The organism is Kitasatospora sp. NPDC001603, from assembly GCF_040298365.1.
Classification (GTDB): domain Bacteria; phylum Actinomycetota; class Actinomycetes; order Streptomycetales; family Streptomycetaceae; genus Kitasatospora.
The window spans coordinates 1-100486 of sequence record NZ_JBEPAA010000030.1; the positions used below are offsets into that span (position 1 = coordinate 1).

General features: G+C 74.2%; 85 protein-coding genes, 1 rRNA gene and 2 riboswitches. Of the genes, 34 read left to right on the forward strand and 52 right to left on the reverse strand.

What is annotated here, in order from left to right; all coding sequences use genetic code 11:
• Both ABT263_RS19865 and ABT263_RS19870 read right to left on the reverse strand, forming a co-directional pair.
• On the reverse strand, nt 1-1229 hold a 1229-nt coding region (locus ABT263_RS19865; protein ID WP_352291697.1), incomplete at its 3' end, for a hypothetical protein.
• Nucleotides 1230-1359: 130 nt separating this feature from the next.
• The gene (locus ABT263_RS19870) at nt 1360-1743 is read right to left on the reverse strand and encodes a hypothetical protein (RefSeq protein ID WP_329490948.1); all 384 of its coding nucleotides are present in this window, start codon (nt 1741-1743) and stop codon (nt 1360-1362) included.
• Between the two features lie 939 nt (nt 1744-2682).
• On the opposite strand from ABT263_RS19870, the gene ABT263_RS19875 reads away from it, so the two are divergent.
• Nucleotides 2683-2937: a LapA family protein gene (locus ABT263_RS19875; RefSeq protein WP_329490947.1), complete on the forward strand. Its 255-nt coding sequence runs from the start codon at nt 2683-2685 to the stop codon at nt 2935-2937.
• A gap of 185 nt (nt 2938-3122) precedes the next feature.
• Here ABT263_RS19875 and ABT263_RS19880 read toward each other — a convergent pair whose 3' ends face one another.
• Nucleotides 3123-3548 carry an SHOCT domain-containing protein gene (locus ABT263_RS19880; RefSeq protein ID WP_352291699.1) on the reverse strand — a complete coding sequence of 142 codons (426 nt, stop codon included), beginning with the start codon at nt 3546-3548 and terminating at the stop codon, nt 3123-3125.
• 404 nt (nt 3549-3952) lie between these two features.
• Between ABT263_RS19880 and ABT263_RS19885 the strand changes: the two genes are divergently transcribed.
• Both ABT263_RS19885 and ABT263_RS19890 read left to right on the forward strand, forming a co-directional pair.
• Nucleotides 3953-4594, forward strand: coding sequence for an alpha-ketoglutarate-dependent dioxygenase AlkB (locus ABT263_RS19885; RefSeq protein WP_352291701.1), 642 nt, complete (start codon nt 3953-3955; stop codon nt 4592-4594).
• 96 nt (nt 4595-4690) lie between these two features.
• Entirely contained in the window at nt 4691-5530 is an 840-nt protein-coding gene (locus tag ABT263_RS19890) for a VOC family protein (RefSeq protein WP_352291703.1), read from the forward strand.
• Between the two features lie 147 nt (nt 5531-5677).
• Here ABT263_RS19890 and ABT263_RS19895 read toward each other — a convergent pair whose 3' ends face one another.
• From ABT263_RS19895 to ABT263_RS19905, 3 genes are all read right to left on the reverse strand, one after another.
• Nucleotides 5678-6526, reverse strand: coding sequence for a carbohydrate ABC transporter permease (locus tag ABT263_RS19895; protein WP_352291705.1), 849 nt, complete (start codon nt 6524-6526; stop codon nt 5678-5680).
• Entirely contained in the window at nt 6523-7353 is an 831-nt protein-coding gene (locus ABT263_RS19900; protein WP_502885827.1) for a carbohydrate ABC transporter permease, read from the reverse strand. The genes ABT263_RS19895 and ABT263_RS19900 overlap by 4 nt, the downstream gene beginning before the upstream one ends.
• Before the next feature lie 191 nt (nt 7354-7544).
• Nucleotides 7545-8858 (reverse strand): extracellular solute-binding protein, encoded by a 1314-nt coding sequence (locus tag ABT263_RS19905; protein ID WP_352291708.1) that lies wholly within the window; start codon nt 8856-8858, stop codon nt 7545-7547.
• A 320-nt stretch (nt 8859-9178) separates the two neighbouring features.
• Here ABT263_RS19905 and ABT263_RS19910 point away from each other — a divergent pair, with 320 nt between their 5' ends.
• Nucleotides 9179-10129, forward strand: a complete 951-nt coding sequence (locus ABT263_RS19910; RefSeq protein ID WP_352291710.1) for an IclR family transcriptional regulator — start codon at nt 9179-9181, stop codon at nt 10127-10129.
• 516 nt (nt 10130-10645) lie between these two features.
• Complete coding sequence (locus ABT263_RS19915) at nt 10646-11404, forward strand: alpha/beta hydrolase (protein ID WP_352291712.1); 759 nt, start codon at nt 10646-10648, stop codon at nt 11402-11404.
• A 20-nt stretch (nt 11405-11424) separates the two neighbouring features.
• On the opposite strand, the gene ABT263_RS19920 is transcribed toward ABT263_RS19915, so the two are convergent.
• From ABT263_RS19920 to nirB, 5 genes are all read right to left on the reverse strand, one after another.
• Nucleotides 11425-11958 (reverse strand): universal stress protein, encoded by a 534-nt coding sequence (locus ABT263_RS19920; protein ID WP_352291714.1) that lies wholly within the window; start codon nt 11956-11958, stop codon nt 11425-11427.
• A gap of 204 nt (nt 11959-12162) precedes the next feature.
• On the reverse strand, nt 12163-12834 hold the full coding sequence (locus ABT263_RS19925) for a TetR/AcrR family transcriptional regulator (protein WP_352291716.1): 672 nt from the start codon (nt 12832-12834) through the stop codon (nt 12163-12165).
• Between the two features lie 93 nt (nt 12835-12927).
• Entirely contained in the window at nt 12928-14286 is a 1359-nt protein-coding gene (locus ABT263_RS19930) for a nitrate/nitrite transporter (protein WP_352291718.1), read from the reverse strand.
• The gene (gene nirD, locus ABT263_RS19935; protein ID WP_380389533.1) at nt 14283-14687 is read right to left on the reverse strand and encodes a nitrite reductase small subunit NirD; all 405 of its coding nucleotides are present in this window, start codon (nt 14685-14687) and stop codon (nt 14283-14285) included. Before nirD ends, ABT263_RS19930 begins: the two co-directional genes overlap by 4 nt.
• Nucleotides 14684-17278, reverse strand: a complete 2595-nt coding sequence (nirB, locus tag ABT263_RS19940; protein WP_352291720.1) for a nitrite reductase large subunit NirB — start codon at nt 17276-17278, stop codon at nt 14684-14686. Before nirB ends, nirD begins: the two co-directional genes overlap by 4 nt.
• 426 nt (nt 17279-17704) lie before the next feature.
• Here nirB and ABT263_RS19945 point away from each other — a divergent pair, with 426 nt between their 5' ends.
• The 3 genes from ABT263_RS19945 to ABT263_RS19955 all read left to right on the forward strand — a co-directional run bounded on the left by ABT263_RS19945 (nt 17705) and on the right by ABT263_RS19955 (nt 21478).
• The gene (locus tag ABT263_RS19945) at nt 17705-18853 is read left to right on the forward strand and encodes a uroporphyrinogen-III synthase (RefSeq protein ID WP_352291722.1); all 1149 of its coding nucleotides are present in this window, start codon (nt 17705-17707) and stop codon (nt 18851-18853) included.
• Entirely contained in the window at nt 18853-19764 is a 912-nt protein-coding gene (locus ABT263_RS19950; RefSeq protein ID WP_352291724.1) for a sirohydrochlorin chelatase, read from the forward strand. Before ABT263_RS19945 ends, ABT263_RS19950 begins: the two co-directional genes overlap by 1 nt.
• 154 nt (nt 19765-19918) lie before the next feature.
• Nucleotides 19919-21478 (forward strand): carboxyl transferase domain-containing protein, encoded by a 1560-nt coding sequence (locus ABT263_RS19955; protein ID WP_352291726.1) that lies wholly within the window; start codon nt 19919-19921, stop codon nt 21476-21478.
• A gap of 85 nt (nt 21479-21563) precedes the next feature.
• Here ABT263_RS19955 and ABT263_RS19960 read toward each other — a convergent pair whose 3' ends face one another.
• The 3 genes from ABT263_RS19960 to ABT263_RS19970 form a co-directional block, all read right to left on the reverse strand.
• Nucleotides 21564-22517: a hypothetical protein gene (locus ABT263_RS19960; RefSeq protein WP_352291728.1), complete on the reverse strand. Its 954-nt coding sequence runs from the start codon at nt 22515-22517 to the stop codon at nt 21564-21566.
• Between the two features lie 2 nt (nt 22518-22519).
• Complete coding sequence (locus ABT263_RS19965) at nt 22520-23053, reverse strand: SigE family RNA polymerase sigma factor (RefSeq protein ID WP_352291730.1); 534 nt, start codon at nt 23051-23053, stop codon at nt 22520-22522.
• Between the two features lie 172 nt (nt 23054-23225).
• Entirely contained in the window at nt 23226-24200 is a 975-nt protein-coding gene (locus tag ABT263_RS19970; RefSeq protein ID WP_352291732.1) for a helix-turn-helix domain-containing protein, read from the reverse strand.
• Nucleotides 24201-24315: 115 nt separating this feature from the next.
• Between ABT263_RS19970 and ABT263_RS19975 the strand changes: the two genes are divergently transcribed.
• Both ABT263_RS19975 and ABT263_RS19980 read left to right on the forward strand, forming a co-directional pair.
• Nucleotides 24316-25110 (forward strand): NAD(P)H-dependent oxidoreductase, encoded by a 795-nt coding sequence (locus ABT263_RS19975; RefSeq protein WP_352291734.1) that lies wholly within the window; start codon nt 24316-24318, stop codon nt 25108-25110.
• Between the two features lie 517 nt (nt 25111-25627).
• Nucleotides 25628-26002 (forward strand): aggregation-promoting factor C-terminal-like domain-containing protein, encoded by a 375-nt coding sequence (locus tag ABT263_RS19980; protein ID WP_329490926.1) that lies wholly within the window; start codon nt 25628-25630, stop codon nt 26000-26002.
• Between the two features lie 264 nt (nt 26003-26266).
• On the opposite strand, the gene ABT263_RS19985 is transcribed toward ABT263_RS19980, so the two are convergent.
• Nucleotides 26267-26725, reverse strand: a complete 459-nt coding sequence (locus tag ABT263_RS19985; protein ID WP_352291736.1) for an HD domain-containing protein — start codon at nt 26723-26725, stop codon at nt 26267-26269.
• A gap of 153 nt (nt 26726-26878) precedes the next feature.
• Here ABT263_RS19985 and ABT263_RS19990 point away from each other — a divergent pair, with 153 nt between their 5' ends.
• Both ABT263_RS19990 and ABT263_RS19995 read left to right on the forward strand, forming a co-directional pair.
• Nucleotides 26879-27886, forward strand: a complete 1008-nt coding sequence (locus ABT263_RS19990; protein ID WP_352291738.1) for an AEC family transporter — start codon at nt 26879-26881, stop codon at nt 27884-27886.
• Between the two features lie 307 nt (nt 27887-28193).
• Nucleotides 28194-28517, forward strand: coding sequence for a hypothetical protein (locus tag ABT263_RS19995; protein ID WP_352291740.1), 324 nt, complete (start codon nt 28194-28196; stop codon nt 28515-28517).
• Nucleotides 28518-28588: 71 nt separating this feature from the next.
• Here the strand turns inward: ABT263_RS19995 and ABT263_RS20000 are convergent, their stop codons facing one another.
• Nucleotides 28589-29023: a MarR family winged helix-turn-helix transcriptional regulator gene (locus ABT263_RS20000; protein ID WP_352291826.1), complete on the reverse strand. Its 435-nt coding sequence runs from the start codon at nt 29021-29023 to the stop codon at nt 28589-28591.
• A 119-nt stretch (nt 29024-29142) separates the two neighbouring features.
• On the opposite strand from ABT263_RS20000, the gene ABT263_RS20005 reads away from it, so the two are divergent.
• Nucleotides 29143-30078, forward strand: a complete 936-nt coding sequence (locus ABT263_RS20005) for an alpha/beta fold hydrolase (RefSeq protein ID WP_352291742.1) — start codon at nt 29143-29145, stop codon at nt 30076-30078.
• A 176-nt stretch (nt 30079-30254) separates the two neighbouring features.
• On the opposite strand, the gene ABT263_RS20010 is transcribed toward ABT263_RS20005, so the two are convergent.
• The gene (locus ABT263_RS20010) at nt 30255-30518 is read right to left on the reverse strand and encodes a dsRBD fold-containing protein (RefSeq protein ID WP_329490920.1); all 264 of its coding nucleotides are present in this window, start codon (nt 30516-30518) and stop codon (nt 30255-30257) included.
• Nucleotides 30519-30800: 282 nt separating this feature from the next.
• Between ABT263_RS20010 and ABT263_RS20015 the strand changes: the two genes are divergently transcribed.
• Complete coding sequence (locus ABT263_RS20015) at nt 30801-31784, forward strand: DMT family transporter (protein WP_352291744.1); 984 nt, start codon at nt 30801-30803, stop codon at nt 31782-31784.
• A 29-nt stretch (nt 31785-31813) separates the two neighbouring features.
• A complete protein-coding gene (locus ABT263_RS20020; RefSeq protein ID WP_352291746.1) occupies nt 31814-32488 on the forward strand; it encodes a DUF6629 family protein in 675 nt (224 codons plus the stop codon).
• Nucleotides 32489-32531: 43 nt separating this feature from the next.
• On the opposite strand, the gene ABT263_RS20025 is transcribed toward ABT263_RS20020, so the two are convergent.
• Nucleotides 32532-38453 (reverse strand): WD40 domain-containing protein, encoded by a 5922-nt coding sequence (locus ABT263_RS20025; RefSeq protein ID WP_352291748.1) that lies wholly within the window; start codon nt 38451-38453, stop codon nt 32532-32534.
• A gap of 88 nt (nt 38454-38541) precedes the next feature.
• Here ABT263_RS20025 and ABT263_RS20030 point away from each other — a divergent pair, with 88 nt between their 5' ends.
• On the forward strand, nt 38542-39744 hold the full coding sequence (locus ABT263_RS20030) for an ArsB/NhaD family transporter (protein WP_352291750.1): 1203 nt from the start codon (nt 38542-38544) through the stop codon (nt 39742-39744).
• A gap of 159 nt (nt 39745-39903) precedes the next feature.
• Here ABT263_RS20030 and ABT263_RS20035 read toward each other — a convergent pair whose 3' ends face one another.
• The 6 genes from ABT263_RS20035 to ABT263_RS20060 form a co-directional block, all read right to left on the reverse strand.
• Nucleotides 39904-40797: an inositol monophosphatase family protein gene (locus ABT263_RS20035; RefSeq protein WP_352291752.1), complete on the reverse strand. Its 894-nt coding sequence runs from the start codon at nt 40795-40797 to the stop codon at nt 39904-39906.
• Nucleotides 40775-41626 carry a hypothetical protein gene (locus tag ABT263_RS20040; protein ID WP_352291754.1) on the reverse strand — a complete coding sequence of 284 codons (852 nt, stop codon included), beginning with the start codon at nt 41624-41626 and terminating at the stop codon, nt 40775-40777. Before ABT263_RS20040 ends, ABT263_RS20035 begins: the two co-directional genes overlap by 23 nt.
• Nucleotides 41627-41645: 19 nt before the next feature.
• A complete protein-coding gene (locus tag ABT263_RS20045) occupies nt 41646-42608 on the reverse strand; it encodes a hypothetical protein (protein WP_352291755.1) in 963 nt (320 codons plus the stop codon).
• A gap of 254 nt (nt 42609-42862) precedes the next feature.
• Nucleotides 42863-44347 carry an MFS transporter gene (locus tag ABT263_RS20050; RefSeq protein ID WP_352291757.1) on the reverse strand — a complete coding sequence of 495 codons (1485 nt, stop codon included), beginning with the start codon at nt 44345-44347 and terminating at the stop codon, nt 42863-42865.
• Nucleotides 44344-45081, reverse strand: a complete 738-nt coding sequence (locus tag ABT263_RS20055; RefSeq protein WP_352291759.1) for an ArsR/SmtB family transcription factor — start codon at nt 45079-45081, stop codon at nt 44344-44346. The genes ABT263_RS20050 and ABT263_RS20055 overlap by 4 nt, the downstream gene beginning before the upstream one ends.
• A 125-nt stretch (nt 45082-45206) precedes the next feature.
• A complete protein-coding gene (locus tag ABT263_RS20060; RefSeq protein ID WP_352291761.1) occupies nt 45207-46004 on the reverse strand; it encodes a histidine kinase in 798 nt (265 codons plus the stop codon).
• Between the two features lie 319 nt (nt 46005-46323).
• On the opposite strand from ABT263_RS20060, the gene polX reads away from it, so the two are divergent.
• Nucleotides 46324-48051 (forward strand): DNA polymerase/3'-5' exonuclease PolX, encoded by a 1728-nt coding sequence (gene polX / locus ABT263_RS20065; RefSeq protein ID WP_352291763.1) that lies wholly within the window; start codon nt 46324-46326, stop codon nt 48049-48051.
• A gap of 575 nt (nt 48052-48626) precedes the next feature.
• Nucleotides 48627-49523 carry a (2Fe-2S)-binding protein gene (locus ABT263_RS20070; protein ID WP_352291765.1) on the forward strand — a complete coding sequence of 299 codons (897 nt, stop codon included), beginning with the start codon at nt 48627-48629 and terminating at the stop codon, nt 49521-49523.
• Nucleotides 49524-49680: 157 nt separating this feature from the next.
• On the opposite strand, the gene ABT263_RS20075 is transcribed toward ABT263_RS20070, so the two are convergent.
• From ABT263_RS20075 to ABT263_RS20095, 5 genes are all read right to left on the reverse strand, one after another.
• The gene (locus ABT263_RS20075) at nt 49681-50733 is read right to left on the reverse strand and encodes an ABC transporter permease (RefSeq protein WP_352291767.1); all 1053 of its coding nucleotides are present in this window, start codon (nt 50731-50733) and stop codon (nt 49681-49683) included.
• Nucleotides 50734-50856: 123 nt separating this feature from the next.
• Nucleotides 50857-52491 carry an alpha-amylase family glycosyl hydrolase gene (locus tag ABT263_RS20080; protein ID WP_352291769.1) on the reverse strand — a complete coding sequence of 545 codons (1635 nt, stop codon included), beginning with the start codon at nt 52489-52491 and terminating at the stop codon, nt 50857-50859.
• 134 nt (nt 52492-52625) lie between these two features.
• Nucleotides 52626-53336, reverse strand: a complete 711-nt coding sequence (locus ABT263_RS20085; RefSeq protein WP_352291771.1) for a bifunctional 4-hydroxy-2-oxoglutarate aldolase/2-dehydro-3-deoxy-phosphogluconate aldolase — start codon at nt 53334-53336, stop codon at nt 52626-52628.
• Nucleotides 53333-54955: an N-acyl-D-amino-acid deacylase family protein gene (locus ABT263_RS20090; protein ID WP_352291773.1), complete on the reverse strand. Its 1623-nt coding sequence runs from the start codon at nt 54953-54955 to the stop codon at nt 53333-53335. Before ABT263_RS20090 ends, ABT263_RS20085 begins: the two co-directional genes overlap by 4 nt.
• Complete coding sequence (locus ABT263_RS20095) at nt 54955-56256, reverse strand: alanine racemase (protein WP_352291774.1); 1302 nt, start codon at nt 56254-56256, stop codon at nt 54955-54957. The genes ABT263_RS20090 and ABT263_RS20095 overlap by 1 nt, the downstream gene beginning before the upstream one ends.
• 126 nt (nt 56257-56382) lie before the next feature.
• Between ABT263_RS20095 and ABT263_RS20100 the strand changes: the two genes are divergently transcribed.
• From ABT263_RS20100 to ABT263_RS20110, 3 genes are all read left to right on the forward strand, one after another.
• Nucleotides 56383-57672 (forward strand): sugar kinase, encoded by a 1290-nt coding sequence (locus ABT263_RS20100; RefSeq protein WP_352291776.1) that lies wholly within the window; start codon nt 56383-56385, stop codon nt 57670-57672.
• Nucleotides 57669-58430 (forward strand): IclR family transcriptional regulator, encoded by a 762-nt coding sequence (locus ABT263_RS20105; RefSeq protein ID WP_352291778.1) that lies wholly within the window; start codon nt 57669-57671, stop codon nt 58428-58430. Before ABT263_RS20100 ends, ABT263_RS20105 begins: the two co-directional genes overlap by 4 nt.
• A 76-nt stretch (nt 58431-58506) precedes the next feature.
• Complete coding sequence (locus tag ABT263_RS20110) at nt 58507-58923, forward strand: RidA family protein (RefSeq protein ID WP_329490901.1); 417 nt, start codon at nt 58507-58509, stop codon at nt 58921-58923.
• 94 nt (nt 58924-59017) lie between these two features.
• Here the strand turns inward: ABT263_RS20110 and ABT263_RS20115 are convergent, their stop codons facing one another.
• Nucleotides 59018-60232, reverse strand: coding sequence for an MFS transporter (locus ABT263_RS20115; protein ID WP_352291780.1), 1215 nt, complete (start codon nt 60230-60232; stop codon nt 59018-59020).
• A gap of 217 nt (nt 60233-60449) precedes the next feature.
• Here ABT263_RS20115 and ABT263_RS20120 point away from each other — a divergent pair, with 217 nt between their 5' ends.
• Nucleotides 60450-61169 (forward strand): DUF2470 domain-containing protein, encoded by a 720-nt coding sequence (locus ABT263_RS20120; RefSeq protein ID WP_352291782.1) that lies wholly within the window; start codon nt 60450-60452, stop codon nt 61167-61169.
• 376 nt (nt 61170-61545) lie between these two features.
• On the opposite strand, the gene ABT263_RS20125 is transcribed toward ABT263_RS20120, so the two are convergent.
• Nucleotides 61546-62577: a M23 family metallopeptidase gene (locus ABT263_RS20125; RefSeq protein ID WP_352291784.1), complete on the reverse strand. Its 1032-nt coding sequence runs from the start codon at nt 62575-62577 to the stop codon at nt 61546-61548.
• A 4-nt stretch (nt 62578-62581) separates the two neighbouring features.
• Nucleotides 62582-62742, reverse strand: a riboswitch (cyclic di-AMP (ydaO/yuaA leader).
• A gap of 310 nt (nt 62743-63052) precedes the next feature.
• On the opposite strand from ABT263_RS20125, the gene ABT263_RS20130 reads away from it, so the two are divergent.
• Nucleotides 63053-64591: an MFS transporter gene (locus ABT263_RS20130; protein WP_352291786.1), complete on the forward strand. Its 1539-nt coding sequence runs from the start codon at nt 63053-63055 to the stop codon at nt 64589-64591.
• A gap of 7 nt (nt 64592-64598) precedes the next feature.
• On the opposite strand, the gene purB is transcribed toward ABT263_RS20130, so the two are convergent.
• From purB to ABT263_RS20150, 4 genes are all read right to left on the reverse strand, one after another.
• Nucleotides 64599-66029 (reverse strand): adenylosuccinate lyase, encoded by a 1431-nt coding sequence (gene purB, locus ABT263_RS20135; protein WP_352291788.1) that lies wholly within the window; start codon nt 66027-66029, stop codon nt 64599-64601.
• A gap of 123 nt (nt 66030-66152) precedes the next feature.
• Nucleotides 66153-66608 (reverse strand): MarR family winged helix-turn-helix transcriptional regulator, encoded by a 456-nt coding sequence (locus tag ABT263_RS20140; protein ID WP_329490895.1) that lies wholly within the window; start codon nt 66606-66608, stop codon nt 66153-66155.
• A gap of 122 nt (nt 66609-66730) precedes the next feature.
• Nucleotides 66731-67144 carry a DUF3037 domain-containing protein gene (locus ABT263_RS20145; RefSeq protein WP_329490894.1) on the reverse strand — a complete coding sequence of 138 codons (414 nt, stop codon included), beginning with the start codon at nt 67142-67144 and terminating at the stop codon, nt 66731-66733.
• Nucleotides 67141-67896, reverse strand: coding sequence for a HipA family kinase (locus ABT263_RS20150; RefSeq protein ID WP_352291790.1), 756 nt, complete (start codon nt 67894-67896; stop codon nt 67141-67143). Before ABT263_RS20150 ends, ABT263_RS20145 begins: the two co-directional genes overlap by 4 nt.
• 171 nt (nt 67897-68067) lie before the next feature.
• Here ABT263_RS20150 and ABT263_RS20155 point away from each other — a divergent pair, with 171 nt between their 5' ends.
• Nucleotides 68068-69426: an NAD(P)/FAD-dependent oxidoreductase gene (locus ABT263_RS20155; RefSeq protein WP_329490892.1), complete on the forward strand. Its 1359-nt coding sequence runs from the start codon at nt 68068-68070 to the stop codon at nt 69424-69426.
• Nucleotides 69427-69482: 56 nt separating this feature from the next.
• Here ABT263_RS20155 and ABT263_RS20160 read toward each other — a convergent pair whose 3' ends face one another.
• Entirely contained in the window at nt 69483-70679 is a 1197-nt protein-coding gene (locus tag ABT263_RS20160) for a GDSL-type esterase/lipase family protein (RefSeq protein WP_352291792.1), read from the reverse strand.
• A 200-nt stretch (nt 70680-70879) separates the two neighbouring features.
• A complete protein-coding gene (locus ABT263_RS20165) occupies nt 70880-72217 on the reverse strand; it encodes an aminotransferase class I/II-fold pyridoxal phosphate-dependent enzyme (protein WP_352291794.1) in 1338 nt (445 codons plus the stop codon).
• A gap of 34 nt (nt 72218-72251) precedes the next feature.
• Here ABT263_RS20165 and ABT263_RS20170 point away from each other — a divergent pair, with 34 nt between their 5' ends.
• The 6 genes from ABT263_RS20170 to ABT263_RS20195 all read left to right on the forward strand — a co-directional run bounded on the left by ABT263_RS20170 (nt 72252) and on the right by ABT263_RS20195 (nt 77949).
• Entirely contained in the window at nt 72252-72914 is a 663-nt protein-coding gene (locus tag ABT263_RS20170) for a pyridoxamine 5'-phosphate oxidase family protein (protein ID WP_352291796.1), read from the forward strand.
• Between the two features lie 10 nt (nt 72915-72924).
• A complete protein-coding gene (locus ABT263_RS20175; RefSeq protein WP_352291798.1) occupies nt 72925-73548 on the forward strand; it encodes an FMN-binding negative transcriptional regulator in 624 nt (207 codons plus the stop codon).
• Nucleotides 73549-73673: 125 nt separating this feature from the next.
• Nucleotides 73674-75086 carry a sugar porter family MFS transporter gene (locus tag ABT263_RS20180; protein ID WP_352291800.1) on the forward strand — a complete coding sequence of 471 codons (1413 nt, stop codon included), beginning with the start codon at nt 73674-73676 and terminating at the stop codon, nt 75084-75086.
• Between the two features lie 120 nt (nt 75087-75206).
• Nucleotides 75207-75908, forward strand: a complete 702-nt coding sequence (locus tag ABT263_RS20185) for a dienelactone hydrolase family protein (RefSeq protein WP_329490886.1) — start codon at nt 75207-75209, stop codon at nt 75906-75908.
• Nucleotides 75909-76036: 128 nt separating this feature from the next.
• Nucleotides 76037-77314 carry an MFS transporter gene (locus tag ABT263_RS20190; protein ID WP_352291802.1) on the forward strand — a complete coding sequence of 426 codons (1278 nt, stop codon included), beginning with the start codon at nt 76037-76039 and terminating at the stop codon, nt 77312-77314.
• A 101-nt stretch (nt 77315-77415) separates the two neighbouring features.
• Nucleotides 77416-77949, forward strand: a complete 534-nt coding sequence (locus tag ABT263_RS20195; RefSeq protein WP_352291804.1) for an HAD domain-containing protein — start codon at nt 77416-77418, stop codon at nt 77947-77949.
• Here the strand turns inward: ABT263_RS20195 and ABT263_RS20200 are convergent.
• Nucleotides 77927-78715 (reverse strand): CPBP family intramembrane glutamic endopeptidase, encoded by a 789-nt coding sequence (locus tag ABT263_RS20200; RefSeq protein WP_352291806.1) that lies wholly within the window; start codon nt 78713-78715, stop codon nt 77927-77929. The two genes, ABT263_RS20195 and ABT263_RS20200, sit on opposite strands and share 23 nt — an antisense overlap.
• A 119-nt stretch (nt 78716-78834) precedes the next feature.
• Nucleotides 78835-80340 carry a glutamate-cysteine ligase family protein gene (locus tag ABT263_RS20205; protein WP_352291808.1) on the reverse strand — a complete coding sequence of 502 codons (1506 nt, stop codon included), beginning with the start codon at nt 80338-80340 and terminating at the stop codon, nt 78835-78837.
• A 368-nt stretch (nt 80341-80708) separates the two neighbouring features.
• Between ABT263_RS20205 and ABT263_RS20210 the strand changes: the two genes are divergently transcribed.
• Both ABT263_RS20210 and ABT263_RS20215 read left to right on the forward strand, forming a co-directional pair.
• Nucleotides 80709-81281 (forward strand): hypothetical protein, encoded by a 573-nt coding sequence (locus ABT263_RS20210; RefSeq protein WP_352291810.1) that lies wholly within the window; start codon nt 80709-80711, stop codon nt 81279-81281.
• Nucleotides 81282-81632: 351 nt separating this feature from the next.
• On the forward strand, nt 81633-81824 hold the full coding sequence (locus ABT263_RS20215; protein ID WP_329490880.1) for a DUF5999 family protein: 192 nt from the start codon (nt 81633-81635) through the stop codon (nt 81822-81824).
• A gap of 109 nt (nt 81825-81933) precedes the next feature.
• Here ABT263_RS20215 and gcvP read toward each other — a convergent pair whose 3' ends face one another.
• Nucleotides 81934-84834, reverse strand: a complete 2901-nt coding sequence (gene gcvP, locus ABT263_RS20220) for an aminomethyl-transferring glycine dehydrogenase (protein WP_329490879.1) — start codon at nt 84832-84834, stop codon at nt 81934-81936.
• Between the two features lie 239 nt (nt 84835-85073).
• Nucleotides 85074-85177: riboswitch (glycine riboswitch) on the reverse strand.
• A 223-nt stretch (nt 85178-85400) separates the two neighbouring features.
• On the opposite strand from gcvP, the gene ABT263_RS20225 reads away from it, so the two are divergent.
• The gene (locus tag ABT263_RS20225; protein ID WP_352291812.1) at nt 85401-86681 is read left to right on the forward strand and encodes a PRC and DUF2382 domain-containing protein; all 1281 of its coding nucleotides are present in this window, start codon (nt 85401-85403) and stop codon (nt 86679-86681) included.
• A 142-nt stretch (nt 86682-86823) separates the two neighbouring features.
• The gene (locus tag ABT263_RS20230) at nt 86824-88314 is read left to right on the forward strand and encodes an MFS transporter (RefSeq protein WP_352291814.1); all 1491 of its coding nucleotides are present in this window, start codon (nt 86824-86826) and stop codon (nt 88312-88314) included.
• A gap of 153 nt (nt 88315-88467) precedes the next feature.
• Here the strand turns inward: ABT263_RS20230 and ABT263_RS20235 are convergent, their stop codons facing one another.
• The 12 genes from ABT263_RS20235 to rrf form a co-directional block, all read right to left on the reverse strand.
• A complete protein-coding gene (locus tag ABT263_RS20235; protein WP_352291816.1) occupies nt 88468-89883 on the reverse strand; it encodes a DNA polymerase IV in 1416 nt (471 codons plus the stop codon).
• A 52-nt stretch (nt 89884-89935) separates the two neighbouring features.
• The gene (locus ABT263_RS20240; protein WP_352291818.1) at nt 89936-90664 is read right to left on the reverse strand and encodes a SanA/YdcF family protein; all 729 of its coding nucleotides are present in this window, start codon (nt 90662-90664) and stop codon (nt 89936-89938) included.
• A 125-nt stretch (nt 90665-90789) separates the two neighbouring features.
• Nucleotides 90790-91470 carry a MerR family transcriptional regulator gene (locus ABT263_RS20245; protein ID WP_329490874.1) on the reverse strand — a complete coding sequence of 227 codons (681 nt, stop codon included), beginning with the start codon at nt 91468-91470 and terminating at the stop codon, nt 90790-90792.
• A gap of 275 nt (nt 91471-91745) precedes the next feature.
• Complete coding sequence (locus ABT263_RS20250; RefSeq protein ID WP_329490873.1) at nt 91746-92222, reverse strand: bifunctional nuclease family protein; 477 nt, start codon at nt 92220-92222, stop codon at nt 91746-91748.
• Between the two features lie 74 nt (nt 92223-92296).
• Nucleotides 92297-92992 (reverse strand): transcriptional regulator FtsR, encoded by a 696-nt coding sequence (gene ftsR / locus ABT263_RS20255; protein ID WP_329492361.1) that lies wholly within the window; start codon nt 92990-92992, stop codon nt 92297-92299.
• 179 nt (nt 92993-93171) lie between these two features.
• Nucleotides 93172-94053 (reverse strand): FHA domain-containing protein, encoded by an 882-nt coding sequence (locus tag ABT263_RS20260; protein ID WP_380392504.1) that lies wholly within the window; start codon nt 94051-94053, stop codon nt 93172-93174.
• Nucleotides 94054-94267: 214 nt separating this feature from the next.
• Nucleotides 94268-95074 (reverse strand): DUF881 domain-containing protein, encoded by an 807-nt coding sequence (locus ABT263_RS20265; RefSeq protein WP_502885828.1) that lies wholly within the window; start codon nt 95072-95074, stop codon nt 94268-94270.
• A gap of 382 nt (nt 95075-95456) precedes the next feature.
• Nucleotides 95457-95789 carry a small basic family protein gene (locus ABT263_RS20270; RefSeq protein ID WP_030062488.1) on the reverse strand — a complete coding sequence of 111 codons (333 nt, stop codon included), beginning with the start codon at nt 95787-95789 and terminating at the stop codon, nt 95457-95459.
• Nucleotides 95786-96895: a DUF881 domain-containing protein gene (locus tag ABT263_RS20275; RefSeq protein WP_352291820.1), complete on the reverse strand. Its 1110-nt coding sequence runs from the start codon at nt 96893-96895 to the stop codon at nt 95786-95788. The genes ABT263_RS20270 and ABT263_RS20275 overlap by 4 nt, the downstream gene beginning before the upstream one ends.
• Nucleotides 96896-97055: 160 nt before the next feature.
• Nucleotides 97056-99551: a sugar phosphate nucleotidyltransferase gene (locus ABT263_RS20280; protein WP_329490871.1), complete on the reverse strand. Its 2496-nt coding sequence runs from the start codon at nt 99549-99551 to the stop codon at nt 97056-97058.
• 124 nt (nt 99552-99675) lie between these two features.
• The gene (gene clsA, locus ABT263_RS20285) at nt 99676-100296 is read right to left on the reverse strand and encodes a cardiolipin synthase ClsA (RefSeq protein ID WP_352291822.1); all 621 of its coding nucleotides are present in this window, start codon (nt 100294-100296) and stop codon (nt 99676-99678) included.
• Between the two features lie 98 nt (nt 100297-100394).
• A 5S ribosomal RNA gene (gene rrf, locus ABT263_RS20290) occupies nt 100395-100486 on the reverse strand; the annotation flags it as partial.

The following is a 100486-nucleotide window of genomic DNA, read 5'->3' on the forward strand; positions in this document are numbered from 1 at the left end:
GCGGCGGCCGGCCGGCCCCCGAGCGCCCCGGCTCCGGCCGGCGCGTGCCCGGCGGAGACGTGCGCAGCGGTACCGGGCGCAGCCGTACCGGGCGCTACCGGTGCCTGGGCGGCGTGCCGAGGCGCGGCGCGTCCAGGGGTACCGCCTCCCGGGGCGGGTTTGCCGGGGGTACCGCCGCCAGGGACAGCACCTCCGGGGGTGGCGAGCAGCCCGGCGGCGGCGAGCCGGCGGATGTCCGCCGTGGTCGCGAAGGCCGAGCGCCCGAGCAGCCGGGCCAGCTCCGCCGGGGTTCTTCGGCCGTCCACGTGGTCGAGCAACTCACGCTGGTGCCGGCTCGGCCGGCGGCGGACCACCCGGGTGGGCGCCGCCGCCCACACCTCCCGATCGGCCCGGCCGCCCTCGACAGCTGGTCGTCGCTCCCCGAACTCCCGTGCCGAACGGGCCTCGTGGGCGTTGTGAACCTCACCGACAACGCGCCCCTCGTGCGCCTCGTGCGCCGCACGGAACCCGTCGGGCTCCCGAGCGGCGACAGCCCCGGCAGCGCCGACAGCACGGCCGACCCCGCCCGCTTCGCAGGCCACCGGGCGGACCGGCGCGGTGTCGACTTGGGGCCACGGCCAGATCCGTTCGAGCAACCGACGGCGGCGGTCGACCTCCCGGCAGAGCCGGAAGGCGCTGACCGCCGAGACCGGCCCGAGCCAGTGCCGCACGCCGGATTCGAAGGACCAGCACCCCGTCGCCGACGGTCCGGTGAGCGCGCCCGGCCGGGCCGCTGCGGCCGCGCCGACCGCCCCGACCGATCCGGCCGCCTCCGCCGCACCGGAGGCCCAGGCGGCGGCGTTCCAGGACGCGGCACCGGCGCAGTCCAGGACGAAGAACGCGGCGTCGTACAGTGCGCCGAGGTGGCAGATCTCCAACTCGCCCCGGCTGAGGCTGCGTTGCTCCACCAGCGCTTCGCCGACCCGGCACTGGGGGCCGAAGCTCCGGACGGTGTCCCGCCACGCCTCCGGGGTGATCCGGCCGCACCCGGTCAGCAGGGCGGCCAGATCGGGGCTGTGGTCGGACTCGGCGTGCACCACCAGTCCGTCGGCGAAGTAGAGAGCCCCTGCGGGCCCGCGCAGAACGCCGGTCAACCGGCCCTCGGCGAGCCTGGTGACCGCCTCGCCCGGGTTCCGCCCGAGCCGCCCCGGGGGGAGGACGCCCACCGGGGGCAGGACGAGGCCGCTCATGCCGACCGCCGGTGGGCGACAGGCTTCCGCCCGGACGGCCGAAACACGACGGCGGGGGCCGGACGGACATCCGCGCAGTTCGCGGGACCGACCGAGGCCGAAGGGGTGGCCGGATTCACGATCGTGTTCGTCATCCGAGCACCAGTTCCTCGGCGAGGCCCTGGAGGCGGTAGCGCGCCGCAGCCAGGTTGCCCTCGGTCCGGTCGAGCCAGAGATGCAGGACGAGCCGGCTGTCGAAGACGGTGTCGATGAAGCACAACAGGTGGTAACTGCGGCCCGCAGTGACGATGATGTCCTGCAACGGCGCTTGCCGGTCCTCCGCCCCGGTGAAGGTCTGGCTCTCAACAGCCGCCCGTACCAGGTCGGTTGCTTCGGCGGCCGAGGTGTCGTGGTCCCCGCTGGGGCTGATCCCGATGCTGCCGAGGGCGAGCCCGCTGCTCCAGTCGATCAGACTGGCAGCCCGGGCACCGGCGATCGCCATCGCCCCGGAGAGGCATTCGTCGATACCCGGCACTCGGGCTCCTTCGGAGGGTTCGGTACGGCCGGGAGCGCTCGGTCGGCACCGGCCGGTCCACCACGACCAGTGGCGGCTTCGACACGGAAGGCTACTGCCGGATTCCATATGACGAACATTCCAATGGCATATTCACACCGCAGCAGGCCACTTTCAGCCATCCTGTGACGCATCGTCAGATCGCCGATCACGGCGAAGCCGCTGGCCGGGCGACCGGCTGCCGAACAGCCCGGGAGGCGACCAGGGGCGCGACCTTGGCCGGTTGTCGGCCACGACGGAGGGTTTCGGACGGGATGTGCGGTAGGGCCGCATCACGCCACGCTCGCCCCACCGAGGTGCCGTCCGGCCACCGCGCCGGGGCAGCGGGCGATCAGGATGATCACGTGGCCGACCGCGTGCGGGCCCATGAGATCGACCCGTTCGGCCGGACGCTGCCGCCACCCTGGGCGACGAAGTGGCGGCAGCCGGAGAGAGGGCGCCCCGTCCGGTCGGCGCCGACCCCCGGGGCAGCCCGGCAGTCCGGTAGTCCGGTAGTCCGAGGGAACGAACAAGGCGGCCGCCCCCCGATGGGGAGCGGCCGCCTTGGAATGGAGCGCCAGGCCCGGGTCGAACGGACTCTTCCTACTGAAAGTAGGACGTGCTCCAGTAGCACCTCTGACGCCTGACCGAGAGATCATTTCCTCTCGACGGGAAGAACAGTAGCAGGACATCACGCCTGGTCAGAAATCGAGTGGGCGGCAACGGGAGACGGACCCGGCGGAACCCTTGCACCACTCGACCGCGCCCGCGACAACGAGCGACGACGACCGGTGGAGCCGGGGCAGCGCCGGGCGCCCGGCGCGACACGGGGAGGCCGGGCCGGGCGGTCGGCGGGCGGAGAGCCGGCGGCCGGATTGCTCCGAACGGGCCCCGGTCGGCGGGTCGCACCATACTGGGGACATGGCGCAGAACACTCCTCCGCCGCACGCTCCGCCGACCGTCACGGTCAAGGGCCGCGAGGTGCGGATGCGTACGATCGCGGTCGCCGTCCTCGCGGTGCTGGCCATCTGGTTCATCGCAGCCAATACCGGATCGGTCTCCATCACCCTCTGGATCGCCACCGTCACCCTGCCGCTGTGGGCGGTCCTCACCGTGACGCTGGCCGTCGGGCTGGTCATCGGGTACTTCCTCGCCCGTCGGCGGGCCAAGGTCTGAACCGGCCCCGGACCCCGGCCCCGGACCCCGGTCCCGGGCACCGCCCGCCCGGGACCGGGGCGGCGGCGCGTCCGCACCCACGGCACGCACGGCGCACGACACACGGCGCACGGCACACCGTCCGTCGACGGACGGCACCAGCGGGCCGCGGCGCGATGCCCACGACCCGCCGGTGCGGCCCGGCGTCAGGAGAGCAGGATCTCCTTCGCCTTCCGGAACTCCTCCTCGGAGATCGCCCCGCTGCTCCTGAGGCCGGCGAGCTTGGCCAGTTCGTCGACATGGCTGCCCGCCCCGCCGGCGGTACCGGTACCGGTACCGCCGCCCTCACCGGCGGCCGCCTCCTTGACGTACGCCTTGAAGGCGGCGTCGGCCTGCTTCGCCTGCTCCAGGTCGCGCTCGCCCATCGATCTGCCGCGCACGATCAGGTAGACGAAGACGCCGAGGAAGGGCAGCAGGATCACGAAGATCAGCCAGCCTGCCTTGCCCCAACCGCCCATGTCATGACTGCGGAAGATATCCGAGATGATCTTGAAGAGCAGGAAGAACCAGAGGATGAAGAGGAAGAGCTCCAACATCGTCCAGAACAGGTTGAGCAACGGGTAGTCGTCCACGGTGTCCTCCTCCCGCCGGCCGACCGACCGTCGGTGGCCACGCGGTGAACCGCGCCGCCCGGAGGTGGGCGGCGGACAAACGAGTCATATCACCGCTATTCGACCGCCGCATGTCAGAAATAGAACAGCCGGGGAGCGCGTCGAGCCCTCCGAAGAGGCTGTTCGCCACCACCTGCGCGGCGATTTCCCCGGCGCCCCCGCTCACCCACTGGCCGCGACCTGGCGGAGCTCGGCGACGGCGCCAGGTGGGCGAACGCCTTCGCGCTCACCCCGGTGACGGCCGAGGTCGAAGCGCGGCTCGCCGCCCTCGTGAAGCAGGCGGCGAGCGGACGCCCCCCGCGGTGGGAACCCGCACCCGAGGAAACTGTTCGAGCATACGTTCGATAACGGCGTAGGCTGGAGCCATGCCGAGCACCCTGCACCTCCAGCCCTCGCTGTTCGACGACGCCGACGGGGGCGGGGCCGCGCTGGGGCCCCTCACGGGGGTACGGCGCGAGGTCCTGGGCGCCGGCGCCTGGGTGGACCTGCTGCCCGGGTGGGTGCACGGGGCGACCGGGCTGTTCGAACAGCTGGCGGCCGAGGTGCCGTGGCGGGCCGAGCGGCGGGAGATGTACGAGCGGGTGGTGGAGGTGCCACGGCTGCTCGCGTCCTACGGGGAGCGCGACGCGCCGCCGCACCCGCTGCTGGGCGCGGCCCGGGCGGCGCTGAGCGCGCACTACGCGGAGGAACTGGGCGAGCCGTTCCGGACCCTGGGGCTCTGCTACTACCGGGACGGGCGCGACAGCGTGGCCTGGCACGGTGACCGGATCGGGCGCGGGGACCGCGAGGACACCATGGTCGCGATCGTCTCGGTGGGCGAGCCCCGGACACTGCTGCTGCGCCCGCGCGGGGGCGGCGGGCCCGTCGTCCGCCACCCTGTCGGGCACGGGGACCTGCTGGTCATGGGCGGGTCGTGCCAGCGGACGTGGGAGCACGCGATCGCCAAGACCGCCCGGCCGGTGGGGCCGCGGATCAGCGTCCAGTTCCGGCCGCGCGGGGTGGCCTGAGCAGCCACGGCCGGGAGCGGGCCGGGCGTCCCGGTTGCCGGGGGGCCGGGGGTCGCGGAGGCTGGCCGAGGGGTCCGCCAGGGCTTGGAGGACGGCATGCCGAAGGCCGGCAGGTACCACGAGGGCGTCCCGTGCTGGGCCGAACTGGCCGCGCCGGACGTCGAACGGGCACGACGGTTCTACGGCCGGCTGTTCGGCTGGGAGTACGTGCCGACCGGCCCGGCCGGTGACGAGTACCTGGTGGCGACGGTGCGCGGGGTGCAGGTGGCCGGGATCAGGTCGCGCCGGGAGGTCGACGGGCAGGGACGGCCGGCCTGGACGACCTACCTCGCGGTGGACGACGCCGACCGGACGGCCGGACTGGTCCAGGAGGCGGGCGGACTGGTCGTCTTCGAGCCGTTCGACGTGCCCGACCAGGCGCGCGGGGTGCTCGCGGTGGACCCGCTCGGTGCGGTCTTCGGGCTCTGGCAGGGGTCGCTCAACCCGGGGGCCGGCCTGGTGAACGAACCCGGCACGGTCGCCTGGAACGATCAGCTCTCCCCGGCGCCGGACACCGCCCGGGACTTCTACGGCCGGGTCTTCGGCTACGGATACGACGACGACGCCGCGGCCGACCACACGGTCTTCCGGGTCGGCGGGCAGCCGGTCGGCGGGATCGGCGGGGACCCGGGCATCGACCCGGACGGCCCACCGGCCTTCTGGGCGGTGTACTTCGGGGCGGCGGACACCGACCGGACGGTGGAGCGGGCGGTCCGGCTCGGCGGGAGCGTGCTGGACGGGCCCGAGCCGACCCCGTACGGGCGGCTCGCGGTGGTGCGGGACGACGGCGGGGCGGTGTTCACCCTGATCTCCGTCCCTCCGGGCGAACCGGCTGGTCCGGGCCCGGACCCGAACCCGGGACCGAACCCGGACCCGACCGGACGGACGACGATCTGAGCTCCTGCCCGCTCCGTACCGCGGGGGCGGTGGGCCGGGCCCACCGCCCCCGCGGTCCGGGCGGGTCGCCCGTCGGCACGTGCCCGGCCTGGGACCCCACTCCCGTGACCGGGCCGCTGTCACCCGCCTCGGCCCCTTCCTCGCGGGTCAGTCCTTCACGGCGCCCGCCAGCCCGGAGACCAGCTTGCGCTGCACCGCGATGAAGAAGATCAGCACCGGCACGGTCATCAGGGTGGACGCCGCCATGATGCCGCCCCAGTCGTTCTCGTCCGGCTTGAAGAACACCAGCAGCGCCGAGGGGAGCGTCTGGTTCTCGGTGGCGCTGATGATGAAGGTCTTGCCGAAGACGAAGTCGTTCCACGCCGCGATGAAGGAGAACACGCTGGTCGCCGCCAGACCGGGGGCCACCAGCGGCAGCAGGATCCGCCACAGGATGCGGGTCCGGCTGGCACCGTCGATCTGGGCGGCCTCCTCGATGGAGACCGGGACGGCGGCGACGAAACCGCGCATCATCCAGATGCCGAACGGCAGTGAGAACGCCAGCTGCACCAGGATCAGTGAGGCCAGGGTGTTGAGGCCGATGCCCGGCGCGACCCGGCCGGCGTCGCGGAACATGAAGAACAGCGGAATGGTCAGCGCCTCGACCGGGATCATCTGGGCGATCAGGAACATCACCATGATCGTGGTGCGGAACCGGAAGCGGAAGCGGGTCACCGCCACCGCCGCCAGGAAGACCACCAGGGCCGACAGCACCACCACCGAGAGCGCGATGACCAGGCTGTTGAGGAAGTAGCGGCCGAACCCGTCGACGCTCAGCACCTGCCGGAAGCTCTCCAGCGTGGGGTGGGCGGTCCACGGCCTGGGATCCAGCGACTGCACCTCGCCCTTGGGCTTGAAGGCCGACAGCACCATCCAGAAGATCGGGAAGGCGGTGACGACGGCCACCAGGATCGCGGTGGTGTTGGCGGCGAGCCGCCAGCGGCTACGGGCGTTCACAGTTCATTCCCCGTCCGTCGCAGGGTGCGGATGTAGAGGACCGTCGGGATCACCAGGATCAGCAGCATGATCACGCCGATCGCCGCGCCGAGCCCGTACTGGGAGGAGGCGAACGCCTTCTGGTACGCGTACACGTTGAGCACGAGGTTCTGCCCGGCGATGCCGCCGCCCTCGGTCATCACGTAGATCTGGGTGAAGACCTTGAAGTCCCAGATGACCGACTGGATCACCACGACGGTCAGGATCGGCCGGAGCATCGGGGCGGTGATCCGGCGGAAGGTGGTCCAGGTGTTGGCGCCGTCCAGGGCGGCGGCCTCCAGGATCTCCTCGGGGATCGCCCGGATGCCCGCGTAGAGCGTCACCATCACGAACGGGAAGGAGTGCCAGACCACCACGGCACCGACGATGAGGAACGCCGACCACTTGTCGTAGAACCAGTTGTACTCGTGGAAGCCGCTCAGTCCGAGGTCGACCAGGGTCTTGTTGACCAGACCGAGGTTGGTGTCGAACAGGAAGCTCCACACCGTCGATCCGGTCATCGCCGGCGCCGCCCAGGCCGCCATCGCGGCGGTGGTCAGCACCAGCCGGGCCACCCGGCCGACCCTGGTCAGCAGCACCGCGAGGGTGGCGCCGACGGCCAGGGTGGCGATCACGCAGAACGCGGCGAAGCCGATCGTCTGGGTGAGCACCGACCAGAACTGGGTGTCGCTCAGGATCTTCTCGTAGTTGCCGAGGCCGACGAAGCTGGTGGGCACTCCCCCGGACGCCTGGGCCTGCCCGAAGTCCAGTACCGACAGCAGTCCGAGCTGGTAGATGGGGTAGGCCACCAGCGGGATCATGATGATCGCGGCCGGCAGGAGGAGCAGCAGCGGTGGGCGGCGGCGCCGGCCGCGCGGGGGCGCGGCCGGGCCGGTGCCCCGACGACGCCCGCTCGGGGAAGTCGACGCCGCCGGGGCAGTCGTGGTGGGTGCGGACACGTACGGGACCTCTCTCGGGGCCTGCTCTCTCGGGCGTGCGATCAGTGACCGGCCGCGAAGGCCGAGGTGATCTGCGTGGCGGCGTCGCCCGAGGCCTTGGCCACGTCCGACTTTCCGGTGACGATCTGCTGGAGCATCGTCGGGATGACGGCCTGCGCGTCGATCTGCGCCCACGCCTGGTCCAGCGGAACGAACTTGGTGCCGGCCGCGATGGTGTCGGTGAACGGCTTCAGGAAGGCGTCCTTCGCCGCGACCTTGTCGTTGACGGACTTGAGGGTCGGCAGGTTCCCCATCGCGTCGTACATCTGCTCCTGGTAGCCGGGGCTCGCCAGCAGCTCGGCGAACTCGACCGCGAGGGTGCGGTGCTTGGCCGCCTTCATCACCCCGAGGTTGTTGCCGCCGCCGAACGCGGGGGCGATCGACCCGGACTTCTCGCCGGGCAGCGGGACGACGCCGTACTTGCCGTTGACCGGGCCCGCGTCGACCTTGCTGCGACTGGAGTTGGGCAGGATCGCCATCGCGGACTTGCCGGCCGCGAAGAGGTCGACGGTCTTGCCGCCGGTGAGGTCGGCGCACTGCTGGGCCGGGCAGCCGTCGGCGCCGAAGAGGTCCGTGTAGCGCTTGATCCCGGCCTGCGCGGCGGGCGAGTTGATCCCGGCCTTGAACGCGGCGCCGTCCTTGGTGGCGATGTCGCCACCGGCGTCCCAGACGAACGGCAGCGCACCGAAGGTGTACTTGCCGCCGACCGCGATGCCGAAGGTGTCCGGGTGCGCGGCGTGGATCTTCTGGTTGGCGGCCACCAGCTCCTGGTACGACTTCGGCGCGCTCAGCCCGGCCTCGGTGAAGAGGTCGGTGCGGTAGTACAGCGCACGGACACCGACCCACCACGGCAGGCCGTAGGTCTTGCCGTCCAGCACGGCGGTCTTGGCGATCGCCGGGTCGAGGTCGCCCTTGTCCTTCCACTTGTCGAGGTCGGCGCCGATCTCGGCGAGGCCGCCGGCGGCGACGTAGCCGGGGAGGTCGGTGTTGCCGAACTCGACCAGGTCCGGGGCGCTGTTCGGGTCGTTGAACGCGCCCTTCATCTTGGCGGCGCGGGCCGAGGCATCGGTGTCGATGTAGCTGATGTCGACGGTGACGCCCTGGTGCGAGGCCTGGAACTCGGTGATCGCCTTGCTGATCACCGCCTCCTTCGCCGCGTTGCCGGCCTCGTTGTACAGCCAGACCTGAAGGGTGCCCGTCCGGTCGTCGCCGGCCCGGTCGCCGGCCGGCAGCGCGGTACCGGGCGAACAGGCGGCGGCCGCGAGGCAGCTGGCGGCGAGGACGGTGGCCGCGGCGGTCCGTCTGATGAGTCGCATGGGTGGAGACCTCCCCTCCCGACAGCTGCCGCCGAGACGTGCGCCGCTGGGGACGGGCACGTCGAAGCAGGCCCTGACCGGGGCCGATGGTGGGTGCGTGAACGCCTTGATGTGGGGGTACGGCAGAGCGACCGCTCGGGTGGGCCGCGGCGCCTGCTCGATGCCACGGACGTTAGGCGGGGGCGCTCGGGGGCAACAAGAGGCCGTTCGGGAAGTTTTGCAGTGCACAACGCTGTATCGAAGAATCGGCTAACCCGGCGCGAGGGGTACCGTCTGACCACCGCCGCAGTCCGGCGGTGGAACGAGAGGGGAACGGACCGATGACGGAGACGGGGACCGGGTCGCAGGCCCGGCCACAGACCGGATCGGAGCCCGGACCGAGACCCGCGCCGGAGCCCGCGCCGGCGGCCGGCGCGGTCGACGGGAGCGACTCCGGGGAGCCGGCGAAGGACGTCGCGGAGCCGGCGAAGGCGGCCGCGAAGAAGGCGGCGGGTTCCGAGCGCAACCAGTCGTCCTCGCTGCGCCGCGCGCTGGCCGTCCTCGGCCACGTGCGCGACCACGGCAACGGGCGGGGCGTACCGCTCGCCCAGCTCGCCGAGGCGCTGGGCCTCAACAAGAGCACCGTGCTGCGGCTGGCCGGCCCGCTGCTGGACGAGCACCTGCTCGACCGCGACCGGGAGACCGGCTGGTTCCGCCTCGGCCACGGCTCGCTCCGCCTCGGCCAGGCCTACCTGTCCACCCTCGACCTGCGCAGCGTCGCCGCCGAGCACCTGCGGCGGCTGCAGCGCGAGGCCGGCGAGACCGTGCACCTGACGGTCTGGCAGGCCCCCGGCATCGTGTACCTCGACAAGGTCGAGGACGAGACCAACGTCCGGATGGCCTCCCGGGTCGGCAGCCGGGCGCCCGCGTACTGCACCGCGACCGGAAAGGCGATCCTCGCCTGGCTGCCCGACGAGGCCGTCACCGAGGTGGTCGCCGCCGGGCTGCGCCCGGTCACCGCCTGGACCATCTCCGACGAGACGCACCTGCGGGCCGACCTCGCCCGGATCCGCGCCCGCGGCTACTCGATCGACGACCGGGAGAACGAGCCCGAGGTCCGCTGCGTCGCCGCCCCGATCTTCGACCACACCGGCGAGGTGACCGCCGCGCTGTCCGTCTCCGGCCTCACCTCGCGGATGACCGCCGCGCGGGTCCGCTCGCTCGGCCCGGTGGTCGCCCAGGTCGGCCTGCGGATCTCGCGCGAACTGGGCTCCGACCGCCAGCCCGGCTGACCGCGTTCCGGCCGGCCGGCCGTATTCCGTCCGGCCGACCCATTTCCGGCCGGCGCGATTCCGGCGGCCCGGCCCCGGCGACGGGACCGTCGGTACCCGGAGAACGAATGATGTCCGGTGCCTGGAAAGGCACCGGACCTCATTCGAATTGGAGCGCCAGGCCCGGGTTGAACGGACTCTCCCTACTGAAAGTAGGACGTGCTCCGGTAGCACCACTGACGCCTGACGAGGAATCATCTCCCTCGCGACAGGAAGAAGACTAGCAGGTCAGGAGCCGTGCTCCGAACCGGCCCGGGCATCGGCCGAATCCGGGAAAACAGAAGAGGCCCGGTGCCTGGAAAGGCACCGGACCTCGTCCGAATTGGAGCGCCAGGCCCGGGTCGAACGGACTCTCCCTACTGAAAGTAGGACGTGCTCCGGTAGCACCACTGACGCCTGACGAGAGATCATCTCCCTCGCGACAGGAAGTACAGTACCAGCTCGGAGACCCCGTCCCGAACCCGAGGAGAATCCCGGATGACCGGTCAGCGCCCCACCCCGCCCGAGGTCGTCGAGTACACCCCCGGCCACCTGATGGACGTCCACCGCCCGGTGGGTGCCGAAGGTCCGGCGGCCGTCGTCCTGCTCTGGCACGGGCGGGGCTCGGACGAGCGGGACGTGCTGCGCCCGCTGGCTCAGGAGGCGGCGGGGCTGGGGCTGCTGGTGCTCGTCCCCGACTGGCGCTCGGACCAGGAGGACGGCGGCCGTGCGCGGCTGCTGGCGTCGTTCGAGTACGCCCGCCGGGAGGCGGCCTCGTTCGGCGGCGATCCGGCCCGGTTCGTCCTCGCCGGCTGGTCGCTGGGCGGGCGCGAGGCCGTCGCGCTGGCCACCCACCCGGACACCCCCGAGGAGGTCCGCCCGACGGCGGCCGTCGGGATCGCCTCCGCCTACGGCCGCCCGGCCGTGACCACGGGCGAGGCCCCGCTGCCGCTCCTCGCCGACCGGCCCTCCCCCGTCCCGGTCTGGCTGGTGCACGGCACCGCCGACGACCTGGTGCCCGCGGCGCTGAGCCGGGAGCTGCACGCCGCGCTGACCGAGCGGCGCTCACCGGTACGGCTGCTGGAGCTGGACTCCGACCACGCCGGCGTGGTGCTCACCGAGTACGACCCGGCCGTGGAGCGCTGCCGCCCAGCCCGGGCGGACCACGCCGTGCGGGCCGGCCGCGCGACCGCCCGGGTCCTGGCCGAGGCGGCGGCCGTCGGCGCACCGGCCCGGGCGGCCGACCCGGCCCGCTGACCGAGCGAAGCGGGCCCGGGTCAGCTGCCGACGGTGAGGGGCAGCGCGCGGACGTGGTGGTGGCGTTCGAGGGCTTCGAGGTCGCGCTGGAGCGGTGGCCTGGGTACCGCCAGGACGGGGCAGGCGGCGTGCCGCACGCAGTAGGCCGTCACGGACGGGCGCAGGGCGCGGGCGAGCGCCCCGCGGCCGCCGGCGCCGAGGACGAGCTGGTCCCCGGGGCGGTCGGCGGAGCGGACCAGGGCCCGGCCGGTCTCCCCGCGCACGGCCTGGCAGCGCAGCCGGACGCCCGCCGGGCAGCCGCCGAAGGCCTCGTCCAGGGCCTGCCGCAACCGGGCGACGGCCGCGTCGCGGCAGGCGCTGAGCAGCGGCGGACAGGGGGACCGGCGGTAGCCGAACTCGCCGCCGGCCGGCGTCCAGCAGAGCACCGCGAGGCTGCCGAGTGACCCGCTGACCCCGACCACGAGGCGGCCGCGCCCGTCCGGTCCGCCCGTCAGCTCGTCCGTCGGCTCGTCCGTCGGCTCGTCCCCGTGGATTCCGGCGCCGTTGTCCGCCATCGCCCTGCCCGTCCTTCCGGCCTGTCCTGCCGCGCTGTCGCGCTGTCGCGCTGTCTCGCTGTCTCGCTGTCTCGCTGTCGGACTCAGCAAAGCCGGGCCGCGACCGGAGCGGCCGTCCGTTGACGGAGCCCTGACGCGCGGCGGGCGGATCCGTACGCGGTCCTGACGGCGCTCCCCCGGACGGCAGCGGGGTGCGCGGCCGGGTCAGGTGCCGGGGCCGTCCGCCTCCCAGAGGTCGGCGAACATCTTGTCCAGGTGCTCCTCGCCGATCGGCGGGACGGGGAGTGGGTGGGCGGCCCGGGTGCGGAAGCCGTCGAGCAGGAGGGCGAGGTAGCGGCGCCAGAGGTCGGGCCGCAGCTCCGTGGTGGCGGGCAGGGCCCGGCAGAGCGGGCCGAGCATGAAGAGCAGGTCCATGGTGGCGACGTCGGGGCGCATGGTGCCCTGCTGCTGCGCCCGGGCGACCAGGGTGCCGACCGTCACCGCGTTCTGTCGGCTGATCGCGATCATCGCGGGGGTGGTGGGGATGGCCTGGGTGACCAGGTCGTTGATGCCCCGGTCGGCGGCGACCAGCTCGAAGATCCGCTCGAAGTAGCGCTCGATCGCGCTCCAGGCGTCCTCGGCGGCCAGTGCCTCCCGGGCCGCGCCGTCGAGCAGTGCGGCGGCGTCGGCGAAGACCTCGGCGATCAGCGCCTCGCGGGTCGGGAAGTGCCGGTACAGGGTCGCGTTGCCGACGCCGGCCTCCTTGGCGATCTGGTCCAGCGGGACGTCCAGGCCCTGCCGGGAGAACAGCTCGCGGGCGGCGGCCAGCAGCAGGTCGCGGTTGCGCTGGGCGTCGCGTCGCAGCCGGCCGGGGGTCGTCGCACTGCTCGATGCCATGCGACGACCCTAGCAATCGCGCCCACCCCGGGCCCGGGCACCGGACCGGCCCCGGGGTGGGCGACACCCCGGGGCCGGTCCGCGCGACCGCGGTCAGCGTGACGCGCGGGGCCGCAGCCAGACCGCCCAGGTCAGCGCCGAGCAGAACAGGTAGGCCGCGAGGAAGCCGAGGTACGCGGCGTCGCCGTTGTGGGTGCTGAGGAAGGACTGCCGGAAGGCCAGGTTGACCAGCACCCCGCCGAACGCCCCCACCGCCCCGGCCAGTCCGATCAGCGCGGACGACCGGCGGCGCGAGTCGGCCTCGGCCCCGGCCGGATCGGCGCCGGCCGCGACCTCCGCCCGGGCCCGGTCCTGGTAGTGCGCCGGGATCATCTTGTAGGTCGAGCCGTTGCCGATGCCGCTCAGCACGAACAGCGCGACGAAGCCGGCGAGGAACAGCGGCAGCGAACCGGCCCGGGAGGCGGACAGCACCACGGCCGTGCCGGCGCCCATCCCCACGAAGGTGGCCAGGGTGACCCGCGGACCGCCCCAGCGGTCGGCCAGCCGCCCGCCGACCGGCCGCAGCAGCGAGCCGAGCAGCGGCCCGAGGAAGGTCAGCGCGGCAGCCTTGACCGGGGTGTCGAAGCGGTCGTGGAACTGCACTTGCAGGACCTGCCCGAAGGCGAAGCCGAAGCCGATGAACGAGCCGAAGGTGCCGATGTACAGGGTGGAGACCGCCCAGCCGTACGGGTCGCGGGCGACCTCGCGCAGCGCCCGGCCCTCGCCGCGCGGCGGGACGGCGAGGTTGTCCATCCGCCACCAGGCCCCGGCCGCGGCCAGCACGATCAGCGGCAGGTAGAGCAGCGGCAGCAGCCGGGGGTGGGCCGCGCCGGCGGTGGCGAGCACCAGCAGGCCGAGCAGCTGCACCGCCGGGACGCCGAGGTTGCCGCCGCCGGCGTTGATGCCGAGCGCCCAGCCCTTGAGGCGGTGCGGGTAGAAGGCGTTGATGTTGGCCATCGAGGAGGCGAAGTTGCCGCCGCCGACCCCGGCGACGCAGGCCACTGCGAGCAGCGTGCCGTAGTGCACGCCCGGGGTCAGCACCAGCGCCGCCAGCGCGGTGGGGACGAGCAGCAGCAGTGCGCTGATCACCGTCCAGTTGCGGCCGCCGAACCGGGCCACCGCGAAGGTGTACGGCAGGCGCAGCGTCGCGCCGAGCGCGGTGGGCAGGGCGGTCAGGGTGAACTTGCCGGCCGTGTCGATGTGGTACTCGGGGCCGAGGAAGAGCACGAGCACCGACCAGAGGCTCCAGACCGAGAAGCCGATGTGTTCGGAGAGCACCGAGAAGACCAGGTTGCGCCGGGCGATCCGGGCTCCGGTCCGGTCCCAGAACGCGGTGTCCTCCGGGTCCCAGCCGGCGAGCACGCTCGGGGCGGGTCTGCTGCCGGGGCGTCCGGTCTCGACGACGGCGCTCATGCGGGGGCCTGCGCGGTGGCGCGGGCGGGCACGGCGGGGCGGGCCGCGGCGGGCGCCGGCTCCACCGCGCTGCGGACCGGCCAGAGCCTGAGGACGGCGGGGGTGCCGTCGGGGGCGGTCTCCTCGTCGAGGCAGCGGCCGTCGGTCAGGTCGAAGACCTGCTTGTACATCGGGGACGCCAGGGTGGGCCGCTCGCCGCGGCTGCCGAGCAGGCCGCGCGAGAGGACGTGCGCGCCGCTGAACGGGTCCCGGTTGTCGAGGGCGTGCAGGCCGCCGGAGCGGTCCCGGAAGACGGCCACCTGCTCGCCGTCGAGCAGCACCGCCACTCCGCGCCCGGGTTGCAGGTCGTCGAGGGTGCAGACGGCACGCCAGCGGGTGCCGTCGTGGATTTCCACGGTCACGGGGTGAGCACCTCCAGTCGGGGCCCGGCCACCAGGACCGGAGCGGGGGTGGTGAGGACGCGCCCGTCCTCACCGGGGCGGGCGGGGCGGATCTGGCCGCGTGCGGGGACGAAGGTGACGGCCGGGTCCGGGGTACCGGGGGCGTTGACGAAGGAGGAGAAGCGCCGGAGCCGGTCGGGGTCGGCCAGGGTGGCCGCCCATTCGTCCTGGTAGCAGCCGATGTGACGAGCCATCAGCTCGTCCAGCTCGGCGGCGATGCCGAGCGAGTCGTCGATGACCACCGCGCGCAGGTGGTCCAGACCGCCCTCCAGGCGGTCCAGCCAGACCGAGGTGCGCTCCAGGCGGTCGGCGGTGCGGATGTAGAACATCAGGTAGCGGTCGATGGTGCGGATCAGCGTCTCGCGGTCCAGATCGGCCGCCAGCAGGTCGGCATGACGGGGCGTCATACCGCCGTTGCCGCCGACGTAGAGGTTCCAGCCGGCCGAGGTGGCGATCACGCCGAAGTCCTTGCTCTGCGCCTCGGCGCACTCGCGGGCGCAGCCCGAGACCGCCGACTTGAGCTTGTGCGGGGAGCGCAGGCCCCGGTAGCGCAGTTCGAGCTCGATCGCGAGGGCGACGGAGTCCTGGACGCCGTAGCGGCACCAGGTCTCGCCGACACAGGACTTCACGGTGCGCAGCGCCTTGCCGTAGGCGTGGCCGGACTCGAAGCCGGCGTCCACCAACCTGGCCCAGATGCTCGGGAGTTGGTCCACGCTGGCACCGAAGAGGTCGATCCGCTGGCCTCCGGTGATCTTGGTGTAGAGGCCGTAGTCGCGGGCGATCTCACCGATCGTGATCAGGCCCTCGGGAGTGATCTCACCGCCGGGCACCCGCGGCACCACCGAGTAGGAGCCGTTGCGCTGCAGGTTGGCGAGGAAGTGGTCGTTGGAGTCCTGCAGCGCGGCCTGCTCGCCGTCCAGGATGTGGCCGCCGCCGAGGCTGGCCAGGATCGAGGCGACGGTCGGCTTGCAGACCTCGCAGCCCTCGCCCCGCCCGTACCGGTCGAGCAGGTCGGAGAAGCCGGTGATGCCGGTGACCCGGACGATCTCGTACAGCTCCGCGCGGGTCTGCGCGAAGTGCTCGCACAGGCCGGTCTGCGGGGCGAACCCCGCCGCCGCCAGCTCCTCGCCGACCACGGTGCCGAGCTGCTTGACGCAGCTGCCGCAGCCGGTGCCGGCCCGGGTGCACTTCTTGACCGCGGCGACGCTGTCGCAGCCCTGCTCACGGACGGCGGCGCGGACCGCCCCCTGGGTGACGTTGTGGCAGGAGCAGAGCACCGCCTCGTCGGGCAGCGCGACCGGTCCGGCGGTGGAGAGCCCGGCGGGCAGCACCAGCTGCTCGGGCGGGACGGTCAGCGGCCGCCCGGCCACCGCGAGCGGGCGCAGGGTGCCGTAGGAGTCGGTGTCGCCGACCAGGACGCCGCCCAGCAGCGCGCCGTCGGCGCCGATCACCAGCTTGCGGTAGACGCCGAGCCGGCTGTCGCTGTAGAGCACGTCGACGGCGCCCTCGGCGGCGCCGTGCGGGTCGCCGAAGCTGGCCACGTCCACTCCGAGCAGCTTGAGCTTGGTGGAGGTGTCCGCGCCCACGAAGCCGTCGCCGGGGCGGTCGGCCAGTTCGCGGGCGGCGGTCTCGGCCATCTGGTACCCGGGGGCGACCAGGCCGTAGACCCGGCCGTCGGCAGCCTGGGCGCACTCGCCGATGGCCAGCACGGCCGGGTCGGCGGTGCGGCAGCGCTCGTCGACCACGATGCCGCCGCGGGCGCCGACCGGCAGGCCGCAGTCGCGGGCCAGCTGGTCGCGCGGGCGGATGCCGGCGGAGAACACCACCAGGTCGGCCGCGAGTTCGCGGCCGTCGGAGAGGCTCAGCGCCCGCACCCGGCCCTCCGGCCCGGTCGCCACGGCGTCGGCGGCGGCACTGGTGTGCACGGTCACGCCGAGGTCCTCGATCTTGCGGCGGAGCAGGGCCCCGCCACCGTCGTCCACCTGGACGGCCATCAGCCGGGGCGCGAACTCGACCACGTGGGTGGACAGGCCCGTCGCCCGCAGCGCGCCGGCGGCCTCCAGGCCGAGCAGGCCGCCGCCGACCACCACGCCGATCGTCGCCCGCTCGGCGTCGGCCCGGATCGCGTCCAGGTCCTCGATGGTCCGGTAGACGTGGCAGCCGGCCGCGTCCCGGCCGGGGACGGGCGGCACGAAGGGCGCGGACCCGGTGGCCAGCACCAGGGCGTCGTAGCGCACCTGCCGGCCGGCCCGGGTGGTGACCGTACGGGCGGCGCGGTCGATGGCGGTGACCGGGTCGCCGAGGCGCAGGTCGATGCCGTGCTCGGCGAGGAAACCGGGCGGGCAGAGCGCGAGGTCCTCGGGTGTCCGGCCGTCGAACAGCGAGCTGAGGTGGACGCGGTCGTAGGCCGGGCGCGGCTCCTCGGCGAGGACGGTGACCCGCCAGCGATCGGCGCCGGGCTGCTCGGTCCAGGCCTCCAGGAAGCGCTGGCCAACCATGCCGTGGCCGACCAGGACGAGCTCCCGTGGTCGGTCGGGCGAGTGCGACGTCATCGCGGTACTCCTCGGGTCGTACGGGGGGTGCGGGGTGGCGGGGTCTGTGGGGGGCTGCTCGGGCGAGCGGGTACGGCGGGTGGGCCGGGTACGGCGGGTGGGCCGGGTGTCCGGCGGGTGGGCCGGGTACGGCGGGTGGGGCGGGTACGGCGGGTGGGCCGGGTACGGCGGACGGGGCGGGTACGGCGGACGGGGCGGGTGTCCGGCGAGTGGTCCGTCGGGTGCCGTCCTCATGCCGAAGAATCTGACCGGTGGTCGTTTCGCGGTCGGGTCCCCCGTGTTGCGCGCGCGGTACGCCTCGCTCACGGCCTCCGGGGGGCGGGGTGCGCGGCAGGACATCAGCCGTAACCGGGGGGCCGGCTTCGCTTACGCCCGGGTGACCGGCGGGCAACTCCGCCGTAACGCGGAGAAAGCACCCTTGCGCCCATGGCAACCTCCCCCACCCCCACCGGCCCGCGTCCCGGCGCACCCCCCGGCCCACTGACCGGCTTCACGATCGGGGTGACCGCGGCCCGCCGCCGCGACGAACTGGTCGCCCTGCTCAGCCGGCGCGGCGCCCAGGTGGTCGAGGCGCCCGTGCTGCGGATCACCCCGCTGGCCGACGACCTCGCCCTGCGCCGGGCCACCGAACTCTGCCTCGCCGCCCCGCTGGACTACGTGGTGGCCACCACCGGCGTCGGCTGGCGCGGCTGGATGAGCGCCGCCGAGGGGTGGGGCCGGGGCGCCGCCCTGGCCGACGCCTGCCGCAGCGCCGTGGTGCTCAGCCGCGGCCCCAAGGCGACCGGCGCCGTCCGGGCGAGCGGCCTCGACGAGGCCTTCTCCCCCGGCTCCGAGGCCACCGACGAGCTGCTCACCTGGCTGCTCGCCCGCCCGCTGGCCGGCCGTCGGGTCGCCATCCAGGAGCACGGCGTCCGGCTGGACGCCTTCGCGGCGGCGCTGCGCGAGCGCGGCGCCGAGGTGATCTCCGTCCCGGTCTACCGCTGGGAGGCCCCGGACGACCCGACACCGGTACGGCGGCTGGTCGAGCAGACCGTCCGGCGGCAGGTCCACGCGCTCACCTTCACCAGCGCCCCGGCCGTCAGCGCCTTCGTGGAGACGGCCACCGCCGAAGGACTGCGGGAGCCGCTGCTGGACGCCCTGCGCGGCGATGTCCTGCCGGTCTGCGTCGGTGCGCTCTGCGCCCGGCCGTTCGCCGACCTCGGCCTGCCCGTGCTGTTCCCCGAGCGCGGCCGGCTGGGCTCCCTGGTCCGCTACCTCGGCGAGACACTGCCCGGCCGGAACCGGCGCGAACTCGCCCTCGCCGGAAGGCTGCTGACCCTCCAGGGCAACGCCGTACTGGTCGACGGCGAGAGCCACTGGCTGAGCCCGCGCGGCGCGGCCGTGCTGCGGGCGCTCGCCGAACAGCCGGGCCGGGTGCTCAGCCGGGCCGAGCTGCTGCGCACCGTCTGGGTGGACGCGGCGGCGGACGAGCACGCGGTCGAGGCGGCGATCGGCCGGCTGCGGGCCGCGCTCGGGCCGCACGGCGGGCTGATCCGGACGGTCCCGAAGCGCGGCTACCGGCTGGCGGCGGCCTGATGCGCCGGACAGCCGCGCGGCGGAACGGGCCGGAGCGGACGACCGACGCGGCCCCGCGGAACCTGACGGACCGGCTGCCCGGCGACGGTCCCCGGGCCCGGCCGGTGATGAGCCCGGTGCGGGGGCCGGCGGCCCGGCCGGCGCCGCGCGGTGGCCGCCCGGTGCTGCTGGCCGTCGCCCACGGCAGCCGCGATCCGGCCGGAACGGCCGCGACCAGGGCGCTGCTCGCCCGGGTCCGCGCGCTGCGCCCCGAACTCGACGTCCGCTGCTGCTTCCTGGACCTCGCCGCGCCCTCCCTGCCCACCGCGCTGGACGGGCTGTCCGCCGGCGAGCCCGCCGTCCTGGTGCCGCTGCTCCTCGGTACCGGCTACCACCTGCGGGTGGACATCCCCGGCGCGCTGGCCGACGCCGGTCTGCCGCACGTCCGGCTCGCCCCCGCGCTGGGCCCGAGCCCGCTGCTGGCCGCCGCCCTGGCGGACCGGCTCGCCGAGAGCGGCCGCCCGCCCGGCGCCGGACCGGTGGTGCTCGCGGCGGCCGGCTCCTCCGACCCGGCCGCCGCCGCGGACACCGCCCGGACGGCGCGGCTGCTCGCCCGCCGGCTCGGCGAGGGCCGGCCGGTCGTCCCCGCCTACCTCTCGGCGGCCCGGCCCACTCCGCAGGAGGCGGTCGAGGCCCTGCACGCGGCCGGCCACCGCGAGGTCGCCGTCGCCACCTACCTGCTCGGCCCGGGGTTCTTCGCCGACCGGGCGGCCGGGACCGCCGCCCGGTGGACCAGTACCCCGCTCGGCACGCACGACGCGCTCGCCCGCCTGGTCGCCGAGCGCTACGACCGGGCCTGCCGCCCGGCCCGCCCCGACCACGCCGACCACGCCGACCTGCCCCGGCGGGAGGAGGCCGCCGCGCTCCGCTGAGCCGGCGCACGGCGGTCGACGCGGTCGGCGCGCGCAACCCCCGCCCCCGAAGCTGTCGACCCGGTCACACCCGCCCGTCGGTCCGGGACGGCTGGTCGGCCGCTGCGTAGGGTGGATCTTGTCGATGCGGACGGCTCGGACGGCGGGGTGGGTTGTGGGGACCGGAAGTTCACTGACGGCACGTCAACTCATCGGCCTGCTGGTGGACCAGGGCTCGTTCCGGAGCTGGGACGAGCCGGTCGGGGCGCAGTCGGCCGACGCCGACTACCTGGCCGCACTGGCCCGGGCGCGCGAACGCACCGGGGTGGACGAAGCGGTGATCACCGGGGTCGGGCTGATCGCCGGCCGGCCGGTGGCGCTGGTCGCCTCCGAGTTCGGCTTCCTCGGCGGCTCGATCGGGGTGGCCACCGCGGAACGGATCACCCGCGCCGTGGAACGGGCGACGGCCGAGCGGCTCCCGCTGGTCGCCCTGCCGGTCTCGGGCGGGACGCGGATGCAGGAGGGGTCGGCGGCCTTCCTCTGCATGCTGCGCATCACCGCCGCCGTCCAGGCCCACCGCGCGGCCGGCCTGCCGTACCTCAGCTACCTGCGCAACCCCACCATGGGCGGGGTCTTCGCCTCCTGGGGGACGCTGGGACAGCTGGTGTTCGCCGAGCCCCGGGCCCGGCTCGGGTTCCTCGGGCCCCGGGTGTACCAGGAGTTGCGGGGCGTGGAGCTGCCCCCGGACGTGCAGCTCGCGGAGACCCTGGCCGGGCGCGGCCTGGTGGACGCCGTGGTGGCGCCGGAGGACCTGCGGGAGGTGCTGCGACGGTCGCTGGCCGTCCTGGCCCCGGCCGCGAGCGTGCCGGAGGCCGTACCCGCACCGGACACCGTGACCGCGCCGGACACCGCACCCGCGCCCGACACCGCGACCGCCCGAGAGCCGGACGCCTGGGACTCCGTGCGGCGCACCCGCCGCCCCGACCGGCCGGGGGCGCGCGAGCTGCTGCGCCGGACGGCCGACGAGCTGGTCCTGCTGGACGCGCCAGGCGGCCGCGGCGGCGCCCTGGTCCGGGCCCTCGCCGTCCTGCACGGACGGCCCGCCCTGATCGTCGGGCAGCAACGGCAGGGTCCGGACCACGAACGCCCGTTCACCGCCGCCGACCTGCGGGCCGTGCGGCGCAGCGCCCGGCTGGCCGAGCAGCTCGGCCTGCCACTGGTCACCGTCGTCGACACGGCGGGCGCCGAGCTGTCGGCGGCGGCCGAACTGGACGGCATCGCCGTCGAGATCGCGCACTGCCTGACCACCCTGCTCGCCCTGCGCACGCCGGTGCTGGCAGTGCTGCTCGGCCAGGGCTCGGGCGGCGGCGCCCTCGCCCTGCTGCCCGCCGACCGGGTGCTCGCCGCCGGCCACGCCTGGCTGGCGCCGCTGCCGCCCGAGGGCGCCTCCGCGATCGTCCACCGGGACGGCGCGCACGCCGCCGACCTCGCCCGCTCGCAGGGCATCGGCGCGGCCGACCTGGCGGCGGTCGGCCTGGTCGACGCCGTGGTGCCCGAACGGCCGGACGCCGCCGACGAGCCGGCCGCGTTCTGCGACCGGCTCGGCCGGGCGGTCGGCGCGGCGCTCACCGCACTCGCCGGGGTACCGGAGGCCGAGCGGCTCACCGCCCGCGCCCGGCGCCACCGCCGGCTCGGGGACCTGCTCGTCGACCCGGCCCGCGGCGGCTCCGCCTAGGACTCACTGACCAGTCGCGCCGCACCGGCGCGCGGCGGGAACGGGTCGGACAAGCCGTGGCTCCCCCCGGGAGGCGGGTCCGGCCTCACTTCAGGAAGTCGACGTGGTCACCGCCCTTCATCGGCACGCCGTCGCGGTCGAAGAGCTGCCACGACTGCGCGGCCTTGCCCGCCGGCCGGGCCACCGCGATCCAGCGCACCGGGGAGTCCCCCACGGTGACCGGCTGCGGCTCGTACGTCGTGCCGTCCGTCCAGGTCACCGTCACCCGGCCGACGTTCGGGTCGAGCCGCGCCGACACCACGTCGAGCGGGGCCACGGTGTCGCCCTTGCCCCGGTGGCCGACCAGGCCCCCGCTGAGCGAACCCACCGTGTCGACGGGCGTCGCCGGCGCGGACGGCGCCGGGACGCTGCCCTGGGAGTCATGACCGAGGCGCACGCCGTCCACCGTGAAGTAGGTGTTCGTGACGTCGTCCCGGGGCTGCCAGTACTGCTTGACGAACGCCTCCGTCGGCGCGGTGAGCTCCGGGTCCGCGGCATGCCGCTCCTGCCAGATCGCCTGGGCCTGCTGATAGGCCTGGTCCTGCCGGGCGAGCGGCCAGAGCGCGATCCAGAGCTTCCACTCCTTGCCGTCCGCGGTGCCCTGGGCGACCACCGCCCGGGCCGGGGTGAAGGGGTCGCGGACCGCCGCCGTCGGCGGGGCCGTGGTGGTGGAGGTGTCGGCCGCCGGTCCGCCACCGGTGCCGCCGCCGGTCCCGGACCCGGCCGGGGCGAGCGCCCCCACCGACGTGCCGCCGGCGGCGGCTCCGTGCAGACCCATCGTCGTGCCGCCGGCCAGCACCACCACGGTGCCCAGCGCGACCGCCCCCACCAGGGTCCGGCGCCGCCGCCGCAACCGGCGACCGCCCGCCATGATCTCCGGCAGCGGCACCGCCCCGACCCGCGCCCCGGCGGCGGCCTCCGCCAGCCCGAGCCCGACCCACACCGCCGAGTCGCCGTCGTCCGTCGCGCCCGCGGCGCCCGTCCGGTCGTTGCCGCGCATGCTCATACCGCACCTCCGACGTGTGTCATGCCCTTGAGTTCCTTCAGCACCGAGACCTCTCGGAGCCTCGCTATCCCCTTCGCCGCCTGGCTGCGCACCGCTCCCGCCGAGCAGCCCATCGCCACGGCGGCCTGGCTGTCGCTCAGGTCCTCCCAGTGGCGCAGCACGACGGCCTCGCGCTGGCGGGGCGGCAGGGTGGCCAGCGCGGCCAGCAACGCCGTGCGCTGGTCGGACCGCGCGTAGCCGTCCTCCTCGCCCGCCGTCTCCGGCACGGCGTGGACCAGCAGTTCCGGCGGGCGGCGCCGGAAGCGGCGGGCGTGCTGGTTCACCAGGATCCGCCGCACGTAGGCGTAGGGGTCCGCGGCCCGGCGGACCTTCCCCCAGGCCGCGCAGGCCTTCTCCGCCGCGGACTGCACCAGGTCCTCGGCCGCGTACTGCTCCCCGGCCAGCAGGTACGCCGTACGCAGCAGCCGTGGCCAGGCCCCGACGATGAACGCCTGGAACTCGTCGTCCCGGTCGGTCTTCGTTTCTCCCATGAGCACCTCCTCACCCCTCCTGAGCCCGGACCGGGCCGGAACCGCTTCCTCCGCGGCGGATCCGGTGCGGTCCGCGTTCGCGCCCGGGGCACCGGGCGGTGCGGTGGGGGAGGTGGGGAGGTGCCGGGTGCGAGGCTCCGGGGGACGCTCCCGGCGCCCTGCCGTGGACGCCTCAGGCGTCGGAGGACCGCACCGGCCCGGCGGCCCGCTCCTGCTGCGACGCCGCCACGGCCTCGGCCAGCCGGGCCAGCGCGGCGGCCTCCGGGCTGTTCTCCGCGGCGCTGAACACGTGCACGACCAGGCCCGTCTCGCCCGGTGCGGCGGGCACGTGCAGCGTCTCGTAGTCCAGGGTGAGCAGCCCCGCCACCGGGTGCCGCAGCCGTTTGCGGCCCGCGCCGCACACCACGATCTCGCCGGTGGCCCAGATCCGCCGGAAGTCCGCGCTGCGCGCCGACAGTTCGGTGATCAGCGCGGCCAGCTCCGTGTCGTCCGGGTAGCTCCCGGCGGAGACCCGCAGCTGGCCGACGGCCTCGCGGGCCCGGTCCTCCCACTCGGGGTGGACGTCCCGGGAGGCGGGGTCGCAGAACAGGTACCTGGCGTTGTTGCCGTCCCGGCCGCCGGGTGTGCCGAGTCCGCCCATCAGTTCGGCGCCCAGCGCGTTCCAGGCCACCACGTCGAGGTGGGGGGTCGTCGCGAAGGCGGGGAAGTGGACGACGGCGTCCAGGAGCCGCCGCAGCTGGGGGCTGACCCGCGCCGCGGGCGCGGTGCCGCGCCGGGCTCCGGCCAGGGTGGCGAGGTGCCGGCGCTCGGCGGCGTCGAGGCCGAGGGCCCGCGCGAGCGCGTCGAGCACCTCGGTGGACGGCTGGGTGGCCCGGCCCTGTTCGAGGCGGACGTAGTAGTCGACGCTGATCCCGGCGAGCTGGGCCAGTTCCTCGCGGCGCAGCCCGCGGACCCGCCGGTGACGGCCGCCGGCGATGCCGACGTCCTCCGGAGCGACGCGGCCGCGCCGGGCCCGCAGGAAACCGCCGAGCGCCCGCCGGGTGTCGCCGACCCCGTCGACCGCCCCCACCGTCCCGACCGCCCCGAAGGCCTCGACCCGGCCGCCGCCCCCGCCCGTGCCGTCCGTCGTCGTGTCCGTGTGCCTCATCCCGCCCCCGTTTCCTGGCGTCCAGTATGGGTGGCCCTCCCGGTACCAGGATCACCGGTCCTCCGGTTGACCAGGGTTCTGGCTGCCCGGCCGCGCCCGGGAGAGCGTGTACGACATGACCGCAGCCACGCCCCAGCAGCAGAAGATCCTCGTCGTCAGCGCCCACCCGGACCCCCGCTCGCTCAACACCGCCCTCACCGCGTTCGCGGTCGACCGCCTGCGCGGCGCGGGGCACGAGGTCCGGCAGTCCGACCTCTACGCGATGAAGTGGAAGGCCGGGCTGGACGCCGACGACTTCCCCGCACACGCGCCGGACGAGCGGCTGCACGTGATGGCCGCCTCGGAGCGGGCCACGCTGGCCGGGCGGCTGTCGCCGGACATCGCCGCGGAGCAGGAGAAGGTGCGCTGGTCGGACGCGGTGATCCTGCAGTTCCCGCTCTGGTGGTTCTCGACCCCCGCGATCATGAAGGGCTGGATCGAGCGGGTGTTCACCGCCGGGTTCGGCTACGGCCCGGCCCTGCCTCCCCCCTACACCCGGGACTCCGCCCTGGCGGGCCGGCGCGCGCTGATGTCCGTGACGGCGGGCGCCCGGGAGACGTCGCTCCTCGACCGGGGCATCCACGGCCGGCTGGCGGACGTGCTCCACCCGGTCCAGCACGGCCTCTTCTGGTTCACCGGTATGGCACCGCTGGAGCCGTTCGCGGTGTACGACGCGAACGAGCTGTCCGAGGAGCGCTTCGAGGCGGCGAAGGAGGCGTACGGCCGGCGGCTCGACGGGCTCTTCACCGACGAGCCGGTCCCGTTCCGGTCGCTCGTCGGGGGTGACTACGGCCGCGACATGCGGCTGATGCCGGGTGTGGAGGCGCCCGGGACGGGCGGGTTGGACCTGCACGTCCGCCCGCGCGGCTGAGGAGCCCGGGCGGCGGGACCCGGTCCGGGCCGTCGGGGCGCCCACCGAGGCCGCACCGGTGTGGCGCCGCTCTCAGATCGTCTGTACCCGTAGTGGTTCCCCCGGACCGGTCCGTGACGGGCCCCGGTGGCCCGCCGGTGAGTGCGCTCACACACGAAAGGCCGCCACGACGGGCGGTAGTCGTTCTCGGGACAGCCACTCGGTCGGCCGCCGATCGCCGATCCGCCCAGGCCGGCGGGCACGCCGCAGGCGGCTCCGGAGGACCCTTCGAATCCACGGCACGACCCCGGCTACGACGCCCGGTCGTAGCGAGGGGGTCTTGGCGACGGCCGATCCCGTCTGGCAACAATGGCTCAGTCGTCAGCCGCTCCGGCACCTGTCCCGCCGGAGCACGGCTTACTGCCGAGTCACGCCCCGCGACCGTATCGGCCCCTGTCCGGCCAACGGTCGAGGCGGGGCGTGACACCGGCCCAACCCGATTGAGGTCTTCTCCTTCATGCCCGCTTTCAAGCTCCGTATGCGTACTTCCGCCGCTCTTCTCGCCGGCGCCGCCGGTCTGACCGCCCTGGGCGCCGGCCTGGTGCCCGCCACCGCCTCGGCCGCGACCGTGTCCCCCCAGGCCCTCGCCGCCCAGATCGTGCCGGCCGGCCAGCTCGCGTCGTTCAGCCAGATCATCAGCCACGAGTCCAGCTGGAACGTGACCGCGACCAACCCCAGCTCGGGCGCGTACGGCCTGGCCCAGGCGCTGCCGGGCTCGAAGATGGCCTCCGCCGGTGCGGACTGGAAGACCAACCCGAAGACCCAGATCAAGTGGGCGCTGGACTACATGAACTCCCGCTACGGCAGCCCGAACGCCGCCTGGTCGTTCTGGCAGACCCACCACTGGTACTAAGCCGAACTCTTCCGAGCCACCGGGCCGGCCGGCCGATCGATCGCCGGTGCTCCGCCGGGGCTCCGGCTGCCGCAGCCAGACCACTGTCCCCCCTCACCCCGGGGATCGGACAGGGATCACCGGGGTGACCGAGAGGGCCCGTGCACGCGCGATCCGCGTGCGCGGGCCCTCTCGCCCGTCTCCGGCCCCGGGCCGGCGCGCTCCCCCGGACCCGACCGGGCCGGACGCCGGGCGGACCGGACCGGTGCCGGGCGGCGAAGGGGGTCAGTCGCCGTCCACGCCCACCAGGCCGAGCAGTTCGCGCATCCGGCGGTACTTGGCGGCCAGCCGTTCGGCCGTCGGCGCGTCCAGGGTGGCCAGCCGGGCCGGACTGGAGTTGTGGGCCAGGTCGGCCCGCTTGACCAGGAGCGCGCCGGGGGTCGCCAGGATGCGGGCCGTGTACTCCTCCACCGGCTCGCCGGGGCGCTTGCTGAGGGCGTCCACGATCGCCTTGGTGTCCTCGGACAGGGCCGCGGCGGCCAGCCACTCGCGGGTCAGCACCTCGTCCTCGATCGCGTCGTGCAGCCAGCCCGCCGCGATCTGCTCCTCGCTGCCGCCGCGTTCCGCCACACCGTGCGCCACCGCGGCGAGGTGCTCGCTGTAGGGGTGACCGTTCTTGTCAACCTGCCCGTCATGGGCACGCCGCGCGATCGTCTCGACCTCGGCCAGGCTCAGGTTCTCCACCGGGCCATGGTAGGCCGGGAGCCCCCGCGGGATGCCCGGCCGACTCGGCCGGGAGGGCGTCTGGTTGACTGCGGCGGTGCCGGGAGACCCCCGCGCCCCACCCACCGGACACCGCCGGACACCCCGGACCACCCCGGACCACCCCGAGGAGCCATGCCCAGTCTGCACCCGTTGCTCTCCGGCTTCGCCCCGATCTGGGCCCTCATCGGGATCGGCTACCTGGTCGGCCGCAGCGGACTGCTCGGGCCGCACGCCGACGCGGTGCTGAGCCGGTTCAGCTTCCATCTGGCCATGCCCGCGGCCCTGTTCCTGATGATCGCCCGGACGCCGCTGAACCGGTTCGCCAACCCGTCGATGCTGGCCTTCGCCGCCGGGACGGCGCTCGCCACCGGTCTCGGCCTGCTGGCCGCCCACCGGTTCTTCGGCCGGGGGCTCGCCTCGGGCACGATCGGCGGGATGGCCTCCGGCTACGTCAACTCCGCCAACCTCGGCATTCCGGTGGCCCTCCAGGTGCTCGGCGACGCGTCCTTCGTCGGACCGGTCGTGCTGTTCCAGACCCTGCTGGTCACCCCGATCGTGCTGACCGTCCTGGACACCGGCCGCGCCGGCCGCCGGGCCGCGCTCACCCTGCCGGTGCGCAACCCCATCCTGCTGGCGGTCGCGCTCGGCGCAGCGGTCTCCGCGACCGGCTGGCACCCGCCCGCCGAGCTGACCCGCTCCTGCGAACTGCTCGGCGGCGCGGGCGTGCCGGCCGCGCTGGTGGCCCTCGGCATGTCGCTGCGCGGCCGCCCGACGACCGCCGCGGACACCGGTACCGGCACCGGCACCGTTCCTGGTGCCGGTGCTGACATCGGCGCGGGCCCCGGCAACGGCGCGGGCCCCGGCGACCGCCGGTACGCGGAGGTCGGGGTGACGGTGGTGCTCAAGACGCTGATCCAGCCACTGGCGGCGTTCGCCGTCGGGGCCGGCCTGCTCCACCTGCCGCCCCACCAACTGCTCACCGTGGTGCTGTTCTCCGCCCTGCCGACCGCGCAGAACGTGTTCGTCTACGCCGCCCAGTACGGGCACGGCACCGCGCTCGCGCGGCGCTCGATCCTCTGCTCCACCGTGGTCTCGATGGCGACGCTGTCACTCGTCAGCTGGACGCTCGGACCCGGCTGAGCCGTACGGCCCGGCACCGTCGGACCGGCGCCGCGACGGCGGGTCGGCCCGGCCGACGAAGCGGGCGTTGATGTGGGCATTGAAGTGGGCGTTGAAGTGGGCGTTGAAGTGGGCGACGTGGGTGAAGCGTGGGGAATTCGTGGAGCCCGACGGGGGCGGGATCCGGTGCCCGCCGGTACGCCGCCGGTGGGGAGCCGTCAAGAACCCGCCCGACCTGTACAAGACGCGTGCGACCACGCGGAAAGCATCGCCTCCCGGGCGGCGCGGTGGAATGCTGGCGAGCATGACTGAAGCCAACCGTCCACCCATGGTCAAGCGTCAGTGCCCCGCCGTCGTCACGCTCCCGCAGTCCGATGTGGATCACTTCAACAGCCTGCCGCACGCCGCCTTCATGATGGAGCAACACCTCCGCTGCGAGCTCGTCGCCGGGCACGAGAGCACCCACTGCGCCCTCGTCCAGGGCGTCGGCAACGACCTGCACTGGGCCTCCTGGCCCGTGTACACGGTCGAGTTGGCGCCGCGCTGTCCGGCCGAGGCCGGGCTGAAGGGGCCGGAGCACGTCAGGGAACCCGACTTCTGCCTGCTCCGCGAGGGCCACCCCGGGGACCACTTCGGCGAGACCTGGTTCTGATCCCCCGGCGCCCCCGGGGGTGCCCCGCGTCACCGGCCCCGGACGACGATCGCCTCGCGTCCGCGGTCCGGTCACTCCTCCCGGGCCGTGGCCACCACCTCGGTCATGGCCAGCAGGAACCGCCGGGCCGTCGCCAGCTCCGAGGGGTCGAACCGGCCCATGGCGGCCACCAGATCGGCGATCAGCCCGCCGAAGAAGCCCTGCCCGAGCTCCACCGCCCGCTCCTCGACCACCAGCCGGACGCGTCGGCGGTCCCCGGGGTCGCGCTCGCGGCGGATCAGGCCGAGCCGCTCCAGCCGGTCGACCAGGCCGGTGGTGCCCGCCGAGTTCAGCCGCAGCGCCTCGCCGAGCCGGCCCGGCGTCACCACCGTCCCGGCCCGGGCGGCGTCCAGCAGGTGGATCAACGCGCGCAGGTCGGTCGGGTGCAGGCCGTGGCGGCCGGCGAACTCCGCTCCGAACAGGTCCAGTTCGACGGTCAGGCCGCGCAGCAGATGGACCAGCCGCATCGGCTCCTCGGGTTCGTCCACCTCGTTCTCCTTCCGCTCCAGGTGCGGTGGCACTATTCTCTCGCTCAGCGAGATTATTGTTCAGCGAGTAATTTTGCCACCCGCCGGAGGACAGCAGAATGTCAGCACGCGACTCACGCTCCTCACGAGCCTCAGGAACCCCGCAGGACACCCGGACCACCGGCGTGGGCGGCGCCGGCGATCCGCTCGATGCGTTCCTCGCCGCCTACGACGCCGTGCTGGCCCGCTGGCCCGTCCCCGCCGAGCCGCTCACCGTCCGGACGCCGCACGGCACCACCCGCGTCAACGCCTGCGGCCCCCGCGACGGGCGGCCGCTGGTCCTGCTCCACGGCGGCGGCGCGACCTCCACCGGCTGGCTCGCCGCGGTGGAGGCGCTCACCTGCGCCGGGCACCGCGTCCTCGCCGTCGACCTGATCGGCGACCCGGGGCGCAGCGTCCACGACGGCGCCCCGCTCGGCGGTGTGCCCGGCCTGCTGGGCTGGCTGGACGCCGTGCTCGACCGGCTCGGCGTGCCCGAGGCCGACTTCTGCGGTCACTCGTACGGCGGGTGGACCGCCCTGGAGTACGCCCTGCACGCCCCCGCCCGGGTCGGCCGGCTCGCCCTGCTGGATCCGACCCAGTGCTTCGCCGGCTTCCGCGCCGGCTACCTGCTGCGCGCGCTGCCGCTCTTCCTGCCGCCCCGCTCGGCCGGCCGCGCCCGCGCCTACCTGGACTGGGAGAGCGGCGGCAGCGGCCTGGACGCCGGCTGGCGCGAACTCTACGCCCTCGGCCACGCCGGGTTCCCGGCCTCCCGGGTGGTCACCGGACCCCGCCCGACGCGTGAACGACTGGCCGCCCTCGGGGCGCCGGCCCTGGTCCTGCTCGCCGAGCGCAGCCGCACCCACGACGCGCGCCGCGTGGCCGCGTCGGCCCGCGAGGCCCTGCCCGGCGCCACGGTCGCCGTGCTGCCCGAGGTCTCCCACCACACCCTGCTCACGGCCCCGCCCACCGAACTCACCGGCCGGCTCACGGCATTCCTGTCCGGCGGCGCGTGACCGGCTTCGAACCGGAGGGCGGCGGGGCCCAGTAGGTCATGCTGCCCGGAACCCACGGGGAGGCGCGGGACCCACCGCCACCCACCCCGTGGGTCCCGGGCGGCGCGCACCGGCCGGCCCGGGTGCGCGCGTCAGGTCGACCGGCCGGGCGGACGGCGGGTCAGCGGACGGGCGGTTCAGTAGATCAGGTAGCCCGGCCGGTGGCCCTCGTCCTCGATCTCGCCGGTCGCCTGGGCCCGTAGCTTGCGGGACAGCGCCTCCAGGGCGCGGGAGGCGGCGACCTCCTCACCGATCCGGGCGAGCGGGCGGTCCTCCGCGCTCTTGAGCGACTCTCCGTGGGCGCTGAGGCCCGGTGCCCTGGCACCGGTCAGCCTCGCGTCGCATCCCGTGTGCACGCCGTCTTCCTCGAAGCTCAGCTCCACATCCCACTGGTTGTGCATGCCACACCTCCTGGCGCCTGCCCCCGTCGCGCCCACTCGGGCCGGCACGGTTGCGGACCCGTGGCGGCTGCTCACACCAGCGTGCGCCCCCGGCGCCCGGGGCGGCAAGCGCGGCCCCGGGCGCCGGGGCAGGCAGCGGAAGCAGCCGTCCGGCCCAGGGCGGCCCCCGTCCCGGCGGTCCGGTCAACGCCCCGGCGGTACGCTGGCGGAAACGTGCCGCGACCGCCGTCGAACCACGGATCGCCGGTCCGGCGCGGGCAGCGACGTTCGGGTGGTCCCTTCGTGGTGGTCTTCCTCCTCGCACTGAGCGCCGCCTGCTGCCTGGGGCTCGGATTCGTCCTCCAGCAGCACGCGGCACAGCGTGCCCCGCGTGCCGACCTGCTGCGCTGGCGGCTGCTGCTGGACCTGCTGCGGATGCCCGAATGGCTGCTCGGCACCGGGTTCATGGTCAGCGGTCTGATCCTCTCCGCACTCGCCCTCAACCAGGGCGAGGTCTCGCTGGTCGAGCCGCTGCTCGCCACCAATCTCCTGTTCGCGATGGCGCTGTCCCGGGTGCTGACCCGGCAGAGCCTCGGCCGGTCCGGCTGGGCCGGCGTGCTGCTGCTCGCCCTCGGTGTGACGGCGTTCATCGTGGCCGGCCGCCCCACCGGGGGCGGCGAACCGGCCGGGGAGCTGCGTCACTGGGTGGTGGTCGGCACCGTGGTCGGCCTGACGCTGCTGCTGGTCTCCACGGCCCGCCGGATGCCGCTGTTCGAGGAGGCCACCCTGCTCGCCCTCGCCGCCGGCCTGCTCTACGGCCTCCAGGACGCGCTCACCCGTACGACGACCCTGCGGCTGGACCACGACGGGCTGGGCGCGGTGCTGCGCAGCTGGCAGCCGTACGCGGTGGTGGCGGCGGGTGTGGTCGGACTGCTGCTGGTGCAGAGCGCGTTCGAGGCCGCCCCGCTGCGGATGTCGCTGCCCGCGCTGACGGCGGCCCAGCCGATCACCGGGATCGCCTGCGCGGTGGGCTTCCTCGGCGACCGCCTGCGGGTCACCCCCGGCGCGCTGGCCTGGCAGGCCGCGGGACTGGTGGCGGTCGTCCTCGGGGTGATCGTGATCGGGCGCCACCCGGCCATGCCCGGCAGCGGCCACCGGGCGGTCCCGCGCGCCGCCGAAGCCGCCGACCGCCCGGACGGCGGCGGCTCGCCGGACGGCCCGGACGGCCCGGACTCCCCGGACGGCCCGGACGGCGCGGGCCCCACCGACAGCACCGGCTCCCGGTAGCCGGCCCGGCCAAGGAACGGCGGCGACCCATGTGCTGGAGCGCGCAGGCGGACCTCGTCGCCGGCGGGGTGGTGTCGGGCATCGGCGTCCTCTGCCTGGTCCGGACCCACCGCGCCGGACGCCCCGAGCGGCTGCCGCTCGCGGCCCTCCCGCTCGTCCTCGGCGTGCACCAGCTGATCGAGGCCGCGGTCTGGCACGGCGCCGAGGGCGGCCTCCCCGCCGGTCCGGCCGGGTGGGCCCGGACCGCGTGGGCCGTGATCGCGTTACCGCTGCTGCCCGTCCTGGTCCCGGTGGGGGTGTGGACCGCCACCCGCGACCGGGCCCGCCGGCGCCCGCTGCTGGGCTTCGTCCTGCTCGGCCTGCTGGTCGCGGTCCCGCTCGCGCTCGCCGTCGCGACCCGCCCGGTGACGGCCACCGCGCACGGCCACACCCTCGGCTACGCCGTCGGCATCCCGCACGCGGCGCTCCTGCTGACCGGCTACCTGGTGGCGACCGTCGGGCCGCTGCTCCTCAGCGGCGACCGCCTGTTGCGCCGGCTCGGCCTGCTCACCGGGGCGGGCGCCGTCCTCTGCGCGCTGCTCTGGCGGCTGGCCTTCGTCTCCACCTGGTGCTCCCTGGCGGCCCTGGCCAGCCTGCTGCTCCTGCACTGGACGGCCCGCCCGCCCCGGGACGCGGCCCCGGCCGGCGACCCGGCGGCGTTCTGACACCACCCGTCGCCCGTGGCCCCGGGCCCGCCCGCCCCGGGGCTCACAGCAGCGCCTCCGGCGGCATCCGGTGGACGCCCGGGAGCCGGGTGTCGAGCTCGCCGGGCTCGAAGCGGCACATCCCGACCGCGTGCCAGAACTCGCCCACGACGTCGCCCTCGTACTTGTACGCGCCGGACGGCAGCAGCGCCGCCCAGCCGTCCGGCGCCCCGAGCAGGGTCGCCCGGGCCGTGGGCGCGCCGTCGGCGGGGACGTCCCAGAGCCGCACCGTGCCGTCCTCGCCGCCGCTGGCCAGCAGCGATCCGTCCGGGCTGAAGGTCACCGCCAGGATCCGGCCGGTGTGCCCGCGCAGCCGTCCGAGGTCCTGCCCGGTGCGCGGGTCCCAGAGCCGGACCACCCGGTCGTCCCCCGCCGTGGCGAGCAGCGGCCGCCGGGGGTGCACCGACGCCGTCCAGAGCCGGCCCGCGTGGCCGGTCAGCCGGTGCCTGATCCCGCCGTCCGCCCAGACCACGGCGTCGCCGTCCCACGAGGCGCTGGCCAGCCAGGAGCCGTCGGCGCCGAACGCGACGCCGTACACCCGGTCACCGTGCCCGTCGTGCCGGGCCTCGATCCGGCCGGCCTCGATGTCCCAGATCCGGACGCTGCTGTCGTCGCAGCCGGTGGCCAGCCGGCGCCCGTCCGCGCTGAACGCGATCGAGCGGACCCGGCCCCGGTGCTCGCGCAGCGTGGCGACGTGGGCGCCGGTGCTGCGGTACCAGATGCGGACGGTGTCGTCGTCGTTGGCGGTGGCCACGAAGACGCCGTCGGCGCTGAACGCCTCCGCCCAGACGTGCTCCGTCTCGACGTCCATCTCCCGCAGGTACTCACCGGTCAGCGCGTTCCACAGGTAGAGGTCGCCGTCGTTGCTCGCGGTGGCCAGCACCGGCCCCTGCGGGCTGAACTGCGCCGAGACCAGTCGGCTGCTGCGCCCCGAGAGCTCCCTGATCCGGCGGCCCGTGGCGGGCTCCCAGAGCCGGACCACGCCGTCGTTGCCACCGGCCGCCAGCACGCCGGCGTCCCCGCTGAAGGAGAGCGAGCCGATCCGGCGCCCGTGGCCGCGCAGCAGTTGGCGGCTGCGGCCGGAGGCCGGGTCCCAGAGCCGGACGGCGCCGTCGTTGCCGCCGGTCACCAGCAGCGTGTCGGCCTCCGCCCCGCCCGGTCCGGCGCCGGGGCGGAACCGGCAGGCCCAGACCGAGCCCCGGTGCTCGGGCGGCTGGCGGCGCGGGGCCACCACCTCGCGCCCGCCCGGGGCGGGCGGCCCGACCCGCCACACCCGGACCACGCCGTCGCTGTCCCCGGCGGCGAGCCGGCCGCCGCCGTCGTCGAAGTCGACCTGGTAGACCGAGCCGGTGCAGCCCTCCAGCCGGCCGGCCGCCGTCCCGTCCAGCGGGTTCCAGAGCCGGATCTGACCGGCCGTGTCGCCGCTGGCGAGCAGGTCCCCGTCGGGGTGGAAGGCCAGCGTGTAGACCCGGCCGCCGTGCCCCTCGAAGGTGTGCAGCAGGCGTCGCCCCGCGACGTCCCAGACCCGGACTGCGCCGCCCGGGGCGTCCGGGGCCGCGTCCGCGGCGCCCCGGACGGCCGCGCCGTCCGCACCGGCGTCGCCGGTGGCCAGCAGCGTCCCGTCCGGGCTGAACCGGGCCCGGAAGACCGTTCCGCGGTGCCCCGGGAGCTCGGCGACCCGCTGCCCGGTCGCGGTGTCCCACAGCCGGGCCCCACCGAGCCTGTCACCGGTCACCAGCAGGGCGCCGTCCGGGCTGAAGACCGCGGTGTAGACGGGTGCGGCGTGGCCGGTCAGCCGGCGCAGCAGCCCGCCCGTCGCGGTGTCCCAGAGAGTGACCGTCCCGTCGGCGTCACCGGTGGCGAGCAGTGCCCCCGTCGACTCCAGCGAGACCGGCCAGACCCCGCCCGGGTGGACGTCGAGGCGGTGCAGGCACTCCCCGGAGACCTGGTCCCAGAGCCGGACGGTGCCGTCGGCGCTGCCGGTGGCCAGCACGCTCCCGGCGAACTTCACCGCGTAGACCCGGTCGATGTGGTCCTTGAGGGTGCGCAGGGCGACTCCGGTGAGCGCGTCGCAGACCAGCACGCTGCCGTCGGCGCTGCCGACCGCGAGCAGCTGGCCGTCGGCGCTGAAGGCGACCGGTTCGGGCAGCCGGGCGGTGCGCACGCCGAACCCGTACGGCACGCCTACCTCCGAGGGCCGGAAGCCGGCCTCGACGGGCAGGCCCGGCGCGACGGCCGCGGCGCGCAGTTCGGGGGCGGCCAGCACCTCGTCGTCGGTGACGGCGGAGATCAGGGCGGCGCGCTGCCAGCGGCTGCCCCGCAGCCGGGCGCCGCGCAGATCGGTGCCGATCAGCCGGGCACCGCGGAGGTCCGCGCCGGAGAGGTCGGCACCGGACAGGTCGGCCGCGTCGAGCCGGGCACCGGCCAGCCGGGCGCCGCGCAGCGAGGCCCCGGCCAGGTTGGCGCCGAGCAGCCGGGCGTCGGTGAGGTCGGCCTGGCCGAGGTCGACGCCGGAGAGGTCCCGGTGGGAGAGGTCCTCGCCGGCCAGCGCGGCGCCGCGCAGGTCGGTGTGGGCGGGCACCCGCAGCCGGGCCAGCACCTTGACGGCGTTGAGCCGCGCGGTCTCGTCCGCCTCGCCGGCCCCGTCCAGGACGTCGTGGGCCCACTGCTGGCAGAGCTGGTGGTCGGCGAGGTCGCAGAGGAACTCGACCGCCAGCCGGCTGAGCGGGCGCCGGGTGAGCAGCTCCGACTCGCCGTTCCCGAGCGAGGCCGCCGCGGCCCGGGCGACCAGCCACTCGACCACGGAACCGTGGATGAACTGGAACACGCCCTCGTCGGACCGGACGAGCAGACTGCCCGATCCCACCGCGTGCGCGAGCTGCGGCGCGGGCAGGTGGCTCCCGGCCAGGCCGGTCAGCGCACCGGAGAGGTCGAGCAGTTCGTCGTACGGCAGGGCGGTGCGGCTGGTCTCCCAGAGCCGGACCGCGAGCGCGGTCACGGCCTCCCAGAGCTGGTCCAGGCCGAGGCCGGGAGCGGCGCCCGGGCCGCCCTGGCCGCGCCGCTCCTCGAACTCCAGCCAGGCGGTGAAGACCTCCTGGTAGAGGCCGGCGGCGCTGAGCGCCCGGCCGGCTCCGGCGACGGCCCGCAGCCGGTCGTGGTCGAGGTCGGCGACGAAGCTCAGCAGCCGGGGGTTGCGGCAGAGCGCGAGCAGGTCGGGGATGGCCTCCAGCAGCCGCATCCGGCGGTCGGCGGCGGCCTCGTCGCCGTAGCGGTTGGCCAGGTAGCCGCGGATCTGGGCGGTGGTGAAGTCCTGGACGGCGATCAGCCGCCGCTGCGGGAGCAGGCCGACCCGCTCGCCGAGGGCGGTGAGCACCTGTTCCTGGGAGCTGAAGTGCTGGGTGCGGCTGCTCACCACGATCTTGGCGTTGTCCACGGCGGCGTCCAGCAGCACCTGGAGGTGGTCGGCGGCGCGCTCGTAGCTGACCCGGTTCAGCAGTTCGTCGAAGCCGTCGAACAGGAGGACCACACGCCCCTGCCGGAGCATGTAGCGGAAGGCCCGCAGGTCGAGGGTGTCGACGCCGTGGGCGGTCAGGTGGGCCGCCACCAGGCCGTCGAAGGAGTGCGCCTTGTCCAGTGCGCTGAGGTCGATGAACAGCGGCGTCAGATGCGGGAGTTCGACCGGGATGCGGCGGGCCAGCTCGCGAAGGGCGAAGGTCTTGCCGTGCCCGAAGTCGCCCAGCAGCAGCAGGAACCGGCCGTGGTCGGAGTCCAGCAGCCGGAGCATCTCGTCGACCAGGCCCTCGCGTTCCTCCCCGCCGGGGCGCTCAGCGTCCCGGTAGCGCTGCGGCAGGTAGAGGCCGGGCTGGTACTGGCTGTCGGCGGCCAGCCGCTCGCTCTGCGCGGCGACGTGGTCGCGGAGGTCGAGCAGGCCCTGGAACTCGATGAAACTGCGCAGCCGGACGCCGCGCCGCCGGGCCCGGTCGCGCAACTCGCGCGGCGGGGGCGGGCCGTCGTGGACCAGCTCGGCGTCCGGGGCACCGCCGGCGGCGTGCACCTCGTCGACGAAGCGGTCGACCTCCTCGGCGGTCGGGGTGCGCACGCAGACCGCGACCCGCTGCTGGCGGACGAATCCCGACTCGTTCCAGGTGACGAAGAGCTGGGGCGGCGAGCCGGCGACCGAGCGGATCTGGGCGCCCTGGTGCCGGGTGCGGCAGACCTCGGAGACCCGGGCCAGCAGGGTGTCGAGCGGGGAGGGCAGTTCCCTGGTCTCCCGCTCGGCGGCGGGCAGCGGGGCGGGGCCCGCCGCGGGCGGGGCGTCGGGGGCGGCCCGGTCGGGCGGCGGGGGGAACGCGCGGTGCGCCCGGTGCCAGCCGACCGCCGACCGCCGGGGCTCGGCGCCCGGGGCTGTGCCCGCCCCCGGGGCGGCGCCGGGGCTCGGGCCGGGCCAGTGGGTGAGCCCCTCGCGGGTGAGCTGCAGCAACTGGTGCGCGCCCGGGGCGGTGGCCCCGAGGACCCTGAGCTCCCCGGCGGAGGTGGGCAGGTCCTGGAGCGCGGCGCGGCCGTCGGCCGGCCCGTGCAGCAGCAGGTGCAGCCGGGGCGCGGTCAGCCGGGTGAAGCGGTCGACGTCCCGGAGCGGCTCGGCGTCCTGGCCCGCCCGGGCCGACCGGGCGCCCGCCGGCCGGGGCGTGACGGGGTGCCGGACGCCGCCGATCCGCAGCCAGCCGTCGTTCTCGTACGGGCGCAGCGCCTGGGCGAACCAGGCGGCCTGCTCGGGGCCGAGCCAGCCGTACCGGTCGTCGGGCCGGTGGCTGTGGGCCATCGAGGAGTTCAGGCCCGCGACGACCGTCCCGAGCTCGGGCACCGGGAACAGCGTCCAGGGCTGGTCGCTGTCGAAGACCACGTCCAGCCCCTGGTAGAACTCCTGGAACAGCCGGGCGTAGTGGCGCCACTTGGGCCAGTAGGGCGGGGTGGGCCGCAGTTCGTCCGCCTCGCAGGTGGCGAAGTAGGCGCGGGAGGCCGCCTGGCTGACGTCCTGACCGCCGGGGACGATCGCCACCCGGTGCGGCTCCAGCCCGAGCAGGGAGCGCATGCCGGTGAGGAAGGCGAGGGCCTGCTCGCACTCCCGGGGGCTGCCGGACGCGGTGAGGTCCCCGGTGACGACGACCAGTTCGGGTGCCGGGGCCCCGGCGTCGGCGAGCTCGACGAGGTCCCCCCAGACGGCGGCCTGGAGCTCCGCGGGATCGGCGCCCCGGCCGAAGGACGGGCCCGCCAGGTGCAGCACCGTGACCGACTCCCGCCCGCCCGGGTGGCCCGCCGCCGGTGGGTACTCCGGCCGCACGGAGGGCCTGCGCCGGCCGGACCGCCCGGTGCCGCCGACCGGCCGCAGCGCCTGCGGGGCCGGCTCCCCGTCCTGCTGCGCCCGGGCGGCGGGCGGCGCGCCCGCGGCGCCGCCCGGATAGCCCGGCCGCAGCTCCGGCCGGGCCCGGCCGTCCATCGCCTGGGCGACCCTGGCGAGCAGCAGGTGGCGGGCCAGCGCGGGGTCGGTGACGGTGGCCAGGTCGATGTAGGTCAGGGTGGCGAGCAGGCCGTCCACCGGGATGTCCTCGATCCGGACGGTCAGCAGCCTGCGCTCCGGGGCGTCGGGGTCGGCGCGCAGGGCCGCCTGCCACTCCATCCGGCCGTAGCGCGAACGCTCGTAGTGGCGCGAGAGCAGCGCGATGACCGCGGCGGACTCGGTGACACCCCGGTCCATGAAGTCGACGAAGTTGGTCCCCGGGACGAAGTCCCACGCCTGGAGGAAGGCCCGGTAGCCCGCGTCCTCCAGCGTCCAGGCGATCCAGGCCGCCCACCGTTCGTCGGCGGGCGAGTAGCTGATGAAGAAGTCGATCGGCCCGGGGCCGCCCGGGTTCACGTCATAAGCCCCCATGGGGCCAGCTTATGGCCGATCGCCGACGAGCGACCCCGGTTCGGCCCCACACTCGACCAACCACCGCTCGTATGCGACCCTGACCACCGTGTTTGCCTACTGGCCCAACGTCAAGCGGCTCCATCCCCTCGACTGGGTGGCTGCTGCGCTGCTCGCCTGCGGACTGCTCCTGCTCGCCACCGGACTGCTACCGACGGACTCCGCCGGGGCCGCGATCTCCCGGATCGCACCCCTGCTCGCCTTCCTCGGGACCGTCATCGTGCTCGCCGAACTCACCAGCACGGCAGAGGTGTTCGACGTGCTGGCGGCCGGGGTGGCCCGGACCGCCCGGGGCAGCTACGCGGCGCTGTTCGTGCTCTGCGTGGCGCTGGCCGCCGTCACCACGATCACCCTCAACCTGGACACCACGGCCGTCCTGCTGACCCCGGTGATGCTGGCCCTCGCCTCGCGGGTGGGCATCGCGCCGCTCCCGCTGGCGATGACCACGGTCTGGCTGGCCAACACCGCGAGCCTGCTGCTCCCGGTGTCCAACCTGACCAACCTGCTGGCCGCCGAGCGGGTCGCGCTCTCCCCGACCGGCCTGGCCCGGGTGATGTGGGCTCCGCAACTGGCCGCCGGCCTGATGACCATGGCCTGCCTGTGGTGGTTCTACTGGCGGCGCGACCGGCGCGGCGCGAACGACTACGACCCGCCGCCGGCCCACCGGCCGGCCGACCGGGTGCTGTTCAGGATCTGCGCACTGACCTGCGCCGGGTTCCTGCTGACCAGCCTGCTGGCCGACCTCCCGCTCTGGGTCGCCTCGGGGGCGGCGGCCCTGGTGGTGGTCGTGGCGTTCGCCGTGCGGCGGCCCGAGGCGCTGCGGGCCTCGCTGATCCCGTGGCGGCTGCTGGTGATGGTGCCGGGGATGTTCCTGGTGGTGCAGACCTTCGACGCGCACGGGCTGCACCGGGTGCTCGCCGAGGCGATCGGGACGGACGGCGGGGTGCTCGGGATGTTCCGCGCCTCGGCGGTGGGCGCGGGGCTGTCGAACCTGCTCAACAACCTGCCCGTGTACCTGGCCGGCGAGGCCGCCGTACCGGCCGGCAACCACCAGCAGCTGCTCTCCCTGCTGATCGGCACCAACATCGGCCCGCTGATCACACCCTGGGCCTCGCTCGCCACCCTGCTCTGGTACGAGCGGTGCCGGTCGGCCGGGCTGCGGGTACCGCTGCGCAGCGTCGCGGCGACCAGCGCCGTCCTGGCCGTCAGCGGGGTGGCGCTGGCCACCGCGGCCCTGACCCTGACGTCGTGACGGCGTAGCGGCGTGACGGCGTAGCGGCGTGACGGGGTAGCGGCGTGACGGGGTAGCGGCGTGACGACGGTGGCCGGGGATGGCCGGGGATGGCCGGGGATGGCCGGTGGTGACCGGAGGTGCACGGGGCGGGGAGGCTCGACTCCGCTGCCCGTTGCCTCAGCCGTGCCCGGCGGCCGAGGCGGCCCGGGCCACCAGGTCGAACAGGTAGGGCAGCGCCTCCGGTCGGCCCGCGACGAAGCTCCGCGCGGTGTCCGGCCGGCCGATCCGCCCGCTGAACCCGCCGCCGTCCAACCCGCGGACCACCACACCCGCCTCCGCCGCGAGCAGGTACCCGGCGGGCAGGTCGATCTCCTCCGGCAGGTAGCCGACGAAGCCGTCGATGTCGCCCCGGGCCAGCATCGACCAGGCCAGCAGCGGCGCCCACAGCTGCAGCAGCCGCTGGGAGCCGGCCTCCAGCTCCGACTTCAGCGCCCGGAGCAGCCGGTCGTCGGTCGCGATGCCGTGCCCCTGGGTCCAGGCGACCACCGGCCGGGCCGCGGCGACCGCACGCGCCGAACGGGCCGCACCCGCCGTACCGCAGAGCCGTCCCTGCGGGCCGAAGGCACCGGCGCCGTGGACGGCCCACCACGTCCGGCCGATCACGGGGTCGTGCACGACCCCGACGACCGGCTCCTCGTCCACGCAGAGCGCGATGCCGACCGCATAGGCCGGCAGCCCGATCACCACGTTGTTGCTGCCGTCGAGCGGATCCACCAGCCAGGTGCGGCCGGACGCCGCACCGCCGGCACCGCCCGCTGTCGCACCGCCCTCCTCGGCGACGATCCGGTCGCCCGGGAAGGATTCCGCGAGCCGGCTGGTCACCAGAGCCTCGGCCTGGAGGTCGAGTTCGGTGACCACATCGCCGTCCTCGCCCTTCGTGCAGACCCCGAAGGCGTCCTGGAACCGGGCGCTCAGCAGCGCCCCCGCCTCCTCGGCGGCCCGCACCGCCACACGGCACTCGAACGCGAACGGGAACGCCGGGGCGCCGTCACGCTGCCTGATCAGGTCCACTGATCCTCCTCGCTGCCTCTCCGGCGATCCGAGCCGTCTGGTCGGCGTCGCAGAGCCGGCGCACCACCCGGCGGGCCGGACCGTCGACGGGCCCCAGCACGACGTCCACCGATCCGGGCACGGACCGCCCCAGCACCACCGTCGCCGCCGACGCGGCCCCGGTGAGGAGGGTGGTGTGGAACTCGCCGGCCGCCAGGGTGTACGTCTCTCCGCGCGCGCTGCGCTGCTCCACCACCGGCTCCCAGCGCACCAGTCGCGGGGTCGGCCGGATCTCGTCCGCACCCGCGCGGCTGTACACCTCGAAGGCGCGGTGCGTCGGCCGCCGCGGCTCGTCCAGCACCCGGACCCTCAGGTTGCCGACCCGCCCGTAGAGCACGCTGCTCTTCAACTCCCAGCTGTGGCAGTGGATCTCCGGCGAAGGCGCGAGCGGGTGCGCCGCCGGTTGCGGGGGCGGGTGCGCCGCCCGGCGCAGACCGGACGCGACCGGCCCGAAGACGTGCACGCAGACCCCGCACGCGCCCTCCCGCAGGACCGGCAGGCAGTAGAAGCCGAGTGGGTGGGCCACCGCGCGCAGGGGTCTGCTGCCCGAGGCGATCTCCGCCAGGATCCCGCCGACCAGCCCGTCGAGCCCGCCCGGTTCGTCGGGCAGGCCTGGTCCGGACGGCGCGCCCGGGCCACCCCGGCTGTGCTGATCTGCCCGGCTGTCCCGGCCTGCCCAGCCGTCCCGGCCTGCCCGGCTGTCCTGGCCGGCCGGTCTGTCCGGCTCACCCGGTTCGGCCGCCGCCCCGGTCCGCCCGGCGGCCCGGTCGAGTCTCGTGAAGAGGTCCATCGTCTCCCGCCTCCGGCGGCTACCTGCGGTAGGGGTTCTCCGCGTGCAGCGCCCTGTCGATGATGTCGCCGACGTCGCGGTCCGAGAGGGCCGCCGGCAAGGGGATGCCGAGCTGCTCGAAGAGCCGCCGTGCCTCGTCGACGGTGGGGTCCTCGCTGAGCGGCTCGGTGTCCCGCAGGTCGAGCTTGAGCGCCTGCTCCCGGTAGTGGTGCAGCTCGGTGACGTAGTAGTCGTAGAGCGGACGCCCGCGCTCGACGTAGAGGCTGACCCGCCGCGGATCGTCCTGAGTGATGATCAGGCAGGACGCGGAGAGGTCGAAGCGCAGCGTCGGGACGACGGACGACAGGTGGACGTCGATCTCCAGGGTGTCGAGCCGCTGCCGGTACCACGAGGCGGCGAGCACGGTGGCGTACGACTCCTTGCGGGTGCGCTCGACGCTCCAGCCGTCCTGCGCGACGGAGCCCCGCCGGCTGCTGAACGTCTCGCGGAACCGCGAATAGGCGGCACAGGCCCGCTCGTCCCCCGGGTGCACGATATCGATCTTGACGGTGAGCGAACGGCGCCTGCGCTGCGCCTCCCGCACGCACTCGGGCAGGGTCACGGCCCGCAGATAGGTACCGGTGCCGCCCTTGAAGACCCACCGGTCGGTGTCCTGCCGGGCTCCCTCCAGGGCCCGTTCGAGATCCATACCGGCAAGCTCGCGCACCGAGGTCAGACTGTCCAGCGCCTGCCGCGCGCCGGCCGTGGCCTCCCGGATGTCGGCGATCCGGCGCTTGCGCTCGGCCAGCGACCCGTAGACCACCGCGGCGAGCACCAGGAGCGTGGCACCCGACACGACGTTGTCACCGAGCACTCCCCCGAACATGTCGAGCAACCCGACGGTCAGCGCGCCGCAGAAGGCGACGACGCCGTCCGAGTTCCTGAGCGCCCAGGCGATCGCGCCCTCCAGCCGCCGCCCGGACCCCGAGCCCCCGTTCGCCACCCCGCACCCCCGTCCTTCGCCCACCAACATGGTAGGTCAGCAGTCCAGTTGACGCCCAGACAGTTCACTGCCGGAACGGAGCACGAAGGGCGCGCTTCGAGCGTGGAGGGCGCACACCGCGGGCCGTCGCCCCGACCGACCGGTACCTGCCGTCACCGGCCGGAGGCACGAGCTGGAGGCACGAGCCGGTGGCACGAGCGGGCGTCACGAACCGGTAGTACGAGCCGGTGACGCGAACCAAGGGCACGACCGACTCAGCCGTCGGCCTTGGCCCCGGCCACCGAGAGGAGGTGCCGGTCCGCCCCGGCGCCCGACTCCGCGGCGCCGGGCGGCGACGGCACCGGCGGCCCCGGCCGTTCGGGCTCACGGGGGTCGGCCGCCGGCCCGCGACCCCGCAGGCGGTCCATCTCCCGCCACTCGGGCCGCAGGGCCGCCAGCGAGGTGGTGGCGAAGTACAGCCCACCGCCCACCAGCAGCACGGGTATCAGGCCGGACAGGGCGACGGCCGCGCCGGCGAGGAGACCGCCGAGGGGGATGCCGGCCCAGGCCAGCGAGTCGCCGAGGGCTCCGACGCGGCCCAGCAGGTGGCGCGGCACCCGCTCGAACGTCACCGCACCGAGGATCGGGTTGAGGAAGCCGGAACCGAAGCCGCCCACCGCGAAGACCGCCAGCACCACACCGATCGGCGCGTCCAGGGCGAGGACCAGGAACCTCGGTGCTCCGCAGAGCAGGAAGCCCGCGAAGAACACCACCCGGCGCGGAAGCCGATGGGCGACGGCCGCCGCTATCAGGCTCCCCGTCACCGCCGCGATCCCCCAGGCGCTGCCGGTCAGCCCGATGGCCGCGGGGCCACCCCCGGACTGCTGCGCCCAGAGCGGCACCAGGACGGTCATGAAGCCCGCGTCCAGCAGGTTGGTCACCGCGATCATGACGATCACGGTGAGCAGCAGCGGCTCGCCGCGCAGGAAGGTGAAGCCCTCCCGGAACATCTGCCAGTAGCCGGCCGGCTCGTCGGCCCGCGTCGGCTGGGCGGACTCGGCGGCCCGCGCGGACTGCGCGGACTCGACGGAATCGGCGGAATCGACGGACTGCGCGGACTTCGTGGTGGCCGGGACGATGGCACCCCGGCCCATCCCCCGGGGCAGCACCACCAGCACGACCAGCGCACCCAGCCCGAAGGCGACCGCGTTCAGCGTCAGCCCGGCCATCGGACCGAGCAGCGCCACCAGCCCGCCGCCCACCGCCGGGCCGATCGTCGAGGCCAGCCGCTCGGTGACCCCGGACAGCCCGGTGGCGCGCTCCAGCGGCACCCGGGCGTGGTCGGCCGCCTCGGGGACCATCACCTCCTTGGCCAAGTCCCCCGGGCCGCGCACCGCGCCGACCGTCGCGACCAGGACCAGCAGCAGCCAGAACGGCAGCAGGCCAAGCCCGTGCAGCAACGGCACCAAGGCTGCCGCGACGGCACTCACCGTGTCCGTCGTCCAGGAGACGACGCGCGGGCCCAGCCGGTCGATCACCGGGCCCGTGAACGCCTTGACCAGCACGTACGGCGTCATCTCGACGAAGGCCACCACGCCGGTCATGGTGGCGCTGCCGGTGGTGGCGAGGACGAACCAGGGCAGGGCGATGGCCGAGACCCGGGTACCGGTGAGCGAGACGGCCATCGCCGACAGCACGCCGACCAGGGGCCGGAGGCTGCGCGGGGCGGCGACCGCCCCGACGGCGGTGGACCCGGTCATGGCCGCCCCCCGGAGTCCTCGACCGAACCCCCGGGCCCGCCCGCCGCCGGCGCCGTCTCCCCGCCGCCGCGCCCGGCCCCGCCCTGATCGACGCCGCCCTGATCGGCGCCGTCCTGTCCGGCGTCGTCCTGGTCGGCGCCCCCTCGGGGCTCGGGCAGCACCTGGAGGACCACCCCGATCCGCTCGGCGCCGGCCGGGGCGTCCGCCGCGTCGAACTGCCGGTAGCGGCCGACGACGGCGGCCAGCTCCTCCGTCATGGCGCGGGCCTCCTCGGGAGTGAGCAGGACCGCCATGTCGCTGAGGTTGAGGATGTGGCGCCAGGCCCGCGGCATGGTCTCGTACCCGTTCAGCGCGCGCTGGGCGAGCAGCGTGTGCGCGGCGACGATGGACCGCAGGTAGCCGAGGGCCGCCTCCGGCTCCTCGTCCGCCAGCTCCATGTCCGACCACACGGTGAGCTGGTGGACCGCCCGCCACCACCGCTCGCGGGCGTTGCCGCGCTCGGAGTCCTCCTCGACGAACCCCGCCGCCGCCAGCTGCCGCAGGTGGTAGCTCGTCGCGCCCGACGTCAACCCCATCTGCTCGGCCAGCCTGGTCGCGGTGGACGGCCCGCCGCGGCGCAGCAGCCCGATCAGCTGCACGCGGACAGGATGGGCCAGCGCCCGCAGGCCCTTGGCATCGAGCACGACGTCCCGCTGCGGGTCGGGACTGTGCGGCCACCGCTTCTCTTCGGTCATGGCAGCAGCCTAGGACCGCAAAGACTTCTTCGCAAAGGGTTTTTGCGAAGAAGTCTTTGCGGTCCTCCCGGACGACTTTCCGGCACCCCCGCCCGACCGTCACGGCACGTCCGCGGCGCCCCGCCTCACTCGCGGGCGACCGACAGGACCAGCACCACGGTGAGGCCGCCGCCCGGAGTCTGCTCCACCGCCAGCCGCCCGCCCGCCGCACGGACCAGGCCGTCCACCGCCGGGCCGGCCGCACCGGCGGAGCGCAGGCCGGCGAGCAGCCACTGCCGGGCCTCCGGCAGCTCGCTCTGCCCGCGGTCCACCACCCTGAGCTCCACCCGGGCCCGGCCGGCGCCGGCACCCGCCGCGCCCGCGAGCCCCGCCGCACCCCCGGCCACCGCCCGCGCCCGCGGGGCGTCCCGCAGACCGAAGTCCCGCACGCCGGGGTCCACGGCACCGGCGTCCACCACATCGGCGCGCACCAGCACCCTGGCCCCCCACGGGCTGCGCCTGATCGCGTGATCGACCAACCCCGCCAGCGCCGACTCCAGCCGCCGGGCGTCCGCGACCACCACCGGCAGGCCGGCCGGTATTCGGACCGCCACCTGCCCCGCGCGGCCGCCCCCGCGCAGGACCCGCTGGACCACGTCGGCCACCTGGACGTGCGGCGCCCGCGGACCGCACCCCTCCGCCCGGTCCGTCCACCGCACCCGCTCCAGCTCCGGGCGGCTGAGTTCGCGGGGCCCGGCCATCACCCCGGCCGGGGGCCGCCCGAAGCCGTCCGCGGGTCCGAACCCCGCCTTCTCCCCGGTACCGTCCTCGCCCGCGCCCGGACCACCGCCCCGGCCGCCCCCGGCGGCGGCGCCGAACGCACCGAACCCGCCGAACGCCCGGGCGCCCGACGCGACATAGCCCCAGAGCTTTCCGCGTGCCATCGCCCTGCCCCTCGTACCTCACCGATCGTCGCCGCCGGCCGAACGGCGGACCGGAGTCGGCCGCGCTCCGGGTCCTCCGCCAAGCCTGCGCCCGGGCCGCACGGGTGACAATCCGGCTCCCGGGCACGAACCGGGCACAGTACCCCGCCGACCGACCGGGAACGAACCCGTCGACCGACGGGGGTCCGGTCGCCACCGCCCGCAGGGCGCCGCCCGAGCGCGCCGGCCCGGCTCGCACGCCCCGACGTGCGCCCGCACGCCCCGAGGCCACCGAGCCGCACCCCCTGCCCGATCCGGCCGCCGAACCTAGACTGACCCCATGACCCGGCTCAACGACCAGGTCCAGGAGCTGCTCCAGGAGTACGCCGACCTGATCTCGATCACCGGCGGGGACGCCTTCCGGGCCCGCGCCTACGAGAAGGCCGCCCGTGCGGTGGGCGGCCACCCGGAGGACATCGCCGGGCTGGACGCCAAGGGCCTCCAGAAGATCCCCGGCGTCGGGAAGTCCACCGCCGACAAGATCGCCCAGTACCTCGCCACCGGCCGGATGGACGCGCTGGAGACGCTGCGCGCGGCCATCCCGGCCGGGGTCCGCGCCATGACGGCCGTTCCCGGTGTCGGGCCCAAACGCGCGCTCGCCCTCTACCGCGACCTCGACATCGCCTCCGTCGACCAGCTCGCCGAGGCCATCCGCGCGGACCGGCTGAGCACCGTGGCCGGGTTCGGCGAGCGCAGCGGCGAGCAGATCCTGCGCGGCATCGAGCTGATGCGGCAGGCCGGCGGGCGGACGCTGCTCGACGCGGCCACCGAACAGGCCGAGCAGATCGTCGCCGCGATCGCGGCCGTCCCGGGCTGCACCCGCTGCGCGTACGCGGGTTCGCTGCGCCGGATGCGCGAGACGGTCGGCGACATCGACGTGCTCGCCACCGCCGAGGACTCCGCGCCGCTGATGGCCGCGCTCGCCGGACTCCCCTCGGTGGCCGAGGTGATCGCCCGCGGGCCGACCAAGACCTCGGTCCGCACCGCCAAGGGGCTCCAGGTCGACCTGCGGGTGGTGCCGGAGGAGGACTGGGGAGCGGCGCTGGTGTACTTCACCGGCTCCAAGGCGCACAACATCAGGCTCCGCACGATGGCCGTCCGGGCCGGGCTCAAGCTCTCCGAGTACGGCCTGTTCGACGCGGAGAGCGGCGACAAGGTGGTCTCGGCGACCGAGGAGGAGGTCTACGCGGCGCTCGGACTGCCCTGGATCGCGCCGCCGATGCGCGAGGACCGCGGCGAGATCGAGGCCGCCCTGGAGGGCGAACTCCCGGTGCTGGTCACCGAGGCGGACCTGCGCGGCGACCTGCACACCCACACCGATCTCACCGACGGGCTGGCGAGCCTGGAGGAGATGATCGACACGGCGGCCGCCCGCGGTTACGCGTACTACGCCGTCACCGACCACGCGCCGGACCTGGTGATGCAGCGGATGACGGACGAGAAGATGCTCGCCCAGCGCGAGCGACTGCGCGAACTGGCGGGCCGGCACCGGCGGATGCGGCTGCTGCACGGCACCGAGCTGAACATCGGCCCGGACGGCGGCGTGGACTGGCCCGCCGAGTTCCTGGCCGGTTTCGACGTCTGCGTCGCCTCCGTCCACTCGCACTTCGGGGCCGACCGCGCCGCCCAGACCCGCCGGCTGATCCGCGCCTGCGAGAACCCGCACGTGCACGTCATCGGCCACCTCACCACCCGGCGGATCGGCCGGCGCGGGCCGATCGACGTCGACCTCGACGCCGTGTTCCGGGCCGCCGCCCGGACCGGCACCGCGATCGAGATCAACAGCTCACCGAACCGCCTCGACCTGCGCGACGAGGACGTGCTGCGGGCGAAGCGCCACGGGGTCCGCTTCTCGATCGACAGCGACGCCCACTCCACCCCGCAGCTGGCGTACCCGAGGTACGGCGTCGGCACCGCGCAGCGGGCCTGGCTGACCGCCGAGGACGTGATCAACACCTGGCCGTGGCAACGCCTGAAGCGGTTCCTGCGCAAGGACGCGCTGCGGTAGCGCACGGCAGCCGCCCCCAGGTGCCCGCCAAGTCGCCGCGGGTGCGCCCGACCCGCCCCGGAGCCGGGTAAATTGCCCCGATTCATGGGGAAAAGCCCTGGTGCCCGGGGCGTGGGAGGCGCATCATGGAGGTGGACCTGCGAGGAGCTGTGGGAGTTCGACCGCAGGAGGCAGTGGCGACAGATCGAGACGGATCAGGGTCTGCCGCTGGTACCTCGGTCGACGATCGAACTATGAGGCCGGAGGACGCGACGTCCGGAGGCCATCCCCCTCCTCGCAGGTTCCGCACGCCCGGGCGACCGCAGGTTCGGCGACCGCAGGTTCGGCGCGCCCGGCGGCGGGGGCCACGACTCCGGAACCACGACTCCGGGACCACGGCTCGGGGGCCAGGACTCGGGCGCCCGTGGCGCGGTAGCGTTCATCACCGCCGATACCGGCCACTCGACCGTCCCGGGGCCGACGCCCCCACGGCCTGCCCCGGAGGACCGCCCGATGACCGACGACCGCCCGCCCGCAGGCAGCCCGGGGCTCCGCCGGCCGACCCCGTGCCCGCCGGTCGCCCGGGCGGTCGGCCGATGACCACCGGCACGCCCGACTACCGCCGACTCTCCGCCGTCGGACCGTACTTCGCCCTGGACTCCGGCGCCTCGCCCGCCGAGGCCGCCCCTCCGGGGTTCCGCCCGCTGCGCGAGCTGTACGCGCACGGGCCCCGCTCGCCGCTGGCCGAGCGGGTCCGGGTGGTGGCCCACCGGCTCGGCACCGCCGAACCCCGGGTGGCGGCCTCGATCCTGCACCTCGGGCTCGCCGCCCGGTTCTGCTCGGTGGGCCTCGGCGCCGCCGTCCTGCTGGGCACCGTCCCCGCACTGGACCCCGACCGCGCCTACGTGCGCATCCCGGAGCAGGGCCCGATCGACCTCTGGACACCGCACGAGGCGACACCGCACGAAGCGCCACCGCACGAAGCGCCACCGCACGAGGCGACACCCCACGAAGCGACACCGCACGACGGAACGCCCCACGGCGGGACACCGGACCACCGAGCGCCGCACCACGACGCACCCCACCCCCCACAGCCGCCCGCCCCGGCTCCGACCGGCCCCCGCACGAGCGACGAGCAGCTGGCCGACCGGCTCCACCACGTGCTCGTCCAGGGCCAGTTGACGCTGCTCGCGGCCGCCGTCCGGGCCGCCGTGCCGCTCTCCGGCAGACTGCTCGACGGCAATGCCGCCTCCGCCCTGGCGGGGGCCCTGCGCATGCTCGACGCCCACGCGGTCCCCGGCCGGGCCCGCGCCCTCGTCGCGGCGGTACTTCGCCAGCCACCGCTGGCCGACACCGGGGAGCTGCGCGGCACCGGCTTCCGGCGCACCAGTTGCTGCCTCTACTACCGGGTCGGCCCGGGCACCGGCGTCTGCGGCGACTGCTGCTTCACCAGCCCGCCCGGACCACGCCGCCCCGAACCACGCCACCGCTGACCACGCCACCCCGAACCACGCCGCCCCTGACCACGCCACCCCGCCCGAGGCGCAGCGCTGCGGCCCGCGTGCGGCCTGTCCGGGGCCGGGCGCGGGCCGCCGATCCCCACCCGGCGCCGATGCCCGTGGCGGCGGGTGAAGCCTTCCGGCGTCACGGTCAGACCGCGACCGCCTCCGCCATCTCCTCCTCGGCCTCCGCCTCCGCCTCGACCGCCGACCGGCCGCGCTTCTCGTACGCCGCCGCGCCGACCATCACCGCACCGCCCAGCGCCAGCCAGAGCGCCAGGGTCAGCACGTGCCCGCCGAGCCCGGCGCCGCCGTCGAAGTACAGGACGCTGCGGGCGCCCTCCAGGAATCCGGCGCCGGTCCAGAAGGCGTGCAGGGCACCGAAGAAGCCGTTCTGCAGCTCGGGCCGGTAGACGCCGCCCGAGGTGGTGAAGTTCAGCATCACGAAGAGCACCATCATCGTCAGCGTGGTCCACCGCTTCAGGAAGCTGTGCAGGCCGATGCCGATCGCTAGGACACCCGCCGAGTACAGCCAGCCGAGCGCCCAGACGGCCGCCACGTCGTGGTCCACGACGTGGAAGACCGGCCCGGCGGTGCCGATGCCGATCACGCTCACCGCCAGCGAGACGGCGAGGCCGACCAGGGCCCGGGTCCGCATGCCGAGGGCGGCGCCGGCCGCGCCGATCACCGCGACGCTCGCGTAGGAGCCGATGCTGAGCGCGACCAGCAGGAAGAACAGGCCCTGGCCGGTCGGGTCGCCCTTGCCGGGCGTGGCGAGGTCGGTGACGGCCAGCGGCACGCCCTGCTGGTCGGTGACGTTCCGGAACACCGCCTCCGCCGCCATCGCGGAGGTGTCGGACCCGCCCTTGGCGACGATCAGTTCGGGGCTCCGGGCGTCCGGGAGGAACGCGCCGACCAGGTCGCGGTCACGCAGCTGCTGCTCGGCGGCGTCCCTGGTCGCCGGGGTGCTGACGTCGAGCGCCGGGCCGGCCTTGGCCCGGACGGCGTCCGCCAGGCCCTGCGCCTGCGGGGAGGTGCCGACGACGGCGACCTTCAGGTGGTGCGGCTCGGGCTGGTGGAACGCCCCCTGGTAGGCGAGCGCCATGCCCAGGCACATCAGCAGCGGGGTGAGCAGGTGGACGGCGAGGTGCTTGAGCGCGTGCCCCGGGGTGGGCGCCGCGGCGGTGGTCTGGGGTGCACTCATGGCGTTCGTCTCATCCTCCGTTGCCGGACATAGAAGATGGTAAATACAACCATCTGGATGCAGTGTACAACCATTTCGGGGGCGAGCGAAAGCCCGGACCCACCCCCGCGCGGCCCGCCCGGCTCAGACCATCTCGAACACCCCGTACGAGAACCCGTCCGCCCGCAGCTCTCGGTCGACCACCCGCACCCCCTGCACGTCCAGCGGCCGCACCGCGACCGGACCAGCCGCGCCACCCGACCGGGCCGCACCGCCCGGGCCGCCCGGCAGCGCCGACCCGAGCGGCACCACGCCCGGCTCCCGCCGCGGATTGACCACCACCAGGTACCGCCCCGCCCGGATGTACACCAGCGGGTAGCCGTCGCCGCGGACCTCGACCGCACCGCCCGCCCCCAGGCCCGGATGGGCCCGCCGAAGCGCGATCAGGCGCCGGACGGTGTGCAGCAGCGAGGTCGGGTCGGCCCGCTGCGTGGCCACGTCCGGGCGGTGCGGATCGGGGTCGACCGGCAGGTAGAGGCGCTCGGCGGGAGCGGTGGAGAAGCCCGCGTTCGCCCCGGGCTCCCACTGCATCGGCGTGCGCGAGCCGGCCCGGTTGTACCGCGGACCGAGCGTGCTGCCCTCCACGTCGGGCAGGCCGGGAAGATAGCGCATGCCGATCTCGTCGCCGTAGTAGACCGCCGGCAGGGTGGGCCAGGTGAGCTGGAAGGCGAAGGCGGGGGCGAGCTGTTCGGCGGTCCGCGGGCCGGTGGCGAGCCGGGAGAAGTCGTGGTTCGCGGTGGGCAGCGCGATGTACCCGGCGCCCTCGGTGAGTTGGGCGGCGCTGCGCCATGCGTCGAGGAAGACCCGCGGGGTGCCGCGGCCCTCGGCCTCGAAGTAGCAGGGGCCCTGCTTCCAGTACTCCTCGACCGTGCCGGTGCCGTTGTTCCACAGCGAGCGGAGCGGCAGGCCGTGGTCGGCGCCGCCGAACTGGAGGAAGAAGTCGGCGTGGAAACCGGCCCCGACGGCGGCGGCCGGGTCGCCCCACTCGGCGAGCAGCGCGGCCTGCGGGTGGGCGCGGTCGAGCCAGTCGCGCAGCTCGGTCCAGAGCTTGGAGGTCTCGACGAACCCGGGGTCGTCCTTGACCAGCGAGGAGGCCATGTCGACGCGGAACCCGGCCAGGCCGAGGTCCAGCCAGTGCGCCATGATCCCGCGCAGCGCGGCGCGGTTCGCGCGCGGACCGTCGGCGTCCACCGGCTGTCGCCAGGGCTGGTCGGAACGGCTCTGCGCGTAGCCGAAGTTGAGCGCCGGCTGGCAGTCGAAGAAGTTCGGCCGGTACCAGCCGGGGCGGCTGCCGGGCGAGGCGACGAATCCGTCGACCGGCCGGTCCGACCAGATGTAGCGGTCGTCGTCCCGGTCCTCGGCGGCGGCCAGGAACCAGGGGTGCCGGTCGGAGGTGTGACCGGCGACCAGGTCGAGCAGGATCCGGATGCCCCGGCCGCGCGCCGCCTCGACCAGCGCGGCCAGGTCCTCGGTGGAGCCGTACCGGGGCGCGGGCGTGAGGTAGTCGCTCACGTCGTACCCGGCGTCCCGGAACGGCGAGGCGAAGCACGGGTTCAGCCAGACCGTGTCGACCCCGAGCCAGGCCAGGTGGTCCAGGCGGGCGGCGATGCCCCCGAAGTCCCCGATGCCGTCGCCGTCGGAGTCGGCGAAGGTCTGCGGGTAGATCTGGTACAGGACGGCGTCGGCCAGCCAGTCGGGGCCGGGGCGGGTCGAGGTCATGGGGTGGATCCTCCTACCGGGTGCCGGGGTCCGGAACCACCGATTCTCGTCCAATCCCGGCCGTCCCGACAGCCCCCCTCCGGCACCGCTCCCCCGGGGCCCGGGCCTTCCCCGGCGACCCGGCCCCGCCGCGCCTACCGGCCTCCCACGGCGCAGGCCCGGGTGAACACCCGCGCCCGCCGGGCGATCTCGGCCCAGTCCCCGGCCGCGACGGCCTCCGGCGCCACCACGTCCGTCCCCGCGCAGACCGCGAGCGCGCCCTGTGCCAGGAACTCCGCCGCGTTGCCCGCGTTGACGCCGCCGGAGGCGACCAGCGGGACGTCCGGGTAGGGACCGCGGAGGTCCTTGAAGTAGCCGGGCCCGAAGGTCCGGGCCGGGAAGATCTTGACGGCCGCGGCGCCGAGGTCGACGGCCTGCGCGACCTCGGTGGGGGTGAGCGCGCCCAGCACGACCGGTACCCCGGCGGCGTGCCCGACCCGGGCCACCTCGGGCCGGCAGCCGGGCGTGACCAGGAAGGACGCGCCGGCGGCGATGCCGCGCTCGGCCTGCTCGGCGGTCAGCACCGTACCGACCCCGACCCGGTGGCCGGCCTGCGCCGCACTGAGCAGATGATCCGTCACACCGGGTGTGGTGTAGGTGAATTCGGTCCAGGTGATGCCGCCCTCGGCGAGCGCGGCGCAGAGCGCGGCGGCGTCGGGTATCCGGGGGGCACGGACGACGGCGATCACCGGATCGGCGGCCAGCGCGGCACGCGCGGCCGCGAGGACGGAAGCGGCCGCGGGAACGGAAGCGGCCGCGGCAGCCGTCACGGAAACGGCATCGGAGACGAAGGGCGAAGGGCTCATGCGGCTCGGGTTCCTCGATCGGTTCGGCGCAGGGCGCGCCCGGGCCGGGCGCCCGTGGTGCGGCCCTGCTGGACGACGGCGGTGCCGTTGACGTAGACGTGCTCGATCCCGGCGGCGGGCCGCCGGGGCTGTTCGAAGGTGGCGGTGTCCTGGACGCGTTCGGGGTCGAGGAGCACCAGGTCGGCGTGGAATCCGGGGGCGATCCGGCCGCGCCGGTCCAGCCGCAGCCGGGCGGCGGGCCGGCCGGTCATCCGGGCGATCGCCTGCTCCAGGGTCAGAACGCCCAACTCCCTGCTGTAGTGAGCGAGGTAGCGGGGGAAGGTACCCCAGGCCCGCGGGTGCGGCCGGGCCCCGACCAACAGGCCGTCGCTGCCGGCGGTGTGCGCGCGATGCCGCATGATCGCCCGGACGTTCTCCTCGTGGCCGACGTGCTGGAGGATGGTGGTGGCCAGCTCGTCCCGGCGCAGCAGGTCGAGGAAGACCTCCGTCCCGCTGCGGCCCTGCTCGGCGGCCAGCTCGGCGACGGTCCGGCCGACGGCCCCCGCCAGCTCCTGGTTCCGGACGCCGGAGAGCTGGATGGTCGCCCAGTCGGTGACCACCCCGTGGCAGCCGTCGCTGCCCTTCACCTCCACCTCGTACCGGATCCGCTCGCACGCGTCCGCCTCACCGAGCCGGGCCAGGGTGGCCTGCGGGCCGCCCTCGGTGGCCCAGCCGGGCAGCAGGGCGGCCAGTGTGGTGGAGCCGGGCAGGTAGGGGTAGCTGTCCAGGGTGAGGTCGATGCCGTCGGCGAGCGCCCGGTCGACGAGGTCGAGCAGTTCGCCCGCCCGCCCCTGGTTGACGCCGAAGTTCATCGTGGCGTGAGTCAGGTGCAGCGGGCAGCCGGACCGGCGGGCGATCTCCACCATCTCGGCGTAGCCCTCCAACGCCCCTGCTCCGTAGGAACGTTGGTGCGGTGCGTGGAATCCGCCGCACTCGGCGACGACCCGGCAGAGGGCGACCAGTTCGGCGGTGTCGGCGTACATCCCGGGCGTGTAGGTCAGGCCGCTGGAGAGGCCGACGGCGCCTTCGGCCAGGCCCTGGGCCAGCAGTTCGCGCATCCGGTCGAGCTCCCGGGCGCTCGGAGCCCGGTTCTCCCACCCCATGGCCAGCATCCGCAGCGAGCCGTGCGGGACGAGGTAGCAGGCGTTGACGGCCGGCCCGGTCCGGTCCAGCCGGTCCAGGTACTCGCCGACGGTGCGCCAGTCCCAGTCGAAGCCCTCCGGATCGCCGTTCCACCCGGCGATCTGGCGGCGCAGCGCGGGCAGCGTGCCGTCGTCGACCGGGGCGTAGGAGAGGCCGTCCTGGCCGAGGACTTCGCAGGTGACGCCCTGGGTGACCTTGGCCGGGTGGTCGGGTTCGAGCAGCAGGGCCAGGTCGGAGTGGGCGTGCATGTCGATGAAGCCGGGGGCCAGTACCAGGCCGTCGGCGTCCACTTCGCGGGCGCCGCCGAGCCCGTGCCCGAGCTCGGTGATCCGCCCCTGCCCGATCCGCACGTCGGCCCGGTACCGGTCGGCGCCGGTGCCGTCGACGACGGTGGCCCCCTTGAAGACGAGGTCGTCGACCGGAGACTGAGGCTCCATCAGAAGTACGTCCTGATCAGGCCGGTGACCTTGGGGTCGGCCGCGGAGGCGTCGTCCAGCACCGGGATCATCGTCCACTTGTCGAAGGCGGTGCAAGGGTGGGACACCCCGAGCCGCAGAACCGCGCCGACCGGCGCGAGGTCGCCGGCGTCCCGCAGGAAGGCGTGCTGGTCGTTGAGCGCGGTGATCCGGGCCGCCGTGCCGGTCAGCACCGGGCCGCCCCGGACGAGTTGGGGCTCCGGCAGGCCCTCGTCGAAGGGCAGGTCGCGCTTGCCCGCGTCGAGCAGGGCCAGTTGCGGCTCCGGCCGGGAGACCACCCGGGCCCAGCCGTGCAGAGCGCCCCGGAAGGGCGTCGGACCGGCCCCCCGGGCCAGCGGGGAGATCCCCCGGTAGAAGCCGTCGTCGTGGGCGATGTAGGCGCCCGAGCGCAGGACCACCGAGGCCTCCGGCAGTGCGGCCAGCTCTTCGACCACCAGGTCGAAGTAGGCGCTGCCACCGGCCGTGACGATCGGCGGGGCACCGTCGGCGTAACCGCCGGCCAGCCGTCCGTGCAGGTCGGCGAGGGCGCGCAGGTAGCCGCGGACGGTGGCCAGGCCGTCGGCGCCGGCGTCGTGGGCCAGTGCGCCCTCGTAGCCGCCGATCCCCGCCAGTCGCAGCGTCGGCGCGCGCAGCACCGCGGCGGCGACCTCGACGGCCGCGTCGACCCCGCGGGCGCCGGTCCGCCCGCCGGGGCCGCCGAGCTCGACCAGGACCTCGACCGGTCGTTCGGCGCCGGCCGCGCGCAGCGCCTCGTCCATCAGCCGGACGCTCTCGGTGGAGTCCACCCAGGAGACGAAGGCGAACGACGGGTCGGCGGCCAGCTCACCGGCGAGCCAGCCGAGCCCGGCCGGGTCGAGCAGGGTGTTGGCGAGCAGGATCCGCCGGACGCCGAACGCCCGCGCCACCCGGACCTGCGGGAGGTTGGCCAGGGTGATGCCGTGGCTGCCGGCGTCCAGCTGGGCCTGCCAGAGCGCGGGCGCCATCGTGGTCTTGCCGTGCGGGGCGAGGGCGACGCCCGCCTTGGCGCACCAGTCGGCCATCGTCCGCACATTGTGGTCGAGCGCGGCGGCGTCCAGGGTGAGCAGCGGGGTGCCGAAGCCGGCGAGGGTGGGCCCGGTGGCGAGGTAGTCCCGCACGGTCGACCCCCACGCGGCGGGCGGCAGCGCCTTGAAGCGCCAGTCGAGCACCTCGTCGGCGAGGGCCGCGACCGCGCCGGTGTCGATGCCCGGTCCGGTGCCGCTGCTTACGAAGGTCTGGTCCACCGTGTTCTCCTTACGTGTTGCAACATGTGCAACGAGGGTTGCACATGCTGGCATCACGGTTCTAGCATCGGCGCCGGACGAAGGTCAACGGAAACGGTCAGCCGCAGCACACGAGGAGCCCACCAGATGCCCCGACAGGACGCCGCCGTGAGCTCGGGCACCCCGCCGCTCGACAGCCCGACGGCGGCCGGCCGGGCGGAGCCGGGCCCGGCGGCGGCACCGGGCGGACCTTCGGCGCACGACGGCCCGGTGGCCCACGGCGGAGCGGCGACGCGCCCGACGCCCGGGACCCCGACGGCGGTCTGCGTGGGCGAGTCGATGGCTGTCCTGCTGCCGGACCGGCCGGGCCCGCTGGAGGCGGTGGAGAACTTCCACCTCTCGGTCGGCGGCGCCGAGTCCAACGTGGCGGGCGCCCTGGCGGCGCTCGGCGTGTCGAGCGCCTGGATCAGCCGGGTGGGCGACGACGGCTTCGGCCGCCGCCTGGTCGGTGAGGTCGCCGCCCGCGGGGTGGACGTCTCGGCGGTCGCCGTCGACCCGCACCGCCCGACCGGCCTCTACCTCAAGGAGGTCGGCGGCTCCACCGGTGCCCGGCACGACCTCGGTCCCGGGCGCAGCCGGCTGCACTACCACCGGCGCGGCTCGGCCGCCGCCGCGCTCTCGCCCGCCCTGTTGGACGACCCGGCCGCCGTCCGCCTGCTCGCCGGTGCCCGGCTGCTGCACCTGTCCGGCATCACCGCGGCCCTGTCCGACGACTGCCTGGCCCTGCTGCGCGCCCTGCTCGCCGACCGCCGCCCCGGCCGGCTGACCAGCTTCGACCTGAACTGGCGCCCCGCGCTCTGGCTGGACCGCGACCCGGCCGTCCTGCCCCCGCTGCTGGACGCGGCCGATCTGCTGCTGCTCGGCGCCGACGAGGGCGAGGCCGCCTTCGGCACCGGCGACCCGCTGGCGCTGCGCCGCCGGTTCCCCTCCCCCGCCACCGTGGTGGTCAAGGACGCCGCCCGGACGGTCACCGCGCTGGAGCGGGACGGCGCGGCCGTCACCGAACCGGCCCTCGCCGTCGAGGTGGTCGAGGCCACCGGCGCGGGCGACGCCTTCGCGGCCGGCTACCTCGCGGCCACCGTCCGCGGCCTGGACCAGCGCCGCCGGCTGCGGCTCGGCCACCTCAGCGCCGCCTGCGCACTGACCGCCCACGGGGACCAGGCCGAACTGCCGCCCGAGCCGGTGGTCGCCGCACTGCTGAACGCCTCCCCCCGGGAGTGGGCCGCCACCCGGGTCTCCGCGGATGGCATCGTGTCCCCCGTACTGCCCGCGGCGGCGCCGCCCCGGCCGGTCCCGTCCGCGACGGCGGCGCCGGTGACCGGGGGCGGTGTCACCGACCCTCGACCGGCCGCCTCCCCGGCCCTTGGAGCACGATGAGCCAGACCGTCACCCGCGCCCTGCGCATCCTCGCCGAGCTCGGCGAGGGCGAGCGCTCGCTGGACCAGCTCGCCGAGGTGCTCGGCGTGCACAAGACCACGGTGCTGCGGCTGCTCCAGAGCCTCGAAGAGGAACGATTCGTCTACCGCGACCCGGCCTACCGCTACCACCTCGGCGCCGGCCTCTTCGCCCTCTCCGGCCTCGCCCTGGAGCAGCGCGGCGTCCGCCGGATCGCCGCGCCGCACCTGGCCGAGCTGAACGCCGCCACCGGCCAGACCGTGCACCTGGCCGCGTACGAGGGCGGGGAGGTCGTCTACATCGACAAGTACGACTCGCGCCACCCGGTCAGGATGTACTCGCGGATCGGCCTGCGGGCGGCCCTGCACAGCGCCGCCGTCTCCAAGGTGCTGCTCGCCGACCTGCCGGTGCCCGAGCGGCGCCGGGTGGTGGCCGGCATCGACTTCACCCCGCACACCGCCCGCACCCTGACCACTCCCGAGGCGCTGCTCGCCGAGCTGGAGAAGGTCGCGGTCCAGGGCTGGGCGCAGGACCACGCCGAGCACGAGGCCTTCATCAACTGCGTGGCGGCGCCGATCCGGGACGCCAGCGGACGCGTCGTCGCCGCCGCCTCGATCTCCGTCCCCGACGTCGTCCTCCCCTACGAACAGGTGCTGGAGCTGCTGCCCCAGCTGCTCGCCACCGCCCGCGCCGTCTCCGCCGACTGCGGGCAGAACCCCCAGGCTCCCCAGACCGGCTGACCCGCCGAACCGGCCGGCCCCGCCGGCCCCGCCGGCCCCGGACCTGCCGACCCGCCACCACCAACCGAGGAAGCCCATGAGCGACCAGAGCGACAAGACCGAGATCCGCACCGACGGCGCCCCCGCCCCGGCCTGGATGTTCTCCCAGGGCGTCCGCAAGGGCCCCATCCTCCAGGTCTCCGGCCAGGGCCCGCAGGACCCGGCCACCGGCGAGTACCTGCACCACGGCGACGTGAAGGCACAGACCCGCCGCACGCTGGAGAACGTCAAGGCGATCGTGGAGGCCGGCGGCGCCACCATCGAGGACGTGGTGATGTTCCGCGTCTACCTGACCAAGCGGGCCGACTTCCCGCTGATGAACGAGGTCTACGCCGCGTTCATCGAGGAGAACATCGCGCCGGGCGGCGTGAAGCCCTGCCGCACCACGATCTTCGTCGAGCTGCCACAGGAGCCGATGCTGGTCGAGATCGACGCGCAGGCCGTGATCGGCTGACCGGCCACCGAGACGCGCAAGCCGTGATCGGCTGACCCGCCGCGACACGACGCGCGGGGCCCGGACGAGTGTCCGGGCCCCGCGCGTTCCGCGCTCACCGCCCGGCGGTGAGCGCCTCCTCGGCGGCCGCTCCACCGCGCGCCACGACCCGGCCACCGGCGCCGGCCCCCCGCCGCTCCAGCGCGCCGGAGAGCAGCGCGACCCCGAGGGCGGCGGCGGCCATCAGCCCGCCCACCCAGTTCGGCGCGTCGTAGCCGAGCCCGGACGAGATGACCAGCCCGCCGAGCCAGGCGGCGAGCGCGTTGCCCAGGTTGAAGGCCGCGATATTGGCGGCCGAGGCCAGCGTGGGCGCGCCGGCGGCCTGGTCCATCACCCGCTTCTGCAGCGGTGCGACGGTCGCGAAGCCGAACACGCCGATCAGCGGAATGGCGACGATCGCACCGACCCTGCTGTGCGAGGCGAGGGTGAAGGCGAAGAGCAGCACCGCCAGCACCGCCAGGATCACGTACAGGCTCCGCATCAGCGCGCGGTCGGCGAACCAGCCGCCGAGCAGGTTGCCGACGAACAGGCCGACGCCGAACAGGAAGAGCAGCCAGGTCACGCTGGAGGGGGCGAAGCCCGCCATCTCGGTCATCATCGGCGTGATGTAGGTGAACATCGCGAAGATGCCGCCCCAGCCGAGCACCGTCATGCTCAGCGCGAGCCAGATCTGCGGCTTGCGGAAGACGGCCAGCTCCGGGCCGAGCCGGGTGTCCTCGGCGCGCGGCTGGACGGGCACCAGGGCCGCGATGCCGGCGAAGCCGATCGCGCCGAGCGCCGCGACCACGTAGAAGGTGGAGCGCCAGCCGAAGTGCTGGCCGAGCAGGGTGCCCATCGGCACGCCGAGCACGTTGGCGGCGGTGAGCCCGGTGAACATCAGGGCGATGGCGCCGGCCCGCTTGTGCGGGGCGACGAGGTCGGCGGCGACCACCGAGCCGATGCCGAAGAAGGCGCCGTGCGCGAAGGCCGCGAGCACCCGGCCGACCAGCAGCAGACCGAAGGCGGGCGCGACGGCGGAGACCAGGTTGCCGGCGATGAACAGGCCCATCAGCATCAGCAGCATCCCCTTGCGGGGGATCCGGGTGCCGAGGACGGTGAGCAGCGGGCCGCCGATCACGACACCGAGTGCGTAGCCGGAGATGAGCAGGCCGGCGGTGGGGATGGACACCGAGAAGTCGCCGGCGACCTCGGGCAGCAGGCCCATGATCACGAACTCGGTGGTGCCGATGCCGAAGGCGCTGATCGCCAGCGCCAGGAGCGCGAGGGGCATGAGGGGACCGCTTTCCAGAGCGTACAGAAGATTGCGTGTGCAACTACCAGCGTCGACAATACGACCGAACGCCAGATACTTGCAAGCGCTCGCTATCTCCATCTGCAATCCCTTGGATCCACGCACCCTCCCTCACGACCCGCGAACCACCTGCGCACACCTTGCCCTCCCCCACCGAAGTGATTAGGTTAGCCTCACCTAACAAACGGAGGTCGTCATGAGCCCCAGCCCTGTCGACGTCGAGGCGCCCGAACCCACCGCCGCCGAACGGGTCTGCAGCCTGCTCAGCGCCACCTCCTCCGTGGTGATCCGGGCCTGCGGCGAGTACCACGACCTGGACACCCCGGTCTCGGTGCACGGCTCCCGGCTGCGCCTGGTCGCACCGCTCGACGCGCCGCTCACCCTCGCCGTGACCCGCGAGCGGGACGGCCTGGCCGTCGTCCTGGACCTCACCGACATCGCCCCGGTCGCCGTCCGCGACCGCGTCCGCGGCCGTCTCACCCTGGCCGGCCGGCTGCACCTCGCCCACCTCGCCGACGACGGCCTCAGCGTCCACCTGCGGCTGGACGTCGCACACGCCGTCCTCTCCACCCCGTACGGCACCACCGCCCTCACCGGCGCCGACCTCGCCCTGGCCGCGCCCGACCCGCTGGCGCGCTTCGAGGCGGCGATGCTCACCCACCTCGCCGACGACCACCCGGACGCCCTCGCCCTGCTCACCCGGCTGCTGGACCGCGAGCTGCTCGTCGGACACCCCGACGTCCGCCCGCTGGCCCTCGACCGGCACGGCCTGGTGCTCCGTCTGGACCACCCCTGGGGCCACCGCGACGTCCGCCTGGTCTTCCCCGAGCCGGCCCGCGACGCGGACGAGTTCGGCCACCGCGTGCACCAGTTGCTGACCGCCGCCGACAGCGACCTGCCCGCCCACCGGTCCTGAACCCCGCCGGGGCGGCTCATTCCTTTCACCGCGACCGCCGACCGAGAATTGACGGCCCGTCCGGCCGCGGACGGGCCGTCGGCACATCCCGGAAGGCCCCTCAGGAAGGCCTCCCGGAAAGGCCTTCCGCACGACGGAGCCGACCACTCGGAAACGCCGGACGGAAACCCCGATCGCAGGGGGGGCACCTGCCTGTCAGAAGGGCACGAAAAAGGCCGGCCCGGCTCGCGAAGGAAATTCGCGAGCCGGGCCGGCCAGGGCGTGTCCCGCGCCCATGATCCGCTGACGGTGCGGCGATCACCCGGTCGAGCGGTCACCCGACATGACCATCCCGGGAGGTCGTACGCCCCGCACCCAGCGGAAGTCCGACCTCAGGTCAGAGGGAGACGCCGTGCGCCCGCAGGTAGGCGATCGGGTCGATGTCCGAGCCGTACTCCGAGCCGGTGCGGATCTCGAAGTGCAGGTGCGGGCCGGTCACGTTGCCGGTGGCACCCGAGAGGCCGATCTGCTGGCCGGCGGTGACGGTCTGACCGATCTTCACACCGATCGAGGACAGGTGCGCGTACTCGGCGTAGTGGCCGTCAGCGAGCTTGATCTCGACCTCGTTGCCGTAGGCGCCGCCGTTGCCGGCCTTCACCACGGTGCCGGCGCCGACGGCGCGCAGCGGGGTGCCGGTGGAGGCGACGAAGTCGGCACCGGTGTGGTGACCGGAGGCCCACATCGAGCCGGCCACGCCGTAGGCGGTGCCGAGCTTCGGGTTGGCGAGGGGGGCGACGAAGCCCGAGGTGCTGGCCGCGGCGGCCGGCGCCGCGGGAGCGGCCGGAGCGGCCGGCTTGGCGGCGGGGGCCGCCGGCTTCGCGGCCGGAGCGGCGGGCTTGGCGGCCTGGACCGGCTTCGGGGCGGCGTGCTGGGCGGCCGGCTTCTGCGCGTCCTGCGAGACCTGCGGCTTGGCGGCCGGGGCGGCGGGCTTGGCGGCCTCGGCGGCGGCCGGAGCGGCGGCGGCCTTGGCACCCAGCGCGAGCTGCTGACCCGGGAAGATGAGGTTCGGGTTGGCACCGACGACCGAGCGGTTGTGGTCGTAGAGGGCCTTCCAGCCACCCTCGACCTGCTTGGCGTCGGCGATCTTCGACAGGGTGTCCCCGCCGACGACCTTGTAGCTCTCCTCGGCCGGCGCGGCGGCCGGCTTGGCGGCCTCGGCGGCCGGCTGCGCGGCAGCGGCCGGCGCGGCGTCGACGCTGGTGGCGCCGGTCCAGGTGGAGGTCTGCGCGGGCTTGGCGGCCGGGGCGGTGTGGGCCTGGGCGCTGATGGTGGTCACCAGCGGGAGGGCGAAAGCGGCGCCGGTCACGGCGGTGGCGATGCCGATGCGGGCGGCGCGGGGCAGGGTGATACGACGAGCCTGTGCGGGCATGGCGAACTGTCCTCTCCGACGCCTGCGAGGTGAGCTGTCGGGTTCGGGCTGGAGTTGCCCGGCCGCATAGCGCGGCTTCACCCCAAGCCGGACCGTGAATTCCGGTCCGGCGACTTACCTTTGGGTCCCCCGCTCCTGCCGTACAGAGTTCGGTTCGTACCACCGGGCAGCGGCAGGACTAGGCGTTCCACCCGGTGGCCACCCGGTCCAATGCCGGGCGGTCGCTGAACTAAAACTCATCCGCCCGGGCGAAGCAATGTCGATCTCTTGAATCGACAACCACTACCGGGAAGGCCGTGACACTCCGAATGATCGGCTGCACAGTATGTGCACAATCGATTCACCGCGTGCCACTGATCCACGACGCTCCGCCGATTTCGGTGTCCGTACGCATGCGATCACCTACGGAAAGCCATCCGCCGACACACCCCCGGTGACCCTTGTCACGTCGCCTCCCGGGGCGCACGATCAGGCGGTGGCCACCTCCGAGGCCGGCACCCTGCGCCTGGGCACCGCGCAGGGCCGCTGGGTACTACTGGCGACGGTGCTCGGCTCCAGCATGGCGATGCTCGACGGCACCGTCGTCAACGTCGCACTGCCCCGGATCGGCACCGATCTCGGCGCTCCGCTCGCCGCCCTGCAGTGGACGCTCAACGCCTATCTGCTCACCCTGGCCGGCCTGATCCTGCTCGGCGGCGCGCTCGGTGACCGCTACGGCCGGCGCCGCGTCTTCCTGATCGGCGTGCTCTGGTTCGCCGCCGCCTCGGCGGCCTGCGCCGCGGCCCCCACCATCGAGGTGCTGGTCGCCGCCCGCGCGGTGCAGGGCGTCGGCGGGGCGCTGCTCACCCCCGGCTCGCTGGCGATGCTCCAGGCGGTGTTCCACCCTGACGACCGCTCGGCAGCGGTCGGCCTCTGGTCCGGCCTCGGCGGGGTGTCCGCCGCGATCGGCCCGTTCCTCGGCGGCTGGCTGGTGGACGGCCCCGGCTGGCGGTGGATCTTCCTGTTGAACGTCCCGCTCGCCGCCCTGGTGGTCGCGGTGGCCTCCCGGCACGTCCCGGAGAGCCGGGACGGGAGCGCGACCGGCCGGTTCGACGTCCTCGGCGCGGCGCTGGCCGCGCTCGCGCTGGGCTCGGTCACCTACGCGCTGACCGCGGCGGGCGACGGGCTCTCGGCCGTGGTGTGGGTGTCCGGCGCGGCCGGCCTGCTGCTGGGCACGGCCTTCGTGATGGTCGAACGCCGCGTCCCGGAGCCGATGCTGCCGCTCGGCCTCTTCTCCTCCCGCCTGTTCACCGCGGTGAACCTGGTCACCCTCTGCGTCTACGCGGCGTTCAGCGGCGTCTTCTTCCTCCTGGTCGTCCAGCTGCAGATCGTCTCCGGCTTCTCCCCACTGGTCTCCGGGCTAGCCCTGCTGCCGATCACCGTGCTGATGCTCGCGCTGTCCGCCCGGGCCGGCCGGCTCGGCAAGCGGATCGGCCCGCGCCTCCCGCTCACCGTGGGGCCGCTGCTCTGCGCGACGGGGGTCCTGCTGATGCTGCGGATCGGCTCCGACGCCTCGTACTGGACGGACGTGCTGCCGGCCGCCGCCGTGATGGGCTGCGGGATGGTCCTGCTGGTCGCGCCGCTGACCGCGACGGTGCTCGCGGCGGTGGAGGTCCGGCATGCCGGGATCGCCAGCGGCGTCAACAACGCCGCCGCCCGCGCGGCCGGGCTGCTCGCGGTGGCCGCCCTGCCGGCGCTGGCCGGGCTCAGCGGCGAGGCCTACCGGGTGCCGGCCGCGGTGGACTCCGCCTTCCGGACCGCGATGCTGATCTGCGCCGGGCTGCTGGTCACCGGCGCGGTGACGGCGTTCACCACCGTCCGGGGCAATGTGCTGGCCCCCGAGGACCACCCGGTCGCCGAGCCGGACTGCACCTACGCCTGCGGCACCGCCCCTCCGCTGGATCCGGGCCATGCCGCCGCCGGACACGGCGAAGGCCCCGCCACCGGATCGGCGGCGGGGCCCACGAAGGCCTGAGGCAACGTCAGAGGATGTCGCCCGGGGCGTACTTGGCGGCCTCGGGGTAGGCGGCCGCAACGGCCTCGACCTGGCGGACCACCTCGGCGACCTGGGCACCGGCCGCGCCGGTGAAGGAGAGCCGGTCGGCCAGCAGCGCGTCCAGCCCGGCCCGGTCCAGCGGGATCCGCGCGTCCGCCGCCAGCCGGTCCAGCAGCTCGTTCTCCCGCGCGCCGGCCCGCATCGCCAGCGCCGAGGCGACGGCGTGCTCCTTGATGACCTCGTGCCCGGTCTCCCGGCCGACGCCCGCCCGCACCGCGCCCATCAGCACCTTGGTGGTGGCCAGGAACGGCAGGTAGCGGTCCAGCTCGGCCTCGATCACGGCGGGGAAGGCGCCGAACTCGTCGAGGACGGTCAGGAAGGTCTCCAGCAGGCCGTCGAAGGCGAAGAAGGCGTCCGGCAGCGCGACCCGGCGGACCACCGAGCAGGAGACGTCGCCCTCGTTCCACTGGTCGCCGCCCAGCTCGGCGGTCATCGAGGCGTACCCGCGCAGGATGACGGCCAGGCCGTTGACGCGCTCGCAGGAGCGGGTGTTCATCTTGTGCGGCATCGCGGAGGAGCCGACCTGGCCCTCCTTGAACCCCTCGGTGACCAGCTCGTGGCCGGCCATCAGGCGGATCGTCTTGGCCAGGCTGGACGGCCCGGCCGAGAGCTGGACGAGGGCGGTGAGCACCTCGAAGTCCAGCGAGCGCGGGTAGACCTGGCCGACGCTGGTCAGCACGTGGTCGAAGCCGAGGTGACCGGCCACCCGGCGCTCCAGCTCGGCGAGCTTGTCGGTGTCGCCGCCGAGCAGGTCGAGCATGTCCTGGGCGGTGCCGACCGGGCCCTTGATCCCGCGCAGCGGGTAGCGGGCGATCAGCTCCTCCAGCCGGCGGAAGGCGACCAGCACCTCGTCGGCGACGGTCGCGAAGCGCTTGCCCAGGGTGGTGGCCTGCGCGGCGACGTTGTGCGACCGGCCGGCCATGACCAGCTCGGAGTGCTGGGCGGCGAGCCGGCCCAGGCGGACCAGCACGGCGACCGTGCGGTCGCGGACGTGCTCCAGCGACTGGCGGATCTGCAGCTGCTCGACGTTCTCGGTCAGGTCCCGGGAGGTCATGCCCTTGTGGATCTGCTCGTGGCCGGCGAGGTCGCTGAACTCCTCGATCCGCGCCTTCACGTCGTGCCGGGTGACCCGCTCGCGGGCGGCGATCGAACCGAGGTCGACCTGGTCGATCACCCGCTCGTAGTCGGCGACGGCGCCTGCGGGCACCTCCACGCCGAGGTCCTGCTGGGCCTTCAGGACGGCGAGCCACAGGTGGCGCTCAAGGACCACCTTGTGCTCGGGGGACCACAGCTGGGCCAGGGTCGCCGAGGCGTACCGGGAGGCCAGGACATTGGGGATCTGGGGCTTCGCGCTCACGCTTCGCAAGCCTAACAGCCGAGGTCAGCGCGAGCGGCGGCGGACCGGGCGCTGCCGCCTCCCGCGCCCGCCCCGGCCGATCGCCGTACCGCTGTGCCACTGTGCCGCTGTGCCGCTGTGCCGCTACACCGTGCCGGGCGAGCGCCCGGCGAGGACCGGCAGCACCTGCGCGCAGATCGAGTGCAGCGAGATCCGCTGCTCGTCCGTCATCGCCTCGAAGGCCTGGTGGGTACGGCTCATCTCGCCGCGGATCAGCCCGAGGATCTCGCGGCCCTGCTCGGTGATCACCACGATCTTGACCCGCCGGTCACCGGCCGCCGCCTCGCGGTTGGCCAGGCCGAGCGACTCCAGCCGGTCGACGATCCCCGTCACGTTGGAGGCGTCGCAGCCCAGCCGGCCGGCCAGCGCGCGCATCGGCACCGGCTCCTGCACCGCACCGAGGGCCTTCGCCTGGGAGGAGGAGAGGCCGTGCCGGGCCGCGGCTCCCGCGAAGTCCTGGAAGTAGGCAGCGCCGACGGCGGCCAACGCCTCCATCAACTCGGCGTTGGTCGGTACGGTCGTCGTCGCTGTCGAACCCATGGGGCCAGCGTACGACCGAGTGCTTCACCAACTCAAGCTTTGACCGGGGCAAAAGTCCGCAGGTCAACCGCTCGGCCCCGGAAGGGCCCCCGGACGGCCCCCGGGCACCCGACCGGTCGCCCTCAGAGCACCAGCTGGTCGAAGAGCCGCCGCAGCTCGGCCTCCGGGTCACCGGTCAGCCCGGTGTGCACCGGTCCCGGCTGGACGATGGCACTGCGCGGCGCCGTCAGCCAGCGGAACCGCTGCCCCGGACTGTCGCCCGCCGCCGGACCGGCCGCGGGCCCGCCCGCGCAGACCGCCTCGATCCCGTGCAGCGCCCGCCGCACCCCGGCGACGTCCGCCACCGGGTCGAGCGCCAGCAGCCGGGCCTGGTCCAGATGGGTCCGGGCGCCCAGGTGCGCGCTCTGCCGGCAGTACAGCAGCACCCCGACGTTGACGCACTCGCCGCGCTCGACCCGGGGCACCGCCCGGATCACCGCGTACTCGTAGTCGTGCAGCTCGACGGCCGGCGGGGCCGGCGTCACGGACTCGCTCATGCGGAGACCTCCGGCAGCCAGTCACGCGGGCCGGCCAGTCGCCCGGTCAGCTGGGAGCGGTACGCGGCGCGCACCGCCTCGGGCGAGTCGAAGCCCGGCTCGTCCGCCAGCCAGACGTCCGGGATCCGCGCCACCGCCGCCTCCACCGCCGCCTCGGCGAGCGGCGCGAGCGCCTTGTCCGCGGCCACCAGATCGGGCTCCGCGCGCAACAGCGCGTGGTCGGAGGCGTCGTACGGGCGGCGGATCCAGCCGGCCGCGCCCGCCCAGTGGTGATGGAAGATCAGGCTGGCGCCGTGGTCGATCAGCCGCAGCCCGCCGGTGGCCACCAGCAGGTTGGGGTTGCGCCACGAGCGGTCGACGTTGCCGATCAGGGCGTCGAACCAGAGCACCTGCCCGGCCAGCCCGGCGTCCACCTCGAAGCAGAGCGGGTCGAAGTTGAGCGCCCCGCTGACGAAGGCCATCCCGAGGTTGCGGCCGCCGCTGGCCCGCATCTGGTCCTGGATCTGCGGGTCCGGCTCGCTGCGGGCCAGCACCGGGTCGAGGTCCACGGTGACCAACTCCGGTACCGGCAGCCCGAGCCGGCGGCCCAGCTCACCGGCCAGCACCTCCGCCACCAGCGCTTTGCGGCCCTGCGCGGCGCCGACCCATTTCAGGGCGTACAGCCGCCGGTCGTCGGCCTCGACCAGGCCCGGCATCGAGCCGCCTTCTCGCAGTGGCGTCACATAACGGACCGCCGTCACCTCGGGGAGCACGCCGGACAGCCTATCGGGCATATGCGCGGACCGGGGGCCGCGTGCCGTCCCCGCCCGGCGCGGGCCTGCGCCATCCGCGCCGTCCGGTGGCAGCGCCCGCTCCGCCGTGCGAGTGTGGCTCAGAGTAGTGGGGACCTTGCACGGTACGAACTGCACTGTAAGGGATGAACGATGGAACGAGCTCGGATCCTGATCGTGGGCGGTGGCTTCGCCGGACTGGAGTGCGCTCGCCGGCTCGAACGCAAGCTCACGCCCTCGGAGGCGGAGATCTCGCTGGTCACGCCGTTCAGCTATCAGCTCTATCTGCCGCTGCTCCCGCACGTGGCGGCCGGGGTGCTGACCCCGCAGTCGGTCGCGGTCTCGCTCCGCCGGACGCTTCGCCGCACCCACATCGTCCCCGGCGGCGCGATCGGCGTCGACCCGCGTTCCAAGGTCTGCGTGGTCCGCAAGATCACCGACGAGGTGGTCGCGCAGAAGTACGACTACCTGGTGCTCGCGCCCGGCAGCGTGACCCGCACCTTCGACATCCCGGGCCTGACCGACTACGCGCGCGGCATGAAGACGCTCGCCGAGGCGACCTACGTCCGCGACCACGTCATCGCCCAACTCGACCTCGCCTCCGCCACCCTGGACCAGCGGGAGCGCGAGTCCCGGCTCCAGTTCGTGGTGGTCGGCGGCGGCTACGCGGGCACCGAGACCGCCGCCTGCCTCCAGCGGCTGACCACCGCGGCCGCCCGGCGCTACCCGCGGCTGGACGCCCGGCAGATCAAGTGGCACCTGATCGACATCGCCCCGAAGCTGATGCCGGAGCTCGGCGACGCCCTCGGTGTCGCCGCCCTGGAGGTGCTGCGCGAGCGCGGCATCGAGGTCTCGCTGGGCGTCTCGGTGGCCGAAGTCGGCGCCGAGTCGGTCAAGTTCACCGACGGCCGGGTGCTCCCCTGCCGGACGCTGATCTGGACGGCCGGCGTCGCGGCCAGCCCGCTGATCGGCACCCTGGACGCCGAGACGGTCCGCGGCCGGATCGCGGTCACCGCGGAGATGCGGGTGCCGCAGTTCGAGGGTGTCTTCGCACTCGGCGACGCCGCCGCCGTCCCGGACCTCGCGAAGGGCGACGGCGCGGTCTGCCCGCCCACCGCCCAGCACTCCGCCCGCCAGGGCCGGGCGGTGGCCAACAACGTGATCGCCGCGCTGCGCAACCAGCCGCTGGAGCCCTACTACCACAAGGACCTGGGCCTGGTGGTGGACCTCGGCGGCAAGGACGCGGTCTCCAAGCCGGTCGGCGTCGAACTGCGCGGCGTCCCCGCCCAGGTGGTCGCCCGCGGCTACCACCTGATGGCGATGCGCACCAACGTGGCGAAGTTCCGGGTCGGCGCCAACTGGCTGCTCAACGCCACCGCCGGCGACGACTTCGTCCGGACCGGCTTCCTGGCCCGCCAGCCCGCCCGGCTGCGGGACTTCGAGTACACCGACGCCTATCTGACGAAGGATCAGGTGCGCGCGCACGCCGAGGCGCTGCTCGCCAAGGGCTGACCCGCCGCGGCCGGTCCCCGCTCGGGCCCGGGGGCGGGGACCGGCCGCGCCGCGCGCTACCGCGCGGTGAGGTACATCCCGCTCGCGTCCTTGCCGGCCGTGTTGCGGCAGCCGTAGTTGCCGGTCGGCCGCGCGTACAGCAGGGTCAGGCACTGCCCGAGGGCCTGCTGGCCGTAGTAGTTCGGGTGCATCGACTCCTGGATCGTGCCCTGCGAGGCGCTGAGCCCGCCGTCGACGAACCGCGCCCACTCACTCGTGGTGGCGGACGGCGCGCTGCTCGAACTCGCCTGCTTGGTGGCCTTGGAGCAGACCTCGCGCCCCTGCAGCATGTCCGCCAGGTCCAGGAACTGCGCCCCCTTCGCGACGGCGACCCCGGCCAGCGCCCGCGAGATCTGCGGCACCAGCGAGTCCCGGGCCCAGTCCGCGTCGCCGTTCCAGAACGGACAGCCGCCGGTGTCGGACCGGCTCCAGCCGCTCTCCGGGTAGCGCATCTCGGCGCCGCGCGGGATCGGCGAGGGGTAGGACTGCAGCACGACCCGGTAGTCCCCGGTCGCGTAGCCCGCACCGGCCATCACGGTCCGGATCTCGTCCAGCGCCTTGCCGACCCCCGCCATCGCGCCGGGCATCCGGGAGTCGACCTCGCCCTGCTGGTCGTCGTGGCAGTAGGAGTACCAGACGAGGTAGTCCGTGACGCAGCTCTGGATCACGTCGGCGAAGCCGAGGTCGTTCCCGCCGATCGAGAGCGTGATCAGCTTGACGTTGTACTGCCGCGCCACGGAGGCGAGCTGGTCGGCCTGCGGCGCCTCGCCCTTGAACGACTGGCCGCCGTTCGCGGCCCGGAAGACGTTGGCGGCGACGGCCCCCGAGCAGGCCAGGTTCAGCTGGGTCTGGGTCACGGTCGGGGCGCTGCGCACCTCCGCGACGTCCGAGCGGTCGCACCCGCTGGCATACGTCGCGCCGTAGACCCCGCTCGGGTCGTAGGCGCTGCCGGTCCAGGCCCGGTCGGTACCGGACCGGCTTCCGCCGGTGACGACCGAGTTGCCCTTCCAGCGGCCGGCCTCGCCGGAGATGTAGCTGTCCCCCAGGGTGACGCTGGCGGTGGGCCCGGCCGGCACCGCGCCGGCGGCCGCGGCCGGTGCGGCGGCGCCGGCGACCAGGCCGGCCGCGCCGAGCGGCAGGGCGAGGGCGGCGGCGAGCAGCCGCCGGGTGAGGCGGGTGGTTCTGCGAGTGATGCTCGAACGGTTTTCGGGCACGGCGGAACTCCTGCGGTCGGTCTCGTCCGCACGGTGGGGGCGGGGAGACGCGGAGGTGAGGGTGGGCCGCCGGCCGGTGGCGCGATGAAGATGACATGCTCGCGCTTGTTACCGCTAGGTATCTGCACCAGGTTTCTCACTCTGTTACCGACCGGTTCAGATCGGTCGTGCACAGGATTCCCGGCCTGTTACCGACCGGTTCAGATCAGTCGCGAACCGGCACCGTCCGCTCCGAGCACGGCCGCCAGGTCGTCGGCCAGCCGCCGTGCCTCGGCCGGATCGAGCCGGGCGACGGTGATCCGCAGCCCCGGCGCGGACTGCAGGCGGAACCGCGCGCCCGGCGCCACGACCCAGCCGCGCTGCACCAGCGCGGCGAGCGCGCCGGTCTCGTCCGGGACGGGCACCCAGACGTTCAGCCCGCTCGCGCCGTGCGCCTCGATGCCACGGGCGGCCAGCTCCCCCAGCAGGGCGTCCCGGCGCGCCCGGTAGGCGGCGGCCACCCGCGCGACCGGCGCCGCGTCGGTGCGCCACAGCTCGGCGACCGTGGCCTGCAGCAGATGGCTGACCCAGCCGGCCCCGAGCCGCTGACGGCCCTGCACCCGGCCGATGGTGTCGGCGTCCCCGACCGCGAAGGAGAGCCGCAGGTCCGGCCCGTAGGCCTTGGCCGCCGAGCGCACCACCACCCAGTGGTCGGAGCCGGCCCCGACCAGCGAGTGGAAGGGCTGGTCGACCATGCCGTGGCCGTGGTCGTCCTCGATCAGCAGCACCCCGGGATGGCCCGCCAGCACCGCCCGCAGCGCGGCCGCCCGGGCGGCGGTGACCACCGCGCCGGTCGGGTTCTGCGCGCGGCTGGTGACGACCACCGCGCGGACCCCGGCCGCCAGCGCCTCGGCGAGCGCCTCCGGCAGCGGCCCCTCGTCGTCCAGCCGGACGGCGGCGGCCCGCAGTCCGAGGGCGGGCAGCAGGTCCATCAGGCTCCCCCACCCCGGGTCCTCGACGGCGACGGCGTCCCCGGGGCGCAGCCGGGTGGCGAGGATCCGCTCGATGGTGTCGAGCGAGCCGGAGTTGATGGCGATCGGCGCGTCGGGCAGGCCGTCGGCGCGGAAGCCCGCCCCGGCGAGGGCCAGGAGCCCCGGATCGGCGGAGGGGCGCCCGTAGAGCACCGGGTCGCGGCGGGCGGCCTCGGCCGCGGCGGCGAGGGCCGGGGTGAGGTCGGGGAGCAGCGCCGGGTCGGGGTTGCCGTTGGAGAGGTCCCGGGCGTCCGGCGGGACGGGCACCCGGATCTGGTCGCGCGGAGTGAGCGCCGGCCGCGGGCGGATCCGGCTGCCCTTGCGGCCGGCGGTCTCGATCACCCCCCGGTCGCGGAGCAGCCGGTAGGCGGCGGCGACGGTGTTGGGGTTGACGCCGAGTTCGGCGGCCAGGTCGCGCAGCGGGGGCAGTGCGGTGCCGGGCGCGAGCCGCCCGGTGCTGACGGCCTGCTCGACGTCGGCCGCGATCTCGCTGGCGCGCCGTCCCTTGATCGGATAGTCTCCTAGCACAAAAGAGATTATGCACTAGTACATAGAGGTTGTCATGTCAGACGGCACCGCGTCCTACGCCCGTACCCCGCGCACCACCCCCACCCGCTACAAGGACCGCGCCACCTGGGAGCGGGACGCGATCCACGCGATCCTCGACAGCACCTACCTCTGCCACCTCGGCTTCGTCGTCGACGGCGCCCCCGTCGTGCTGCCGACCATCTTCGCCCGGGTCGGCGACCGCCTCTACGTCCACGGCTCCACCGGCAGCCGGCCGCTGCGCGGCGCCAAGGGCGACCAGGGCATGCCGGTCTGCGTCACCGTCACCCTGGTCGACGCCCTGGTGCTGACCAAGTCCGCGTTCAACCACTCGATCAACTTCCGCTCGGTCGTCGCCCACGGCACGGCCCACCAGGTCACCGACCCGGTGGAGCTGTCGGTCGCGCTGGACGCGCTGGTCGACCAGACCGTCCCCGGCCGCTCCGCCGAGGTCCGCCCGGCCAACGCCAAGGAGCTGGCCGCCACCGCCGTCGTCCGGCTCGACCTCGACGAGGTCTCGGCCAAGACCCGCGCCGACGAGGCCGACGACGACGAGGCGGACCTCGACCTCCCGTACTGGGCCGGCGTCGTGCCGGTGACCACGGTGTACGGCGCCCCCGTGCCGGACGCCTCCACCGCCGTGCCGCTCCCCGCGCACCTGCGCGACTTCACCCGCTGAGGGGCTCCCCATGCTGATCAGGTCCTGGGACCGGGGTGACGAGGCCGAGTGGCGGGCCTGGCTCGCCCAGGGCCGCGACTTCGGCCTGCTCGCCGCCAACGGCCTGCCCGGCCAGGGGCCCGTCCTGGTCCCCACCCACTTCCTGCTGGACGTCGAGCGGGGCGAGATCCTGCTGCACCTCGCCGCGCCCAACCCGCTGTTCGCCGCCGTCCGGGCCGACCCCGAGGTCACCCTCGCGGTCACCGACGACTACGCCTTCGCCCCCGGCCACTGGCGCGGCGAGCCGGGCACGCCGACCAGCTACTACGCCTCCGTCCAGTTCCTCTGCACGGCCGAGATCGTCGAGGACGCGGCCGGCAAGGCGGCGATCCTCAACCGGCAGCTGGCGCACTTCCAGCCGGAGACCCCGGACACCCGGGTGGCCCCGGGCGAGGCGCCCTTCGGCCCGCTCCTGTCGGGCCTGCGCGGGCTGCGGCTGACGGTCCGCACGGTGCGCGCCAAGTTCAAGTACGACGACAAGAAGGGCGCGGCGGAGCAGCGGGCCGTCGCCGACCGGCTGGCCGAACGCGACCGGGGCCTGGACGCCGCCGCCCGCACCCAGCTCCTCAGGCGTAACGCGCGGCGCACGGGGTAGCAGCGCTGACGCCAAGTCACCCGATCGGCTCGATTTCGGGCGAAGCCGGGACGCCGCTGATCGAATGTGTGACGAATCCTGCCCCCTCGGCTGTGCCGGCGGGCCCGTCCACCCGGGGAGCGCGCGTGTCCACAGCCACATCCCGTCCGACCTCCGGCGAGGCGCATCTCGGACACGTCGTCTTCATCTCGGCGGCGGCCGCGATGGGCGGCTTCCTGTTCGGCTACGACAGCGCGGTGATCAACGGTGCGGTGACCGGCATCCAGAAGCACTTCGCGGTCGGCAACGGCGAGACCGCCTTCGTGGTGGCCATCGCCCTGCTCGGCTCGGCCGGCGGGGCGGTGATCGCCGGCCGGCTCGCCGACCAGTTCGGCCGGGTCCGCACCATGCTGCTGGCCGCCACATTGTTCGCGATCAGCGGCATCGGCTCGATGTTCCCGCCGAGCATCCAGGTGCTGGCCACCTGGCGGGTGGTCGGCGGCGTCGCGATCGGCATCGCCTCGGTGATCGCCCCGACCTACATCGCGGAGGTCGCGCCCACCGCCTACCGCGGCCGGCTGGCGTCCTTCCAGCAGATGGCGATCGTGCTCGGCATCACCGTCTCCCAGCTCGCCAACTGGGCCCTCAACCAGGCCGCCGGCGGCGACTCCACCGGTCACCTGGGCGGCATCCAGGCCTGGCAGTGGATGCTCGGCGTCGAGACCGTCCCGGCCCTCGTCTACGGGCTGATGGCGCTGGCCATCCCGGAGTCGCCGCGCTACCTGATCGCCGACCGCCGCGAGGCGCAGGCCCGCAAGGTGCTGCTGGAGGTGGAGGGCGAGGGGGTCGACCTCGACGCCCGGGTCAGCGAGATCCGCGCGGTGCTGGAATCCGCCCACAAGCCCCGGGCCAGGGACCTGCTGGGCGGCCGCTTCGGGCTGCTGCCGATCGTCTGGATCGGCATCGGCGCCTCGGTGTTCCAGCAGTTCGTCGGCATCAACGTGATCTTCTACTACTCGTCCTTCCTCTGGCAGTCCGTCGGCATCAACGAGTCCAACTCACTGCTGATCAGCCTCTCCACCTCGATCGTCAACGTGGTCGGCACGGTGGTCGCCATGGCCCTGGTCGACCGGATCGGCCGCAAGCCGCTCGCGCTGGCCGGATCGGCCGGCATGGCGCTGGCGCTGGGCACCGCCGCCTGGGCCTTCTCCTTCCGGCACGGCACCGGCGACGCCGCCACCCTGGACGACACCTACGCCACCGTCGCGCTGGTCGCCGCGCACGTCTTCGTGTTCTGCTTCGCCTTCTCCTGGGGCGTGGTGGTCTGGGTCCTGCTCGGCGAGATGTTCCCCAACCGGATCCGGGCGCTCGCCCTCTCCGTCGCCGCCTCGGCCCAGTGGATCGCCAACTGGGCGATCACCGTCAGCTTCCCCGACCTCGCGGACTGGAACCTGTCGGCGACCTACGTCATCTACGCGGCCTTCGCCCTGCTCTCGATCCCCTTCGTGGCCTTCTGCATCAAGGAAACCAAGGGCCGGGCGCTGGAGGAGATGGGCTGATCCGCCGCGCCGCGCCGGCGCGGGGGGCCGGCGCCGACCACGCTCCCGGACGCCCCCTCGGCGCCGACCCCCCAGCAGCCCTCGCCGCGCCGCGCGGCCCGTCCCCACCGAGAGGAAGCCATGCCTGAGCAGGGCGGCTCCCGGCAGAACGTCACCTTCCCGAGCAACGGCCGCCAGGCCCACGGCTATCTGGCCCGGCCCGAGCGGGGCGTCGGCCCCGGCCTGGTGGTGGTGCAGGAGTGGTGGGGGCTCACCTCCCACGTGGCCGCGATGGCGGACCGCTTCGCCGCCGAGGGGTTCACCGTCCTCGCCCCCGACCTGTTCGGCGGCGCGACCGCCCACGACAGTGCCGAGGCGGCCCGGCTGAAGCGCGAACTCCCGGTCGAGCGGGCGGTGGTGGACCTGCGCGGCGCGGTCGGGTACCTGCTCGGCCTGGACGGCGTGGTCGGCGACGCGGTCGGCGTGGTCGGGTTCTGCATGGGCGGCGGCTTCGCGCTGCTGCTGGCCGCCGCCGAGGGCGACCGGGTGGCCGCCGTGGTGCCGTTCTACGGGCTGCCACCCGATCCGGACTTCGACTACCGGGGCCTCACCGCCCACGTGCTGGGGCACTACGCCGAGCACGACCGGTCGATCCCGATGGCCGCCGTCGACGAGGCGGCGATCCGGATCGGCGAGGCGACCGACGTCCGGCCCGAGATCCACTTCTATCCGGCCGGGCACGCCTTCATGAACGACGAGAACCGCCCCGGCTCCTACGACCCGCTCCAGGCCCGGACGGCCTGGCGGCGCACCCTCAGCTTCCTCCGGGGCCACCTCGGCTGAGCGCGCCCGCCGGTGAGGCACGCCGCGTCCCGGCCGCCCGCCGTGAGGCCCGCACGCCACCTCTCGGCCCCCGCCGTGAGGCCCGAAACCCGGTGGACAGCTGTCACGTCCCCCGGCATAGTCACCAGGTGCAGAGCCAACCCCCACCCCCGCACCGACGCCGCTTCCCCTGGGCCGGCCGCAACTTCCGCATCCAGACCGCCGCCACCGTGGTCAGCGGCCTCGGCAACGCCGGAGCCCCGATCGCCACCGCCTTCGCGGTGATGGCGAGCGGCGGCTCCACCGCCGAGGTCGGCTACGTCACCGCCGCCCGGCTGGTCCCGGTCGTCCTGCTGCTGATGATCGGCGGCGCCCTCGCCGACCGTCTGCCGCGCCACCACGTCATGGTCGCCGCCAACCTGTTCAGCGCCGTCTCCCAGGCGGTTCTGGCCGCGCTGGTCCTGGCCGGTCAGGCGCAGCTCTGGCAGCTGATGCTGCTCTCCGCGGCGGGCGGCGCCGGGCACGCCTTCTACGCCCCCGCCTCCGAGGGCATGATCATGCAGAGCGTGGCCGCGGAGCACGCCGGCCGGGCGTTCTCGGTCTTCCGGCTGGCGCTGAACTCCGCGCAGATCGGCGGCATGGCGCTCGGCGGCGCCCTCACCGCCGCCGTCGGCCCCGGCTGGGTGCTCGCGGTGGACGCCGGCTGCTTCCTGGTCGCCGCCGCCCTGCGGTTCTTCCTGGAGGCCGAGGCCGCCGCCCCCGCCGCGGCCGGCGGCGGCATGCTGCGCGACCTGCGCGAGGGCTGGCAGGAGTTCGCCTCCCGCCGCTGGCTCTGGGTGATCGTGCTCCAGTTCGCCGTGCTGATGGCCTGCATCACCGCCGTGGACGCGGTGTACGGGCCGATCGTCGCCGAGCAACGACTGGGCGGCGCCGGCGACTGGGGGCTGGCGCTCGCCGCGCACGGGATCGGCCTGGTGGTGACCGGCCTGCTGATGGTCCGCTGGCAGCCCCGCCGGATCCTGCTGATCGGCAACTGGGGCGTCTTCCTCTTCGGCCTGCCGGCGCTGGCCCTCGCGCTGGCCGCGCCGCTGCCGGTACTCGTCGCGGCGATGTTCCTGTCCGGCGCCGGGGTCACCGTGTTCGGCGTCAACTGGATGGTCGCCCTGCAGCAGGAGATTCCCGCCGAGATGTTCTCCCGGGTCTCCGCCTACGACCAGCTGGGCTCGCTCTCGCTGGCCCCGGTCGGCACCGCGCTGGCCGGGCCGGCCGCGGTCGGGCTGGGCCTGACCGGCGCGCTCTGGGCCTGTGCGGCGCTCTGCCTGCTGCTCAGCGCCCTCGTCCTGCTGGAGCCGCAGGTCCGCCGGCTCTCCCGGCGCGCCGCTCCGGCCTCCGTCGCGCGGCCCGTCGAGCCCGCCACCGTCGGCTGAGCGCCCCCGCGCCCCCCGCGCGCGCCCTCCGCCGGGCAACCACCGGCGTACGCCACTCGTCCGACCGGATGACAGAGACGTCTTGACCTGGGGGGCGCCCGGTGCCGAAGCCACTGCTGTTCCTGGATGTCGACGGGGTGCTCAACCCCGTCTGCCCGAGACCCGAGGCCGGGTTCGACGCGCACACCCTGCTCGGCTACAGCGTCCTGCTCTCCGCCCGGCACGGCGAGTGGCTGCGTGAACTGGCCGACACCTACGAACTGGTCTGGGCCACCACCTGGGAGGAGGAGGCCAACACCCACATCGCCCCGGCGATCGGGCTGCCCCGGCTGCCGGTGGTCCGCTTCGCCGGCTACGTCCCGCAGCCCGGCGACCCGCGGGTACCGCTGATGGAGCTGTTCTCCGCCCACAAGTGGGCCCCCCTGCTGCGGTACGCCGCCGGCCGGCCGTTCGCCTGGACGGACGACGTCATCCCGCCCTGCCTGGTCCGCAACGCCCTCTGGCGCCGTGACCGCCTCCTGCTGCCCATCGACCCGGGCCAGGGCCTGGAGCGCCGGCACGTGGACCGGCTGCTGGCCCGCCCGCCGCGCCCCCTGGCCGTCCGCCCGGCGGTCAGCCGGTGGGCAGCCAGCTGACGTGGCCGGCCAGCAGCGCGTACCCGACGAAGGCCACCGTGTCGATCAGCGCGTGCGCCGCCACCAGGGGCATCACCCGCCCCCAGCGCCGGTACAGCAGGCAGAACACCGCGCCCATCACCATGTTCCCGACCAGCCCGCCCACCCCCTGGTACAGGTGGTACGAACCCCGCAGCACCGAGCCGGCCACCAGCGCGGCCGGCCACGACCAGCCCAGTTGCCCGAGCCGGCGCAGCAGGTAGCCGAGGACGACGACCTCCTCCAGGATGGCGTTCTGCCAGGCGGAGGCGACCAGCACCGGGATCCGCCACCAGACGTCGGGCAGCCCGGACGGCGCCACCGTCAGGTTGTAGCCGGCCGCCTGCGAGCCCAGGTAGAGCACCAGCCCGGTGCCGCCGATCGCGGCCGCGACGGCGGCGCCCCGGCCGAGGTCGCGCAGCTTCTGTCCGAGGTCGAACCCGAGCACCCGCAGCGAGGTGCCCTCGCGCACCAGCAGGTAGCCGACCAGCACCACCGGCATCAGCCCGCGCGCGATGTAGTAGACCTGCCAGGCGAGGTCCAGCCAGGGGCGGCCGGGCGCCCGTGAGGAGTTCAGGGTGGCGACCTGCTGGCCGAGCTGGAGCGTCTCGGTCAGCGAGCCCGTGAAGCTGATCAGCGCGCCGACGCCGCTCGCCCCGAGGGAGAGGCCGAGGACGATCAGCAGTTCCACGCCGAGCAGCCGGCGCGTGGGCCGCGCGGTCTCCGGTTGGGTCGGGGCGGTGGTCACGGGGTGCTCCAGCGGTCCGGCGTCGCTCCGGCCGTCGGCCGACCGCCGGAGCGGTCATCCTTCCACAGGGCACTCCCCGTCAGGGCCGCGGAGTGCCCCCGCCACGGGGCCGCCGGGCCCTACCCCACCGGCCAGGTGTGCACGGGCTCGCCGACCCGCATGTACTCGATGTAGCGCCGGGTCATCGCGGCGAGCGCGGCGGGGCGGTCCATCCCGAACTGCTCGCGCAGCCGGTGGAAGGTGGCGCTCTGCCAGGAGGCGCCGTTGACCCGGCGCAGGCAGCGCTGCTCGATGATGCCGAGGTAGCGGTCCCGGTCGGCCGGCTCCACGCCCCACTCGTCCAGCCCCTGGTAGGCCATCGGCAGCAGCTCGTTCAGCACCAGGTCGACCGCGGGGACGGTGGCCAGGCCCCCGCCGCGCCCGGCCCGGCCCTGCCGCGGCCACTGGAACACGGCGTCGACGCCGTACCGGGCGGCCTGCCGGAAGTTCTCGTCGGCCCGCTCGAACGGCAGCCTGGTCCAGATCGGCCGCGACTGCTCCGCGAGCACCCGGACGAGCCCGTAGTAGAAGGCCGCGTTGGCCAGCGTGTCGGCGACGGTCGGACCGGCCGGCAGCGCGCGGTTCTCCACCCGCAGGTGCGGCACGCCGCCACTGACGTCGTACACCGGGCGGTTCCACCGGTAGATGGTGCCGTTGTGCAGCCGCATCTCGGCCAGCCGCGGCACGCCGCCGGAGGCCAGCACCTTCACCGGGTCCTCGTCGTCGCAGATCGGCAGCAGCGCCGGGAAGTACCGCAGGTTCTCCTCGAACAGGTCGGACGCCGAGTCCACCCAGCGCTCGCCGAACCAGGTGATCGGCCGTACGCCCTGCGCCTTGAGTTCGGCCGAACGGGTGTCGCAGGCCTGCTGGAAGAGCACCGGCCTGGTCTCCCGCCACAGCTCCCGGCCGAACAGGAACGGCGAGTTGGCGCCGAGCGCCAGTTGCGGGCCGCAGATCGCCTGGGCCGCGTTCCAGACCGAGGAGAACCGCTCGGGGGTCACCTGGAGGTGCAGTTGCAACGAGGTCGCGGCGGCCTCGGCGACCATGGTGATCGACTCCAGCTGGAGGTGCTCGACGCCCTCGATGTCCAGCGTGATGTCCTCCCCCCGGGCGGCCAGGATCTGGTCGCTGAGCAGGCTGTACCGCTGGTTGTGGGACATCGCGTCCAGCCCGGTGTGATCGTGCTCCAGGGTCGGCAGGATGCCGACCATCACGATCCGCGCGCCGGCCTCGGCGGCCCGCCGGTCGGCGTAGCGCAGCCCGGTGTCGATCTCCTCGCGCAGCTCCTCGAAGACGTGGCCGGCGAGCCGGTGCGGGGCGATGTTGACCTCGATGTTGAACTGGCCCAGCTCGGTCTGGAAGTCACTGGAGCCGATCGAGCTGAGCACCTGCGCGTTGCGCATCACCGGCAGGCCCTGCTCGTCGGCCAGGTTGAGCTCGATCTCCAGCCCCATCACGGCGCGGGGCCGGTCGAAGCGGTCCTCTCGCAGCATCCGCTCCAGCGCGTCCTGGCAGGACTGGAGCTTGCGCCGGTACAGCTGCCGGTCCGACAGGTCCGCGCGCGTCGCCACGACCTTCTCGCCCATGGTCCCCTCCTCCTGAGCGGCCGGCCGACCGACCGTGCAAGCATCATGCCCACCCCGAAGATCGATACCCGATCGCTTCGACCGGCTTGCAATGCAAGGGAACTGATGGTCTTTCAGCACATCCGTCGACTTGCCCGGCGCCACCGCCTGTGATAAACAGGTCACCCTGTGCACCTGTTCGATAGAATTCGCACTGCGCCCAAGGCCGGCCCGCTGTCGATCCGAACACCCTCGTCGACGGCAGCGGCGGCGCCCGCACCGCGATCATGCACAACCGGACACGGCCAGGTTCCGTCACCGACGACACACCGCGCCATGCCGGTATGCCGCACTCGCACGCCGATCTCGCACGGAGAGGCGACCCCGCCATGACTCTGCAGACCCCCCAGCCCCCGCCCAGCGCCCTGCGCGCGGTCCTCGCCGCGCTCGACTCGGAGACCGCGCTGCGCCAGCCCGCCGCCGCCGCGCTGCGTCATCCGACCGGCCCGCTGCTGCCCGCGCATCCGCTCGCGGTCCACGTCCTGGACGGGCCCCGACCCGAGCTCGCCGCCGCCCGGCGGACGGGCTGGCGGTTCCTGATCAAGGACGGCGCCGAGGTGGCGGCCGCGGCCGAGGTGGTCCAGGGCGTCGAGGGACACGTCTTCTCCCACTTCACCGCCGGGCCGTACCTGGACTCCACCGTCCGGGCGCTGCGCCAGGCCTGGCAGCTCGCCCAGACCTCGCGGACCCGACGGCAGCCCCGGCTGCTCACCTTTCCGGGCCAGTACGCCACCGCGCTCTGGCTGCACAGCCCGGACGCCGGCCCCGACGCGGACCAGCTGATCCCACTGGCCCCGGCCCCGCTCGGCGTCACCGCGCACCGCGCCTACCCGGCGGCCGACCTGCTGCCCGTCCTCACCCGCGCCCCGCTCGCCAGGCCACTGCTGCTCGGCTCCTCCTGAACGCTCCCGCGTCACCCCCGCGCCACCCGTACCCACCCGGACGGGTCATAGGGCATGGCCGAATCGAGTCAGCCGCCCCTTGACCCGTCCGGCGCTCATTCACGTCTGCCGCCACCTGAACGGGTGATCTCTGCCCGGTAGTTGTGGCGCATGTCACGAAATTGCTGCGCGATCGCCCCGGGATGCCGACACTGGGAACCAGCGTGGAAGGACCCCCTGTCCTACCCACTTGAGCGCCGGTCCACACCTGGCCCGGCGCCGGACAGGATCCGACTACCGCGGCGGCTCCCGCCGGTCACCCGGCGGCGCCGCACCACGGGGAGGATCGCCAAGCGAAGCGAGGGTACGCGTATGTGCCAGCACCGTCCTGAGTGCCCGTCGGCGGAGTCCGAGGACCGCGAGGCGGCCGTACCGGTGGCCTGCCACCCGGAGCAGGGCTGGAGCCTGCTCTGCAACGGCGTCCTGGTCTTCGAGGACACCGGCGAACTGCTGCCCGACGGCCGGGTGATCGCCCCGCGCCGCCCCGTCGCACACGCCGCCTGACCGGCCGACGGCGCGGTCGGCCGCCGAGCGACACCGACGACGCAGGGCAACGGGCAGGGCCCCGGCGGAGTCTTCTCCGCCGGGGCCCTGCCGTACCGCGTCAGTCGGCTCAGGAGCCGTACTCGTCCAGCGGCGGGCAGGAGCAGACCAGGTTGCGGTCGCCGTACGCGCCGTCGATCCGGCTGACCGGCGGCCAGTACTTGTCCGCCGGGTTCACGCCCGCCGGGAAGACGGCCTCCTGGCGCGAGTAGCCGTGCGCCCAGTCACCGGCCAGCGCGCCCGCGGTGTGCGGGGCGTTGCGCAGCGGGTTGTCCTCGGCCGGCCACGCGCCCGAGCCGACCTTGTCGATCTCGGCCCGGATCTCGATCATCGCGTCGCAGAAGCGGTCGATCTCGTGCAGGTCCTCGGACTCGGTCGGCTCGATCATCAGGGTGCCGGCCACCGGGAAGGACATCGTCGGCGCGTGGAACCCGTAGTCGATCAGGCGCTTGGCGATGTCGTCCACCGTCACGCCGGTCTCCTTGGTGAGCGGGCGCAGGTCGATGATGCACTCGTGCGCGACCAGGCCGCCGGGACCGGTGTAGAGCACCGGGAAGTGCGGGGCCAGGCGCTTGGCGATGTAGTTGGCGTTCAGCACCGCCACCTGGGTGGCCCGCTTGAGGCCCTCCCCGCCCATCAGCCGGACGTACGCCCAGGAGATCGGCAGGATGGCCGCCGAGCCCCACGGGGCGGCCGAGATCGGGCCGACGCCGGTGGCCGGGCCCGCCTCGGACTGCAGCGGGTGGTTCGGCAGGTACGGCGCCAGGTGCGCGCGCACCGCCACCGGGCCGACGCCCGGGCCGCCGCCGCCGTGCGGGATGCAGAAGGTCTTGTGCAGGTTCAGGTGCGAGACGTCCGCGCCGAACTTGCCCGGCTTGGCGAGGCCGACCAGGGCGTTCAGGTTGGCGCCGTCCACGTAGACCTGGCCGCCGGCCTCGTGCACCAGGGCGCAGATGTCGGTGATCTGGGTCTCGTACACGCCGTGGGTGGACGGGTAGGTGACCATCAGCACCGCGAGGTTGTCGCGGTGCTGCTCGATCTTCGCCCGGAGGTCCTCGACGTCCACGTCGCCGTCGACCAGGGTCTTGACCACGACCACGCGCATACCGGCCATCACGGCGGAGGCCGCGTTGGTGCCGTGCGCGGAGGACGGGATCAGGCAGACGTCGCGCTGCACGTCACCGTTGGCGTGGTGGTAGGCGCGGACGGCCAGCAGACCGGCCAGCTCGCCCTGCGAGCCGGCGTTCGGCTGGATCGAGACGGCGTCGTAACCGGTGACCTCGACCAGCTGCTGCTCCAGCTGGCGGATCAGGGTGAGGTAGCCCTGGGCCTGGTCGATCGGCGCGAACGGGTGCAGCTGGCCGAACTCCGGCCAGGTCACCGGCTCCATCTCGGTGGTCGCGTTGAGCTTCATGGTGCAGGAGCCCAGCGGGATCATGCCGCGGTCCAGCGCGTAGTCGCGGTCCGACAGGCGGCGCAGGTAGCGCAGCATGGCGGTCTCCGACCGGTGGCTGTGGAAGACGGGGTGGGTCAGGTACTCGTCCTCGCGCAGCAGCGCGGCCGGCAGCGCCTCGGCGCTCTCCGGGGTCTCGACGCCCTCGACGCCGAACGCGGCCCAGACGCCCGCCAGGTGCTCGCGGGTGGTGGTCTCGTCGGTGGAGACCGAGATCCGGTCCTCGCCGTCCTGGTACACGTTGATGCCGTGGGCGCGGGCGGCCTCGGCGATCGCGGCGGCGCGGCCGGGGACGACCGCGGTGACGGTGTCGAAGAACTCGCCGTGCAGCAGCTCGACGCCGCCGGCCCGCAGGCCCTCGGCGAGGGCGGCGGCGTAGCGGTGGGTACGGCGGGCGATGTCGGCCAGGCCGTCCGGGCCGTGGTAGACGGCGTACATCGAGGCCATCACGGCCAGCAGCACCTGGGCGGTGCAGATGTTGCTGGTCGCCTTCTCGCGGCGGATGTGCTGCTCGCGGGTCTGCAGGGCCAGCCGGTAGGCGCGGTTGCCGTCGGCGTCGACGGAGACGCCGACCAGGCGGCCGGGCAGCGAGCGGGCGTACTCGGCGCGCACCGAGAGGTAGCCGGCGTGCGGGCCGCCGAAGCCCATCGGCACGCCGAAGCGCTGCGAGGTGCCGCAGGCGATGTCGGCGCCGAGCGAGCCCGGGGACTTCAGCAGGGTCAGCGCCAGCAGGTCGGCGGCGACCGCGACGATCGCACCGAGGCCGTGGGCCTGCTCGATCACCGGGGCGAGGTCGCGGACCACACCGGTCGCGCCGGGGTACTGGAGCAGCACGCCGAAGACGCCGCGCTCGGCGATCTCGGCCGGGATGCCGGCGGAGAGGTCGGCGACGACGACCTCGACGCCGGTCGGCTCGGCGCGGGTCCGGATCACCGCGACGGTCTGCGGCAGGGTCTCGACGTCGACCAGGAAGACGCCGCCCTTGACCTTGGTGACACGGCGGGCCAGGGACATCGCCTCGGCGGCCGCGGTGCCCTCGTCCAGCAGCGAGGAGCCGGAGGTGGGCAGACCGGTGAGGTCGGAGACCACGGTCTGGAAGTTGAGCAGCGCCTCCAGGCGGCCCTGCGAGATCTCCGGCTGGTACGGCGTGTACGCGGTGTACCAGGCCGGGTTCTCCAGGACGTTGCGCAGGATCACCGGCGGGGTGAAGGTGCCGTAGTAGCCCAGGCCGATCATCGGCTGGAGGACGGTGTTGCGACCGGCCAGCTCGCGCAGCTCGGCGAGGACCTGCGCCTCGCTGCGGCCGGCGGGCAGGTCCAGCCCGGTGATGGAGCGGATCGCCTCGGGCACGGCGGTGGCGGCGAGCTCGTCCAGCGAGCCGTAGCCCACCTGGGCCAGCATCTTCTCCTGCGCGGCGACGTCGGGGCCGATGTGGCGGTTCTCGAAGGGGCTGGCCTGCTCGAGCTCGGTGAGGGTCACGGGGGTGGTGGTGCGTCCCGCGTTCGGCTGGGCGTTCATGGTGGTCGAGGCCTCCTGGTCACGGACCGGCGGGGGTACGCACGCCGGGCGGCACCGCCGCTGCGGACGACAGCGGACAGGCCTGGGGCGGACGGACCCGACAGGCCTCCCCCTCTGTCATCGGGACCTGAGAGCTTCACCCGCGCGAGGCGCTGTGGCGCCCCGCCGGCTTGCACCGTCGGTGAGGGTGGTGCCGCCGGCTCCCTCGCCGGCAGTCCTGCCCTGCTTTCCAGAGTGACCTATCCCACACGGTACGGATGCCTGAGAGATTCCGGGGAGGAGTTGCTCCTTCGGCGCCCCGACCAGCGACTTCCGCTCTCGGGGACTCTCCCGAGCGGGCTCGGCGGTCGCGCCCAGGGTACCAGCGGCAGGCGCCTCGATCACGGGTGCGTCCTGGCAGGTGAACAGCCGGTCCGTGACCCGGACGGCGCAGCACCGGGCCCGTCCGGCCGCACCCCGGTCGCGCCGGTCCGGTTCATGGCTTTTGGTATGAAGTGGCGGATGGGACGGGCGGGCCGGCCGCCGGCCTGCGGGCGTTCCGCAGGCGCGACGCACTGGAGGAAAGAGTGCAGACCGATATCGACCCCCGGGACCTCATCGGCCACAAGGCGGTCGACCGCAACGGAGACAAGATCGGCACGGTCGACGAGGTGTACCTGGACGACGCCACCGGGCAGCCCGAATGGGCGGCCGTCCGGACCGGCATCTTCGGCCGGGACGCCTTCGTCCCCTTGACCACGAGCGAGTTCTCCGGCGACGAACTGCGGGTGCCCTACGACAAGTCCCTGGTGAAGGAGTCACCGGACTTCGGCGTGGGCCAGCACCTGTCACCCGCCCAGGAGCTCCAGCTCTACCGCTACTACGGGCTGGACACGCAGGTGGACGGCCGGCCGTCGGCCGGTGACGGCTCCGGCTCCGAGCCGGCCGACCTCGACTTCGGCAGCGTGCCGGCCGCCGCCCCGGCGGCAGCGGCGGGCACCGCCGCGGTGGCGGGCGTCGCCGCGGCGAAGCCCGCCGACCAGTCGGCCTCGGCGGCCCCGGCGAAGCCGCTCGCCTTCCACTCGGCCGACAGCATGGCCCCGCCCCTCACCGTCCCCCCGGCCGCCGACCTCGGCAAGCCGTCCGAACCTGCTACGGAGCCCAACGTGCGGACCCTCGACACCACCGCGCCCGCCACCCCGTCGGCGCCCGTCGCACCGGAGCAGCGCCCGCCGGCGGCCCCGCTCGTCACGGGCGGCCCCGACGGCGCCGAGGTGGCGGCCCCCCGGGCCGCCACCTCCGGCACCCCGGCGCCCGACCGCGCGGGCACGGCCTCGTCGGCGCCGAACGCTCCGGTGGAGATCACCTGCCGTGAGGAACGGCTGGACATCACCACCGAGTGGCATGTCGTGGGCACCGCGAAGCTGCGCAAGTACGTGACCAGCGAGGCGGTGGAGCGCCGGGTGCCGGTGGTCCGCGAGCGGGTCCGGGTGGAGCGGACGCCGGTCGGCGAGGCGGAGCGGGCCTCGTTGAGCGACAAGGACATCGCCGAGGCGGTGGAGGAGGTCACGCTGCGCGAGGAGCGGCCGGTGGTCCGCAAGTACCTGGCGCCGATCGAGCGGGTCCGCCTGGTCGTCGAGCGCTACACCGACGAGGAGGTGATCCGGGACGAGCTGCGGCGCGAGCACGTCGAGGTCCACGACAACACCGCGGCCGCCCCGACTTCGGGCCCCTCGTCCAACCACACCCCGTCCGCCACTCCCGACGGCGCCGCCGGGCGCCCGGGCGGCGGCGAACACGCGGGCGCCGGCGGGCACTTGGGCGCCGGCGAGCCGTCCCGGCCGGCCCCGCTGAGGCCGCTCGCCTGACGGTCCGACCCAGGGACCCCGGACCTCCACGGTCCGGGGTCCTTCGACTTTGCCAAAGCTTCACCGATCGATATTTGACACACTGAAGTATCTCCCGGCATGGTTGCTTCAGTTCATTCACTATGTACGGGAGGAAGCAACCGTGAGTGAGGCACCACAGCCCACCACCGCGGCCGAGAAGCAGAGCAGCGCCCGGGTCCTGCCGGCCCTCATCCTGGCGATGCTGTCGTTCAGCGTGGTGCAGACCGCGGTCGTTCCGATCCTGCCCTCGCTGGCCAAGGAGCTCGACGTCTCGGGCTCCAGCATCACCTGGCTGATGACGGCCAACCTGCTCTCGGCCGCCGTGCTGACGCCCCTGCTGGGCCGCTTCGGCGACCTGCGCGGTCGCAAGCCGATGCTGCTGATCTCGCTGGCCGGTCTCGTCGCGGGCTCGGCGCTCGCCGTCAGCACCCACTCCTTCACCTGGCTGGTCGTCGCCCGCGTCCTCCAGGGCGCCGGCGGTGGCGTGCTGCCGCTGGCCATCAGCATCGTCCGCGACGAGCTGCCGAAGCAGAAGGTCACCGGTGGCGTCGCCGCCATCAGTGCCTCGATGGGCGTCGGCAGCGGCCTCGGCCTGGTCGCCACCGGCCTGCTGCTGGAGCACTGGAGCTACAAGTCGATCTTCTGGATGGGCCTGTTCTTCGGCCTGCTCGCGGTCGTCCTGGTCGCCTTCCGGGTGCCCAGCGACCCGGTGACCGACAAGGAGGGCGGCGCCGACCCGCTCGGCGCGATCACCCTGGCCGGCTGGCTCTCCGCCCTGCTGGTCGCGGTCAGCCAGGGCAACACCTGGGGCTGGACCTCCACCAAGACGCTCGGCCTGTTCGCCGTCGCCGCCGTGATCGCCCTGATCTGGGGCGTCATCGAGGTCAAGGTCAAGCACCCGCTGGTCGACATGAAGATGATGTCCCGCCCGGCCGTCGCCTTCACCAACCTGGCCGGCCTGCTGATCGGCTTCGGCATGTACGGCTCGTTCATGGTGATCAGCAACTTCGCCCAGACCCCGGAGAAGCTCACCCACTACGGGTTCACCGCGACCGTGCTGCACGCCGGTGTCATGCTGCTGCCGTCCGCGCTCGGCTCGATGGTCGCCGCCCCGGTCGGCGCCCTGCTGATCGCCCGTCGCGGCCCGCGCCTGCCGCTGGTCCTCGGTGGCGTCCTCGGCGCCGTCGCGATGGCCTACCTGGCCGTCCGTCACAGCCACGAGGCCGACATCTACACCGCCTCGGCGATCTTCGGTCTCGGCATCGGCCTCGCCTTCTCGGCGATGCCGGCCTACATCAACGGCGCCGTCCCGGTCGAGCAGAGCGGCATCGCCAACGGCATGAACGCCGTGCTGCGCACCGTCGGTGGCGCGATCGGCACCGCCGTGATGGCCGCGATCCTCACCGGCGACACCATGAAGCTGCCGATCCCGGTCTCGCTCCCCACCCTGGACGCCTACAAGCACGCGTTCTGGGTCGCCGCCGCGGTCTGCGCCATCGCCGGCGCCGTCCCCTTCCTGATCCGCAGCGTCAAGCCCTCCGTCACCGTCGCCGGTGGCAAGGGTGCGGCGGACCTCAGCCCCAGCCCCGAGCTGGCCAAGACCGACGCCTGACGAGGCGTCCACCCCCCGCGCCCAGGGACAGGGCGCGGGGGACCGGTCCCCGAACGGTCGACGAGGGCATCGCGACCGCCCGAGGGCCGGCCGTGCGCGCGGCTCCACCCGGCCCCCCTGCCGGGTGGGGCCGCTCCGTGCGTTCCAGGGTGGTCAGCCCACCGCCGGTTCACCGCCGCCCGCCCCGGCCGACGGCCCGTCCTCGTCGCCGCGCAGCGGCAGCGGACGGGCCGGCTCCAACGCCGGGTCCTCCACCGCGAAGGTCCGCACCCGGCCCGGTCCGCTCCACGGCGTCTCGAACCGCACCGTCACCCGGCCGACCCCGCTGCCCTGCACCCACCCCGGGCCGAGTTCGGCGTGCCGCACGTCCTGGCCCGGCATCCAGTGCCGCGCCACGACCACCGCGGGCTCCGGGGCCTCGTCCTCCTGGGCGTCGGCCTCGACCGCCCCCGGCTCCCCCGCCTCCTCCCGGACGGCCTGCGCGAAGAGGTCCTCCTGGGTGTAGTCCGCCAGCTGCGAGACCCCGACCCCGAGCAGCCGGACGCCGCCGGTGATGTCCACCTGGGAGGCCAGCCGGCGGGCCGTCTCGACGATCACCGTCTCGTCGTCCGTCGGACCGCGCAGGGTCTCCGAGCGGGTCAATGTGGAGAAGTCGAACCGCCGCACCTTCAGCACCACCGTGCGCCCCGACCGTCCGGCGGCGCGCAGCCGCCGCACGCACCGCGCGGCCAGGACGTCGACCTCGCGCAGCACCCGGTCCCGGTCGGCGAGGTCCACCTCGAAGGTGTCCTCCACCGACACCGACTTGGCGTCCTGGTCGGCCACCACCGGCCGGTCGTCCAGCCCCAGCGACATCTGGTGGACACCGGCGCCGTGCGCCCTGCCCAGCAGCTGCACCAGCTCGGACTCCCCCGCCTCGGCGAGATCGGCCACCGTGTTCAGCCCCGCCCGGCGCAGGACCTGCTCGGTGGCCGGGCCGACGCCCGGCAGCGCCCGCACCGGCATCGGGCCCAGCACCACCCGCTCCTGGCCCGGCTCGACCAGCACCAGGCCGTCCGGCTTGGCCTGCTCCGAAGCGATCTTGGCCATCAGCTTGGACCCGGCCGCCCCGACCGAGGCGGTCAGCCCGGTGCGCCGGTGGATGTCCGCCCGGAGGTCCTCCGCGAGGGCCGTCACCAGGTGCTCCCCCGTCCCGTGGTCCGCCGCCAGCAGCGCCGGGCCGTACGGGCCCGCCTCCAGGTCGACGAAGGCCTCGTCCAGGCTGAGCGGCTGCACCAGGGGCGACAGCTCCCGCAGCAGACCCATGACCAGCTCGCTCACCGCCCGGTAGGCCTCGAACCGCCCGGACAGGAAGGCCGCGTTCGGGCAGAGCCGGCGCGCCTGCGCCATCGGCATCGCCGAGTGCACCCCGAACTTCCGCGCCTCGTACGAGGCCGTGGAGACGACCCCCCGGCCGCCCAGGCCGCCGACGATCACCGGTTTCCCGCGCAGGCTCGGCTTGGCCGCCTGCTCCACCGCCGCGAAGAAGGCGTCCATGTCGAGGTGGATGATGCTCGGCAGTGACCGCACCCGCCGATCATGCCGCACGGGTCCGACAGCGCGGCCCAACCCCGCCGCCGCCTCAGCCCCGCGCGGTCCCCGCGTCGGCCAGCGCCTTCGGGATGCCCTCCTCCCGGGGCCCGAGGAAGAAGGGGTCCGGCCGCAGCCAGGCGTTCAGCAGCGCCTTGCCGGCCCCCGGGATCTCCCGCAGCCCGCCGTACAGCCAGGTGGCGTCGTGCAGCTCCGGCACCCCGACCGCGTACGCGTCGATGCCCGCCGCCTCGCAGAGCGCCAGCGCCCGCCGAACGTGGAAGTCCTGGCTGACCAGGACCGCCCGGTCCACCCCGAACACCCGGTGCGCCCGGGTGCAGGAGTCCCAGGTGTCGAAGCCCGCGTAGTCGCCCACCACCCGCACCTGCGGCACCCCGTGCTCGATCAGGTACTGCCGCATCGCGTCCGTCTCGTCGTAACCGGCCCGCCCGTTGTCACCGGTGACCAGGATCGCCTGGACCTTCCGCTCCCGGTACAGGTCGACCGCCGCGTCCAGCCGGTGCGCCAGGTACGGCGACGGCCTGCCCTCGAAGAGCCCGGCGCCGAACACCACCGCCACCGGCGCGTTCGGCGCGCTCCGCACGGTGCCGACCCGGTCACCCGCCGAGGCCCACAGCCAGGCGCTCGGTGCCAGGGCCAGCGAGCAGAGCACGGTGACGAGTTGGAAGGTCCTGCGCTGGGTGCGCCGCTGCCGCAGCCGGACGCCGAGCCGCCGCGCCCGTCGCCGCAGCAGGCCGGGTATGCCGGAGCCGAACCGCACGTGCCCTCCCTCGGTCGATGATCCACCGGGCACGACGAGGCCGTGGGCCCGGACGGTTCCCCGTCCGGGCCCACGGCCTCGTGATTCTGCGGCGCCGTGACTACGCGGCCCCCTGCTCCGGCGGCTCAGACCGCCCGGTTGCGCCGCTGCGCCAGCTCGTCCCCCGGGTCGTGGCCGACCACGGTCTCGCCGGTGTCGGTCCGCTCCGCGTGCAGGCGGCCGAGGGCCAGCTCCAGCTCCTGCCAGACGGCGCCGACGGCGATGCCGAAGACCCCCTGACCACCCTTCAGCAGATCGACCACCTGCTGCGGTGTGGTGCATTCGTACACGGTCGCGCCGTCACTCATCAGTGTCAGCCCGGTCAGGTCGCCGGCCTCGGCGGACTGCAGATGGGCGACCGCCACCCGGATGTTCTGCAGGGACACACCCGCGTCCAGCAGCCGCTTGACGATCTTCAGCAGCAGGATGTCGCGGAAGCTGTAGAGCCGCTGGCTGCTCGCCGGGTAGACCGAGCGGACGCTGGGTTCCAGCAGCCCCGTCCTGGCCCAGTAGTCCAGCTGGCGGTAGGTGATCCCGGCCGCCGCACAGGCCGTCGGGCCGCGGTAGCCGATCAGCTCGGAGGTGGGGGCCGGCCGCTCGGAGGCGGGCGCGAGCCGCTCGATGGCCGGCTGGCCCGGCTGGACGGCCGGGAACCGGCCCACCCGGGGCAGGTCCGTCCGGGGCAGTTCAGCCACGCTGCGGGCGGCGCGCGGCATGTGCACGGTGCACAGGCCTCCCACGGCCGCTTCATCGCCGGTGCCGGTCATGCCTACCTCCGTCCACTCGTCCTGCGGGCAACCCAGACTGCGGGCGACAGGCACCCGGGCAGCCACTCCTGACGGTAGGCAGTCCCCTATGACCCGTCAACGATCGCCACGCCGGACAGGACAAACAGCGTCACTCAGGAGAGTGGTTTTTCGTGCCCCTAGTGTGGGTAGGTGGACGCTATTTGGCAAAACGGACGAACGAATTCGGCAGGACGGCCACGGCCTGCCCCACCGACGCTCCGCGCCGGGTCCGTACCACGGCGGACTACTGCGGACTACTGCGGCGTGCCGCCGCCGAAGTCCTCCGGAGAGACCTGGTCGAGGAACTCGCGGAACTTCTCGACCTCGTCCTCCTGCTCGTCCGGGATCGCGATGCCCGCCTCGGCGAGCACCTCCTCGCTCCCGTAGATCGGCGTACCGGTCCGCAGGGCGAGGGCTATCGCGTCGGACGGCCGGGCACTGACCTCGACCCCGCCCGTGAAGACCAGCTCGGCGTAGAACACGCCCTCGCGCAGGTCGGTGATCCGCACCTCGGTGAGCTGCTGGCCGAGCGCCTCCAGGACGTCCTTGAAGAGGTCGTGCGTCAGCGGACGCACCGGCGTCATGCCCTGCTGGGCGAAGGCGATCGCGGTCGCCTCGCCGGGACCGATCCAGATCGGCAGGTACCGATCGCCCCCGACCTCCCGAAGCAGCACGATCGGCTGGTTGGAAGGCATCTCCACCCGGACACCCACGACGTCGAGCTCATTCACACACGCAACCCTATGGCCCTCGCCCCGGATATGAAAGCGCAGAGCCGACAGCGCTGGTCAGCGGGGTCGGCGCGTCACGAGCGGGCCCGCAGACCGGCCTGCACCATGGCGGCGTGAAGCCGGACGGAGAGGGTCGCCAGCTCCCGCGCCGTGGCCTCGGCGTGCGCCCGGGTCTGCGGGTTGCGGTGCCGGCGCAGGGGCGCCACCACCTGCTCCACCAGGGCGATCTCGCGGTCGGCGGCGGCCTTCATGGCCCGCAGGTGGCGCGGCTCCAGCCCGTACCGGCCCAGTTCCGCGACCAGCCGGGCCACCTGCAGCGCCTCGCCGTCGTAGCCGCCGTCCGATCCGGCCGCGACCAGCCCGTAGGACTCCCACTCCACCAGCTCGCCCTCACCGGCCTCGGCGGCGGCCAGCAGCTCGGCCCGGCCCAGCCGGACCCCGACCGCGGCCTCGGCGGCCGCCACCAGCTCGCGGTCCGCCTCCTCCATCGGCCCGGGGCGGGCCTCCGCGGCGGGCAACGCCGGTGGGGCCTCGCCGCGCTCGATCGCGTCCAGGTGTTCGCGGATCACCCGCAGCGGCAGGTAGTGGTCACGCTGCATCCGCAGCACGTAGGCCAGCCGCTCGACGTCGGCCGGGCTGAACTTGCGGTACCCCGACGGCGTGCGCTGGGGCTCGACCAGGCCCTCGGCCTCCAGGAACCTGATCTTCGAGATGGTGACCTCGGGGAAGTCGTCCCGCAGGAAGGTCAGCACCGCGCCGATGCTCAGCAGCTCGTCGCCGCCGCGCCGTCGGCCGCCCCCGGCGGGCCGGTCCGGACGGACCGGCTGCCTGGGGGCCGCGACCGCCCCCCGCGCGCCCTGGTCCGGCAGCGGACCGGACGACGCGGGGTTGGCCGCCCCGAGAGATGAAGGAGGGTTCGCGCTCACTCGGGCTCCTGCCGACGTTGGTTTCAGTACCCCCGGTGGTGACTGGCGAAGAACACCAGCCGGTACTTCCCGATCTGCACCTCGTCGCCGTTGTTCAGCGGCACCTCGTCGATCCGCTCACGGTTGACGTACGTCCCGTTCAGGCTGCCGACGTCGGCGACGGTGAAGCCGCCTCCCGGCGTCCGGCGGAACTCCACGTGCTTGCGCGAGACGGTCACGTCGTCCAGGAAGATGTCGCCCTGCGGGTGACGCCCGGCCGTGGTCTTGTCCGAGTCCAGCAGGAACCGGCTGCCCGAGTTCGGACCGCGCTGGACGATCAGCAGCGCCGAGCCCGGCGGCAGCGCGTCGATCGCCGACAGCACCTCCGCCGACAGGGCCGGCGTACCGGTGCCGGTGGTGGTGTTGGGGTCGTAGGACTCCAGGCCGGAGATCGAGATGGTCGACGTGGTCTCCGCCGGCCCCTCGGGCAGCGCGCCCCCGCGCAGCGCCGTACCGCAGTTGGAACAGAAGCGGGCCGCGGCCGGGTTCTGGTTGCCGCACCTGGGGCACGGAGTGGGGCCAGCCATGTTCACAGCCTCCTGGCGCGGCACACCCGACGGGTTGTGCCCGGCGTACGGGTCCGGGGCAAACCCTCCACCAGAGGTTGAGGGTCCTGACGGGAAACCTATGCGCGGGGCGCCGGAGGGGTCAACCGACGCGCCGTAGCCCGCCTGATTGCCCGCGTACTGCGCGTCGCCGCCGTCCCGGAACATCGGACGCTCGGCGTACTGGCCGCCCTCGGGAGCGGGACGCATGCCCGGCACGGCGGGCTCTTCGTCGGCCCGGCGGTGACGCGCGGTGGGTGCCTCCACGGCAGCCGCGTCACGGCCCTTGTTACGACCGAACAACTTCGAGAAGAAACTCACGGGCGAATCCCCTTGCGTGTGACAGACCCGCCCGCGGGGCAGGGTGAGAACCTCGGACAGGCTGCGGGCCCGGTCGCGGATCGGGCCTGCTGGAGTGGTACTCCGACGTGTGATGTTCCGGCTTGTGCTGGTGCGGACCAGTCTCGCCCACCTGACGGCGGTACCCCGCACCGGGGGGTACCGGCAGATGACGGACCGTTCGGCAGGTACCTCGTCACTTCGGAGCCGGCTTGGCGTACTGCGGCGTCTTCAGGTCGAGGAGGGCGTCGACGAGCACCTTCTGCTGCGGGGAGATGGTCGCGCGGGCCTGATGACTCTCAAGAGTACGGACCACACCTCCCGGAATGTTCAGTGCGGGTGTGAGGTCCTGCGGGTTCCCCACCACGGTGAACCGGTAGGGCTGCGAGACCTTCTTCCCGTCGATCTGCACACCGCCGCCGGACACGTCCGTGAAGTAGGTGTTGACCACCACGCGCACATCGTTGATCTGAATCGCCTCCGCCCCCGCCGCTCGGAGTTCCTGCAGGGTGTCCAGCAGCATATCCGCCTTCACCTGCCCTTGGGGATCATCGACTGTCAGTACGATGCCCGGACCAGTGGCTTTGACGGTCCCGGCGAGCACGCCGAGCTCCGTCACCTTCTTCCTGGTCTGCTCCTGGGCCTCCTTGGCCTGGTTGGAGCTGTTCTCCAACGTGGCCAGGGACTGCTCCAACTCCGCCTTCTCCTGCTGGAGACGCTGCTGGCGGCCGTCCAGTTCGTCGAGGATCCGGACGAGGTCCTCCTGGCGGGCACCGCGCAGCTGGCTGTGGTGGTCGTTGGTGGAGCGGACCTGGATCGCCAGGGCGAGGCCGAGCGAGAACAGCAGCACCGCGACCACCAGCTGCCCGCGGGAGAGCCGCGGGGGCCAGAGCGCCGCCTTCATCCGCCGCCGGCCCGCGTTGCGCTCGTCGGGGGCCTTCCCGGGCTCGGTCGCCGCCTCGGGAGCGGGCTCGGGCTCCAGGACCGGCTCCGGCTCGGGCAGCGGGGCGCTGACGGGCTCAGGCGCCGCCGCCTCGTGGGCCTGCGCCGGCTCCTCGGCCGCGGCGTCCGCCGCCGTGCCGGCTTCGGGCGCGGCTGCCACCGGCCGCCGCGCATCCGCCGCCCGGGGCGCCGGTTCGACGGCGTCCTCGCCGCCCTGGGCCGGGGTCCCCGGCCCCACCTCGGGCGCAGGCTTCACCTGTTCGGCGGGCTCGGGCGGCGCGTTCTCAGCCGCCGGAGCCGCCCCCCGCTCCCCGTTCCCGCCCTCGCGCGCGCCGTCGCCCGCCCGCGCGTCCGCCTTCTCGACCACCTTGTCGACAGCCTTCTCGGTCGTCTTCTCGGTTGTCTTCTCGGTCCGCTTCTCGTCCGCCGGCTCCCGGCCGGGCTCAGGCGCGGAAGACATGGCGCCTGATCGCAGCGGCGTTGGAGAAGATGCGGATGCCGAGGACGACGACCACACCGGTGGACAGCTGGGAGCCGACACCGAGCTGGTCCCCGAGGAAGACGATCAGAGCCGCCACCACCACGTTGGACAGGAACGACACGATGAACACCTTGTCGTTGAAGATGCCGTCCAGCATCGCCCGGACGCCGCCGAACACCGCATCCAGCGCCGCCACCACCGCGATGGGCAGGTACGGCACGACGGCATCGGGCACCTCGGGTTGGACGAAGAGCCCGACGACCACCCCGATCACAAGACCCAGTACGGCAATCACGGTCTGGCTGCTCCTGTCCCTGCGGGGGGCGCCCCGGTCGTGGGCGCGATGGGCGAGTGGGCTGTCGTGGTCTTGGCGGAGCCGCTCGGCGAGCGCTTCCCCAGGGGCGAGCTGCTCGGAGAGGCCGGCCGTGAGGGCCCCGCGGACGGGCTCTGCGACTCCGTGTCGGAGGCCGTGGGGCTCGGGGAGGCAGCAGCGGAGGCGGAGGGGCTCGCCGACGGCGACGGCTCCGGCGTGGCCGGCTGGGCGGTCCGCAGCGTGATGCCCACGGCGGCGGGCAGCGTGAGCTTCTTCTGGGCGGAGATCGTCGACTTGATGCCGTACTTCTCCTGCAGCAGCCGCAGGTACTGACCCGCCATGTTGCTCTCGAAGGTGGCGACCAGCTTCGACCCGTCCCCCAACGCCTGGACGCTGTAGGGCGGCACCAGCGGCCGGTTGTCGACCAGGACGGCCTCACCGGCGGCGCGGATCGCGGAGAGCGCGGTGAGCCGCTGCCCGTTGATCGACACGGCCTCGGCGCCGGACTCCCAGAGCCCGTTCACCACCAGTTGCAGATCGCGGTCGCGCAGCCGTCCGCTGTTCGAGAAGCCCTGGCCCGCGCGCGGGTCGACGTTCCCTCCGGCGCCGGTGCCGGAGGCGTCCTCCAGGACCAGCTTGACGCCCGGCCCGGTCACCTCGGCCAGACCCACCGCACCGGCCAGCGCGGCCGGGTCGCTGTCCCCCGGCGACAGTGCCTGCTGCTGGGTGGTGTCGACCTTCCGCCGCAGCTCCTGGACCTGCTGCTGGAGCCGCTCCGCCGAGCCGTTGCTGTCGTTGATCCGGTGGATCAGCGCATCGCGCTCCTTGGCGAGCGTCGGCTCGGCCTTGTGCGCGTTCACGGCGCCCACCGTCACCACCGCCCCGACCAGGGCCAGCCCCAGACCCAGGGTGAGCAGGCCGCGGGCCGTACCGGGTATCCGGCTGTCGCGGTCACCGCCCCGCGCCGCGGCCGCCTCGGCGTAACCCTCGTCCAGGCTGTGGTCCATCACGCCGGTCAGCAGGGACATCGAGGCGTCCGGACGGTTGTACCGTCCGTCACTGGCACTCGGCGTCGGCGTCGCTGGCATGCGGACCATCGTCCCATGTCCGCGGAGGGGTCCGTGCACACCCCCTGACCTGCGAAGTCACCAGAAGCGACGGATCGTCACCAAGCATGACAAACCGGGCAGCGGGGGCGCGGCACTCGCCGCACCCCCGCTGCCCGGCCGCGTCATGGCGGCCCGGTCGTCAGCGCCCGGCGCCGTCGACCACCGTCGCCCACTCGTCCAGCAGCGCCTCGGTCGCCTCGTCGTCCGGACCCTCCGCCCAGAGGTGGGTGACCGCCTCGGCGGGATCGGGCAGCACGAGCGTCCAGCGGCCGTCCGCCTCGACCACCCGGACACCGTCCGTGGTGTCGAGCTGCCGGTTGCCGGCCGCCTCCACCACCGAACGCATGACCATGCCCTTGGCCGCCCACGGCGTCGCGATATCCCGTCGGCGGATGTGCGCCTGCGGGATCCGCGCGTCGATCTGGCTGAGCGTGAGCTGGGTACGGGCCACCAGCCCGACCAGGCGGACGAACGCGGCCGCGCCGTCCAGCACACCGCTGAACTCGGGAACGACGAAACCGCCGCGCCCGTCGCCACCGAAGACCGTGCCCTCGGCCGAGGCCGCCTTGGCCAGGTCGTCCGGCGTGGTCGTGGTCCACACCACCTGTGTGCCGTGGTAGGCGGCGACCTGCTCGGCGATCCTGGTGGTCGTCACGGGCAGCGCCACCTGCCCGCTCCGGCGCTCGGCCGCGACCAGGTCGAGCAGCACCAGGAGCGCCCGGTCGTCGTCGATCACCCGGCCCAGCTCGTCCACGAAGGCCACCCGCTCGCCGACCGGGTCGAACCGGACGCCGAACGCCGCCCGCGAGGAGGCCACCAGCTCGCCGAGCCTGGCCAGCCCCGCCCGCCGTTCCTCGGCGTCCTCGGTCGGCCGTGCCTCGTCCAGCCCGCTGGAGACGGTGAGCGCCTCCACGCCGAGCCGGCCCAGGATGCTCGGCAGCACGAGCCCGGCGCTGCCGTGCGCCGTGTCCACCACCACCTTCAGCCCCGCCTCGCGGACGCCGGTGGTGTCCACCGCCCGCAGCAGATTGCCGGCGTAGGAGTCGAAGACACTGGACGGGAAGGTCAGGTCGCCGATCTCGCCCGGGAACGCGCGCCGGTACTCCTGGCGGGCGTAGACCCGGTCGAGCTTGCGCTGCCCGGCCTGGGAGAGGTCGGCTCCGCGCTCGTCGAAGAACAGGATGTCCAGCGAGTCCGGCACCCCGGGCGTGGTCCGCAGGAAGATCCCGCCGGCACTCCCGCGGGCCGTGTGCTGCCGGGCCACCGGCATCGGCACGTTCTCCAGGTCGCGGACGTCGATCGCGCTGGTCTGCAGCCCCGAGATCATCGCCCGCTTGAGGGCACGCGCACCACGCGAGTGGTCACGCGCGATGGTGACGGTCGCCCCCTTCTTCAGGGTCGTCGCGTACGCACCGGCCAGCCGGACGGCCAGCTCCGGTGTGATCTCGACGTTGAGGATGCCCGACACGCCGCGGAGCCCGAAGAGGTGCTCCTGACCGCGGGACTCCCAGATCACCGAGGTGTTGACGACGGCGCCGGCCTCGATGGTCTTGAACGGGTAGACCCGGACATTGGCGCCGATGATCGACTCCTCGCCGACCAGGCACTCGTCGCCGATCACCGCCCCGTCCTCGATCCGCGCGGCCCGCATCACATCGGTGTTCTTGCCGACCACGCAGCCCCGCAGGTTGCTCTGCGGCCCGACGTAGACGTTGTCGTGGATCACCGCCTTGTGCAGGAACGCGCCGCGCTTGACGACGACGTTGCTGCCGAGCACGGTGTGCTCGCGGATCTCCACGCCGGCCTCGACCTTGGCGTAGTCCCCGATGTAGAGCGGACCGCGGAGCACCGCCTCGGGGTCGACCTCGGCCCCTTCCGCCACCCAGACGCCCGGCGAGATCTCGAACCCGTCGAGCTCGACGTCGACCTTGCCCTCCAGGACGTCCGCCTGGGCCTTGCCATAGCTCTCGTGGGTGCCGACGTCCTCCCAGTAGCCCTCGGCCACGTACCCGTAGACCCGCTTGCCCTCCTTCAGCAACTGCGGGAACACGTCGCTCGACCAGTCGACGGACTCACCCGCCGCCACGTAGTCGAAGACCTCGGGCTCCATGACGTAGATACCGGTGTTGACCGTGTCCGAGAAGACCTGCCCCCAGGTCGGCTTCTCCAGGAAGCGCTCGACCCGGCCCTCGTCATCGGTGATCGTGATGCCGAACTCCAGAGGGTTCGGTACCCGGGTGAGACAGACGGTGACCAGAGCGTCCTTGCTCCGGTGGTACTCGATCAATTCGGTGAGATTGAAGTCGGTCAGTGCGTCACCGGAGATCACCAGAAAGGAATCGTCCTTCAGGGCGTCCTCGGCGTTCTTGACACTCCCCGCAGTGCCGAGTGGCGTCTCCTCGTTCGCATACGTGAGATGCATACCCAACTCTTCGCCGTCACCGAAGTAGTTCTTCACCAGTGAGGCGAGGAACTGTACGGTCACGACGGTGTCGGAGAGGCCATGCCGCTTCAGCAGTCGAAGCACGTGCTCCATGATCGGCCTGTTGGCGACCGGTAGCAGCGGCTTGGGCATGCTGGAGGTCATCGGGCGGAGTCGGGTGCCTTCGCCCCCTGCCATTACAACGGCTTTCATTACGGGTGCGTCCTCCTTCGCGGTGGTGGACCCTGCAGGTCCATCAAACCGTTCCAGAGGGTGTCTACCCGGAAGATTTCGTCCGACGCACCGTGGTGGCGTGGGACTTCTCTCAGATCACGTCTCAGACTGCGGACGCGGAGGAGGCGGAGCCCGCCCGGATGATCTGTCGCGCCTGGACGGCGTAGAGAATGCCGGCCCACCAGTACAGCGTGGTCCCCCACCAGATGAAGGCCCAGCTGACGGCCTCGGCCGGCCGCGCGATCCAGGTGTCGCCGGTGCCGAGCAACAGAAGCGGGAACGCGTACATCAGATTGAATGTCGCGGCCTTGCCCAGGAAACTCACCTGCAACGGGCCGTAGCCGTGCCGGTTCAGAATCGGAAGGAGACTCGCGATAAAGAGCTCACGCGCGATCAGGATCGCCGTGAGCCACCACGGCAGGATCTCACGCCAGGTCAGACCCAGCAGGGTGGAGAGGACGTAGAGCCGGTCCGCCAGCGGATCGAGCAGCTGGCCGACCCGGCTGATCTGCCCCCACCTGCGGGCGAGCTTTCCGTCGAGGTAGTCACTGATGCCGCTCAGCATCAGGATCAGCAGCGCCCAGCCGTCGTTGTTCGGCCCGCCGAACACCGGCCAGAGGATCAACCAGAGGAAGAGCGGAACACCGACCAGCCGGCCCATGCTCAGCAGGTTGGGGATGGTGAGGACGCGATCGGTCTGGACCCGCGTCTCCTGGACCTCCACCCGGGGGCCTCCTGTACCGTGTGACGACTTCTGCATGCTGACCCTACAACAGAGAAGCCCCCGTCCGGTTCCCCGGCGGGGGCTTCTCTAGAAGAATTGTTCGGCGGCGTCCTACTCTCCCACAGGGTCCCCCCTGCAGTACCATCGGCGCTGTGAGGCTTAGCTTCCGGGTTCGGAATGTAACCGGGCG

What these genes read in the sequence shown, in the direction of transcription:
- ABT263_RS20080 (WP_352291769.1), bottom strand. Translation starts at nt 52,491, where the DNA reads ATGACCTCGACCCGCCCCGGCCCCGACTGGCTGGCCGACGCCGTCCTG.
- ABT263_RS19970 (WP_352291732.1), bottom strand. Translation starts at nt 24,200, where the DNA reads ATGAGGCACACGGACACGACGACGGACGGCACGGGCGGGGGCGGCGGC.
- ABT263_RS20105 (WP_352291778.1), top strand. Translation starts at nt 57,669, where the DNA reads ATGAGCCAGACCGTCACCCGCGCCCTGCGCATCCTCGCCGAGCTCGGC.
- ABT263_RS19875 (WP_329490947.1), top strand. Translation starts at nt 2,683, where the DNA reads ATGGCGCAGAACACTCCTCCGCCGCACGCTCCGCCGACCGTCACGGTC.
- ABT263_RS20145 (WP_329490894.1), bottom strand. Translation starts at nt 67,144, where the DNA reads ATGAGCGAGTCCGTGACGCCGGCCCCGCCGGCCGTCGAGCTGCACGAC.
- ABT263_RS20050 (WP_352291757.1), bottom strand. Translation starts at nt 44,347, where the DNA reads ATGACCGGGTCCACCGCCGTCGGGGCGGTCGCCGCCCCGCGCAGCCTC.
- ABT263_RS19980 (WP_329490926.1), top strand. Translation starts at nt 25,628, where the DNA reads ATGCGTACTTCCGCCGCTCTTCTCGCCGGCGCCGCCGGTCTGACCGCC.
- ABT263_RS20185 (WP_329490886.1), top strand. Translation starts at nt 75,207, where the DNA reads ATGCCTGAGCAGGGCGGCTCCCGGCAGAACGTCACCTTCCCGAGCAAC.
- ABT263_RS19990 (WP_352291738.1), top strand. Translation starts at nt 26,879, where the DNA reads ATGCCCAGTCTGCACCCGTTGCTCTCCGGCTTCGCCCCGATCTGGGCC.
- ABT263_RS19890 (WP_352291703.1), top strand. Translation starts at nt 4,691, where the DNA reads ATGCCGAAGGCCGGCAGGTACCACGAGGGCGTCCCGTGCTGGGCCGAA.
- ABT263_RS19905 (WP_352291708.1), bottom strand. Translation starts at nt 8,858, where the DNA reads ATGCGACTCATCAGACGGACCGCCGCGGCCACCGTCCTCGCCGCCAGC.
- ABT263_RS20280 (WP_329490871.1), bottom strand. Translation starts at nt 99,551, where the DNA reads ATGAAAGCCGTTGTAATGGCAGGGGGCGAAGGCACCCGACTCCGCCCG.
- ABT263_RS20115 (WP_352291780.1), bottom strand. Translation starts at nt 60,232, where the DNA reads ATGCCCCTCGCGCTCCTGGCGCTGGCGATCAGCGCCTTCGGCATCGGC.
- ABT263_RS20000 (WP_352291826.1), bottom strand. Translation starts at nt 29,023, where the DNA reads ATGCGGCTGGTCCATCTGCTGCGCGGCCTGACCGTCGAACTGGACCTG.
- ABT263_RS20090 (WP_352291773.1), bottom strand. Translation starts at nt 54,955, where the DNA reads ATGGAGCCTCAGTCTCCGGTCGACGACCTCGTCTTCAAGGGGGCCACC.
- ABT263_RS19920 (WP_352291714.1), bottom strand. Translation starts at nt 11,958, where the DNA reads ATGGCGGACAACGGCGCCGGAATCCACGGGGACGAGCCGACGGACGAG.
- ABT263_RS19910 (WP_352291710.1), top strand. Translation starts at nt 9,179, where the DNA reads ATGACGGAGACGGGGACCGGGTCGCAGGCCCGGCCACAGACCGGATCG.
- ABT263_RS19930 (WP_352291718.1), bottom strand. Translation starts at nt 14,286, where the DNA reads ATGAGCGCCGTCGTCGAGACCGGACGCCCCGGCAGCAGACCCGCCCCG.
- ABT263_RS20040 (WP_352291754.1), bottom strand. Translation starts at nt 41,626, where the DNA reads ATGGACCTCTTCACGAGACTCGACCGGGCCGCCGGGCGGACCGGGGCG.
- ABT263_RS20170 (WP_352291796.1), top strand. Translation starts at nt 72,252, where the DNA reads ATGTCAGACGGCACCGCGTCCTACGCCCGTACCCCGCGCACCACCCCC.
- polX (WP_352291763.1), top strand. Translation starts at nt 46,324, where the DNA reads ATGACCCGGCTCAACGACCAGGTCCAGGAGCTGCTCCAGGAGTACGCC.
- ABT263_RS20210 (WP_352291810.1), top strand. Translation starts at nt 80,709, where the DNA reads ATGACTCTGCAGACCCCCCAGCCCCCGCCCAGCGCCCTGCGCGCGGTC.
- ABT263_RS20085 (WP_352291771.1), bottom strand. Translation starts at nt 53,336, where the DNA reads ATGAGCCCTTCGCCCTTCGTCTCCGATGCCGTTTCCGTGACGGCTGCC.
- ABT263_RS20025 (WP_352291748.1), bottom strand. Translation starts at nt 38,453, where the DNA reads ATGGGGGCTTATGACGTGAACCCGGGCGGCCCCGGGCCGATCGACTTC.
- ABT263_RS19965 (WP_352291730.1), bottom strand. Translation starts at nt 23,053, where the DNA reads ATGGGAGAAACGAAGACCGACCGGGACGACGAGTTCCAGGCGTTCATC.
- ABT263_RS20100 (WP_352291776.1), top strand. Translation starts at nt 56,383, where the DNA reads ATGCCCCGACAGGACGCCGCCGTGAGCTCGGGCACCCCGCCGCTCGAC.
- ABT263_RS20020 (WP_352291746.1), top strand. Translation starts at nt 31,814, where the DNA reads ATGTGCTGGAGCGCGCAGGCGGACCTCGTCGCCGGCGGGGTGGTGTCG.
- ABT263_RS20060 (WP_352291761.1), bottom strand. Translation starts at nt 46,004, where the DNA reads ATGGCACGCGGAAAGCTCTGGGGCTATGTCGCGTCGGGCGCCCGGGCG.
- ABT263_RS19915 (WP_352291712.1), top strand. Translation starts at nt 10,646, where the DNA reads ATGACCGGTCAGCGCCCCACCCCGCCCGAGGTCGTCGAGTACACCCCC.
- ABT263_RS20005 (WP_352291742.1), top strand. Translation starts at nt 29,143, where the DNA reads ATGTCAGCACGCGACTCACGCTCCTCACGAGCCTCAGGAACCCCGCAG.
- ABT263_RS20140 (WP_329490895.1), bottom strand. Translation starts at nt 66,608, where the DNA reads ATGGGTTCGACAGCGACGACGACCGTACCGACCAACGCCGAGTTGATG.
- ABT263_RS20155 (WP_329490892.1), top strand. Translation starts at nt 68,068, where the DNA reads ATGGAACGAGCTCGGATCCTGATCGTGGGCGGTGGCTTCGCCGGACTG.
- ABT263_RS20125 (WP_352291784.1), bottom strand. Translation starts at nt 62,577, where the DNA reads ATGCCCGCACAGGCTCGTCGTATCACCCTGCCCCGCGCCGCCCGCATC.
- ABT263_RS20275 (WP_352291820.1), bottom strand. Translation starts at nt 96,895, where the DNA reads ATGCCAGCGACGCCGACGCCGAGTGCCAGTGACGGACGGTACAACCGT.
- ABT263_RS19945 (WP_352291722.1), top strand. Translation starts at nt 17,705, where the DNA reads ATGGCAACCTCCCCCACCCCCACCGGCCCGCGTCCCGGCGCACCCCCC.
- ABT263_RS19995 (WP_352291740.1), top strand. Translation starts at nt 28,194, where the DNA reads ATGGTCAAGCGTCAGTGCCCCGCCGTCGTCACGCTCCCGCAGTCCGAT.
- ABT263_RS20010 (WP_329490920.1), bottom strand. Translation starts at nt 30,518, where the DNA reads ATGCACAACCAGTGGGATGTGGAGCTGAGCTTCGAGGAAGACGGCGTG.
- ABT263_RS19925 (WP_352291716.1), bottom strand. Translation starts at nt 12,834, where the DNA reads ATGGCATCGAGCAGTGCGACGACCCCCGGCCGGCTGCGACGCGACGCC.
- ABT263_RS20070 (WP_352291765.1), top strand. Translation starts at nt 48,627, where the DNA reads ATGACCACCGGCACGCCCGACTACCGCCGACTCTCCGCCGTCGGACCG.
- nirB (WP_352291720.1), bottom strand. Translation starts at nt 17,278, where the DNA reads ATGACGTCGCACTCGCCCGACCGACCACGGGAGCTCGTCCTGGTCGGC.
- ABT263_RS20175 (WP_352291798.1), top strand. Translation starts at nt 72,925, where the DNA reads ATGCTGATCAGGTCCTGGGACCGGGGTGACGAGGCCGAGTGGCGGGCC.
- ABT263_RS19975 (WP_352291734.1), top strand. Translation starts at nt 24,316, where the DNA reads ATGACCGCAGCCACGCCCCAGCAGCAGAAGATCCTCGTCGTCAGCGCC.
- ABT263_RS19950 (WP_352291724.1), top strand. Translation starts at nt 18,853, where the DNA reads ATGCGCCGGACAGCCGCGCGGCGGAACGGGCCGGAGCGGACGACCGAC.
- ABT263_RS20215 (WP_329490880.1), top strand. Translation starts at nt 81,633, where the DNA reads ATGTGCCAGCACCGTCCTGAGTGCCCGTCGGCGGAGTCCGAGGACCGC.
- ABT263_RS19960 (WP_352291728.1), bottom strand. Translation starts at nt 22,517, where the DNA reads ATGCGCGGCAACGACCGGACGGGCGCCGCGGGCGCGACGGACGACGGC.
- ABT263_RS20055 (WP_352291759.1), bottom strand. Translation starts at nt 45,081, where the DNA reads ATGACCGAAGAGAAGCGGTGGCCGCACAGTCCCGACCCGCAGCGGGAC.
- ABT263_RS20120 (WP_352291782.1), top strand. Translation starts at nt 60,450, where the DNA reads ATGAGCCCCAGCCCTGTCGACGTCGAGGCGCCCGAACCCACCGCCGCC.
- ABT263_RS20245 (WP_329490874.1), bottom strand. Translation starts at nt 91,470, where the DNA reads ATGACCGGCACCGGCGATGAAGCGGCCGTGGGAGGCCTGTGCACCGTG.
- ABT263_RS20110 (WP_329490901.1), top strand. Translation starts at nt 58,507, where the DNA reads ATGAGCGACCAGAGCGACAAGACCGAGATCCGCACCGACGGCGCCCCC.
- ABT263_RS20205 (WP_352291808.1), bottom strand. Translation starts at nt 80,340, where the DNA reads ATGGGCGAGAAGGTCGTGGCGACGCGCGCGGACCTGTCGGACCGGCAG.
- gcvP (WP_329490879.1), bottom strand. Translation starts at nt 84,834, where the DNA reads ATGAACGCCCAGCCGAACGCGGGACGCACCACCACCCCCGTGACCCTC.
- ABT263_RS19885 (WP_352291701.1), top strand. Translation starts at nt 3,953, where the DNA reads ATGCCGAGCACCCTGCACCTCCAGCCCTCGCTGTTCGACGACGCCGAC.
- ABT263_RS20075 (WP_352291767.1), bottom strand. Translation starts at nt 50,733, where the DNA reads ATGAGTGCACCCCAGACCACCGCCGCGGCGCCCACCCCGGGGCACGCG.